General features: G+C 26.9%; 104 protein-coding genes and 1 pseudogene (1 of these 105 running past the window's edge). 11 read left to right on the top strand and 94 right to left on the bottom strand.

What is annotated here, in order from left to right:
- Both ABGF45_RS00525 and ABGF45_RS00520 read left to right on the top strand, forming a co-directional pair.
- A protein-coding gene (locus ABGF45_RS00525) for a class C sortase (protein ID WP_134710679.1) crosses the window boundary here: on the top strand, positions 1–228 show its final stretch. The gene continues 510 nt to the left of window position 1, outside the view; 228 of the gene's 738 nt are visible here — the last part of the coding sequence; its start codon lies off the left edge, out of view; the stop codon is at positions 226–228.
- The gene (locus ABGF45_RS00520; protein ID WP_134710680.1) at positions 221–706 is read left to right on the top strand and encodes a hypothetical protein; all 486 of its coding nucleotides are present in this window, start codon (positions 221–223) and stop codon (positions 704–706) included. The genes ABGF45_RS00525 and ABGF45_RS00520 overlap by 8 nt, the downstream gene beginning before the upstream one ends.
- A gap of 514 nt (positions 707–1,220) precedes the next feature.
- Here ABGF45_RS00520 and rny read toward each other — a convergent pair.
- From rny to ABGF45_RS00395, 25 genes are all read right to left on the bottom strand, one after another.
- Positions 1,221–2,762 (bottom strand): ribonuclease Y, encoded by a 1,542-nt coding sequence (gene rny, locus ABGF45_RS00515; RefSeq protein WP_134710681.1) that lies wholly within the window; start codon positions 2,760–2,762, stop codon positions 1,221–1,223.
- Positions 2,763–2,778: 16 nt separating this feature from the next.
- The gene (gene recA, locus ABGF45_RS00510; protein ID WP_134710682.1) at positions 2,779–3,831 is read right to left on the bottom strand and encodes a recombinase RecA; all 1,053 of its coding nucleotides are present in this window, start codon (positions 3,829–3,831) and stop codon (positions 2,779–2,781) included.
- A 25-nt stretch (positions 3,832–3,856) separates the two neighbouring features.
- The gene (gene pgsA / locus ABGF45_RS00505; RefSeq protein ID WP_134710796.1) at positions 3,857–4,396 is read right to left on the bottom strand and encodes a CDP-diacylglycerol--glycerol-3-phosphate 3-phosphatidyltransferase; all 540 of its coding nucleotides are present in this window, start codon (positions 4,394–4,396) and stop codon (positions 3,857–3,859) included.
- Positions 4,380–6,635: a DNA translocase FtsK 4TM domain-containing protein gene (locus ABGF45_RS00500; RefSeq protein WP_408112625.1), complete on the bottom strand. Its 2,256-nt coding sequence runs from the start codon at positions 6,633–6,635 to the stop codon at positions 4,380–4,382. The genes pgsA and ABGF45_RS00500 overlap by 17 nt, the downstream gene beginning before the upstream one ends.
- Positions 6,636–6,806: 171 nt before the next feature.
- Positions 6,807–8,891: a polyribonucleotide nucleotidyltransferase gene (gene pnp, locus ABGF45_RS00495; RefSeq protein WP_134710684.1), complete on the bottom strand. Its 2,085-nt coding sequence runs from the start codon at positions 8,889–8,891 to the stop codon at positions 6,807–6,809.
- 132 nt (positions 8,892–9,023) lie between these two features.
- Positions 9,024–9,290, bottom strand: a complete 267-nt coding sequence (gene rpsO, locus ABGF45_RS00490; protein ID WP_134710685.1) for a 30S ribosomal protein S15 — start codon at positions 9,288–9,290, stop codon at positions 9,024–9,026.
- 123 nt (positions 9,291–9,413) lie between these two features.
- Positions 9,414–12,182: a hypothetical protein gene (locus ABGF45_RS00485; RefSeq protein WP_408112624.1), complete on the bottom strand. Its 2,769-nt coding sequence runs from the start codon at positions 12,180–12,182 to the stop codon at positions 9,414–9,416.
- Between the two features lie 125 nt (positions 12,183–12,307).
- Positions 12,308–13,243 carry a bifunctional riboflavin kinase/FAD synthetase gene (locus ABGF45_RS00480; protein WP_408112623.1) on the bottom strand — a complete coding sequence of 312 codons (936 nt, stop codon included), beginning with the start codon at positions 13,241–13,243 and terminating at the stop codon, positions 12,308–12,310.
- Positions 13,234–14,124, bottom strand: coding sequence for a tRNA pseudouridine(55) synthase TruB (truB, locus tag ABGF45_RS00475; RefSeq protein WP_408112622.1), 891 nt, complete (start codon positions 14,122–14,124; stop codon positions 13,234–13,236). Before truB ends, ABGF45_RS00480 begins: the two co-directional genes overlap by 10 nt.
- The gene (locus ABGF45_RS00470; RefSeq protein ID WP_134710689.1) at positions 14,099–15,070 is read right to left on the bottom strand and encodes a bifunctional oligoribonuclease/PAP phosphatase NrnA; all 972 of its coding nucleotides are present in this window, start codon (positions 15,068–15,070) and stop codon (positions 14,099–14,101) included. The genes truB and ABGF45_RS00470 overlap by 26 nt, the downstream gene beginning before the upstream one ends.
- Entirely contained in the window at positions 15,054–15,431 is a 378-nt protein-coding gene (gene rbfA, locus ABGF45_RS00465) for a 30S ribosome-binding factor RbfA (protein WP_134710690.1), read from the bottom strand. The genes ABGF45_RS00470 and rbfA overlap by 17 nt, the downstream gene beginning before the upstream one ends.
- An 8-nt stretch (positions 15,432–15,439) precedes the next feature.
- On the bottom strand, positions 15,440–17,542 hold the full coding sequence (infB, locus tag ABGF45_RS00460; protein WP_134744051.1) for a translation initiation factor IF-2: 2,103 nt from the start codon (positions 17,540–17,542) through the stop codon (positions 15,440–15,442).
- 12 nt (positions 17,543–17,554) lie between these two features.
- Positions 17,555–17,809: an RNase P modulator RnpM gene (rnpM, locus tag ABGF45_RS00455; RefSeq protein ID WP_134710692.1), complete on the bottom strand. Its 255-nt coding sequence runs from the start codon at positions 17,807–17,809 to the stop codon at positions 17,555–17,557.
- Entirely contained in the window at positions 17,802–18,959 is a 1,158-nt protein-coding gene (gene nusA, locus ABGF45_RS00450; protein ID WP_134710693.1) for a transcription termination factor NusA, read from the bottom strand. The genes rnpM and nusA overlap by 8 nt, the downstream gene beginning before the upstream one ends.
- A 9-nt stretch (positions 18,960–18,968) precedes the next feature.
- Complete coding sequence (gene rimP, locus ABGF45_RS00445) at positions 18,969–19,430, bottom strand: ribosome maturation factor RimP (protein ID WP_408112621.1); 462 nt, start codon at positions 19,428–19,430, stop codon at positions 18,969–18,971.
- Positions 19,431–19,528: 98 nt separating this feature from the next.
- Positions 19,529–23,728, bottom strand: a complete 4,200-nt coding sequence (locus tag ABGF45_RS00440) for a PolC-type DNA polymerase III (RefSeq protein WP_408112620.1) — start codon at positions 23,726–23,728, stop codon at positions 19,529–19,531.
- Positions 23,729–23,740: 12 nt separating this feature from the next.
- Positions 23,741–24,742, bottom strand: coding sequence for an RIP metalloprotease RseP (rseP, locus tag ABGF45_RS00435; RefSeq protein WP_134710696.1), 1,002 nt, complete (start codon positions 24,740–24,742; stop codon positions 23,741–23,743).
- On the bottom strand, positions 24,742–25,524 hold the full coding sequence (locus tag ABGF45_RS00430) for a phosphatidate cytidylyltransferase (protein ID WP_134710697.1): 783 nt from the start codon (positions 25,522–25,524) through the stop codon (positions 24,742–24,744). Before ABGF45_RS00430 ends, rseP begins: the two co-directional genes overlap by 1 nt.
- The gene (locus ABGF45_RS00425) at positions 25,514–26,254 is read right to left on the bottom strand and encodes an isoprenyl transferase (protein ID WP_134710698.1); all 741 of its coding nucleotides are present in this window, start codon (positions 26,252–26,254) and stop codon (positions 25,514–25,516) included. Before ABGF45_RS00425 ends, ABGF45_RS00430 begins: the two co-directional genes overlap by 11 nt.
- 19 nt (positions 26,255–26,273) lie before the next feature.
- A complete protein-coding gene (gene frr, locus ABGF45_RS00420) occupies positions 26,274–26,831 on the bottom strand; it encodes a ribosome recycling factor (RefSeq protein ID WP_134710699.1) in 558 nt (185 codons plus the stop codon).
- Complete coding sequence (pyrH, locus tag ABGF45_RS00415) at positions 26,821–27,540, bottom strand: UMP kinase (protein ID WP_134710700.1); 720 nt, start codon at positions 27,538–27,540, stop codon at positions 26,821–26,823. Before pyrH ends, frr begins: the two co-directional genes overlap by 11 nt.
- 71 nt (positions 27,541–27,611) lie before the next feature.
- Entirely contained in the window at positions 27,612–28,682 is a 1,071-nt protein-coding gene (tsf, locus tag ABGF45_RS00410) for a translation elongation factor Ts (protein WP_134744053.1), read from the bottom strand.
- A gap of 83 nt (positions 28,683–28,765) precedes the next feature.
- On the bottom strand, positions 28,766–29,539 hold the full coding sequence (gene rpsB, locus ABGF45_RS00405) for a 30S ribosomal protein S2 (protein WP_134710702.1): 774 nt from the start codon (positions 29,537–29,539) through the stop codon (positions 28,766–28,768).
- 196 nt (positions 29,540–29,735) lie between these two features.
- Complete coding sequence (locus ABGF45_RS00400) at positions 29,736–30,200, bottom strand: DUF948 domain-containing protein (protein ID WP_134710703.1); 465 nt, start codon at positions 30,198–30,200, stop codon at positions 29,736–29,738.
- Between the two features lie 12 nt (positions 30,201–30,212).
- Positions 30,213–30,701 carry a YtxH domain-containing protein gene (locus ABGF45_RS00395; protein ID WP_134710704.1) on the bottom strand — a complete coding sequence of 163 codons (489 nt, stop codon included), beginning with the start codon at positions 30,699–30,701 and terminating at the stop codon, positions 30,213–30,215.
- Between the two features lie 257 nt (positions 30,702–30,958).
- On the opposite strand from ABGF45_RS00395, the gene ABGF45_RS00390 reads away from it, so the two are divergent.
- Positions 30,959–31,771, top strand: coding sequence for an NAD(+)/NADH kinase (locus ABGF45_RS00390; RefSeq protein WP_134710708.1), 813 nt, complete (start codon positions 30,959–30,961; stop codon positions 31,769–31,771).
- Between the two features lie 168 nt (positions 31,772–31,939).
- Here ABGF45_RS00390 and ABGF45_RS00385 read toward each other — a convergent pair whose 3' ends face one another.
- The 31 genes from ABGF45_RS00385 to ABGF45_RS00235 all read right to left on the bottom strand — a co-directional run bounded on the left by ABGF45_RS00385 (position 31,940) and on the right by ABGF45_RS00235 (position 69,082).
- A complete protein-coding gene (locus tag ABGF45_RS00385; RefSeq protein WP_134710709.1) occupies positions 31,940–33,337 on the bottom strand; it encodes a penicillin-binding transpeptidase domain-containing protein in 1,398 nt (465 codons plus the stop codon).
- Positions 33,318–34,592, bottom strand: coding sequence for an FtsW/RodA/SpoVE family cell cycle protein (locus ABGF45_RS00380; protein ID WP_134710710.1), 1,275 nt, complete (start codon positions 34,590–34,592; stop codon positions 33,318–33,320). Before ABGF45_RS00380 ends, ABGF45_RS00385 begins: the two co-directional genes overlap by 20 nt.
- An 8-nt stretch (positions 34,593–34,600) precedes the next feature.
- Positions 34,601–35,098: an FHA domain-containing protein gene (locus tag ABGF45_RS00375; protein WP_134710711.1), complete on the bottom strand. Its 498-nt coding sequence runs from the start codon at positions 35,096–35,098 to the stop codon at positions 34,601–34,603.
- 83 nt (positions 35,099–35,181) lie between these two features.
- Positions 35,182–36,876, bottom strand: coding sequence for a phospho-sugar mutase (locus tag ABGF45_RS00370; RefSeq protein WP_408111978.1), 1,695 nt, complete (start codon positions 36,874–36,876; stop codon positions 35,182–35,184).
- Positions 36,877–36,878: 2 nt separating this feature from the next.
- Complete coding sequence (pulA, locus tag ABGF45_RS00365; RefSeq protein WP_408112619.1) at positions 36,879–38,726, bottom strand: type I pullulanase; 1,848 nt, start codon at positions 38,724–38,726, stop codon at positions 36,879–36,881.
- On the bottom strand, positions 38,727–40,982 hold the full coding sequence (locus ABGF45_RS00360) for a glycogen/starch/alpha-glucan phosphorylase (protein WP_408112618.1): 2,256 nt from the start codon (positions 40,980–40,982) through the stop codon (positions 38,727–38,729). It lies immediately after the preceding gene.
- Entirely contained in the window at positions 40,982–42,406 is a 1,425-nt protein-coding gene (glgA, locus tag ABGF45_RS00355) for a glycogen synthase GlgA (protein ID WP_134710715.1), read from the bottom strand. Before glgA ends, ABGF45_RS00360 begins: the two co-directional genes overlap by 1 nt.
- Positions 42,407–43,525, bottom strand: a complete 1,119-nt coding sequence (glgD, locus tag ABGF45_RS00350; protein WP_408112617.1) for a glucose-1-phosphate adenylyltransferase subunit GlgD — start codon at positions 43,523–43,525, stop codon at positions 42,407–42,409. It abuts the gene before it with no gap.
- A gap of 9 nt (positions 43,526–43,534) precedes the next feature.
- Positions 43,535–44,674, bottom strand: a complete 1,140-nt coding sequence (locus tag ABGF45_RS00345) for a glucose-1-phosphate adenylyltransferase (protein ID WP_134710717.1) — start codon at positions 44,672–44,674, stop codon at positions 43,535–43,537.
- Position 44,675: 1 nt separating this feature from the next.
- The gene (glgB, locus tag ABGF45_RS00340) at positions 44,676–46,589 is read right to left on the bottom strand and encodes a 1,4-alpha-glucan branching protein GlgB (protein ID WP_134744509.1); all 1,914 of its coding nucleotides are present in this window, start codon (positions 46,587–46,589) and stop codon (positions 44,676–44,678) included.
- Between the two features lie 3 nt (positions 46,590–46,592).
- The gene (locus ABGF45_RS00335; RefSeq protein WP_134710719.1) at positions 46,593–48,245 is read right to left on the bottom strand and encodes a putative manganese-dependent inorganic diphosphatase; all 1,653 of its coding nucleotides are present in this window, start codon (positions 48,243–48,245) and stop codon (positions 46,593–46,595) included.
- 825 nt (positions 48,246–49,070) lie between these two features.
- Positions 49,071–49,382: a PTS sugar transporter subunit IIB gene (locus ABGF45_RS00330; protein ID WP_134710720.1), complete on the bottom strand. Its 312-nt coding sequence runs from the start codon at positions 49,380–49,382 to the stop codon at positions 49,071–49,073.
- A 13-nt stretch (positions 49,383–49,395) separates the two neighbouring features.
- Positions 49,396–49,701 (bottom strand): PTS lactose/cellobiose transporter subunit IIA, encoded by a 306-nt coding sequence (locus tag ABGF45_RS00325; RefSeq protein ID WP_134710721.1) that lies wholly within the window; start codon positions 49,699–49,701, stop codon positions 49,396–49,398.
- 17 nt (positions 49,702–49,718) lie between these two features.
- Positions 49,719–50,162 (bottom strand): DUF3284 domain-containing protein, encoded by a 444-nt coding sequence (locus tag ABGF45_RS00320; protein ID WP_134710722.1) that lies wholly within the window; start codon positions 50,160–50,162, stop codon positions 49,719–49,721.
- Positions 50,134–50,331 (bottom strand): hypothetical protein, encoded by a 198-nt coding sequence (locus ABGF45_RS00315; RefSeq protein ID WP_134744876.1) that lies wholly within the window; start codon positions 50,329–50,331, stop codon positions 50,134–50,136. The genes ABGF45_RS00320 and ABGF45_RS00315 overlap by 29 nt, the downstream gene beginning before the upstream one ends.
- The gene (locus ABGF45_RS00310; protein ID WP_134710723.1) at positions 50,321–51,652 is read right to left on the bottom strand and encodes a PTS sugar transporter subunit IIC; all 1,332 of its coding nucleotides are present in this window, start codon (positions 51,650–51,652) and stop codon (positions 50,321–50,323) included. The genes ABGF45_RS00315 and ABGF45_RS00310 overlap by 11 nt, the downstream gene beginning before the upstream one ends.
- A 167-nt stretch (positions 51,653–51,819) precedes the next feature.
- On the bottom strand, positions 51,820–53,724 hold the full coding sequence (locus ABGF45_RS00305) for a BglG family transcription antiterminator (protein WP_408112616.1): 1,905 nt from the start codon (positions 53,722–53,724) through the stop codon (positions 51,820–51,822).
- Positions 53,725–53,740: 16 nt separating this feature from the next.
- The gene (locus ABGF45_RS00300) at positions 53,741–55,354 is read right to left on the bottom strand and encodes a DUF4091 domain-containing protein (RefSeq protein ID WP_134744298.1); all 1,614 of its coding nucleotides are present in this window, start codon (positions 55,352–55,354) and stop codon (positions 53,741–53,743) included.
- Between the two features lies 1 nt (position 55,355).
- Positions 55,356–57,041 carry a putative ABC transporter permease subunit gene (locus tag ABGF45_RS00295; protein WP_134744299.1) on the bottom strand — a complete coding sequence of 562 codons (1,686 nt, stop codon included), beginning with the start codon at positions 57,039–57,041 and terminating at the stop codon, positions 55,356–55,358.
- Positions 57,034–57,753 (bottom strand): ABC transporter ATP-binding protein, encoded by a 720-nt coding sequence (locus tag ABGF45_RS00290; RefSeq protein WP_134710727.1) that lies wholly within the window; start codon positions 57,751–57,753, stop codon positions 57,034–57,036. The genes ABGF45_RS00295 and ABGF45_RS00290 overlap by 8 nt, the downstream gene beginning before the upstream one ends.
- Before the next feature lie 309 nt (positions 57,754–58,062).
- Complete coding sequence (locus tag ABGF45_RS00285; protein WP_134710728.1) at positions 58,063–58,314, bottom strand: GlsB/YeaQ/YmgE family stress response membrane protein; 252 nt, start codon at positions 58,312–58,314, stop codon at positions 58,063–58,065.
- Between the two features lie 181 nt (positions 58,315–58,495).
- Complete coding sequence (locus tag ABGF45_RS00280; protein ID WP_408112520.1) at positions 58,496–60,013, bottom strand: bifunctional metallophosphatase/5'-nucleotidase; 1,518 nt, start codon at positions 60,011–60,013, stop codon at positions 58,496–58,498.
- Positions 60,014–60,209: 196 nt separating this feature from the next.
- Positions 60,210–60,950 (bottom strand): 2,3-diphosphoglycerate-dependent phosphoglycerate mutase, encoded by a 741-nt coding sequence (gene gpmA / locus ABGF45_RS00275; protein ID WP_134710730.1) that lies wholly within the window; start codon positions 60,948–60,950, stop codon positions 60,210–60,212.
- A gap of 151 nt (positions 60,951–61,101) precedes the next feature.
- Positions 61,102–61,935 (bottom strand): hypothetical protein, encoded by an 834-nt coding sequence (locus ABGF45_RS00270; RefSeq protein ID WP_408112615.1) that lies wholly within the window; start codon positions 61,933–61,935, stop codon positions 61,102–61,104.
- 187 nt (positions 61,936–62,122) lie between these two features.
- Positions 62,123–63,394: an extracellular solute-binding protein gene (locus tag ABGF45_RS00265; protein ID WP_134710732.1), complete on the bottom strand. Its 1,272-nt coding sequence runs from the start codon at positions 63,392–63,394 to the stop codon at positions 62,123–62,125.
- Positions 63,395–63,407: 13 nt separating this feature from the next.
- On the bottom strand, positions 63,408–64,688 hold the full coding sequence (locus tag ABGF45_RS00260; protein WP_408112614.1) for an MBL fold metallo-hydrolase: 1,281 nt from the start codon (positions 64,686–64,688) through the stop codon (positions 63,408–63,410).
- A complete protein-coding gene (locus tag ABGF45_RS00255; protein ID WP_134744303.1) occupies positions 64,672–65,490 on the bottom strand; it encodes a carbohydrate ABC transporter permease in 819 nt (272 codons plus the stop codon). The genes ABGF45_RS00260 and ABGF45_RS00255 overlap by 17 nt, the downstream gene beginning before the upstream one ends.
- A 9-nt stretch (positions 65,491–65,499) precedes the next feature.
- Positions 65,500–66,396 (bottom strand): carbohydrate ABC transporter permease, encoded by an 897-nt coding sequence (locus ABGF45_RS00250; RefSeq protein WP_134710735.1) that lies wholly within the window; start codon positions 66,394–66,396, stop codon positions 65,500–65,502.
- Positions 66,396–67,469, bottom strand: coding sequence for an ABC transporter ATP-binding protein (locus ABGF45_RS00245; protein ID WP_134710736.1), 1,074 nt, complete (start codon positions 67,467–67,469; stop codon positions 66,396–66,398). The genes ABGF45_RS00250 and ABGF45_RS00245 overlap by 1 nt, the downstream gene beginning before the upstream one ends.
- A gap of 184 nt (positions 67,470–67,653) precedes the next feature.
- Entirely contained in the window at positions 67,654–68,115 is a 462-nt protein-coding gene (locus tag ABGF45_RS00240) for a hypothetical protein (protein WP_134710737.1), read from the bottom strand.
- Positions 68,116–68,170: 55 nt separating this feature from the next.
- Positions 68,171–69,082, bottom strand: a complete 912-nt coding sequence (locus ABGF45_RS00235; protein ID WP_408112613.1) for an aminoglycoside phosphotransferase family protein — start codon at positions 69,080–69,082, stop codon at positions 68,171–68,173.
- Between the two features lie 127 nt (positions 69,083–69,209).
- Here ABGF45_RS00235 and ctlX point away from each other — a divergent pair, with 127 nt between their 5' ends.
- Together ctlX and ABGF45_RS00225 are read left to right on the top strand one after the other, a co-directional pair.
- On the top strand, positions 69,210–70,103 hold the full coding sequence (gene ctlX / locus ABGF45_RS00230; protein WP_167554127.1) for a citrulline utilization hydrolase CtlX: 894 nt from the start codon (positions 69,210–69,212) through the stop codon (positions 70,101–70,103).
- A 148-nt stretch (positions 70,104–70,251) separates the two neighbouring features.
- Positions 70,252–70,479, top strand: coding sequence for a CorA family divalent cation transporter (locus ABGF45_RS00225; protein WP_280633975.1), 228 nt, complete (start codon positions 70,252–70,254; stop codon positions 70,477–70,479).
- A gap of 241 nt (positions 70,480–70,720) precedes the next feature.
- Here ABGF45_RS00225 and ABGF45_RS00220 read toward each other — a convergent pair whose 3' ends face one another.
- On the bottom strand, positions 70,721–70,900 hold the full coding sequence (locus tag ABGF45_RS00220) for a hypothetical protein (protein WP_134710741.1): 180 nt from the start codon (positions 70,898–70,900) through the stop codon (positions 70,721–70,723).
- A gap of 36 nt (positions 70,901–70,936) precedes the next feature.
- Positions 70,937–72,799 (bottom strand): amidase family protein, encoded by a 1,863-nt coding sequence (locus ABGF45_RS00215; RefSeq protein WP_134710742.1) that lies wholly within the window; start codon positions 72,797–72,799, stop codon positions 70,937–70,939.
- 129 nt (positions 72,800–72,928) lie between these two features.
- On the opposite strand from ABGF45_RS00215, the gene ABGF45_RS00210 reads away from it, so the two are divergent.
- The gene (locus tag ABGF45_RS00210; RefSeq protein WP_408112612.1) at positions 72,929–73,513 is read left to right on the top strand and encodes an ECF transporter S component; all 585 of its coding nucleotides are present in this window, start codon (positions 72,929–72,931) and stop codon (positions 73,511–73,513) included.
- A 111-nt stretch (positions 73,514–73,624) separates the two neighbouring features.
- Here the strand turns inward: ABGF45_RS00210 and ABGF45_RS00205 are convergent, their stop codons facing one another.
- From ABGF45_RS00205 to ABGF45_RS00170, 8 genes are all read right to left on the bottom strand, one after another.
- Positions 73,625–75,001: an APC family permease gene (locus ABGF45_RS00205; protein WP_134710744.1), complete on the bottom strand. Its 1,377-nt coding sequence runs from the start codon at positions 74,999–75,001 to the stop codon at positions 73,625–73,627.
- Positions 75,002–75,012: 11 nt separating this feature from the next.
- On the bottom strand, positions 75,013–75,741 hold the full coding sequence (locus ABGF45_RS00200; RefSeq protein ID WP_134710745.1) for a gamma-glutamyl-gamma-aminobutyrate hydrolase family protein: 729 nt from the start codon (positions 75,739–75,741) through the stop codon (positions 75,013–75,015).
- A gap of 8 nt (positions 75,742–75,749) precedes the next feature.
- Positions 75,750–77,003, bottom strand: a complete 1,254-nt coding sequence (locus ABGF45_RS00195; protein WP_408112611.1) for a serine dehydratase subunit alpha family protein — start codon at positions 77,001–77,003, stop codon at positions 75,750–75,752.
- A 111-nt stretch (positions 77,004–77,114) separates the two neighbouring features.
- Positions 77,115–77,873 carry an ABC transporter ATP-binding protein gene (locus ABGF45_RS00190; RefSeq protein ID WP_134710747.1) on the bottom strand — a complete coding sequence of 253 codons (759 nt, stop codon included), beginning with the start codon at positions 77,871–77,873 and terminating at the stop codon, positions 77,115–77,117.
- 3 nt (positions 77,874–77,876) lie between these two features.
- Complete coding sequence (locus ABGF45_RS00185) at positions 77,877–78,905, bottom strand: ABC transporter substrate-binding protein (RefSeq protein ID WP_134710748.1); 1,029 nt, start codon at positions 78,903–78,905, stop codon at positions 77,877–77,879.
- A gap of 8 nt (positions 78,906–78,913) precedes the next feature.
- Entirely contained in the window at positions 78,914–79,684 is a 771-nt protein-coding gene (locus ABGF45_RS00180) for an ABC transporter permease (protein ID WP_134710749.1), read from the bottom strand.
- Positions 79,685–79,758: 74 nt separating this feature from the next.
- Positions 79,759–81,456: an FAD-dependent oxidoreductase gene (locus tag ABGF45_RS00175; protein WP_134744312.1), complete on the bottom strand. Its 1,698-nt coding sequence runs from the start codon at positions 81,454–81,456 to the stop codon at positions 79,759–79,761.
- A 12-nt stretch (positions 81,457–81,468) separates the two neighbouring features.
- Positions 81,469–82,767, bottom strand: coding sequence for a YeeE/YedE family protein (locus ABGF45_RS00170; protein ID WP_134744313.1), 1,299 nt, complete (start codon positions 82,765–82,767; stop codon positions 81,469–81,471).
- A 239-nt stretch (positions 82,768–83,006) separates the two neighbouring features.
- On the opposite strand from ABGF45_RS00170, the gene ABGF45_RS00165 reads away from it, so the two are divergent.
- Positions 83,007–84,296 (top strand): MFS transporter, encoded by a 1,290-nt coding sequence (locus tag ABGF45_RS00165; protein ID WP_134710752.1) that lies wholly within the window; start codon positions 83,007–83,009, stop codon positions 84,294–84,296.
- A gap of 57 nt (positions 84,297–84,353) precedes the next feature.
- Here the strand turns inward: ABGF45_RS00165 and ABGF45_RS00160 are convergent, their stop codons facing one another.
- The 7 genes from ABGF45_RS00160 to ABGF45_RS00130 all read right to left on the bottom strand — a co-directional run bounded on the left by ABGF45_RS00160 (position 84,354) and on the right by ABGF45_RS00130 (position 93,656).
- Positions 84,354–84,962, bottom strand: a complete 609-nt coding sequence (locus ABGF45_RS00160; protein ID WP_134710753.1) for a GNAT family N-acetyltransferase — start codon at positions 84,960–84,962, stop codon at positions 84,354–84,356.
- Between the two features lie 338 nt (positions 84,963–85,300).
- A complete protein-coding gene (locus tag ABGF45_RS00155) occupies positions 85,301–87,256 on the bottom strand; it encodes a S9 family peptidase (protein ID WP_134710754.1) in 1,956 nt (651 codons plus the stop codon).
- 69 nt (positions 87,257–87,325) lie between these two features.
- Positions 87,326–88,690, bottom strand: coding sequence for an MATE family efflux transporter (locus tag ABGF45_RS00150; RefSeq protein WP_408112610.1), 1,365 nt, complete (start codon positions 88,688–88,690; stop codon positions 87,326–87,328).
- A 9-nt stretch (positions 88,691–88,699) separates the two neighbouring features.
- Entirely contained in the window at positions 88,700–90,040 is a 1,341-nt protein-coding gene (locus ABGF45_RS00145; RefSeq protein ID WP_134710756.1) for a sodium:alanine symporter family protein, read from the bottom strand.
- Positions 90,041–90,047: 7 nt separating this feature from the next.
- A complete protein-coding gene (pepT, locus tag ABGF45_RS00140) occupies positions 90,048–91,256 on the bottom strand; it encodes a peptidase T (RefSeq protein ID WP_134744560.1) in 1,209 nt (402 codons plus the stop codon).
- An 11-nt stretch (positions 91,257–91,267) separates the two neighbouring features.
- Entirely contained in the window at positions 91,268–92,416 is a 1,149-nt protein-coding gene (locus ABGF45_RS00135; protein ID WP_134744561.1) for an aminotransferase class I/II-fold pyridoxal phosphate-dependent enzyme, read from the bottom strand.
- A 103-nt stretch (positions 92,417–92,519) separates the two neighbouring features.
- On the bottom strand, positions 92,520–93,656 hold the full coding sequence (locus tag ABGF45_RS00130) for a haloacid dehalogenase-like hydrolase (protein WP_245151243.1): 1,137 nt from the start codon (positions 93,654–93,656) through the stop codon (positions 92,520–92,522).
- A 614-nt stretch (positions 93,657–94,270) separates the two neighbouring features.
- Between ABGF45_RS00130 and ABGF45_RS00125 the strand changes: the two genes are divergently transcribed.
- The gene (locus ABGF45_RS00125) at positions 94,271–94,720 is read left to right on the top strand and encodes a hypothetical protein (RefSeq protein ID WP_134710760.1); all 450 of its coding nucleotides are present in this window, start codon (positions 94,271–94,273) and stop codon (positions 94,718–94,720) included.
- A gap of 173 nt (positions 94,721–94,893) precedes the next feature.
- Positions 94,894–95,058 (top strand): hypothetical protein, encoded by a 165-nt coding sequence (locus tag ABGF45_RS00120; protein WP_167554083.1) that lies wholly within the window; start codon positions 94,894–94,896, stop codon positions 95,056–95,058.
- A 17-nt stretch (positions 95,059–95,075) separates the two neighbouring features.
- On the opposite strand, the gene ABGF45_RS00115 is transcribed toward ABGF45_RS00120, so the two are convergent.
- From ABGF45_RS00115 to ABGF45_RS00050, 14 genes are all read right to left on the bottom strand, one after another.
- Positions 95,076–96,146 (bottom strand): DUF4317 family protein, encoded by a 1,071-nt coding sequence (locus ABGF45_RS00115; protein WP_134744269.1) that lies wholly within the window; start codon positions 96,144–96,146, stop codon positions 95,076–95,078.
- An 83-nt stretch (positions 96,147–96,229) separates the two neighbouring features.
- Entirely contained in the window at positions 96,230–96,814 is a 585-nt protein-coding gene (locus tag ABGF45_RS00110; RefSeq protein ID WP_134710762.1) for a DJ-1 family glyoxalase III, read from the bottom strand.
- Between the two features lie 52 nt (positions 96,815–96,866).
- Entirely contained in the window at positions 96,867–97,850 is a 984-nt protein-coding gene (locus tag ABGF45_RS00105) for a Gfo/Idh/MocA family protein (RefSeq protein WP_134710763.1), read from the bottom strand.
- A 9-nt stretch (positions 97,851–97,859) separates the two neighbouring features.
- Positions 97,860–98,636, bottom strand: coding sequence for a response regulator (locus ABGF45_RS00100; RefSeq protein WP_134710764.1), 777 nt, complete (start codon positions 98,634–98,636; stop codon positions 97,860–97,862).
- A gap of 3 nt (positions 98,637–98,639) precedes the next feature.
- Positions 98,640–100,292, bottom strand: coding sequence for a sensor histidine kinase (locus tag ABGF45_RS00095; protein ID WP_134710765.1), 1,653 nt, complete (start codon positions 100,290–100,292; stop codon positions 98,640–98,642).
- Between the two features lie 62 nt (positions 100,293–100,354).
- Positions 100,355–100,495, bottom strand: coding sequence for a helix-turn-helix transcriptional regulator (locus ABGF45_RS00090; protein WP_134710797.1), 141 nt, complete (start codon positions 100,493–100,495; stop codon positions 100,355–100,357).
- A gap of 161 nt (positions 100,496–100,656) precedes the next feature.
- Positions 100,657–102,306, bottom strand: a complete 1,650-nt coding sequence (locus tag ABGF45_RS00085; RefSeq protein ID WP_134710766.1) for an iron ABC transporter permease — start codon at positions 102,304–102,306, stop codon at positions 100,657–100,659.
- Positions 102,296–103,396: an ABC transporter ATP-binding protein gene (locus ABGF45_RS00080; protein ID WP_134710767.1), complete on the bottom strand. Its 1,101-nt coding sequence runs from the start codon at positions 103,394–103,396 to the stop codon at positions 102,296–102,298. The genes ABGF45_RS00085 and ABGF45_RS00080 overlap by 11 nt, the downstream gene beginning before the upstream one ends.
- A gap of 1 nt (position 103,397) precedes the next feature.
- A complete protein-coding gene (locus tag ABGF45_RS00075; protein ID WP_134710768.1) occupies positions 103,398–104,429 on the bottom strand; it encodes an ABC transporter substrate-binding protein in 1,032 nt (343 codons plus the stop codon).
- Between the two features lie 196 nt (positions 104,430–104,625).
- Positions 104,626–105,549: an ABC transporter permease gene (locus ABGF45_RS00070; protein WP_134744270.1), complete on the bottom strand. Its 924-nt coding sequence runs from the start codon at positions 105,547–105,549 to the stop codon at positions 104,626–104,628.
- Positions 105,533–106,300 carry a hypothetical protein gene (locus ABGF45_RS00065; protein WP_134744271.1) on the bottom strand — a complete coding sequence of 256 codons (768 nt, stop codon included), beginning with the start codon at positions 106,298–106,300 and terminating at the stop codon, positions 105,533–105,535. The genes ABGF45_RS00070 and ABGF45_RS00065 overlap by 17 nt, the downstream gene beginning before the upstream one ends.
- A gap of 1 nt (position 106,301) precedes the next feature.
- The gene (locus ABGF45_RS00060) at positions 106,302–107,015 is read right to left on the bottom strand and encodes an ABC transporter ATP-binding protein (RefSeq protein ID WP_167554084.1); all 714 of its coding nucleotides are present in this window, start codon (positions 107,013–107,015) and stop codon (positions 106,302–106,304) included.
- Positions 107,016–107,035: 20 nt separating this feature from the next.
- Positions 107,036–107,593: an MptD family putative ECF transporter S component gene (locus ABGF45_RS00055; protein ID WP_167554085.1), complete on the bottom strand. Its 558-nt coding sequence runs from the start codon at positions 107,591–107,593 to the stop codon at positions 107,036–107,038.
- Positions 107,590–109,704 (bottom strand): ATP-binding cassette domain-containing protein, encoded by a 2,115-nt coding sequence (locus ABGF45_RS00050; RefSeq protein WP_408112797.1) that lies wholly within the window; start codon positions 109,702–109,704, stop codon positions 107,590–107,592. The genes ABGF45_RS00055 and ABGF45_RS00050 overlap by 4 nt, the downstream gene beginning before the upstream one ends.
- A gap of 167 nt (positions 109,705–109,871) precedes the next feature.
- Between ABGF45_RS00050 and ABGF45_RS00045 the strand changes: the two genes are divergently transcribed.
- Entirely contained in the window at positions 109,872–110,447 is a 576-nt protein-coding gene (locus tag ABGF45_RS00045; protein ID WP_134710774.1) for a TetR/AcrR family transcriptional regulator, read from the top strand.
- A gap of 176 nt (positions 110,448–110,623) precedes the next feature.
- On the opposite strand, the pseudogene ABGF45_RS00040 reads toward ABGF45_RS00045, so the two are convergent.
- The 6 genes and pseudogenes from ABGF45_RS00040 to ABGF45_RS00015 all read right to left on the bottom strand — a co-directional run bounded on the left by ABGF45_RS00040 (position 110,624) and on the right by ABGF45_RS00015 (position 114,050).
- Positions 110,624–111,184 (bottom strand): annotated as a pseudogene (locus ABGF45_RS00040) (methyltransferase domain-containing protein).
- Between the two features lie 198 nt (positions 111,185–111,382).
- Positions 111,383–111,529 carry a hypothetical protein gene (locus ABGF45_RS00035; RefSeq protein ID WP_167554087.1) on the bottom strand — a complete coding sequence of 49 codons (147 nt, stop codon included), beginning with the start codon at positions 111,527–111,529 and terminating at the stop codon, positions 111,383–111,385.
- A gap of 130 nt (positions 111,530–111,659) precedes the next feature.
- Entirely contained in the window at positions 111,660–111,854 is a 195-nt protein-coding gene (locus ABGF45_RS00030; RefSeq protein WP_408112488.1) for a Lar family restriction alleviation protein, read from the bottom strand.
- 185 nt (positions 111,855–112,039) lie between these two features.
- Positions 112,040–112,855, bottom strand: coding sequence for a phage minor head protein (locus ABGF45_RS00025; protein WP_134744276.1), 816 nt, complete (start codon positions 112,853–112,855; stop codon positions 112,040–112,042).
- 608 nt (positions 112,856–113,463) lie between these two features.
- Complete coding sequence (locus tag ABGF45_RS00020) at positions 113,464–113,748, bottom strand: type II toxin-antitoxin system RelE/ParE family toxin (RefSeq protein WP_134744277.1); 285 nt, start codon at positions 113,746–113,748, stop codon at positions 113,464–113,466.
- Positions 113,745–114,050: a type II toxin-antitoxin system RelB/DinJ family antitoxin gene (locus ABGF45_RS00015; RefSeq protein WP_134744278.1), complete on the bottom strand. Its 306-nt coding sequence runs from the start codon at positions 114,048–114,050 to the stop codon at positions 113,745–113,747. The genes ABGF45_RS00020 and ABGF45_RS00015 overlap by 4 nt, the downstream gene beginning before the upstream one ends.
- 831 nt (positions 114,051–114,881) lie before the next feature.
- Between ABGF45_RS00015 and ABGF45_RS00010 the strand changes: the two genes are divergently transcribed.
- Positions 114,882–115,061, top strand: a complete 180-nt coding sequence (locus ABGF45_RS00010; protein WP_134744279.1) for a hypothetical protein — start codon at positions 114,882–114,884, stop codon at positions 115,059–115,061.
- Positions 115,062–115,120: 59 nt separating this feature from the next.
- Here the strand turns inward: ABGF45_RS00010 and ABGF45_RS00005 are convergent.
- A partial coding sequence (locus tag ABGF45_RS00005) for a hypothetical protein (RefSeq protein WP_408112796.1) occupies positions 115,121–115,343 on the bottom strand: 223 nt, incomplete at its 5' end.

The following is a 115,343-nucleotide window of genomic DNA, read 5'->3' as shown; positions in this document are numbered from 1 at the left end:
CCTGATAAAGATAAAATACAAACAACTTTATTAACATGTGTGCCTTTTGGAATAAATTCGCATAGATTATTAGTAAAAGGTGAATTTGTAGAATTAGTTAATGAATTTCCAGAAATGAAATTTGTTCTGAGTAATTATGAAAAAAAAGCAGTTGTTTTAATTTCTGGTTATATTATTTTAGCTTTATCAATTAAAATTATAATGAAGAAAAGAGGGAAAAATGAATAAAAAAATTAGAGTATTTTTATTATTAGCTGTACTTTTTGTTTTTAGCTTTAGTTTTTTTTCAAGCACTTTTGCTAAAGAAAATGAAAACAAACTGACAATAATATCAGAAAATGCACAAAGAAAAGCTATTTTAGGTTTTAAGTATCAAGTTAAAAATATTGATACAAATGAAGTAGAAATAATAGATTTAACAAAAAAATCACAGGAAGAATTAATATTAAAAAATGGAAATTATTTAATATCACAAACTCAACGACCTAAAGGATTTAAAGAGGAAAAAGATGTTAGAATATCGTTTCCATATAAATTAGAAGATGGCACATACACAAGAGAAGTTAAAGTTTTTACTAAACATATTATAGCAAATACGACTAATCCAGAAACAGGAGATAGAGGAATAGCTTTATTTGGAGCTATGGCAATCATTTCCACAATAGGATTAGGGGTAATATTAATAAGAAATAAATTTAAGGCTTAATAAATAACTTAAAAATAGACGGGGATTGTATTCTCGTCTATTTTTATTATTTTAATAAAAATAAGAAATTAGTGATATAATGATATAAAGGAAAATAGAAAAACAATAAAATAATAGGTTTAATTTTAATTAAGAAAAGGTATGAAAATATTAGAAAGGATATATAATGGATTTTTCAAAATGTAAGATAAATCCCCTTAAAATATATGGTGGGGCAAATGGAAATAAGAAGGGAATATAAATATTTAATAATAATTTAATATTAAATGTTTTCTCTTTACAGATACTTTGTCACAAAATAGTTATTTTGTGACAAAGTATCATAAACGAAATAGGATCCTTAAATTTTCAATCTATATACGTTTTATTTATATTTCACTAATATATCTTAAAATTTGAAGCTATAAAATCGATTCTAAGCGACGTTTTTATGTTTAGACATATAATTATACCTTTAATATTTAATAATATAAAAAAGACAATCAAAAAATTATGATTGTCTCCTATAATTATATTATTTTGCATATGCAACAGATCTTGTTTCTCTGATTGTATGAACCTTAATTTTACCTGGGTATTCTAATTCATTTTCAATTTGTAATGCAATTTCATTTGATAAAATTGTTAGTTGATCGTCTGAAATTTTTTCAGGTTCAACCATAATTCTAATTTCACGACCAGCTTGTATAGCATATGCTTTTTTAATTCCATCATATGATGTTGCAATTGCTTCAAGATTTGTTAATCTTTGTAGATATGCTTCTAAAGCTTCACGTCTAGCTCCAGGTCTTGATGCTGAAATTGCATCAGCAGCTTGTACTATCATAGCTTCTAATGAATTAAATGGAACATCAAAGTGATGTGCCTCAACACAGTGTATAATTTCTTCTTTTATTTTATATCTTCTTAATAGGTTTACGCCAATTTCTACATGTGTTCCTTCAATTTCGTGATCCAAAGCCTTGCCGATATCATGTAATAAACCGCCACGTCTTGCGATTCTATCATTTATACCTAATTCTTTTGCCATAATACCAGCAATATTAGCCACTTCAACTGAATGCCACAATACGTTTTGTCCATATGATGTTCTATAATTTAATTTACCTAAAACTTTTACCAGGTCTGGATGTAAACCATGAACTCTTGCTTTTTCACATGCTTCTTCACCATATTCTTTAGTTCTTTGCTCGATATCTTCAAGAGCTTTTTGATACATTTCTTCAATTCTTGCTGGGTGTATTCTACCATCAACCATTAAATATTCTAATGTAAGCTTAGCAATTTCACGTCTTCTCGGATCGTAGCACGATAAAACTATAGCTTCAGGTGTATCATCTATAATTAAGTCAACACCTGTTAAACTTTCAAACGAACGTATGTTTCTCCCTTCACGCCCGATAATTCTCCCTTTCATTTCATCACTTGGTAATGATACCACTGAAACTGATGACTCAGCAACTATTTGTGATGCTTGTCTTTGAATTGCAGTTGCAACAATTTCTCTCGATAAACGTTTTTCTTCTTCACGAGTTCTAGCTTCAAACTCTCTTAAAATTAATGCTTTATGATGTTCTGCTTCATCTGCGACTTGTTCTAATATAATATCTTTTGCTTCGGTTTGTGTTAAACCAGAAATTCTTTCCAATTCAGAAATTTGTTTACTTAGTGTTTCTTCAATTTCCGCTTCTTTTGATTCGATATTTTTAATTTTATTATTTAATGAATCATTTTTTCTATCTAATTTATCTAATTTTTTATCTAAATTTTCTTCTTTTTTAACTAACCTTTGTTCGTGTTTGTCTATTTCACTTTTACGCTTTTTATTTTCTTGTTCAATATTTTGTTTTAATTTATAAATTTCATCTTTAGCTGTCAATATTGCTTCTCTCTTTAGAGATTCAGCATCTTTATTTGCATCATCAATTATTCTTCTTGAAATTTGTTCTGCAGAATTAATTTTTTTTCTATCTGCATTTTGTTTTATAATTGAAACAATTATATATCCAATAATAACTCCCACTATTAAGGTTAGTGCATAGTATACAAAACCCATGCTAACCTCCTAGATGCTATTTAATCATTCCTTCTTCTTCATCATCTTCTAATGCTTCGTGTTCTTCAGAAGGTTGATTTACTTTTTTCAATTTTTCTCTAATTTTCATTTCTATTTCTTTGTAAATATCTCCATTATTTAATAGATATTCTTTAACATTTTCACGGCCTTGTCCTAATCTATCTCCATTATAACTATACCATGAACCAGCTTTATCAACTATTTCAAAGTCTACAGCCGAATCTAGTACTGTACCAACTTTTGATATACCTGTACCATACATAATATCAAATGTTGCAGTCTTAAATGGTGGAGCGACCTTATTTTTCACTACTCTTACTTGAGTGCTGCTTCCGATAACTTCATCACCATTTTTAATTTGATCTTTTCTTCTTATATCAAGTCTAACACTTGAATAGAATTTAAGAGCAATTCCACCTGTTGTTGTTTCAGGATTTCCAAACATTACACCAATTTTTTGACGCAATTGATTTAAAAATATAACTGTTGTATTTGATTTTGCAACTATACCAGTTAATTTTCTCATAGCCTGACTCATAAGTCTTGCAAGTAAACCAACGTGACTATCACCCATATCACCTTCAATTTCAGCTCTCGGAACAAGTGCTGCGACTGAGTCAACAACAATAATATCTACCGCATTAGATCTTACTAATGATTCTGTAATTGCTAATGCTTGTTCACCCGTATCCGGTTGTGATAAAACCAAATTATCAATATCTACGCCTAAATTTCTTGCATAATGCACATCTAAAGCATGTTCAGCATCAATAAATGCACCGATTCCTCCCATTTTTTGAGCTTCTGCAATACAGTGTAATGCTAATGTTGTTTTACCAGATGATTCTGGTCCATAAATTTCTACAACTCTCCCTCTTGGTAGTCCACCAATTCCTAATGCAATATCTAAATTTATTGCACCAGTAGGAATCGCTTCAATATCAACTGATTTTGGAGCTTCACCAAGAACCATTATTGAACCTTTACCGTATGATTTTTCTATTTGGGATAAAGCACGATCTAAGGCTTTTCTTTTTTCTTTATCCATTGTATTTTCAGTAATAACTAACCTCCTAAATATTTTCTAAATCTAGAACTTTTATATTCTTAATTAAGTAATCTAAACCAGAAATAATAGTTAAAACTACTGAAATGTAAAGTAATATACTAAAAATTAAACTTGGAATAAATGTTAATATTCCACTTAATAAATACATAATTATTGTAATCATCTGACTTATAGTTTTTAGTTTACCATAAATTGATGCAGCAATTGTAATATTATTTGATGCTGCTAGGATTCTTAATCCATCAATTAATAATTCTCTAAAAATAATAACTATAACAGTCCAAGCGGGAATAATATTAACTCCGGCTAAAACCATAAAACCAGCTTGTGTCAATACTTTATCTACTAAAGGATCCATAAATTTACCAAATGTGGTAACCAAATTTCTAGATCTGGCAATGTACCCGTCTAAAAAGTCAGTAAATGATGTAAGTGCAAATATTACCGCCGGTAAAATTGAACTTAATTTATATATATTAAATATAATAACAAAAACTGGAACCATTAAAAGTCTAATTAGAGTTAATTTATTCGGTAAATTCATTTTCAATAATTTCTTCATTACTATCTTCCATTTCAATTTCTTCTAAAGTTTTAAGTATATTTCTAGGCTTGCTTCCATCCTGTTCGCTTACAATTCCTTTTCTAGTCATCTGGTCAATTATACGACCGGCTCTAGCATATCCTACTCTAAATCTACGTTGAATAGCAGAAATCGAAGCTTGATTTTCACTTATAACAAAGTTTACAGCTTCATCAAATAATTCATCAAGATCATCTACGGATTCACCGGATTTATTTGCAGCTTCTGTAATCACTTTATTAAAGCTCTCATCATGTTTAATTTCTTCATTTTTATTTTTTACAAATGTAACAACTCTTTCAACTTCACTATCCGTTAAAAATGCACCTTGTGCACGTTTCGGTTTTGGAAGTTTTCCTGGATAATAAAGCATATCCCCTTTTCCTAATAATTTTTCAGCTCCGGACATATCAATTATAGTTCTTGAATCTATATTTGATGCAACCTGAAATGCTATTCTAGATGGGATATTAGCTTTAATAATACCTGTAATTACATTAACACTTGGTCTTTGAGTTGCAATTAATAAATGAACACCACTAGCTCTACCCATTTGAGCCAGTCTTGTAATATAATTTTCAACATCTTTGGATGCTTCCATCATTAAATCAGATAACTCGTCAATGATAACAACTAAATATGGCATTTTTTCTAATGTACCATCTTCATTATCTTCTTCAACTTTTTTATTATATGATTTAATATCTCTACATCCAGTTTTTGAAAATTTCTCAAAACGTGTAGTCATCTCTTTAACAGCTTCATATAAAGATGCTGTAGCTTCTTGAGCCTTCGTAACTACTTTTCTTCCTTTTAAATGAGGTATTCCAGAATATATTTTTAATTCAACCATTTTAGGATCAATCATAATAAATTCAACCTCGTTTGGAGAATATTTATATATAATACTCATTATGATAACATTCATAAGAACAGATTTACCTGATCCTGTAGCACCTGCAATAAGTAAATGAGGCATTTCATTAATTTTTGCATATAACGGTTTGCCAAATAAATCTTTACCAACCGCAACTGTGATGTCATCATCCTCTTTTTGAAATTCATCAGTGGAAATTAAAGATTTAAATGTAACAATGTCTTTATTTTGATTTGGAACTTCTATTCCTACATAAGGTTTTCCAGGAATAGGAGCTTCAATTCTAATACCAGGTGATGCTAGTGCCATAGCTAAATTATTTGATAAGTTAACTATTTTACTTACTTTAATACCTGATTGCGGTTTAACTTCATATGAAGTTACAGTTGGTCCATTGTTAATATTTACAACTTCTGAAGATATACCAAAACTTTCTAATGTATCTACGATTATATCAGCATTGCCTAATAATCTCGTTTCATCATCAGTTTTAGACTCAATTTGATTATTTAATAAGTCCATTGGTGGCTTAGTATATTGATAATTATCATCATATACTATACCGAGTTGATCATAATCATTTTCTTCATCGATTTCTTTATTCACTGAATTATTTTCTGTATTTTGCTTATGATATGAAATTTTTGGTTCAATACGAGGTTCAAGTTTATCAGAACTTGTATTGTTTTTTAATTCATTTTTATTTTCAATTTTATTATCAAAGATAAAACTTTTTTCCTTAACATCATTATTATTCTTAATAGTTTTAGGTGCTTTATAATTAAAAGTTTTAAGCTTATAAAATAAATTTTTGAAAAATTCAGACATAGATTTATCAAATAAATAAAAATATGAAGCAAAATATACAAATATAGTAAATATATATATACCAATATTGGCAATTAAAGCATTAAATAAAAAATACAAAGTGGTAAAAATTATACCTACTCCTGTATACTTTAACGCTTGATTATATGAGTTTTGAATATATGATGAATAATTTACACCAATACTGTAGAAAGTAGACAAAAATATCCCCGTCACTACAAATAATAGTGAAATTACAATAATTTTATGTTTATTTGAATCATAAAATTTTTTATTTAGTAATGCAAAAAACATAAAAACCATATATATCGGTAAAATATAAGCTGTCAAACCAAAAAGAATAAAAAGACCTTTACTAAATACTTCGCCTATTATTCCCATTTTATCCTTAAAAATAATAGATGATATTATAAATATAAATAAAAATAATGTAATAATCGACTTAATAGCAAAATTTTTATTATTTGTGGTAGTCTTTTTTCTTTTATTCGCCATATTTCCTCCATAAAAACTCAACTTTATTATACCATATTTAGTACAATTTTGAAATAAACATTTAAACTTAAAAATACTAAATATTTATTATCTATAATAAAAAGGAGCCTCAGCAGGATCAATAAATAAAAAATGAGTTAGATTTTCTCTAACCCACTTTAATTTTATTTTTTATTCAAATACTCTTGATAAATTTATTCTACCTTTATCATCAATTTCTAATATTTTGACCATTAATTCATCGCCTTCTTTTACAACATCTTCAACTTTTTGTACTCTCTTTTTATCCAGTTTACTAATGTGTATAAGCCCTTCTTTGTTGTGTCCAAATGATACGAAGCATCCAAAGTTCATGATTTTAATTACTTTTCCTAAATAGATATCCCCTACTTCAGGCTCCTCAACAATACTTTCTATCATTTCAATAGCTCTCTTTCCACCTTCTCCATTTTGAGAAGAAACTGTCACAAGTCCCTCGTCAGTGATATCAATTTTTACTCCAGTTTCATCGATTATCTTATTAATTGTCTTACCGCCGGAACCAATAACTTCCCTAACTTTTTCAGGTTTAATTTGAATTGTATAAATTCTTGGAGCGTTTGGTGATAATTCTTTTCTTGGCTCTGCAATTGTTGTCGTAATTACATCTAAAATTCTTAATCTTGCACTTTTAGCATCTGCTAAAGCTGTAGTTAAGATTTCTCTATTTATACCATCAATTTTAATATCCATTTGTAATGCTGTAATACCTTCTTTTGTACCGGCAACTTTAAAATCCATATCTCCCAAGTGATCTTCTAGACCCTGAATATCTGTTAAAATTGCAATGTCATCATTTTCTTTTATTAAACCCATAGCAATACCGGCAACAGGTGCTTTTATCGGTACCCCTGCATCCATTAATGATAATGTAGAACCACAAACTGAAGCCATTGATGAAGAACCATTTGATTCTAAAACTTCCGAAACTAATCTTATAACATATGGAAATTCTTCTTGTGAAGGAATTACAGGTTCTAATGCTCTTTCAGCAAGTCTACCATGTCCAATTTCTCTTCTGCCGGGACCACGCATTCTTCCTACTTCTCCTACTGAAAATGGTGGAAAGTTATAGTGATGAATGTATCTTTTCTTAACTTCTTCATCTGTTAAACCGTCAATATATTGAACATCACTTGGTGAACCCAATGTAGCTATGTTTAATACTTGAGTTTGCCCTCTTGTAAATAAACCTGATCCATGTACTTTCGGTACAAGAGCAACTTCGGCAGATAATGGTCTAATTTCATGCATTTGTCTACCATCTGGTCTAATCTTATCAACAGAAATTAATTTTCTAACTATTTCTTTTTCTAATTTATCAAAGATTGCAATAACTTCTTTATTTCTTAATTCAACATCTTCAAAATCTTCTGTCACATAAGTTTCAATGATTTCTTCTTTAACTGCATCTAATTCTTCTTGTCTTGTTTGCTTATCTATACCTTGTAGTGCAGATTTAATTTTGTCATAAAATTCTGATTCTATTTCATTTTTCAATTCTTTATCTACATCTTTGAACTCAAATACTTGTTTTTCTTTACCAATTTCATCAATAATAGTTTGGATAAAATCACATATTCTCTTTATTTCTTCATGACCAAATAAAATAGCTTCCAGCATTTCATCTTCGGTTAATTCATTTGCACCGGCTTCTACCATCATAATAGCATCTTTTGTACCCGCAACCGTTAAATCTAAATCTGAAATTTCTCGTTGAGCTTGTGTTGGATTTATTATATATTCTCCATCAACATATCCTACTGAAACAGAACCTGTAGGTCCATTAAAAGGAATACTTGAAATGCCTAAGGCAACTGATGAGCCTACCATTGATAATATACCTACATCATGATTTTCATCAGCAGATAGTACTGTAGCAATTATTTGAACATCATTTTTATATCCTTCTGGAAATAGTGGTCTTAATGGTCTGTCCATCATACGTGCTTTTAATGTTGATTCGTCAGATGGTTTACCTTCTCTTTTAACATATCCTCCGGGAATTCTACCTACTGCATACATTTTTTCTTGAAATTCACATGAAAGTGGAAAGAAGTCAACACCTTCTCTAGGTGTATCAGTTCCTACTACTGTAACTAAAACCATTGAATCTCCAGCTTTAATTGTAACAGACCCCCCGGCTTGTTTAGCCATCTTACCTGTTTCTATTTCAAATGAATTGTATTTTGAACTATATTTGTAATTTTTTACCATTTTTTCTCCTATTGATAGCACCTGCCATCTTATTTTATATATTTCTTTTTTATGTACAGATATATAATATCATAAAACAAGTAAAAATGTGAATAAAAAAAACTGCCATACATTTGTATGACAGTTTCAAAATTATCTTCTAATTTGTAATTTTTCGATCAATGAACGATATCTTTCAATATCTTTCTTTTCAAGATAATTTAATAATCCTTTTCTTTGACCGATTAACATAAATAATCCTCTTCTTGAAGCATGATCTTTAGGATTTTGTTTTAAATGTTCTGTTAACTCTTTAATTCTGTGAGAAAAAATAGCTACTTGAACTTCTGGAGAACCTGTATCTCCTTCTTTTCTACCAAATTCCTTGATTATTTCTAATTTCTTTTCGTTTGAAATCATGATTTCCTCCTATATTTCTTATTCACTATGACCGAGTTTAGAACGGAGTTATCTTAAACCAAGCCAAAGTACTAAATAAGTATAACACAGAATTTTTATAGTGTAAATATTTTATTTAAATATTTATTTTTTATTTGTATAATTAAATTCGATTATATTATTAATCTCACTAATTAATCCTGTTTTCATTAAAATATCATTTGTTATAGTTCCCCAACGTCCTCTTTTGGTTGGATAACCATATTTTTCTATATAATAATCACTTGCTTTTTCTACATATGAATCAATATTATAGCCAAGTTTTTCTACTTCAAAAAGTACCTTACCGTTATTTTTGTGTATAACCTTATATTTTTTTAATTGCATATCCACGGTTTCTATATTCGATCCTTTTAATAAATTATCCAAGTGCTTTTTAGATTTATTTTCTTTTATTGCATCAATATTATTTATAATTTCAGATAAACTTAAATTACTTTTATTAAATTTTTTAATTGCATCTTCTGTTTCTAATGAATTAACAACATCAGAAGAATTTATAAAATTAACATTTATTATATTTGATGTTTGTATATCTCCATCGTAACTCAATTCAAAAATAAGACTAAAGCATACATTAGATTCAATCATTTCTTTCATTGTTTTTACTTTATATCTTTCAGTAAATAAATTATCAGATTTAGTTGTATTGATGAAATTATCTTTTTCTTCATCATATATCCACTTTACATTATTTATATCTATCAAATACATTTTTGGTTCTAATTTTTTCTTTTGTCCAAATTCTTCGAAAATAGCTTCAGGATATACAATACTATCTATTATTTGCCTAAAATTCTTTTTATTTCTATCAACATTTGAAGTTTCTATTGAATAATTAATTTTATTATCCTTTGTAGAAATTTTTATTCTATTTTCCTTTTGAGTAGCATTTATTTTAATTGGAATTTCTTTTTTTACTCTTAAGTTGTCATTACCAGCAGCTACAACTAGTACTGTATATTCACCTGGTTTAGAGAAATTAACCTTATCTATACCTAAAATATCCATTTTTATTCTATTAGCTTTACTAATATTTTTATTACTTGCTGAAACTTTAGTAAAAACTTTCTTTTTTAATTCTTCTATTCTTTTTTCTTTTTCTTTTTTATTAAAATCACTAGCAAAATTATTATTTGAATGATGATATTGATTTATAGATATATTATCATAACCACTCATAGTAAATATAAATGCTTCAGGCTTAGGCATTTCATCTTTGGATAAAAATTTAACTCTAACTCGTTTGTTTTCTACTTTTTCCTTAAGACTGTAAAGCTCAATTTCTACTTCTTTACCGGATATATTTGATAATTCATCATAATCACCATTTATAGACTTTGCTAAAACATCAATTTTTTCTACATTACCTAATTCTAAAATTTTATTAGAGTTTGTTGATTTTATAATAGTGGCACCTAACTTTTTAGGTAAATCTTCTAATTTAGTTCCTACTAATAAATTAATAGTTTCATTCTTTTTATGACCTAATGTTATTTGTGATACAGGATGTATATATTCAATATTATTTTTTATATTAAAATCTAACATATCTTTATGTATTTCAGAATCTTTATCCAATTGACTAAAAATAGCTATGTTATCAGAATGCAATTGCCTTTGACTATCATTTTGAAATTTATAATATAATTTCCCGGAATTATATTCATTTAATACTGATTCAGCTTCTTTTTCATTCCATAAAATTGGATCAATATACTCTATTCTTTTCCATTCATCTTTGCCTTGTTTTTGAACTCCAGATTGTTTTTTTACTTCCTTCTTCAGTATAGCATCACTTATTAGAAATCTATCATACATATATTTATTATTTCTTCTAGAAGATATAGCATCATATGTTAAATCTAAATGATACCATTTACCATCTATTTTAACTTGATTCCACATATGATTTGCTCGCTTCCATTCTTTTCCATTTTTTGAAAGAGATTTATATTCATCAAAAAGCTTTCTTTTTTCTTTTTCCTGATTTTGATTATATTGATTCCAATACAAAAATATACTTTGTCCTCTTAAAATTCTAGATTCAAGTCCCATCTTATATGCCAATCTATCAAATAACATAGCATATCCTTGACAAACTGTTTTTTCACCAAAAATAGCTGCTGGTAAAGTATGCACTTCATAGGTTTTGTTATCATTTTTTTCTTTTGATTTTATTTGAGTGACTTTATTTGCTTCAACACTTGAATCTCCCTTTACATTTTTTACAATAAAGTCATGAATTATTAATGCTTTTTTAAAATCTTCTGAATCAGGTGTATTTTTAAATTTTAATTTATATTCTTCATCAAGTTTCTTTTGTAGCCACTTAGCAACTTCATCCAAATATTTTTCTGCTCTCATCACATCTTCTTTTAATGTTGCATAATTAAATCTAGTTATATATCTATATATACCTTTTTCAAAATTAACTTCTTCTTTATCTGTTTTCCATTCTCCATGGATATGTTTAATTAAACTCCCATATGAAGGTGTATAAAGAACTTCTTCTAAAACTTTTTTATCAAATCCATCCGGTCCATAAAATATAACGGCCGGTTGTTGCTCCATAATTGCTTTTATAACATATTCTTGAGTTTCGTTAACACTTAATACACCATCGGGAGCTTGTGTGGGCTTATCATATGGAATAGGTTTTCTAAGATAATCTAACAATTCTTGTGATGGCTTAAATTTATCTTTTTTTACATGCATTTCATCGGATGCATATATTGAAGATGAAATATATCGATTATTTCCTCCTTGTACAACAATATTAGGTAATAATAGCACTCCTAATACTACAGATACGAAACCTACAGATAACTTTCTCATACCGTATTTTCTCATAATATAATACTTCTCCTCTAAAAATTTTATAAATAATTATGAAATAAATATATTATAAATTTATTATATTAATTATTTATATTATTTCTGTTAAATTACATAACAGATTTTCAGATTATATCATACTAAAATTTGTTTTTAAAGTTAAGTAAAACCTTGTAATCGTTATCCATACATTTCATTAATTCTTCTTTTGTATTAAATTTGATTTGGTTTCTAATTTTTTTTATGAATTCTATTTCTAATTTATCTCCATAAATTTTTTTATTAAAATCTGATATAAATACTTCAATTTTTATATTTTTACTATCCGTAACAGTTGGATTTGTACCGATAGATGTTAATGATAAATATTTTTTTTCATCATGATATACATAGGTTAAATATACACCTTCTTGAGGAATGATATAATTAAAATTCATAGATATATTAGCAGTAGGATATCCCAATACAGTAGAACCAATCTTATTTCCATGAATTACAGTTCCGGAAATTTTATAATTAGTTGTTAAAAAATATTTTATTTTATCAACTTTTCCATTAGTTATGTATTCTCTGATTAGAGTTGAAGAAATTTTCTGATAATTATTCATTACATAATCAACTATTTCTACATCAATTTTTCCTTCTCTTTTATATTTTAATAATAAGTCGGTATTTGCAATTTCTTTTTTACCAAATGTATAATCAGGCCCACAAACTAATGTATTAACATTTAGCGTATCTTTTATAAAATTAAAAATAAATTCTTCACTATTAAGCTTTGCAAAATCTAAATTGAAATCTATTAAATAAATAATATCAATTCCTAAATTATCTAAAATTTTTATCTTATCATTTAATGATGAAATATAGTACTTAGGAAATGATGGAAATAAATCATTAGTATGTTGCTTAAAAATTAATACAGAAGATTTTAAATTATATTTTTTAGCAATAGATATAACCTTTTTTATAATATTTCTATGCCCTAAATGAAATCCGTCAAAATTTCCAAGCCCAATAATTGACTTTTCAAATATATCATTTTTATTATTGTCTAAATCAATAATTATTGACATAATACTTTCTCCATTTTTAATATGTTATTTTTAATTTTACCTATTCCTATAAAATCATTATTTACAGACACTACTATGTCCTTATTTTGATTAAAAATACCATTGTATTTTATAGTTTTTATATTTACTCGTTGTCCATTAATTAATCTAAATTTTAAATCTTCTAAAATATTTATTTGCCCTAAATTATATAAACATTTTTCGGTGGGGATAACGTTTTCTAATATTTCCTCAAAATTTAGTTCATTAATTTTAGAAATATATATTGCATTAATTAATTCAAATTTACCTACTCTATTTCTAATTAAATCAGTCATATGAGCAAAAGTATTTAGTTTTAATCCAATATCGTGAATTAGTGATCTTATATATGTTCCCTTAGAACATGAAACTTCTATTTTTGCATATTCATTGGATAATTCAAGAAGTTTTATATCATATATTTTTACGTTTCTTTTTTTAATTTCAACTTCTTTTCCTTCTCTTGCATATTGATATAACTTTTTTCCATTTACTTTTAATGCTGAGTAAATCGGAGGAGTTTGTTCAATTATTCCTTTAAAACCCTCCAATACATTTTTAACTTCATTTACTTGAAAAATTTTATTATCTGATTTATTAGTTATTTCACCTTCAAAATCATAAGTTGTAGTAGCCTCTCCAAATTTTAGAGTCGCTATATATGACTTGCCTTGATTCATTATATAATCACTTACTCTTGTAGCATTACCAATACAGATTGGTAGGACACCTGTTGCCATTGGATCTAATGTGCCAGTATGTCCTACTTTTTTTATATTTAATTTTCTTCTTAAAATAGCAACAACATCATGAGAGGTCATTCCCTTAGCTTTATTAACGACTAAGATCCCCATCTTCATAAAGTTTCTCCAATCTTTTTATAACTTTGTCAAATACTTCGTTTAGTGTCCCCTCGTAATTTGCTCCGGAAGCTCTTACATGGCCACCTCCGCCAAATTCAACCGCTATCCTAGATACATCAATAATTTCTTGAGATCTAAAGCTTATTTTTTGTTTATTTGGTTCATCTTCTTGAACTATTGCAGAAACTTCAATTCCATCAATAGTTTTTAACAATGAAACAATTCCTGATGTTTTATCAAAATCTAAATTATATTTTTCAACTAAATCTTTAGTTATCATTGCAACTATGATTTTATCTCCAATTCTAGTTGCATTTTTTATCACATCAGCTTGAAACAGTAATAAATTAGTATTTAGTTTATCATAAAGATTGTCATGAATTAATTTTCTATTTGCATTTATATCCAATAGTGCAGCAGCCGCTCTTAATGTTTTAGAAGTTGAAGATTCATAGACAAACCTATATGTATCTGTCAAAATTCCCAAATATAGATAGGTTGCAGCATCCTCCGGTATAATTACATCATAGTCAATACATAATTCTGTGACAATTTCACAAGCTGAGCTTGCTTCTAAAACAATGTTCAAATCTGCAAAATGTGTATTAGTGATATGATGATCTATATTTGCGGTATTTTTTGCTAGTTCAAAATATTTAACACTATCTCCAATTCTTTCAATATCACCACTATCCACAGCTATAAACAAATCTATTGAATCATTAAACTCATCATTATAATATAAATCATCTCTATATATAAACTCTAAATTAGTTGGAAAATCATCATTTTTAATAATTTTTACATTTTTACCTAAATTTTTTAACGTAAGAGCTAAACCAAAAGAGGATCCAATTGAATCCCCATCCGGATTTATATGTCCCGAAATTAAGATATTATGTGATTTTTGTACTAATTTGAAAAAATCATTCTTCACGTTCATTTTGTGCCTCTGTATCTTTTTTTATTACTTCACTAATCAATTTTTCAATTCTCATTGCTTCCTCAATGTTATCATCTAATATAATTTTTAATTGAGGAATATGTCTTAAGTTCATTCTTTTACCTAATTCACGTTTTATATAACCGATAGAACTTTGTAAACCATCAATTGTATCACATTTTTCCTTATCACTACCTAAAACTGAAATATAAATTTTAGCAGATTGTAAATCATCAGTCAATTCAATATCTGTGATAGAAGTTATAGGTGCAATTCTTGGATCTTTAATATCATTACTAATCATAACAGATATTTCTTTTTTTAATTCTGATTCGATTCTTTTGATTCTTTTTTTATCCATTTTTACTCCTATCTTTCAACTTCTTTATCAATAAATGCTTCTAAAGTATCTCCAACTTTTATGTCATTATAATTTTGAATACCCAAACCACCTTCATAGCCTTGGTTTAATTCTTTAACATCATCTTTATAACGTTTTAATGAGGTTATTTCTCCTTCATGTATTACAACATCGTTTCTTAATAATCTTATTTTTGCATTTCTTTGCATTTGTCCATTTGTAACATAGATACCAGCTATATTACCTACATTAGGTACTCTAAATACTTCTCTTACCTCAGCAGTACCAATAACTTGTTCAACAAACTTAGGTGCTAACATACCATTTATGGCTTTTTTGATATCTTCAATAGCTTCATAAATAACTCTATATGTTCTTATTTCAATATCCTGAGCTTCCGCTTGAGATTTAGCCCCTTGATTTGGTCTTACATTAAATCCTATAATAATTGCATCAGAAGCTGAAGCTAACATAACATCAGATTCATTTATACCTCCTACAGCCCCGTGAATTACATTTACTTTAACTTCTTCATTTGAAAGTTTAGTTAAGGATGTACTTACAGCCTCTATAGTACCTTTTACGTCTGTCTTAACAATTATATTAAGGTCTTTAACTTCCCCATCAGAAATTTTATTAAACAATTGATCCAAATTAACTTTAGATGTTCTCTTGATAAACTCATCTTTTTCTTTTTGTGCTGCTCTATCAGCAAATTTTTTACCTAATTTTTCGTCTTCAATAGCATAAATTTTATCCCCTGCTTCAGGAACATCTGATAAACCTAAAATTAATACAGCAGTTGAAGGTTTTGCTTTTTTTACTTCTTTTTGATTACTATCAAACATTGCCCTTACTTTACCACTTGAACGTCCAGAAACAACAAAGTCTCCCTTATTTAACGTACCTTTATTTATAAGTACTGTTGCAACTGGTCCCCTACCTTTATCCAATTGTGCCTCTATAACAATACCAACAGCCGGTCTATTTGGATTAGCTTTCAATTCTTCAATTTCTGCAACCATTAAAATCATTTCCAATAGCTCATCTATACCTTCACCAGTATGTGCTGATACAGGAATCATAATAGTTTTTCCACCCCAATCTTCAGGTGTTAAGCCCTGTTCTGCTAATTCGGATTTTACTTTATCAGGATTTGCTTCATATTTATCCATTTTATTTATGGCAACTATTATTGGTACACCAGCAGCTTTAGCATGATTTATAGCTTCAATAGTTTGAGGCATAACTCCATCATCAGCAGCTACTACCAATATAGCTATATCTGTTGCATTAGCACCTCTTAATCTCATTTGAGTAAAGGCTTCGTGACCTGGAGTATCTAAAAATACAATTTTCTTTCCATCAACATATATTGAAGAAGCACCAATATGTTGTGTAATTCCACCAGCTTCAGTACTTGTAACTCTAGAATGTCTCATTTTATCTAGAAGAGATGTTTTACCATGGTCTACATGTCCCATAACTGTAACTACAGGAGCTCTTAATTCTAAATCTTCTTCTTTATCTTCAAAGTCAATACTTGAAATATCATTTGCATCATTTTCTTCAACTAATAACTTTTCTTCAACTTCAATATCAAATATCATACCTATTTCTATTGCTTTTTCAATTTCAATTTCTTGGTTCATATTTGACATTATACCCATTTTCATAAGTTCAGTTATAATTACTGTTACCGGTTTATTTAATTTTTCAGCGAATTCTTTAATAGTAATACCTTCTTCAATATAAACAATTTTTGATTCAGCTTGTTCTTGCTTTACATCTTCTTTGAATTCAACTTGTAATTTTTTATCTTTTTTTTGTTTCTTTTTCTTCTTTCTATCTATTTTTTCATATTCATCATTATATTCTTCGTAATCTTTTATTTCTTCTTTTTCAATTATTTCTTTTTTCTTTTTATTTTTATTGCTTTTTTCTTCTTCAAGTTCAGCAAAATATTCTTTTATTAGTTCTAAGTTTTCATCCTCTAAAACTGACATATGACTAGAAACTTCTAAACCAAACTCTTCGTCTAATATTTTAATTAATCCTTTACTTGATAATTTTAATTCTTTCGCCAATTCATATACTCTTGTTTTTGACATATATACACCTTTCTACATAGTTTCCAACTCCTTGTAAATTTTATCATCTACGTTTGTTTTTAAGTGACGATTTAAAAGTTTTTTTGAAATCGCAGTATTCAAACAACTTTTATTTTTACATATATAGGCACCCCTACCATTAAGTTTTCCACTATAATCTATATTAATATTTCCTTCTTTATCTTTTACTATTCTAATTAAATCTTTTTTAGATTTTTGTTCTTTGCACACAATGCATTTTCTTAATCTCAAATCTGAATTACTCATTTATATCATCCAAAGTATAATTTTGAGAATCTTCATTTATAACTTCTTTAGTTGTTTCTTCAAAATCTTCATGAACTTCAGATTCCCTAAGCTTTAATTCTTCTAATTCTTTTAATACTTCATCCATTTTACTTTCAGCTTTTATATCTATTTTCCAATTAGTTAGCTTAGCAGCTAATCTAACATTTTGTCCTTCTTTGCCTATAGCTAAAGATAATTGACTATCCGGAACAAATGCTACTGCTTCTTTTTTGTCCGCATCAATATATACATCTACAACCTCAGATGGTGATAATGAATTTGAGATATATACTTTCATATCTTTACTCCAAACAACAATATCAATCTTTTCACCATTTATTTCTTCAACTATTGAGTTGACTCTGGCACCTTTCATCCCAACGCACGCACCTACAGGATCAATAGAACTATCTTCAGCATAAACAGCAATTTTTGTTCTATATCCTGCTTCTCTGGAAATTGACATAATTTCTACCGTGCCTTGACTAATTTCCGGCACTTCAATTTCAAATAATTTTGCAACAAATTCAGGAGCTCGTCTAGATAACAATATTTGTGGACCTTTACTTGTTTCTTTTACTTCTTTTACATACAATTTTACTCTATCTCCGGGTTTAAAATTTTCCCCTTCAACTTGTTCTTTTTCAGGTATATATCCCTCAGATTTTCCTAAATCTACATATATATTTTTATAGTCAATTCTTTGTATTATGCCATTTATTATATCTTTTTCTTTGTCAATATAACTTTCATAGATAACTTTCCTTTCAGCATCTCTTATATATTGTATAACAATATTTCTTGCTTTTTGAGCTGCTACTCTTGCAAAGTTTTTTGGAGTAACCTTTATCTTAAGTTCCTTACCAATTTTTGCACGTTTATTATGAAATAAAGCTTCTTCTAAGGAAATTTGAGTATTTGGATCAATAACATTTTCTACAACTTCTTTTATAGCTAAAACCTTAGTATCTCCTGTTTCTTCATTTATGCTAATTTCTACATTTGTACTATCATAATTTTCTTCAAAACTTTTTTCTAAAGCTCTTTCAACCGCAGTAATTATTTCTTCTTTTTTTATACCTTTTTCTTTTTCTATTTCATCTAAAGCTCTTATAAATTCTTTATTCATAATTATATTCTAAAACTCTAACCAAATTTTAATTAGGCTTATATCCTTTCTTTTTAATATTATTTTTTCGTTGTTATCATCTGATAATATAATATCACCAGAACTATATTCTTGTAAAATTGCCACATAATCTTTAATTCCATTTATCTTTTTATATAAATGAACTTCAATAATTTGTCCAATATTTCGCCTTAAATCATCATCAGTCTTTAACGGTCTATTTAAATCAGGAGATGAAACTTCAAGATAATAATGTACACTAATAGGATCTAATTCATCTAATCTAGCATCTAAATATCTTGAAACTTTTTCACAATCATCTATATTAATACCATTATCACTATATATATAAAACCTTAAATAATTTTCGCCATTCTCTTTAATAAATTCTATGTCAACTAATTCATACCCCATATCTGTTATATTAGGTTCAAATTCAAGTTTTAATTGTTCAATTAAATTTTTTGACATTATCACTCCTTGTAATGAATAAAGAGTGGACCTCTGTCCACTCTCTAGTAACGCTCTATCTACTAACATTATATCAATTAAATACTATTTAGTCAAATTTACATATTAAAAAAGTCAATTTGATTTGTATCTTGCATGCCATCAAAAACACCTGCATTTTCAAGTGTTTCGACAGCTGTCTTGTTAATTTTAGTTCTATTTATAAAATCTTCTTTAGAAATGAATTCTCCGGATTTTCTAGCTTCTGCAATTCTAATAGCCATTGATTCAGAAATATTTTCCATTGCCATAAGAGGTGCTAAAATAGTATTATCATCAATTACTTCAAATTCTAAAGGATGTGATTTGTATAAATCTACCTTTTCCATCTTTATATCTCTAGCATACATTTCCTCTGCAAGTTCATAACAGTAAAATTCATTATTTATATCAACATTATCTTGAGATTTTAATGTATTTATAAATGAAGTCATATAATCAAGTCCTCTTGAAATATGTGTATATTTAAAATCAGAAATTGCATTTGTAAAATATACAGCATAAAAATATGCTGGATGATGTACCTTAAAATATGCGATTCTAAAACTCATCATAACATATGCCACAGCATGTGCTTTAGGAAACATATATTGTATTTTCTGACATGAGTCAATATACCAGTCAGGCACACTACATTTTTTCATTTCCTTAATCTGATCATCAGATACGCCTTTACCTTTTCTAACTTTTTCCATAATATCAAATGCAAGTTTTTTATCCAATCCTTTTTCTATTAAATAGTTCATAATATCATCACGAGTACATATTGCACTCTTTAAATTACAAATTCCCTGTCTAATTAGTTCTTGAGCATTTCCTAACCATACATCTGTGCCGTGTGATAACCCTGAAATACGTATCAACTCTTCAAATGTTGTAGGTTTAGTATCTGCTAGCATACCACGAACAAAATTTGTACCAAATTCTGGTATTCCAAGAGAACCATCTTTAATATTTGTATATTCATGTTTGATATTAAGTTTATCAGTTGAGCTGAATATGCTCATTGTATCCTTATCATCCAAAGGAACTTTTACAGCATTTACTCCACTTTTATCCGACAATAATCTAATAATAGTTGGAGCATTATGTCCAAGTAAATCAAGCTTTAATAAGTTTTTATCTATTGCATGATAATCAAAATGAGTAGTTATAATTCCAGTTTCTTTTTTATCTGCCGGATATTGCACAGGTGTAAAATCTTCAATATCTTTATTATCAGGTACAATAATAAGACCACCGGCATGCTGTCCCGTTGTTCTTTTAACACCGGTAATATATCTTTTTACTCTATTTATATTTGCATTATCAAGTTGAATTTTTTCATCATCAGGGTAGTATTCTTTATATTTTCTTGCCATACCATATGCAGTTTTTTCAGCAATCGTACCTAAAGTACCAGCTCTAAATACTTTACCGGGTCCAAAGAATTTTTCTGTGTATTTATGGATTTTTGATTGATAAACAGATGCAAAGTTCAAGTCAATATCAGGTTCTTTATCTCCTTCAAATCCTAAGAATACTTCAAATGGAATATCAAAACCTTCTTTAATCATCTTACTACTGCATTTTGGACAAATTTTATCAGGTAAATCAACACCACAAGAATATCTTTCATCTTCGTTAAATTCTACATGTTTACAGTTTTCACATATATAATGTGCAGGAAGAGGATTTACTTCTGTAATATCTGCCATTGTTGCTGCAAAACTTGATCCTACACTACCTCTAGAACCTACTAAATAACCTTGTCTATTAGATTCCCTTACAAGTTCTTGAGCAATTACATATAATGAAGCATATCCATTTCCTATAATAGAATTTAACTCCCTATTTAATCTATTCTCAACTAATTGTGGTAGTGTTTGACCATATATTGCCCTCGCTTTTTCAAACGATTCTGTTTGTAATCTTTCAACAGCTTTTTCTACATTAGGTGGAAATGTACCATCTGCAATAGGCGAAATATTTTCAATCATATTATTTAATTTATATGAATTTGTAACTACAACTTCATAAGCTTTTTCAACGCCTAGATATGAAAATTCATTTAACATTTCCTGAGTATTTTTTAAGTAAAAAGCCCCAGAATTTTCCTGACTTCTCTTTCTTGGATAATTTTTTAATACATTTCTAAAAGGATAGTCTTTTTTATCAATATAGTAAACATCTCCCATAGCAATCGCAGGAATATTTATTATTTCAGCAATTTCTATTAATTTTTTATTAATATTTTTAAGATGATCTTCGTTTCTGATATAACCTCTTTTAATTAAATGATCACTGAAATCAAGAGGAATTAATGAAATAAAATTAAAGAATTTAGCTTCATTTAACAATATTTCATCATCATATCCAAGTGAAATTAAATTAAATAATCTACTTTTATAGTTACCGGTTCCGATCAAAATTCCTTCTCGCAAACTTTCTAAAATATCTAATGGTATACTTGGATTTCTATGATAGTATTCTAAATTTGATTTCGACACTATTATATATAAATTTTTTAATCCTATCTTATTTTGTACATATAATAATCCTTGATATTCTTTATGTTGAGCAACATCAAATGTTGTATCCATTTTATTAATATTTTGATTAAATTTAATATTCAATTCATCGAGTTGTTTTAACATTTTTATAAATACTTCTGCTGTTGCTTTAGCATCATCAGAAGCTCTATGATGGTTTAGTAAATTTACCTTATAATGTTTTGTTAGAGTATCCAATTTATGATTTTTTAAATTAGGATTTAATGCCCTTGAAATATACATTGTATCAGCATAAACAGGCTTAAATTCTAAACCTATTTCACTTGTTTTAGCTAAAATAAATTCAACATCGAATTCTGCATTATGAGCAACTAAAATTGTGTTTTTTGTGAATTCTAAAAATTTAGGTAGAACAATATCAATTGTATCGGCATTTACAACCATATCATTTGTAATACCTGTTAATTCAGTTGTAAATTCACTTAATGGTTCCTTCGGATTTACAAATTCTTCAAAAACTTCTATTATTTCACCATTTCTTATTTTTACTGCACCAAACTCTATAATTTTGTCTGTAAAATTCGACAATCCTGTTGTTTCCAAGTCAAATACAACATAGTCTTTGTTATCAAGAGGTAAATTATAATAATTTCTAAGTATTGTCATCTCTGAATCAATAAAATTAGTTTGCAATCCTAGGTTAAGCTTAATACCATTAGATTTTGCTACTTTATAAATTTCAGGATATGCCTGCACATTAAATAAATCAGATACACCTACATTTTCATGCCCCCAAGTCTTTAATGTTTTAAATAGAGATGAAATATCGACTACAGATTCTGAATTCGTATATTTGGTATGAATATTAAACTCTATCCTTTTTTCTTTTGATAAATCTTGTCTAACAGGTAAAATTGTTTGTTCAATACTTGTAACATTTAATATAGATGATTTTTCCCACTCATCAAATGCATAAATTCCCGATAAAATTACATCCATACCATTTTTAAAATTAGCTAAAAAGTCCTCAATTTTATCACTTCTTACAAATATTTTACATGAAATTGCATAATAGCCATTATCTAAGGAAAACTTAATAAAACAACCGGATTTAACAGTTCTACTTTCAAGATCGTATACTTTTCCTTTAACTTTAACTTTGTTTGTATCATTAACTAAATCCTCTAGTTCGGTAAAATTAGCAGGTATACCTTTTGTAAAACCATAAGAAAACATTTCTCCATTTTCAGAAGCTTTTTTAACTACTTCTTTTTCCTGTTTCCTATCTTCTTTTTCTTTAGCTTTTTTTATCTGTAGTAATATTTCTTCTTCTCTTTTTTTTGCAATTTCTTCAATTACATCTTTATTATCAATGTTATTTTCTAAAAAATCTACTTCTATATCCAACTTTGAAACTTTATCCCTAAATCTTATAAAAATATCTTTAGTCTCATAAAATTGCTTTTGATTAATATGTAATAAAAATATAGTAAATTTCGGATCATTATATTCATATCTCAATGAAGGAAAAACTTCTGAAAAATAGTCAAATATTTCTTTTAATGTAAATAATGATATTTCAATATTTACTTCATAATTTTCCAACACTTTATTAAAATACTTTTTTATATCATCAATATTCACATCTTCCTTCGAAAGAAGCTTTATATTAAGTTCATTTTCAATTTTAAAAAACGAAACTTCATCTAAAAAAAGTTTCGTTTTATTGTTTTTATTATATTCTTCTAAAAATTCGATAAATTGCATTATTACATCCCTCTAAAATAGTGAAATTACATCTTTAATTGTAACTAATAAAATTAGTCCAAGTAAAAATATAAATCCAACGATTGTAATTCTTTCTTCAAATTTTCTATTTATTGGTTTACCAATAATCATTTCACAAATTATAAATAATAATTTAGAGCCATCAAGTGCGGGTATAGGTAATAAATTAAAGAATCCTAAATTGATAGAAATTACTGCAGCAAATATTAGAAATGATTCAAAACCATTATTAACAACTGTGCCTACTTGCTTTATAACACCTACAGGTCCTGATAATTGATTCAATCCTAAAGCACCTGATACTAAACCTCTTAAACCATTCCAAATCTCGCCCATAGTATAGAAGGTCATATAAAATGAATATTTTAAATTACTTAAAATACCTCCTTCTAATACTGGTAAAATACCTATAGATTTTTGTCCATTTTTATCTACTGTATTTAATTCGATAGAAAGTTGTTTATTATCTCTTAAAATTAAAATATTTGCTTTTTGTTTAGAATTTCTTAATTCAGAAACTATTTCCGGAAAAATATTAATATTATTTCCATTTATCTTTAGAATTTTATCTCCGGGTTTAATTTCAGCCATTTGTGCTGGAGAATTATCTAAAACTTTATTTACAATTGTTGAGGGAGTCCCCTTAAATGCGTTAATACCAAAAAATACAATCACTGCAAATAACAAGTTAATTCCCGGTCCTGCTAAAATTGTAATAAATTTTTTCCAAGGTTTAGAATTATTATAACTTCTTTCATCCTCGGAATCACTTTCTTCTCCTTCCATCATGACATAACCTCCAATTGGTAATGCTCTTAATGAATAAAGAGTTTCTTTTCCCTGTTTACTATATATGGATGGTCCCATACCTATTGAAAACTCGTTAACCTTAATACCGGACAATTTCGCACCTGTAAAATGTCCTCCTTCGTGTATTGTAATTAAAAATAAAAACATTAATAATCCAATAATAATATTTATTGCTGTACTCATTATAACCTCAAATTAATAATCATTACGTATACTAAAGGCGCAACAAAGAGTAATGAATCAAATCTATCCATTATACCTCCATGTCCGATTAATATACTTCCATAGTCCTTAATACCTGCTTTTCTTTTTATTAAAGATGCAAATAAATCTCCAATTTGTGAGAAAATTGAAAATATTATAGCGAATCCATATAAAAATAAATCTTGATTTAAATTAAATATATTTATAAAAATATAAGTAAAGACTATACCACCTAAAATTCCACCAAAAGCTCCTTCAACTGTCTTTTTAGGAGAAAGTCTTTCTATCAACTTATGTTTACCAAATAATATACCTATAGCATATGCAAATGTATCTGTAAACGATGGTAATGCATAAGCATATAAAATCCATTTACTATCTCTTAAATTTAATAAAAGAATATAGGGTGCCGTTATATACAAAATTATAAAAATATTTCCTAATATATCATTAATTTTACATTCTTTTTTTAAAATAATAAATGAAAATATAATTACAATCATTAAAATATATAAGCTAAATGTAATCTTTATATCATAAAATAAAGTTGATAAAATAAGAATGCTGTTAAGTATATATAATAGTTTATCTTCGATAACATAGTTTATCTTTTTCAAAGCTTTTGATAATTCAAAAATAGCTATATTTGATAAAATAAGCAATCCACATGTGAGAATAGGATTATTAAAATAAATCATTGCTAATATAATAAATATTAAAATTATACCTGTAATCACACGTTTTAATAAATTACTTTTCATTTAATCCACCAAACCTTCTATTTCTATTTATAAAATTAATAATAGAATCTTTGAATTCTTTTTCTCCATAATCCGGCCAAAATATTTTTGGAAAATCAAATTCAGAATATGCAAGTTGATATAACATAAAATTAGATAAACGCTTCTCTCCACCGGTTCGTATAAGTAAATCCGGATCAGGTATATCTGATGTATATAAATATTTTGATAAAGTTAAATCATCAATATAATCTTCTTTTATCTTTCCCAATCTTACATCATTACATATTTTTTTTATTCCCATAGATATTTCATTTCTAGAACCATAGTTTAGACCAATATTTACTGTTAAACCAGTATTATCCTTAGTTTTATTAATAGCATATTCAACAGCCTTTTTACTTGTGAAAGGCAGCTTACTTATATCCCCCATTAATGTTAATCTTACATTATTTTCAATTAACCTATTTAATTCATTTTTTATAAATGTATTTAATATTGAGAATAAAGTCGACACCTCTATTTGGGGTCTCTTCCAATTTTCAGTAGAAAAAGCGTACAAACTTAAATATTTAATTTCTAATTTTTGTGCAACTTCGATAATTTCAACAACTTTTTGCATTCCTGCACTATGTCCTTTACTTCTATCTAAGCCTCTTTCTTGTGCCCATCTCCCATTACCATCCATTATGATTGCAATGTGATTTAATGAACTATTTTTTATTAATTCAATTAAATTTTTATCATTCATACGCTCCCTACCTATTAAATTATATTGTTAATAATTCTTTTTCTTTTTCTTTTGTAACTTCATCTATTTTCTTTACAAATTCATCAACTAAATCTTGAACTTCTTTTTCTAAAACTTTCTTATCATCTTCTGAGATTTCTTTATCTTTTTCAGCTTTCTTAATGCTATCAATCATATCACGTCTATAATTTCTTATACCTACTTTAGATTGTTCACCTTTAGCCTTAACCTCTTTTACAAGATCTTTACGAGTTGATTCATTTAATTCCGGGAAAGGTAACCTTATAACTTTACCATCATTTGAAGGTGTGATTCCCAATTCAGATGCTAAAATAGATCTTTCAATATTTTTTAATTGAGATACATCCCATGGCTGTATAACTAATAATCTTGCTTCAGGCACTGTAATAGTAGCAGCATTTTTTATAGGTGTCTGTGTTCCATAATAATCAAAATGAATATTTTCTACTAATGATGGGTTTGCTCTACCGGCTCTTATAGAATTTAGATTATCCTTATATCCTTTTAAATGTTGTTCAAAATGTTTTCTTCCATCTTTGATTAAATTATTTATCATTGTCTCCTCCAACAATAGTGCCAATTTTTTCGCCTTTTACAATTTTAACTAAATTTTCAGGATTATCAATACCAAAAACAACTAAAGGCATGTTATTATCCCTACATAATGATGTAGCTGAAGCATCCATAACACCTAAATTTTTAGTTAAAATTTCTTTATATGATAATTCATTATATCTTACTGCATCATCAAATTTATTAGGATCTTTATCGTAAATTGCGTCAGTACCTGTCTTACCAATTAATATTGCATCAGCTCCTATTTCTAAAGCTCTTAATGCTGAAGTTGTATCCGTTGAAAAATATGGATGTCCCGTTCCGGCAGCAAATATAACTACCCTACCTTTTTCTAAATGTCTTATAGCTCTTCTTACAATAAATGGTTCTGCAACTTCATTCATTTGAATAGCTGTTTGAACTCTTGTTTCCAAATTTATCTTTTCTAAGGCAGCTTGTACTCTTAATGCATTCATAACTGTACCCAACATACCTATGTTGTCTGATACAGTTCTGTCCATATCATCTTGATTTCTTCCTCTCCAGAAATTACCGCCACCAACAACAATACCTATTTGTACATTTAAATCATGTACTTCTTTTATAGTTTTAGCAATATTGTTTATTGCATTATCATCCATTCCAAAACCCTTGCCTCCCGCAAGAGCTTCCCCACTTAATTTGATAAGAACTCTTTTGTTAATATACATATTATATCTCCATAAATTTATATACAGTAAAAGAGAACAATTTATGTTCTCTTTTAGTAATCGTGAATATATTATTCGCCTCTCATTTGACTTGCAACTTCTTCAGCAAAGTTTTCTTCTTTCTTTTCGATACCTTCACCTACTTTAAATCTTGCATATTCAACAACTTCTAAAGAACCATTTAATTCTTTTGCTTTATCATTAATTGCTTCTTCTACAGTTTTATCTGCATCTAATACATATATTTGGCTATATAAAGCATATTGAGCATCTATTTGTGTATTATCTTCAAAGAATTTTGAAATTTTACCGGGAACAATTCTATCTAAAATATGTTCCGGTTTACCTTCTGCCAATAATTCTTGTCTAATTAATTCTGTTTCTTGAGCTAAAACGTCATCTGTAATTTGAGCTCTGGATCCATATTTAGGAATATGTCTTAATGGTTTTCCTAATCTTTCATTTTCTTCATTTTGAACTTCTAAAGCACCTTTTAATGCAGCAAGTTCTTTTTCAACAAACTCCGGAGATAATTCTTTATATGAAATATACTCTGGACTCATAGCTGAAATGTGCATTGTCACATTTTGTAATAATTGTTTAGCACCTTCTAATGTTTTTTCACTATCTGCTTTTGCTTTTAATACTACACCATTTGTATTATTGAAGTGTACATATCCTACTATTTCTTCATTTTCTTTTGCCATTAATGTAGAAATTCTTCTTACAACAATATTTTCACCAATATTTGCAATTTGTGTACTCATGTAATCTTTGAAGTTTTGTCCTTCAAATATTGTTTCGTTTAATTCTTCTACTGTTTTAATATTGTTATCAAATACATGTTTAACAATTTTATCTGATAATGCAACAAAGTTATCGTTTTTAGCAACAAAGTCTGTTTGTGTATTAATTTCAATTAAAGTACCTTTTTTGTTATCTTCTGAAACAAGTAATTTTATAATTCCTTCTGCAGCAACTTTTCCTGCTTTTTTAACAGCTTTTGCTGCACCTTTTTCTCTTAGCAAATCAACAGCTTTGTCCATGTCTCCATTTGTTTCTTGTAAAGCTTGTTTGCAATCCATCATACCAGCACCAGTTAAATCTCTTAACTCTTTAACCATTTTTGCAGTAATTTCCATATATCCTCCTAAATTTATTTCTATATATTTATAGGAAGTAGCGGTACTACTTCCTATTAATTTTGCATATTTTATTATTTAAATTATTCTGCAGAATCTTCTTGTATTTCTTCGACAACTTCTTCTACTTCTGATTCTTCAGAAACAAAACTTTCTTCTGATGTATCATTTGATTCACCTTGTCTTCCTTCAATGATTGCATCTGCCATAGCTGCAGTTATTAATTTAACTGATCTAATAGCATCATCATTACCAGGAATTGGATAATCAACATCATCAGGATCACAGTTTGTGTCTATAATACCAACAATTGGAATCCCTAATTTTCTTGCTTCTTTTACAGCAATATTTTCATTTTTAGGATCTACAACAAACATTAAATCTGGTAGACCTGGCATATCTTTAATACCACCTAAGTACTTATTTAATTTTTCTAATTCTCTTTCTAAATTTAATACTTCTTTCTTTGGTAATAAATCAAAAGTACCATCTTCTGACATTCTTTCAATTTCTTCTAATCTTTTGATTGATTTTTTAATTGTATTGTGGTTTGTTAACATACCACCAAGCCATCTTTGTGATACGTAATATTGTCCTGCTCTTTTTGCTTCAAACTCTATAGCGTCTTGAGCTTGTTTTTTTGTACCAACAAATAAAACATTTCCGCCTTCACTAGCAACTTCTCTTATTACATCATAAGCTTCATCAACCTTTTTTACTGTTTTTTGTAAATCAATGATGTAAATTCCATTTCTTTCTGTAAATATAAATTTGCTCATTTTTGGATTCCATCTTCTTGTTTGGTGACCAAAATGAACACCAGCTTCTAATAAAGCTTTCATTGGTATAACTGACATATTTTTCTCCTTGTGTTTTTTATTTGCCTCCATTATCCTTCAATGTCCAACCTTACGGCACACAGACACAAACAAATAATGTGTTTATTTGACTTAAAAAGTATATCATATAATGTGTATTTTATCAAGCTTTATATTATTTTATTATTATAATTTTTTTATTAAAAAAGATGGATTTTAAAATCCATCTAAAAAACTATTTTTTTATTTTACTAATAAGTTTAATTATCCCTTTAAATAAGGAAACATAGTCCGTTGCATTAGTGAAAGTATTTGTAAATCTACTTGCTGTATCTGCCGCAGCAATCCCAACAACTTCAACTGTATCTGATAAATTTGTAGTTATGTTTGATACATTATTTGTTACTTTACTTACATCAGCAAGCGTTGAAGTAATACTTGGTTTTATGTCATTTACAATTTCATCTGTATTAACTAAAATGCTATTAATATTAGTTATAACATCCGGTAAATTTTTTAATGTACCATCTAAGCTTTCTTTATTGTCTTCTAATGTTTTATTGATATTACCAAGTAAATTAGCTAAGGATATAAATACTTTTGCTAAGAATATTAAACAAACTATTGCTGTAATAATAAGAACAAAAATCAATACATCATATAATGTGAAAGATATATTGATAGCGTTATTTGCTAACATATTTCCTCCCTATTATTTTTCTTTTTTTGCTTTTTCTTCTACTTCTTTTGCTTTTTCTTTTGTTTTCTTTGCAGCTTCTTCTACTTTATCCGCTACATCTTTTTTTGCTTCTTTAGCTTTATTTTTACCTTCTTCAACTTTATCTTTTACAGATTTTTTTACATCTTCAAATTGTTCTTCTACATCATCAGAAAAACTTCTCAAATCTGTTAATTTTTCTTCACCAAATTTATTTACTTTATCAACAACTTTATTATAAGTATTAGAAATTTCTTTACCTAATTCTTGAGATTTATCTTTGATAGTTTGACCTGCATCTTGTGCTGCATTTTTAATATCTTTTCTAGTTTCTTTACCTGATTTAGGAGCGAATAATATTCCTGCTGCTGAACCCAATAAAGTTCCTACTGCTAAACCTAATCCCACCTTACCAGCAGTCTCTCTTTTCTTTTGTCTTTCTAGCTCTCTTTGTTTTGCTAAAAAATAATCTTTTATTGACATAAATTTCCTCCCTTTGTTCTAGTAATAAAAAATATATCCACAGGTGACGAATAATTATACCTTCAATATGTGAAGGTGGGCTACCTGTCACCAATTTTTGTAGTCCATTTAAGGCATTACATCAATTTATGAACTCCGGATGCCCTTATAGTTAGTGTAGGTTAATTATAAAATCAACTGTGGATACATATATTATAACAGAAAATATTGCTTTTGAAAAGTAAACTATAATATGTTAATCTTTATATATAATATTCATGGAGGAAAAGATGAAAAAAAAGGTTAATATTTTTTCTAATCTATATAAAATTACAAATGAAATTAGAAAAATTGTTGAAGATGAATTAGTAGCAAATAACTTTATTGTTACCGATGAGTTTGACGAAAATGCTGATTTTAATATAGTTATCGGTGGAGATGGTACGTTTATAAAGGCTGTTCATGATTCTAATTTTTCTGAAATTCCTTTTATAGGTATAAATACCGGTCACCTAGGATTTTATAACGATGTACATCACAATGAAGTAGCAGAAACAATTCAAAAAATAAAAAATAACAACTATTTTATTCATAATTTACGCTATATAGACTGTAAAGTTTCAACAGATGATGATATTTATGAGTTTAATAGCTTAAATGAATTAGTACTAAAAGCAAAATATACCTCTGTATTGCATTTTAATTTGTATGTCGATGATGTAATGTTAGAATCTTTTGCCGGTGATGGCGTAATGTTTTCTACCCCATCCGGCTCAACAGCATATAATTTATCTGCTGGTGGTGCAATTATGTACCAAAGTATTGATGCATTTCAAATAACTCCTTTAGCACCAATAAGATCTGCTTTACATCGTTCACTTGATAAAAGCTTAATTGTTCCGAAAGATACAAAGATTAAACTTATAACAAGAAAAAGAGAAGATACACAATTTGCTCTTGGTATAGATGGATTACATCAGGAAATAGAATCTATAAATTATATCGATATACAACTTTCAAAAAATACTATACAAAAAGTTGTTTTTGATAAAAATTGGTTTTGGAAAAATATTAAAGAAAAATTTATATAAAATTATATATCTTATTTGATTTTGTTCATACTTTTAAGTAAAAAAACTTGTTTAGATTTTCAAATTTTACTTTGATTATCTAAGCAAGTTTTTATTACACATTGTTCTTTTAAAAATATATTTTCATATATGTTTTCATTTTTTTATTTAGATTAATATCATGCGTCACTATTGTTTCAAATTTTCATTTATAAAATCAATAGTCTTTAATGCTATAGGAGCTGCTAAAGTACCTCCCATTTTTTCTGTGTTTTCAATCATAACAACAATTGCATACTCTGGATTTTCTTCACTTGTCATACCAACATACCAAGCATTATTTTTCTCTTTATCCCTTTCAGCAGTACCTGTCTTCCCCGTTAAATATTCACCATTAGATAATCTAAAATCGTTATATTTTCCGGTAGAATATAAATATTTTCTTAATTTAACAGCAATATTTTTTTCAATATTTGATGATAAAATTTTTTGATTTACAAATTCATCTTTCCCGTCCCTTACAATTTTATTTACTATATAAGGTTGATTTACAACTCCATCATTTGCAATTCCCATAGCTATAATCATCATATCCATCGGAGTAACTAATGTGTCACCTTGTCCATATGAAGCATTTGCTTTTTCTAAATCTGAAAGTCCTTGCTTAAATGGAAAATAGGAGTCAATAACTTGAATCGGAAAATTATAATTTTTACCAATTCCAAAATCTTGTAATGTTTTTATAAATAGATCATTATTTATAAACTTTGATTTTTCAAAAAAATATGTGTTAGCTGATACATTTAATGCTTTTTCTAAATCAATATCACCATATCTTTTGCCCTCAAAATTATGAACAGTATACCCTGCAATTGTAGCTTCTCCGGTATCTTTATATTCCAGATCTATTCCACTTCTTAAAAACACAGTAGATGTTAATATCTTAAAAACTGAACCAGGCGTATATTTACCTTGTGTAGCTCTGTTTAGTAGTATACCATCTTTAGAGTTCATTATTTCATCCCAATCTATTTGTATTTGATTTACATTATATGAAGGTTTTGAAACTAATGTCACTATTTCTCCGGTTTTAGGTTTAGTTACAATAACCGTCCCCTTATTTTCTCCTAATAAATCATATACATATCCTTGTAATTTATCATTAATTGTCAAATATATATCATTACCTTTAGCTTTTGATGTCAACATTCCGGAAAGTCTTGTAAATATATCTTCATTATTTCTAATATCTAATAATTCATTATTATATGATTTTTCTATACCATATTTTCCATATTTAACAGTATTGTAACCAATAATATTTGAGTACATAAAACTATAGGTATTCTTTCTATGTAGTCCGTTATTGGTTTCAATAGTTTCTGTAAGGAGTTTTCCATTAACATCATATATTTTTCCTCTTTGAATCTTAGTTTCGTCAGCAGAGTTTCTAGCATTTAATGAACTTTTATTTAATTCATCCGCCTTAAAAAATTCAAAGTATACTAAGTAAATTGCCTGTATTAAAAATAATATAACAATTACAACAAGTAAAAATATTAACTTTTTATCCTTCGAGTTTTTCATATTTATCTCCTGCTCTAGTTGTTAAAAATTGTAATACTCCCAAAAGAATGAAATTAACGATTGTCGAGGACCCCCCATAACTTAAAAAGGGAGTGGTTATTCCTGTAAGGGGAATAAGTTTTAATATCCCACCAAACATGATTAAAGTTTGAAACGCATAAATTAAACCAATATTCATTGAAAGTACACTGTAATAGTCGGATTTAAGCTCCAATGCTACCTTAATTGTTTTATAAAAAATAATAATATAAATCATCAATAAGGCAAACCCCATAAAGATGCCCATTTCTTCAATTACTGCCGCTAAAATATAATCAGTTTCAATAACTGGTACTAAATCTGGACGTCCAAGTCCTATACCTGCACCAAAAAAAGATCCATTTGCAATTGCAAAAAGTCCTTGTATAATTTGATACCCCCTATTGTTATAGTCTTTCCATGGATCTAGCCATATATCAATTCTAACTTTAATATGTGATAAAACTAATGATGCTAAATATATTCCTATTATACCTATAACAATATTTAATATAATAAAAAAATATCTACGTTCAAATATAAACATGGTAGATAAAAATAAACCAAATAATAAAACTGCAGTCCCCAGTTCTCCTTGTATAAAAAACATTCCTGAAAATATATATGTTGCAATTGCTAAGTAATATTTACCTAATCTTTTTGTTTGATATTCTTTAATATTATAATAATAGCTTGCAAGCATAAAAATATATGTTATTTTGGCAAATTCAGATAATTGTATTGTAAATAAACTCCCTACTCTTATCCAGTTTTTTGCACCACCACTCCTAAAGCCTAATGCAAATGTTACTAAAAATGTTAAAAATGTAAGTACAAAATATAATACAAATTTATTTTTAAGAAATTTATCCATATATTTCATTATAAAAAATACGATAAAAAATATAGTAACTCCTAAAAAATACCACATTAAATGTTTATTTGCAGTAGGATTATCCAATCTTATCATTATTATCAAACTAACAGAAAATAATAAATTTACAAGTAATATGAAAGTACTATCTCCTTTAGTAATTTTAGGTACAATGATATTTGTTAAAAAAGTTAAAAAAATAAAAATTAATGAAAAAATAATTGTAATATTTTTCGTATCAGTATTTCTTAATAAAGATAAAAATATACCGACAAATTGAAAAATAAATAAACCAAATATTAGAAAAATATTATAATTTCTTTTTTTTATTTTGTATTGTGCAATACTTCTACTTATATCCATAAAAACTCCTAATTAGATTTTGGGTCTACAAACTCTTCAACAAATTTAATTTTGTACTCACCAATTTCTATTATGTCATCATTAATTAACTGATAGTTTTTGTTTACAAATTCTCCATTTAAAAATGTGCCATTAGAAGAATTTTTATCTACCAAATAATAATTATCTGATGATTTAACTATCTCAGCATGATATTTTGAAATAACATCTCCACTAAGTACTATATCATTATTTAACGCTCTACCAATACTTGTATTATTCTCAAGTAAATAATTTTTTGAAATACCATCTGAATCAACTACTATTATAAAATATTTTTTTATTTTGTCTTTAATATCAATATTTTTTATATCAAGTATAATTAATTTTACAATTATATAAATATAATATAAAACTATAAATATAAATAAAAATTTAAAAATTGACGACAAAATTATATATAAATTAATTTCTCCAACAAAATTAGTAAAAAATATTTTTCTTAATTCATTTAATAAATTCACCATATAAACTCCTTTTTAATTTCTATGATATTATATCAAATAAAAAAGAAAGGGACAATAATTCCCTTTCTTACATTTTCGTAATACTATTTAGTTGATAGAATCTTTGAATTTGCAGCATCAAAAATTGCTTCTACCATTTTATCTCCTTCTTCTTGTGTTTCTGCATTTGAATAAATATATAGTTTAATCTTTGGTTCCGTACCGGAAGGTCTAACCACATACCAAGATCCGTCGGACAAAATATATTTTAATACATTAGATTTTGGTAATCCGGTATTATCATTTTGATAATCAATTACTTCAACCAATTGTTTACCATTAATTTCTTTTATAGGATTTGATCTATAATCATCCATAATTCTACCGATTAACTTTTGTCCATCTAATCCTTCTAAAACAATTGAAATTAATTTTGAGCCATGATAGCCAAATTCTTTATATAATTCTTGTTGAACGTCTAATAAAGATTTACCTTGGGTTTTGAAATATCCAGCCATTTCCATAATCATCATCGCAGAAGAAACAGCATCTTTATCCCTAACATTTGTACCATATGAATACCCAATGCTTTCTTCATATCCAAATACAAATGTTTTTTCCTTTGTCTTATCCCATTCATTTGCCGGAGCATAAATATTTTTAAAACCTGTTAATACATTCATGCTTTCAACGCCATATTTTTTAGCAATTTTATCTGGTAAATCTGAACTTACAATTGATTTAACAATTACAGGGTTTTTAGGCATTTTTTCTTGAGCATCTAATCTTGAAAGAATATAATATGTCAATAATGAACCAATTTCATTACCTGTTAAAAATACATATTCCCCATCTTTATTTCTTACTTCTAAAGCAGTCCTATCTGCATCAGGATCTGTAGCTAATAATAATTCAGCATTTTTTTCTTTACCTAATGCCTCAGCATATTTAAATGCTTTAGGATCTTCTGGATTTGGATATCCAACTGTTGTAAAATCGGGATCAGGCATTTCCTGTTCTTTAACTAAATATAAATTATCAAATCCCCTTGCTTGTAAAATTTTACTTACTAATTCTCTACCTGTACCATTTAATGGTGAATATACAGCCTTGATTGATTTATCAATATTTTCGTCTTCTAAAGATAATGATAAAACATCATTAAAATAGCTTTCGATAACTGAGTCATCAACATATTCAATAATACCTTGTTTAATACCTTCTTCAAAATCAATGGATTTTACATTACTAAAATCACCAATTTCTTGAATATGGCCTAATATTTTATCAGCAATATTATCTAATATTTGAGAACCCTCTTCCCAATATGCTTTATAACCGTTGTATTCTCTTGGATTGTGAGAAGCTGTAATCATAACACCGGAAATTGTTTTTAATTTTCTAATTGTATAAGAAAGAACAGGTGTTGGTGTAATATCTTTATGAATATACACTTTAATTCCATTAGCAGCTAAAACTGAAGCTGTAATTTTCGCAAATTCTCTTGACATATGTCTCACATCATGAGAAATAGCTACTCCTCTTTTCTTTGCTTGTTCACCAAATTCTAAAATAGTATTAGCTAATCCTTGTGATGCTAAAGAAACAGTATATTGATTCATTCTGTTTGTCCCAGCTCCAATTTTACCTCTTAAACCAGCTGTCCCAAATTTTAAATCTTGATAAAATCTATCTTGAATTTCTTCATCATTTCCCTTTAATCCTAATAATTCATCTCTTGTTTTTTGATCAAAAAATTCGTTATTTAACCATTCTTCATATCTTAATTTATAATCCATTTTTACTCCTTCACTAAACTATAGACATTTGTCGAATATCCATCAATACTAAATTCGTTTACGAATTCATCCTTAAATTCATTTTCCCAAATTAGATTTAGTTTATATATTTTACCTAAATTAATAGATAAACTTTCTCTATTTTTTGAAAAATTATGAATTATCAAATATTTTTTATCTTCTTTCTTTATTGTAAACGCAATCACAGAATCTTTCAACCCATTTATAAAAGTTAAATTGTTTCTTACATCTTCAGCAGTTGTATAATTGAATATACCTAATCTTTTACGTAATTCAATTAAATTTTTAATTTTTAAAAATATGTCATAATTTTTTTCCTTTAGTGACCAATCTATACCATTAATATTACTTGGTGATGCATATGAATTATGATCCATATATTTTGTTCTCAAAAATGAGTTTCCTGAATGGAAAAATGGTATTCCTTGTGCTGTCATTATTATAGAAAATGCCATATATGTTAAATCCTTAATATCTTCTTGTTCCACATTTGATTTTAAAAGTTTATCATAAAATATTAGGTTATCATGTGCATTAAAGTAATTTATACTTTCAATAGGATTTGCAAATGATGAAGCATCATTTGCATCGAATCCAATAGAACCCATTAGACCATTTTTTATATTCTTCTTTAGATAATATTCACCTTGAATGTATCCCTTTACACTACCATCATTATCACCTTTAATACTATCTCTAATGAAAGGATTAAATATTGCAAATTTTTTATCTTTTTGTGCTCCTATAACAATTTGCTTATCATAAGGAAGTGGTGAAGGTAAGGCCATCCATGGCTCCCCATAAATTAAAATATTAGGATTAATTTCTCTTAATTTTTCTATAGCTAACATAATTGTATCTATATCAGTTAATGCCATTAAATCGAATCTAAATCCATCAATTTTATATTCTCTTGCTAAATAACAAAGGGATTCTACTATGAATTTTCTAACCATTGGTCTCTCAGATGCTAACTCATTTCCACATCCTGAACCATTTGTAAAATTACCATTTTCGGATCTATAATAATACATCGGCTCAATAATATTAAACGGAGAATCACTTGTTCTAAAAGTATGATTATATACAACATCCATTACAATAGACATTCCATTTTCATGATAATTTTTAATTAATGTCTTAAATTCTCTTATTCTACTATATGGATCATTTGGATTTGTTGAAAAAGATCCTTCGATATTGTTATATAACTCTTGATCATATCCCCAATTATAGTTTTTAGGATATTTCGATAAAGGTTTTAATTCATTAACAGTTAAATAATCTGTTACAGGTAATAAATGTATATGAGTAACACCCAACTCCTTAAAATGGTCTAATCCCGTTGAAACATTATTATACTTTGTACCTGTTTGCGCAGCACCTAAAAATAATCCTCTATTTTCTGCTCCGGAATTTTCATTAATGGAAATATCGGCAATATGTGTTTCTACAATTATAGCCTTATCCTTATCATTAAAAGGTATTTTATGTTCTATAAAACCTTCTGGATTTGATTTTGATAAATCAATTATTGCTGTTCTTTTACTATTTGCAGAGCTTGCAAATGAATAAGGATCAGCAACTTCCATTCCATCAATTAAAAATGTGTAAAATTTACCTTCCATATTTCCATCTAATATTATCTCAAAAACATTATTTTCATCTTTGATCATATTAAATTCAGTTTTTGATTGAGTACTATAAGAATCATATAAACATAATGTAATAGATTCTCTAGAAGGAGACCATACTCTAATAATTGATTTTTCAGGACTATAAGATAATCCAAGTTTAGTTTCTAACAGTTCATTATTTATTTCAAACATTTAATTCTCCAATATTTCGTTATATTTTTTTAAGAATGATTTATCATCAATCTTTATTGTATTTTTACAATCATTTACTCTAGTTTGATACCATTGATAAGTATTTGTATAATCATCAATTGATTTTTCAATTACAGAAACATATTCAAATAAATCTTTAAATATATGATTCTCATCATTAAAATAATATATTGAATTATATATTTTATTAATATCGTAAGGAAATGTCTCTTTAGGCAAATATCTATAAAAATTAAACATATCTTCTATTTCTTTATTTTGATTTAAAAATTCAAATAGATTATAATTATTTTTTGTTAAAACGGTTTCATAATTATCCCCAAACATATATTTACTAATTTGATTTTCATCTATACATATATTTTGATAATTACTTCTACATGTTAAAAATGCCGCTCCGGTAGATAACGACTTAAATATAAATACATCTTTTAATTGCATTGATAATAATTCAAGACTTTGATATATATCTGCCGCCGGTATAACAACACTTGACTTAGTTAAGTTATAATTTTCTATAAATACAATTTTTATTTTATCTTTTATAAACAAATCATTATTTATCTGATTTGCAAGTGCATTTATAAACTTAATATTTTCTTTTGTAAAATAATAATTTGGATAAGACTTTCCACCAAAGAAATAAGTTCTTTCAGCTATGCTAAGATTTGGATTTTTCTTTAATCTATAATATAAAAGAGCTATACCTAAGGCGGATAAAATCTGCCTTTTATATTCATGAAAAACTCCCATATTCATCACAAAAGCAGAATCAACATTAATTAGATTTTTATCAATATCTAAATACTCTAATAATTTCCATTTATTTTCATACTTTAATTTTTTAAGTTTTTCAGGTGTTAATTCTAAAATATTATTTTCATTAATATCCTTATCATAATAAATCTCTTTTAAATACTGATTTGTATCATAATTAAAATCAATAGTTTTAATTTTGTAATTATAAAAATCATAATATTCTTTCATAAATTTATACTTAATTAATTCTATATGTGAACCATTTAATGTTATGATATTTTTTGAAATATAATATGCAATATTAATCATACATACATATCCATCTCTAATAATTATCAATGGTAAATTGAATTTTTCATTATTTAAAAATTCATCTTTAATATGTTTATCCAACATATAAATAATATCTAAAATATTTGGACAAATTTCATTAATTAATTTCAAATCCCAACTTTCAAATGTTTCAGGTAAAAGTGAATGTTGAAAAAATATAAAAGTTTTTTTAGCAATTTCCAAAGAATTTTCAAAAGTTAATTTATGTTTATTTATTAATACATCAATAAAAACAAGAATTGACATTACAGGATGAATATCGTGAATCTGAATTTTAACATGTTTATATATATTATATACTTCATCATCTACATATTTTTTATATTTTTTAAAAATATCCTGAATTGAAGAGCTTGCAAAGAAATATTCTTGTCTTAATCTAAGTTTTTTCCCTTCAATATTACTTTCAATAGGATACAAAAATTCAACAATTGAATTTGCCCTATTAATATCTTTATATGCATCTTCAATATCCCCATTTGAAAATTTCTTGAAATCTAAATCATTTATTGAAAAACTTTTCCATAATCTCAAGGTGTTTACATGATTTCCATCATTTGATAATAGAGGAATATCATATGGGATAGCTTTAACAGCATAATCCTTAAAATTAACATAATGACTAAATCCCTTTTCATGCTCCCAAGGATTTTTATTTACTTTCCAATCATCAGGTTTTTCAATTTGTTCACCATTAACAATTTCCTGTTTAAGCATTCCCCTTCTATACCTTAATCCATAAGCATAAATATTATGCTTTTCACTAGCAAATAAATCTAGCATTGCACCGGAAGTTATGCCTAAATCACCAAAACCTAATGCAAACTCAATATCTTCATCCTTTATATCTTCAAAATTTAAGTTATGTTTTTTAAATAATTCTTTTACCTCATTTAGTAAATCCAGTTTTATTAGATTTTTTAATAATTGATTACCAAATGAATATTCAAATGATAAAAGATAGACCTGTTTGTCTTTTCTGGCACAAGCATAAGACTCAAACCATTTTTTTCCAATAATTTGTCTTACGCTATTTGCAAGAGATGTAAATAATTCTCCATCCCTTGCACAATCAAATTGTTTAGCAAATAATTCATATAAATTATCCTGAATTCTTTGCTCAATATCACTTATATCTCTCACTATAAACTCCTATACAATGATATATATTCATCACATGATTTATCCCAATCATAGTTAGAATTCATTGCATTTTTTACTAATTTTTTTAAATCTTTTTTATTATTATAATATAAATTAATCGCTTCTTTAGTCTTAAATAATAACTCATGAGCATTTATATTTGAAAATGTAAATCCTGTTCCATCTCCGGTAAATTTGTTATATGGTATTACAGTATCTTTTAGTCCTCCTGTTTCTCGTACGATTGGTAAAGAACCATATCTCAAAGCTATTAATTGAGATATGCCACAGGGCTCAAAAATAGACGGCATCATATAAAAGTCACTCGCTGCATATATCATATTCGCCTCTTTTGTGTCAAAATATATTCTTGCAGCAACTTTTTCAGGATATTTGTATTCAAAATACTTAAACATTTCTTGGTATTCATACTCACCGGTACCCAAAATTACAAATTGTATATCTTCTTGAATCAATTCTTCAAATATATATCTTAAAAGATCAATACCTTTCATTTGTGCAAGTCTGGTAACCATGGCAATTAAAGGAACATCCTTTCTAACCGGAAGTCCAAATCTCTTTTGCAAAAATATTTTATTTAATACCTTATTTTCAATTGTACTATAATCATAATTTTTAAAAATAATTTTATCTGTTTTAGGATTCCAAACATCAAAGTCTAATCCATTTATAATCCCGGATAATTTATATGAGTAATGATTTATCACTCCTTCTAATCTTTCTCCAAAGAAATCATATTTTATTTCTTCAGCATAAGTTTTAGATACGGTATTAAATTTTGTAGAATGAATTATACCTGCCTTCATGAAGTTAATGCCGAAATCAAATTCCAAATCATTATAACTCAAATATTTTCCAGGTAGTCCAGTCAAAAAGAAAATGCTTCTATCAAACTGACCTTGATATTTTATATTATGTATTGTGTACAATGTCTTTACATCATTATAAAAATCGTCACCTTGTCTAAAATCATTTACATATACCGAAACTAAACCTGAATGCCAATCATTAGAATGAATCACATCACACCTGAAGTTTAAATATTTTGGTAATATAACACTAGCCTTCGAGAAAAATATAAATCTTTCATAATCATCATTTTCACCATAAATATTATTTCTCTTAAAATAGTCCTCATTATCTAAAAAATAAAAAATAACGCCATCATATATTAGTTCAAATACACCACAGTATTTATGTTTCCAAGAAAAATCGACGTAGTAATATCCAATATATTTCATTCTTTTTCTAAATTCTTCATTAATCTTAGAATACAATGGTAAAACAACTCTTATATCATGTCCTTTTTTTCTTATAGCTTTAGGTAATGATCCTGCAACATCTGCTAATCCTCCTGTTTTAATAAAAGGAGTAGACTCACTTGTTACATATAATATTTTCATTTATTTCTCCAATACTGTTTTTTTAGGTACTACATAAGGATTATTTTTCGTTCCTTGTACAAATACATTTTCTTTAATTACACTAAATTTATCAACTATTGTATTTACAACAATTGCTCCTTCTTCAATTACAGCACCTTGAAATAAAATTGAATTTTTTACAATGGCATTTTTACCAACTTTTACCCCTCTAAATATCACAGAATTAGTCACTTCCCCTTCTAAGATACATCCATTGGCTATTACTGAATTATTTACTTTGTTTCCCTCCATATATAATGTTGAAGGCTCATCTTTATTTTTAGTCAATATACCTGCTCCCATTAAAAACAAATCTGTATATATACCTGTTTTAATTAAATTAAGATTTGCCTCATAAAATGTATTTAAATCTCTAACATATTCAACATGTGATTTAATCTCAAATAGTCCAATATTCAAATGTTTTTTATTATTCATTATAGCTTGTGATAATGTTGCAGCATTATCTTTTTCATGAGCATCAGTTATCACTTTTTTAAAAATAGATTTTTTTATTAAAATATGATCCATAAATAAATTAAATACATTTTCAGTACCTAAATTTACACCAATATTTTGTATTTTATTATTTTTATCTAAAATAACTTTTCTTGCATTTAGATACCTTCCTTCTGTATCTTCCTGTTTTCTATATAAAAACATTACATCATAATTATTTTCAATAAATTCATCATATGCTGCACTAACATCAATTTTTGAAATTACCATAGGATTAGCAATATATATATTTTCACATTTACTCTCATCAACAAATGTAAGAGAATTTAAATATGATGTTATTCTTTTATTTCTACTTTCATATTCATTTATTGATGGAGAATTAATGACTAAACCATTTTCTCTTTTAGCCATTTCCCAATGTTTTCCATTACCAACATGATCTAAGGTTGATCTGATATGTTTTCCACCATGCAACAAAACTTTAGTTACACCGTGTTCTGATAAATTAGATAATGTAATATCTATAACTCTATATCTAGCACCAAAAGGAAGCATATAATCTGGTCTAGTATTTAATAAAGAGCCGTAAGGGGTTGTTTCAAGCCCTGATTTAATTATTGCCATTAGATTTTTCATACATATCTCCTACTCTTCAGAAATTCCATCTTCTGATACTAAATATACCTTATCAGAATTTAATTCACCTATTACTGTATCTTCAGATATTTCTATATCATTATTGATAACAGCGTTAAATACCTTGGCACCACTTTTCACTATTACACCAGGCAATAGTACAGAATTGCACACTTTGGCTCCATCTTCAATTGTAACCTGATCAAATAAAACGGAATTTGTTACACTACCTAAAACTTGACAAGCTTCATTTACTAAAGTATTTGAAACTGATGCATCTTTTCCTATAAAATGAGGAGGTAAATTTTTAGATGTTGTGTGAATTCTCCAAGATGTATCATATATATCTAATTCATTATCTGATTTTATTAAATCTAAATTTGCTTCCCAATATGATCTGACAGTCCCTACATCTTTCCAATATCCATTAAATCTATATGCTGACATTTTCTTATTTTCACTTAGCAATTCCGGTATAATATCTTTACCAAAATCATAAGTAGAATTTTCTTTTTTATAGTCTTCAATAAGAGCTTTTCTTAGAACATCCCATGTAAATATATAAATTCCCATAGATGCTAAATTACTTTTAGGTTTTTTAGGCTTTTCTTCAAATTCTATAATATAATCATTTTCATCAGTATTCATAATACCAAATCTTGAAGCTTCCTGCCAATCAACCTCCATAACAGCGATAGTTACATCTGATTTATTTTGTATATGATGTTTTAACATTTTATCATAATCCATTTTATAAATATGGTCTCCCGATAAAATCAACACATAATCAGGAGAAATATTGTCTAAATAGTCAATGTTTTCATAAATCGCATTAGCTGTACCTTTATACCATCTACCACCTTTTTCTGTAAAATACGGTGATAATATTTTTAATCCACCCTTTAATCTGTCATAATCCCATGCTTGCCCTAAACCAATATGTTCATTTAAATAAAAATGCTTATATTGAGTTAAAATTCCAATATTATCAATTCCGGAATTTGCTGCATTTGAAATTGCAAAATCAATTATTTTGTATTTCCCACCAAAAGGAACAGCAGGTTTTGCGGTATTAGATGTAAGAGATTTAAGTCTACTTCCCTGTCCTCCAGCTAAAAGCATAGCTACCATGTTATGTTTCTTGCTCATTTTATCCTCCTATTTGTTTTTTGCTTAATTTTACAAAAAGTGCTTGATAAGGCGGTAAATCTATATCAATCGAATATGGTTTACCATGTATTGAATAATCAATACTATACAATGGTGTATTTCTTTGAACTTCACCACCGAAATTTTTATGTGCAGAATTTAGTACAATTTTATAAATTCCCTTATGATCGACACCATATCTATATTTATGTCTATATACTGGAGAAAAATTAAAGAAACATAATATTTTATTATTTTCTCTATCTATTCTTTCAAAAGCAATTATATTTTCATCAGCGTTTTCAAATTCAATCCAATTATATCCATCGTATGAATCATCAATTTGATGTAGAGCTTTCTCATCTTTATAAACTTGATTTAGTTTTTTTACAAATTCTTGTAATTGTACATGTTTTTCATAATTCAATACAGACCATGATAATTCTTTATTTTCATTCCATTCTTCAAAAGTGCCAATTTCATCTCCCATAAACATTAATTTCTTACCAGGATGTGCATATTGATATGCATACAAGGCTCTTAATGCCCTAAATTTTGTATCATAGTCCCCAGGCATTTTATTAATCATAGATTTTTTTAAATGAACAACCTCATCATGTGAAAATGGTAGAATATAATTTTCACTAAAGCAATATGTTATTGAAAATGTCAATTTATCGTGATGATATTTTCTAAACGCAGGATCTTTTTCCATATAATATAAAGTATCATTCATCCATCCCATATTCCATTTATAATCAAAACCTAAACCATCAGCATAAACAGGTTTTGTTAAATTAGGAAATGCTGTCGATTCTTCAGCAATCATTATTGTATCTGAATGATATAAATGTACAACAGAATTTAATTCTTTAACGAATTCAATTGCCTCTAAATTTTCATGTCCACCATATTCATTAACTAAGTTTTTACCACCATAGTTTAAATAAAGCATAGCAGAAACGGCATCTACCCTTAATCCATCAATATGGAAATATTTTAATAAGAATAATGCTGACGAAATTAAAAAATTCTTTACTTGTTGTTTGTAAAAATCAAAATAAAGTGTTCCCCATCCTTCTACGGCAGATCTGTATTCATCATTTTTTTCAAATACTTCACTACCATCAAACTTACTCAAACCATGAGCATCTCTTGTAAAATGAACAGGAACCCAATCCAATATTACAGAAATTCCTCTCTTGTGAAATTCGTCTACAAGTCTCATAAAACCTTTAGGATCACCATATCTTGATGTAATCGAAAAGTATCCGGTAACTTGATATCCCCATGATCCATCAAAAGGATATTCTGTTAATGGCATAATTTCAACATGTGTAAATCCCATATTTTTAACATAATCGGGTAAAACCTTACATAAATCATCATATGAATAATAGTTATTATCAAAATGTCTCATCCATGAACCAAGATGCAGTTCATAAATTGACATTGCTTCATGTAAATGATCTTTCTTCATCCTATTTTTCATAAATTTATTATCAGACCACTTGTATCCATTTATATCATATATTTTACTTGCTGTAGCTGGTCTAAATTCCGAATAAAAAGCATATGGATCAGATTTTTCTATTTCACGAAAATCTTGAGTAATAATTCTATATTTGTAATTATTATATTCATAAAAATTCTCAATACATACATTCCATATCCCTGAATTATTTATATTTTTCATGGGAATATTATTAGCATTCCAGTCATTAAAATCACCAATTAAAAAAACTTCTCTAGCTCTTGGGGCATAAACTGTAAAGCTTGTCATTGTTTTTCTTTTTAATTTATACTTATGACAACCCATAAATTCATATGATTCATAATTTTTTCCTTCATTAAAAAGATAAATCGACTCATCTAAGTCATTTCTATAATATAAATTTTTATATAATTCAGCCATCTTTTAACCTTCCTTTAATGCATTTGCAATAGCTTTTGTGACTGAAGGTATAAATTGTTTTTTTCTTGATAATAGTCCTTTTACCATATATCCATTTTCATCGAAATCAACTCCAAATTCGTTTGAAACAGAATCATTAAATCCGCCAACAGTAAATACTAATGATTGTTCATTAAATATATCTGTTATGAATAATGCAAAGAAATTTAATCTTTCTTTTTCCTTGATTTCTTCCATTTCAAATTTAATATCTTTTATAAACTTATTAACTGAGGATAAATTAGTTGTAAATGCTTGAGAAACTCTTGCTTGTTGCCCTTGAATTTCAAATCTCTTTGAATCTGTCATTAATATGCCTTTAGCACTTTGGCCTTCTAATGATGTACCTGCAGCAAACATTTCCTCAGCATATTTTTCTAAATCAACTTCAGCAATTTCAGCTAATTCACGTAATATTTTTTTATCTGTTTCAGTTGTGGTAGGCGATCTAAAAAGTAATGTATCAGATGTAATAGCTGAGACCATTAATCCTGCAATCTCTTTTGATGGAACAATACCATTTTCTTTATACATCATTGCTAATATTGTACATGTACAACCTACTGGCATGTTTCTAAAATAAACAGGTGAACTTGTTGTAATATTTGCAACTCTGTGATGGTCAATTATCTCTAATATTTCCACATTTTCTCTGTCATCAATAGATTGGTTGCTTTCATTGTGATCAACTAAAATTAATTTTTTCTTCTTATCATAAAGTAAATTATTTCTATTTAATTGCCCTATAACTCTCATTTGTTCATCAACAACAGGAAAGTTTCTATATCTTGTATTTTTTACTTTTCTACTTACATCTTCTAAATATTCTTCCGGTGAAAATGAAAGCAAATTATCCTTTGTCATTACATAAGATACCGGAATCGCTTGTGGTATTAGTCTTGCAACCATAAATGAGTTATATCTTGTTTGTAAAACAATCACATTATTTTCTATTGCTTTTTCCAACAAATCCTTTTGCATTCTATGACCAGAAGTTACAATGATAATTCCGGCTTTTCTCTCAATAGCTTCCAATTGTGACAAACGTCTATTTCCAACAATAAGTATATCGCCCTCATGCACATGACCTTCATCATCAACTTCAGAAGCATAGACTAACATTCTTCCATTGTATTTATTTGGATTTTCTGGCATATGAATAATATCCCCGGCTATAGTTTCAACAATATTTTCAACTTTAGTATTTGCTCTCCACAATATTTCATCATCCCAAACATCCATATATGCTTTTGTTAAATTTGAAAGGGTAACAATACCTTTTAATGTATCATTTTCATCAACTACAGGTAAAAATGAAATATTTCTAGGTTGTAAATGATTTGCAGCCTGATATATAGAAATATCTTCTTTTACTGTAAGAGGTTTACTCAAACCTAAATCTCCAATAGTTTGCTTTAAATTTTTAACAAAGATAGGAGCTTTTTGTCCCCATCTTTCAATAACCCACTTAGACTCTAAATTTAACTCACCAAGTCTAATAGGAATATATTCATTTTCTTTATCAATTTTATTTTTTAAATCTGCATAAACAAGTGCAGATGCTATAGAATCAGTATCTGGATTTTTATGTCCAGTTATATAAATTTTTTCCTTCATAAACTACTCCTTATATATAAATATTAACATAAATTACAGTCCTAAACAATTGATTTTTAGCATAACTATATAAGCATTTGTTAATATTTTTAGCATTAATCTTAAAATTATTTATATAGCATATTTAATTATTTTTTACATAAAAACAGAAATTCTGTAACAAAATAGTTTCTAAATAAATAGTATTAATGAATAAAATATTCATTTTACCACATATAATCTATGAAAATTATACCCCAATACTTTAATTATTAAATAATACTTCCTGATAAATTTCGGATTTTTGGTTTTATTTTATTTAAGCTACAATGCCAAAGATAAAACCATTAGTTTTATTTTCGGATTTTTGGTTCTATTTTACTTAAGCTACAATACCAAAGATAAAACCATTAGTTTTATTTTCAGGTTTTTGGTTCTATTTTACTTAAGCTACAATACCAAAGATAAAACCATTAGTTTTATTTTCAGGTTTTTGGTTCTATTTTACTTAAGCTACAATACCAAAGATAAAACCATTAGTTTTATTTTCGGGTTTTTGGTTCTATTTTACTTAAGCTACAATACCAAAGATAAAACCATTAGTTTTATTTTCGGGTTTTTAGTTCTATTTTACTTATGGTATAGTAGCAAAAAGACTAAAAATAAATCATTAATTACTAGGAAACTTAAAAAAATTAAAAAATTAAAAGAGAATTAGAAATTTTAGTCTCTAATTCTCTTAATATGTTACCTTAATACTTTGTTAATGCTACTTGTGTTTTATAGCTATTTGACAAGAAAGTGTAAAGTAAAATTTTTAATTACTTTTCTATTGCCTTTTTCAAATTAATCTTCACCATTTAACTTTAATGCTTGCTTAAATACATTTTCACCATTCATTAAGCCATAGTCTTGCATTGGGATAACATCCATTTTTAAATTTGGATATTTTATTTTAAATTTATCTAAAACAAATCTTACTTGTGGTCCAAATAAAACTACTTCTATTTTTTCATTTTCAATAACTCTATCTGCCGCATCTATAGCTACAGCTTCAATTTTTGTATCAAAATTATTTTCTATTGCGTATTTTTTCATTTTTGATACCAGTAAACTAGTACTCATACCAGCACTGCATACTAATAAAATTTTTTTCATATTAAAGTTCCTTTCAATTTATAGCCTTATATAATTCTACTATTTCCACAGCTAAATCTCTAATTGCCATTGACATCATAAGATGGTCTTGTGCATGAACCATAAGTAAGTTTAATTCAACTGTTGAACCCTCTATTTCTTTTTTTATTAATTTTGTTTGTATATTATGTGCATTTAAGAAACTTTCCTTTGCTAGGTCCAGTACTTCATACGCTTTTTCAAAATTACCTTTTTTTGCTTCAAAAATAGCTTCCATAGCATAAGATTTAGCCATTCCACTATTTGCTATCAATTGAGTAATTTCATCTTCATATTTCATAGCACCTCCTTTAATTTTTAATAATTTATAATTTCAGAATTAATATTTTTTTCTATAACATCTAATTGTTTATTTAATCGTTTTTTTATTTTTGATTTTAATAAAAATTCCATAAACTTTTGATTCCAATTATTAAAAATTTTATCACTTATAAATTCTTCAGTATAAATCAAAAATGTATCATTTTCATCTATTTCTTGCAATTTATAATTTATAATATATTTTCCCCTAGATGTATAAATTGTTGTTTCAAATTCATTATTTTCATTTAATTTTGTAATTACAGCTTTATTAAATATATATTTTCCATTAAACCATATTTTTTTTATATATGAAAATCCTTCAGAAATATTTGATTTTGATATATCAATATTATTAAATTTAAGTTCTTCATAAAATAATCTCATTATAGTTATAAATAAATCTGAAGTATTACTTTTTATTTTTTTTTTCATTTTCATTATCTTTAATCCTTTTATTTTTACTATACATTATAAAAGCAATAATTAAAATACATAATCCCATAAATATAGTTATTATCTTATATTTTTCATAAGGTGAAATTAAAATTAATATAAACCCAAAAGTAAATAGACTTAAAATCCATTTTTGCTTATTATTAAATTTCATATTTATTATTCATCTTATTTGCTAATAATACAAAAGGAGTATAAATCATAACAGCAAGTACAATTAAAAGTAACGAAACTATTGCTGCTAACCAATCTCCACCTGTAGCTAAAAACGCATATATCCCAGGAGGCAAAATCCAAGGAACAGCTGCTAATACAGGTCTAATTACTCCTAAAGATGTCAATGTATATGCTATTGATACTGCCAATGGTGGAACTATTAACCATGGAATAGCATATATTGGATTTAAAACTATTGGGATACCAAAAGTTATTGGTTCATTAATATTAAATATACCCATAGGAGCACTTAATTTTGCTATAGCTCTTGAATCATCTCTTTTAGAAAAAATAAATATAGCAATTATAAGTGCAATAGTTATACCAGAACCCCCCATTTGTCCAAATGCATCGAATGACCCTCTTGTCCATAAGTATGGTAAATCTTTAATACCTTCAACTCCATATTTTAAATAATGTTCTGCATTTGCTGTAGTTGCTGGTAAATAAATTCCATCCATAATTGGAGCAAGAACATTATGTCCATGTATCCCAAAGAACCAAAATAGTTGTACTAAAAATGAAAGTAAAATTACCGAAAATATACCTTGTGATAAGCTCATCAGAGGGATTTGTATATATTTTGCAATAATATCATTTAATACCATTCCTGTATAATTAGTCAATAAGAATGACAATACAGCACTCAAATAAATAGAGATAACTGATGGTATAATTGCTGCAAAAGCTTTTGATACAGCTGGAGGAACAGTATCTGGTAATTTTATAATTAAATTTGCTTTCATTAATTTAATATAAATCATTGTAAAGATAAGTCCTACTATCAAAGCTGTAAATAATGCAGCTGATCCTATATGATTTAAGCTAATAAATCCCCATGAAGAAACAATTCCTTTTACACCTTTTACTTCTGCTTCAAATGTAGCTACCTGTGGTAAAAATACAACAAAAGAAGATAAAGATACTATAGCACCTGCTATAGGGTTTACTTCATAATCTTTAGATAAATGATATCCAAATGAGACTATAAACGCAAATGAGATTATTGCGAATGATGCAAACCATACTATACCATTTATATTTATTAACCATTGCATGTTTTGAACAAATCCTGTCCAACCTGCTGCAGTTGGTAAATCCCTAAAAAATACATTTAATAGAACTGCTACAGAACCAACCATTGTTAATGGCATTATTGCTATAAACGAATCTCTTATTGCAACTAAATGTCTTTGTTGACCAATTTTAGTTGCAACTGGAATAAAATACTTTTCCATCCATGCGATTAATTTATTCATATTTTCCTCCTATCATGAATATTTGTAATATTAAGGAAATCGCTTCCTTGCTTTGATAATATCATAATAGTTAAATAATATTAATTCAGACATTTTCCATTTCTTTTGAAAATGTCTGAATTAGTACTATTTATTAAAATTATTATATACAAATCAAAATTTTACATTCACCTTGATATCAAATCTATTATCTCTTCTTTAGACTTAGATTTTATTATTCTCTCAACGCTTTCTTTTCTATCAATTAATTCAAGTAATAATCTATACATTTCTTCAAATCTTTCCTCTGAGTTTTTTTCAACATTAAGAATTATGACTACTTGCACCTTCTTTCCTGACCAATTTATTGTTTTTTTTAATACACCCATTGTTAAAAATGTTTCATTAGAAATTGGTTCAAATGGATGAGGGACAGCAACTAAATTACCAAAAGCTGTTGATATAATATTTTCCCTCTTCATTATATTTTCATAAAGTGTATCTGGTGTTTTTCCTTTTTTTACAATTTCATCAGATAAAAATCTAATTACATCCTCCTTATTTTCAAAATCAAGACCTAAATATATATTCTCTTTTTTCAAATACTTTGTACACTTTTTATTGTTACTTTTTTTATAAATAAAATTTTTTATATCTTCAAAATTTGACTCTCCTAAAATATCATATATAAAAATAATAGGCACATCTAAATCCATAGAAAAGGGAACTGTGCTTATTATTAAATCCAAATTTTCATTTATATAATTTTTAATATTATATAATTCAGTAGTATCTACAATCTCCAATTGATTTGAAAAAATTGAATCTAATTTATATTTAAGTAATCTTGAACTGCCTATTCCTGTAGTACATACGAGTAATGTTCTAATAGGTTTTATATTTAATTTTGCTCTTTCAATTGCAGCTCCTAAATGAATTGCAATATAACCAAGTTCATCTTCGTTAAATATAATACCTGTTTTTTTATATATAACATCTGACGCAATTGATGATGCTTCATAAACAAATGGATAATTTATTTTTATAGATGATAACAATGGATTTCTAATATTCATATTGTTTTTATATCTATATATTGCAGGTTTTAAATGTAATGCTATTGAAGCTAAAAGTTCCTTATCTTCTAACAAATCATACCTTAAAACTTTTTCTACCTCTTTTACAATTTCAAAAGCTAGTTCTTTTATTTTTTCATCTTCATCTAAAATTTTATTATTTTTATTGTTATTTATTATTAATTTTGTACCAAGCAAATGCATTGTAATATAGTAAACTTCATCCATTGGAAATTCAATATTAAATTTTGACTCTAAATCTTCTACAATTTTTTCAGCTATATGAAATTCATTACTATTTTCAATATCAATTTCAATATTATTATTAAAATATTGATTTATAGATATTCTTTTTATTGCTATGGCAATATGAACCACTAAATTATTAAGAGCAATATCTGAAAGTTTAAGATTTGATTCGGTAATATTTTTTATAACAATGTTATATATTTCATTAAGATTATTCTTATCAAAAAATTTTGAGTTATTAGTAAATCTTTTATAAAAATTCTTATTTATATCATAAATTATTGTTGATATAGCATTTCTTATAGCATTTTCTGACCCGATTATCTTCATTCCATAGTTGGGCTTTATATCAAAATCTAAATTATATTTATTTAACATTTTTCTTGTTTCTTTCATATCATTTTGAATAGTAGATCTTGAAATATACATAGTATCCATTAAATCTTCTAATTTAATATATTTATTTGAAAATAAAAATTTTAAGGCAATATATGCTATTCTATTTTTTGGTTCAGAATAATCAAATTCAAAATTTAGTAATTCCTGTTTTTCAAACTTTTCATATAATTCTTTATTTTGCATAAAAATTTTATACAAGCCGTTTGAATCTTTATTAATTTCAGCATTAAATTTTTCTAAATTTTCATTAATTGATTTTATATCATTTCTAATCGTTCTTTCAGTAACATTCTGTTTTTTTGCAATCTGAGAAATATCCATAGGATTATTTTTTAATTCTATAAGTATCTTCTTTTGACGTTGAATCATTTTTCCTCCATATTTATTAAAACATTGACTTTATAATACTTATATCATTTAATAAAATTTCAATTTCAATTTTTGATAAATACTTTTTTCCAAAAATAAATTTAGTTTTTATTCTCGAAAAAATCTGATCTAGTAAATCTTTATTTCTTTCCTCAATTCTTTTTATTTTATACGAATCATAGATTCCCTCTTTAATTTTTAAATATCTTAATGAAATATTTGTATTTTTATCATTATCATTTGATGGATAAACCAAGAAGCAATCACCGGGTTCAAAACTTGAATGTGTTGAATCCTCAATAGGATTTTGAGTCCATGCATCATATGCCCATCTTAAAAATCCGTCACAAAGAGAGGATGACACAACGGTGTAGTATGTTTCTGCATTTTCACTTAAAACAAAATTTCCAGGTCTATGTCCTACGCATGAATAAAGATAAGTATCAAATCCCTTTCTTCTTCTATCTTCCACAAAATTATGATATCTTAATCTATCCTTTTCAAACTCAATCATTGAAACACTGACTTGCTGCACATTTTCCAAATATTTTGCATTTTCAGAATAATTATCAATTGATGCGGAAATTTTTATGGTATTAGATTTAGAATTTTTAACCGATGATAATACCTCAAAAATTTCTTTAGAAAATCCTCTTTCATCAATTCCAATATATATCATATCAAACCATTTTTTCTCTTCTAAATGAATATAAAAATCACTTAAAAACTCTCTCCAAACAGTACAATATCTCTGACTATCAAGCATATATTTTTCAAAGATTAATTCTTCATTTGAGTAATAAGTAAATGATTCATGCCATGGAGCCATGCCATAAATAATAATTTTTTCTTTTCCTAAATTTAATCCCTGACAGAATTCAACCCATTTATCAAAATTAGTGTAATCAAATCTGAATTTTTCTCCTTCTTTATACCACTTTATCATTGATGGATACTTAATTTCATTTTTACTATATGTTTGTCCTCCCCATGCATCTTCACATAATGTAGCTGTTATAGCTCTACCACCTAAATCATAGTATAGCTTCATATGTTTTTCTAAAATTTTAAAATGTTCATGTGAAAATGGTTTTACACCATAATATTCAGCTACAGAATATGGATATTGCCAAAGTTCTAAATCAAATTTATATTTATTAAAATCAATATATCTATGTGATATTTTCACACAAACTTTTTTACTTATATACTCTGTAATTTGAGAGTTATACAATTTAACCTTAAATACAAATTCGGAATCAATATCATAAGGAATATTAATCTCTGCGTAAAAAGATTGAAAATTACCTGCTTTAACTGAAGCTTTGTTATCCTCAATTAATATATCCGAAGCAACTGCCCTATTCTTTTTTTTATTCAAAGATATTGGATAAGTAGGGTCACCTTCATAAGCTAAATTTTTTTGTACTTTATATATCTTATATTTTAGTGGATTTTCAAAACTTAAATCGATATCATATTGGTCATCTTTTTCAGAATATACTAAAAAATGTAAAATTAAGATATCATTTTTCCACCTTTTATAAGTTAAAACATCTTCTATTAATTCAAATTCTTTTAATGTAATGTTGTCATATTTTAAATTTGAATCTACAATCTTCAATTTCATTTCAATTACCCATTCTTACTAAATATTTTTTATACAATTTTAAATCTAATTTATACAATACATATGTTAATATTGCAAACAACAAATTCCAGAAAATCGGATATAAAAATACGTAATTGCTATGAACAACAGCATCAAAACGAATTGAACCCACTGTAATACCAACTACTAATATCGTAAATAGTATAAGTAGTAATGAAGGAATTAACGATCTGGCACCTTTAATGGCTTGATTTGGATTATCCCAATTTGTATATGGCCACAATATCCCAGCTATAAATGACAAAGCACTAGTAAACATTGATGTTATAAACATTGTAACAATTGAACCTAATATTATAAAAATATTAAATCTAGCAAATACATTTAACAATATTACTAATGGAGAAACTGCTATCATAATAAGTACAGATGATGCAAGTAATCTTCCCAAAATTTGATCCTTAGCAGAAATAGGAAGTACTTTCATAATCCATATATTTTTTCCTTCTCTACTAAATGTTGATGAAGTAAGTTCCGAGCCACTTGAAGAGAATAAAGTAAATAAAGTAACAAGCATAATTGCCCCTGCAATCAATAAAATATTACCATTTTCCATTTTACTGATTTCATCATAAAAACCATTTATTTTTTCAAATACATTATTACCGTTATTGGTTATAATCGGTATAGAAAATGCTATCGTCATAATAAATCCAAAAGTAACCTTATTTACTAAATAGATTGCAGTACCAAAGATATTTTTTATTTCTTTTCTAAAAATAAGTCTTAGTACTGAAATATTGTTAATATCTGACTTACTTAATTTTATTTTTTTACTTTTTGAACTATTAACATTTAGTATACCTGAAACTAAAGCATTTTTACCCATTGAAATAGTTATAAATGTTGTAAATAAAGCTATAACAAATAATCCGAATAGGCTCAATACCGAAGTCATTATATTTTCAGAGATTAAAACATCTGTACCTAATCTAATTTGAGGGAAAAAATTTAATAATGTATTTTTTAGATTTCCAGCTGTTCGAAGCAACAATGTCTCATTTAATTCTTTTGTAAAATATTGAAATACAAATTGTAACGCAATAACGCTCCCAAAAAATAAAATATATGCCCCATATTTTAATAGATTTTTTAATCTAATATTTTTATTTATAAATTTCATTATATATACAACAAATAAGGTTATAATATTAATTAATATCAATGATATTAATAGTAAAACAATAACTGATAAAATATAAAATATAATAGGTTTTTCTAAATAAAGTCCTGTTTTAATTATTATAGGAAATGATAAAATTACACCATAAAATAGCGAACTTACAGCATAGAAAATAATTCTACTAGCCATTATTTCTTCAGGTTTAATCGGTAATCTAAGAAGAATCTTTATATCATTTGAAAAATAAAATTTACTAATAATTGTAGTTGTAAAAAATACTAACACTAAAAATAAAAATACAAATTGCGATAATACAATTAATTCTTTAGCATAACCATTTTCTAAAAATAAATCGTAAATATTTAGTAAGATAGATTGTGCAAGATACAAATAAAAAATTATAACTGCAAATCCAAATAACCCACCAACAAATTTATTTCTAGCTTTTCTATCATTAAATACAGATTTTAATGTGTAATAAAATCCAAAATCTTTTTTTAGTAATTGTATAATATTAGTCATTTGTCAACTCCAAGAATAATTTTTCTAGATCCCCTTCATAGTTTGAATGTTGCTTCAATTGTTCAATGGTACCTTGTGCAATTATATTTCCATGCTTAATTATAATTATCCTGTCACAAATTTTTTCAACAACTTCCATAACATGAGATGAGAAAAATACTGATTTTCCCCTATCACATCTTTCTCTCATTAATTCTTTCAAATTAAATGCAGATTGAGGATCCAACCCAACCATCGGTTCGTCCAATATCAACACTTCCGGATCATGAACTAACGCTGAAATCAAAGCAATTTTTTGCTTCATCCCATGAGAATAAGTAGAAATTAATGCATCAATATCATCTTGTAAGCCAAACTTTTTAGCTAATTCTTCAATTTTTCCATCTCTATTATTTTTATCAACTCCATAAATATTTGCAACAAATGTAACAAACTTTCTTCCCGACATATTTTCATAAATTTCAGGATTATCAGGCAAAAATGCAATTTGTTTTTTTGCTTCAAATGAATTTTTAATTGCATCGATGCCATTAACTTCGATTTCACCACTAGTAGGCTCAAGTAATCCAACTATCATACTTATAGTAGTAGTCTTTCCAGCACCATTAGGCCCTAAAAATCCTAGTATTTCACCATCTTTAACTTCAAAACTAATATTATTTACAGCTAATTTATTTCCAAAATCTTTTCTTAAATTTTTTACAGAAATCATACTTTCCCCCCTAATACTTTATATATTAACTATATCATAAAATTAACATAGTTTTAGAAAATTTTATAACTTTTAAATAATTGTTTTTTAACTTTAATTTAAAAACGAAATATAATTTTAAAATTAAAAGAGAATTAAAAATTTTACCTTTTAATTCTCTCAATAAACTACTTTAATTATTTACATAAATTATTAACAAATATCAAAATTTCTATACAGTTATCTCAATTTTATCTTGATTTGTTATTAAATTTATTATTTATAATCATCTACATAAATAAATATAATTGCAAATAATCATTATTTAAATTATTTTCTACCTCTAACTAAATCTACCAACCATAATAAAATACATGCACCAAGTACTGCGATTGCAACACCGCCAATTGATACTTTATCCGCTGATATACCTGCAAAACCTGCTATAGCTCTACCTATTACACCACCAACTATACCCACAATGATATTTGCAATTGCCCCCATTGAAGCATCCTTTTTCATGATTATACTTGCTAACCATCCAGCCAATGCACCTAATAATATACTTACTATCCAACCCATACTTTTCTCCCTTTTTGCTTTATTTTATTAGCATATTACATAATTTATATATACTATACTAATATATTATATATATTCCCAATAAAATTAATATGAAACATTTATAATATATAACAATAATTTCTATATCTATTGCCGATAAATTTACAGTATATTAACTAAATTATATATTTTTATGAAATCAATAAATAAACTTAAAGTTTTTTGTTTCATCAACTTTAATATCCTTATTATTTTGGAAGTAATTAATCATAATTTCACTCATATCAAAATTTATTTCTTTAACTACTTTTGCCCCTTCATAACATGGGTATTCATTAACATTAGATGCTCTATAATTATTTAAAACCACAGTATACATTTTATCTAAATCTAATTTTTTGCCATCTTTTTTTATTGAAATAACTCTATCTAAAAATGGTCTTCTTAAATCTGCTTCAAACTCTAATCCATAATAAAAATCATAAATATAATTTTTAAGTTTTGGCTTAATATAATTTGGATTAACAGTAGGTTTTCCTTGATTGTCTATAACAAAATATGTCGCTGATTTTTCAATTGCTTCTTTAATAACATGACCGGAAACTTCTAAAACTTTTAGTGTATTTGGATATGGATAGTTAACAAGCACATCTCTAATACTTATATCTTTCTTAAATCCAATTGCAGTATCAAATAACGTTGTTGTAGAAAAATCTGCTCCTGAAACTTCAATTTGTATTTGTTGCAATAGATTGATATATGGATGTCCATAAAGTCTTGTTTCAAATTGATCTTTTATTTCAATATCCTTATCTAATTTTCCTATTATTTCAGCTAAATAAACTTCTAATTTTTTATTTGTTGCATCAAATATTTGACTAAACTTAGGAGAAATTTCTACATCCAATAAATCCACTTCTACCAAATTATATTCTACACTATTAGTTTCCGTATCAATAACAAGTTTAGTGAAGTTTCTTGCATTATTTATAGGTTGAGAGCAAATTACATCTCCAATTTTTGTAATAAATGATCTATGTTGATGACCACTTAATACTGCATTTATACTACTATATCTTTGAAGCATTTCACTTGCCTGATTTTCTCCATTTAATTTTTCAGTAGGAATGAATTCTTCATCTAAACTCTTTTCAAATCCACCGTGATATAGGAAGATTACATAATCAGAATTATTAACAATTTCCCTTTCATACTTTCCATACTCTTCTACAGGATTTAAAAATTCAAGACCTTCAATATTTTGAGTGTTTTCCCAATTTGGAATATAAGCTGTAGTAGCTGCAAAAACTCCAACTCTAAATCCATTTAAATCAAATATTTTATATGGTTTATTTCCAAGTTTAAGGCCTTTTATATTTGAATTTAATACAAAATCTTTTACTTGTTCATATGATTTATATAAATAATCTTGTCCATAATTAAATTCATGATTTCCCATTACATAGGCATCATATTTCGCCATTTTCAGCAATGTCAAAATCGGATTTATATCCGGTTTGATTTTTGATAAATAATTAGTCATTGCTGAACCTTGAATTAAATCTCCACCCTCAAGTAATAAACTTGCATCATAATTTTCTCTATCTTTTTCAATATATGATAGGATTTTTAACATTCCTAAATTTTGATATTCTACATAATTAGTCGGAAACACATATCCGTGCATATCACTTGTATGATAAATAGCTATTTTCATTATTCCTCTCTTTCTCATGTATATTATATCAGAAAAGTATATTTAAGGATATTATTTTATTGTCTAAAAACAAATGCCGTATAACTCTATTCCATAAAATTAAATTTTTTGTATTATATTACGCTAAGACACCTTTTTATGTATACAAAAAAGATATTACAAAACAAAAATGTTCTGTAATATCCAATGAATAATATTATTTAGCTTTTCCTTGATTTGCTACAGCATTAATCTTGCTTGCAATTTTTTCTTGATCTCCTATAAATTCTTTTGAAATTACATTGAAATCTTCATCAAATTCATAAACTAGTGGTATACCTGTAGGTAAATTTACTCCCATAATTTCTTCATCTGTTAATTTTTCAAAGTATTTTACCAATGCTCTTAATGAATTACCGTGAGCTGCAATTAAAACTCTCTTGCCATCTAGCATATCTTTTTTTATTGTTGATTCAAAATAAGGAATAACCCTAGCAATTGTATCTTTTAAACTTTCTGCTAAAGGCAATTCTTCTGTAACTCCCCTATAAGCTTCTTGTAATTTTGGATTTCTTTCATCTGATGCATCAAGCGATGGTGGTTGTACGTCAAATGATCTTCTCCAAATCTTAACTTGTTCTTCACCATATTTTTCAGCTGTTTCAGATTTATTTAATCCTTGTAATGCCCCATAGTGTCTTTCGTTTAATTTCCATGTTTTAATAACAGGCAACCATTGTCTGTCCATTTCTTCTAAAACATGATTTAGCGTATTAATTGCTCTCTTTAAGTATGATGTATAGCATACATCAAAGTCATATCCTTCAGCTTTAAGTGTTTTTCCACCTTCAATAGCTTCTTCGTGACCTTTATCACTTAATTCTACATCTGTCCAACCAGTGAATAAGTTTAACTTATTCCATTCACTTTCACCGTGTCTAACTAATACTAATTTCATAATATTCATCCTTCCTTATTCTTTATGTACATTATAATTAACATACCTAAAAATATTATCTCTAAAAATTAAAATAATGTCAATTAATTTAAGTACTTAAATTTGCAAAATAAGTTAAATATTTATTATGTAAAAATATAATTCTTTAATACTAGTCTATCGTTTTATCAATAGCAGTATTTATAGTTATTTTTCTATCTATATATTCAATTCCTTCAGAATTTTTTCTTGAAATATAATATATTCTTATAAATTCAGGCTTATTATTAGATTTATTGAAAATTATATATGAGTATTTATCTGAAATACTTTCTCCACTCTCAATTACGCTTAATATTGATTTATCTATATTTTCTATATATTTATTTTCCAAATATTTATCAAAAACAGATAAGTTTCTATTTATCAAATTTAATGAATAAGATTCAATATTTCCATTTTTATCCATTACATAATAATCATCAGTAGGAATATTTTTATAGTAATATCTGGCTATAGAATCACTAATTTTAAATTTATTCAATTGTTCTTCATTTAATATATCTTTTACATTTAACTTTTTATCTCTAATCCATTTTCCACTTTTATCTACAAAATAATTATCAACCCACTCACTTTTTGCCATCTTACCATCTATTTTCAAGTAATACCATGAGCTATATTTCTTATCATATATCCATTCACTTTTTGCCATCTTACCATCTGATTTCAGATAATACCATGAGTTGTATTTCTTATCATATATCCATTCACTTTTTGCCATCTTACCATCTGATTTCAGATAATACCATGAGCTGTATTTCTTATCATATATCCATTCACTTTTTGCTTTCTTATCATCTGATTTCAGATAATACCATGAGCTATACTCTTTATCGTATAACCACTCATTTCTAGCAGCGTCTACATTTTTATGTACTAAAATAAATATAGCAATAAATGGTACTAAAAAAACAAATAAACTCTTTTTTAAAATTGTATTCATATCTCCTCCTTAACATATTAAAATATTATTTAATTAATGTATCATCAACTTCATTTTCAGTATCCATATTGATATTAATTATAAAATTTAAGAGAAACACAAATTTTTAATATCTATGTTTCTCTTAAAATATAATTAAATATATCAAATATATCAAATATATTAAGTAACTAAAATCGTGATACTACTAATTCCAAATACCTTCCAATGTTGTTTTGAAATTTTTTAATGTTGCATCAACATCTGCCTTTGCAGGATCTGCTAATAATTGTTCTAAAACTGTTCCTGATTCTCTATAAGCATTATTTGCACCACTTAATAATGGATTTGAATATAAGTTCTTTGTTGCTTCTCCTAAAATTGGAGCGATTAATGAACCTGAATTTTTGTATTTTTCATCATTTACTGCTGATTCTCTTACTGGAATATATCCTGTTTTTGTTGCCCATTTAATTTGATTTTCTTTGTTTGTTAAAAATGCTAAGTAATCAAATGCTGCTTTCTTTTCTGCATCTGAACCTTTCTTAAAAATAAATACATCTGTACCTTGTTGAATTGTTGCAGGGAATGGTGATTTAGCTACTTTTGGTGTAAATTTACCCTTTGCACCTTTTAAAACATATGATTCACCTGCGTTTGAACCGATGTACATACCTGTTTTTTGGTTACCAAATGGTCCGGACATGTATTTATCTGTACCTGCAATTCTGAAATATCCTTCTTTTACACCTTCTAAGTAATAATTTACAGCTTTCTTTGAAGCATCTGATGTAGGATCGAATTTGTTATCATATTTAACCCCTTGAGCATTTAAAAATGTTGTATAGTAATTACTTAATGAATCAAATCCTAACCCAGGAATTTTTTTTGCTTCATAAATTTTCTTCGATACTTCTTTTAATTCGTCTAAGTTTGATGGAACTTTTAGATTTAATTCTTTAAATAAATCTTCATTGTACCATAAAACTTCTGTTGACTTGTTAAATGGCATTGAATAAACTTTACCATCAATAACTGAACCATTTCTAAACCCTTCAAGAATATCATTATAATCAGCTAGATTTTTTGTATAACCTGTCAAATCTTCAACTAAATTATCTTGAATAGGATTAAACATCCAATCTGGATATGCTTGAGTCATTGTTGGTAGATTATCAGGAGATGAAGAAGTATTTGTAATTTTTTCTTGCAATTCCTTATAACCTAATTGATTTTGTAAATCAATTTTAATATTAGGATTCTTATCCATATATGCTTTAGTAATTTCTTTTAATGCTTCTTCTTGTTTACCATTCATAGCATGCCAAAAAACTACTTTAGCTGGTTCTAATTTTGTAGTACCTTCTTTTGTTGTTTCAACTTTTTTAGTTTTTTTATCATCAGTTTTTTTAGTTTGTCCACAAGCTGTTAAAACTAACGCAAAAGCTAAAAATAAAGCCAACAAATTTTTAAGTTTCATATAATCCCTCCAATTATATTATTTCGTTTTTTTCGGGTAAAATTGTTTCCCCATTTTTATTATACAACATTTCAGGTCTAAATGAATGAATTGGGACCAAAATTTTTGGTTTTATTCCATCAATAATTTTCAACAAGTCTTTAGGATGAGCATGTCCACTACATTTTAGCTCTTTTAAAATTATTTCATTATTTTTAAAATTTAAAATAAATGGTAAATATGCAGGATCAAATTCTCCCAATGGGCTTGCATCACAATGAATGTATATGCCATTTTTTATCAACTTTGATATATTATTTTCTGAACTAGACTTAAATTGCCATAAGTATTTTCCAGTATCTTTTAATAAATCATTATACGAAATTTCTAATTCGTCATCTAAACCATATCTTTTATTATCTAAACTATAGTAATTTACTTTTTTTCCAGTTGTACTATATAAAACATATGCTTCAAAAGCATTTAAAACTACTTTTCTATTAGATATTTCTATAATTTTTAATAATCTTTCAATATTTGTAATATAATAATTAAATGTTATTTGTTTATCTAGATTATCATTTAAAATTGATTTAAAATCCGAAAGCAATGCTTCTTCTGTGATATATTCCCCTACTAATTCATCATCAAATTCCTTAAATGAAACTGAAACCCCTTCAGAAATTAACATATCACAATTTTTTGATTCAACAATGAAATTTAATGTTTCCCTTTTTAAATATCCATGTAATCTTAAGTCTCCAGTATAAGAAATTTTCATATCGGGAGTAGTTATTATAAATCCGCATGCTCCATAAGCATCATGATCAACTCTTACAAATTTAACATTTATTTCACCTACATTAACTGATTTACCATAATCTACACCGTTTAATTTTCTTGTATTAGATTTAAGATTATAATTATTAAAAATAAAATCATTTGCAACATTACATGCATTTAAAAGATTTTTAGTATCATTGGTAACATAAATCGGAATAATTTCATCAATATAATTAATCATTTTTGTATGATCTAAATGAACATGCGAAACGCAAAATGCAGTATTTTCATACAATTTTTGATCTTCTAAGGTAATCTTCCTATCAAAAATTCCTTTAATATCCGGAACTAATTCATACTGTAATATTTTATCTAGAGTGTTAATTTGTTCAGTAATTGTCGGGTCAAAAATAGAACCGCAATCAAATAAAACCCTAGCACCTTTGTAACTTACTTCTATATAAGTCCCACCAATTGTACGCATTCCAGCATAAAATTTTACTTTAGTTTGTCTTTTATCCTTTAATTCCACTTCTTGATACCCCTCTCATAATTTGTTTTCTAAATACAAAGTATAAGATTAAAATAGGAAAAATTGCAAATGTTGATGCTGCCATTTGTAATTGTACAGCTGTACCACTTTCAGAAGTAAATGCAGATAAACCATTACTTATTAATCTCATGTTTTTATTATTTGTTACAAGTATTGGCCATAAGAATGAATTCCATCCTGTTATAAAGCTCAATATTCCCATTGTAAATAATGCCGGTTTTGACATTGGAATTAAAACTTTCCAAATGAACTCCAAATCTGAACAACCATCAACTTTTGCAGCATTATAATATGACATCGGTATGCCTTCTAAAAATCCTCTTAAATAAAAAATATAAAAAACACTTGCTAAGTGAGGAATTATCAATGCCCAATACGTATCTAACAATTTATATTTCGCAATTGTTTGATAATTTGTAAATACTGTAATTTCGTATGGAACCATTAATAATGCAGCCATAAAAAGTGACAACCACTTTTTCCCCTTAAATTGTAATTTTACAAACGCAAATGCTGCAAGTACCGTAGTTATCAATGTACCTAATGTAGTTGATAATGATGTAAATATAGTATTTAAAAAATATCTAAAAAATGGTGCCTTACTAAATGCTTCTGCATAATTACTAAAATTTAACTTAGAAGGTATCAATTTAGGTGGTATACTTGTAGCTTCTTGATATGTCATAAGCGATGATAGTAACATATATATAAATGGGAATAATGTTATGATTGCTAAAATCACTATTGCAAATCTTGATATAAAGTCAAATATTTTTTTCATATTCGCCTCCTACTTAGAAATTTTCTTTAATATTTTATTTTGAACAACTGTAAAAATTAAAATAATAAAGAATAATATAACAGCTGCTGCCATACCCTGACCGTATCTATTTTCAGTATAAAACTTAGTATAGATATAAAACACCCCGGTTGTTGCACTTTCAGCTATTCCCGGAAGCCCATTAAATATAGCAAAAACTTGTCCATAAATCTTAAATGCACCAATAAAATTAACTAATAATAAAAAAGTTATTATTGGAACTAGTTGTGGTAAAGTAATTCTTCTAAATTGTTCAAATTTTGTTGCACCAAACATGTCTGCAACTTTGTAATAACTTTCATCTATATTTCTCAATCCTGTTAATAATATTATAATATTAAATGCCAAACCCATCCAAATACCAAATATCATAACTGTGGTCATACTCATTGATGGATTATCTAAAAAATTGATTGGCCCCATTCCAATATAACTTAACAAATGATTTATAAATCCATAATCCCCATTAAACATATATCTAAATACAACACCTATTGCAATGATACTTGTTAAATATGGAATAAAGAAAATTGATTCAAAAACTTTTTTGAATTTAATTCTTTCGTTAATTGCTACAGCAATAAATAAAGAAATTATTAAAGCTATCGGCACAACAATAAATGCATACATAAATGTATTTGTTAATGCTCTGTGAAACTTTGGATCTCTTAATACTATTTGAAAATTTTTAATTCCATTAAATTTAGGATTATTTAAGGTACCTCTTTGAAACGAGATAATAAATGTATTTATTAAAGGCATAACATTAAATATTCCGATGAAAACTAAAGCTGGAAGTAAAAATAACCATGCTTTTGGTGAGTTTTCCGCTCTATACTTAAAAAACTTTTTCTTAAAATTGTCCATTAGTATACTCTCTTTCCATCTTCAGTAAAAATGTAAATTTCTTTTGTATCTAATCCTAACCCGATGTTATCACCTTGCTCTACACGGTTTGCAACATCTGTTATAGTTTTAGAAAATACATCATTTAACATAAAGTTTACAATACAATCTTTACCGATTAATTCAATAGACTTTACATTAACATTTAATAATGGATTTTCTGAAATACTGAAATATTCCGGTCTGATACCGACAATATATTTTTGTTCATCAATTAACTCTTCTTTTAATTTAGAATTATCTAATTCATTTAACGCTATACTAAAATCTCTTGAAACTAGAGAATTACCTTGCTTAATAAATTCATAAATATTTATAACTGGGTTACCCATAAATTTAGCAACAAAAAGATTTACCGGATCAAGATATAAATTATATGGTTTATCATATTGTTGTACAACACCTTTATCCATAATTACAATTTTATCACTTATTGATAATGCCTCTTCTTGATCATGTGTAACAAATATTGTCGTTATACCCAGTTCTTTAACTAAAAGACGAATTTCTTCTCTAATCTTAAGTCTTAGACGTGCATCTAGATTTGAAAGAGGCTCATCCAATAAAAGAACCTTAGGATTTTGTACTAGTGCTCTTGTTATTGCAACCCTTTGTTGTTGTCCTCCAGACATTTGCCCCGGTTTCTTTTCTTCCAATTCTTCAATACTTGTTATCTTCATATATTTTCTGGCAATCTTTATTGCTTCAGATTTTGCAATTTTATTTTTTCCAACTGTTAGTGGAAACATAATATTTTCTAAAACTGTCATATGTGGATACAATGCATAATTTTGGAATACCAAACCGATTCCTCTATCTTTGGGATGTAAATCTACAACTGACTTACCATCAAATTTAATATCACCATTTGTAGGATCTAAAAGTCCGGCAATTAAATTTAAAATTGTAGTCTTTCCACATCCACTTGGACCTAATAAACACACTAAATCCCCTTCTTCAATTTGAAGATTAATACTTTTTAATGCTTCAAATTTATTATCAAAAACTTTTTGCAAATTTTTGATTTCAATCATAATACACCTCACTATTATTATCATTATATTGATATATTTATTAACTAAATATCTCTACAATAAGTATATAACAAATATGAATTTTTACAAAATATTCTAGCGATAATTTATTTTTTGTCAAACAAGAAGTGTATTTAAACAAAAATAAAAAACTGTTGAAATCTTATTTCCAACAGTTCTACTCTTATTTTTTATTTTTCAAAAATTTATCTAAAATATTACCCTTTTTTTTATTTACTTTAGCTAAATTTTTACTCTCCTCCAGTCCAAAATTATCTAAATAATAAACTTTAATCAATGAACCCTTTACTAATTTTTTAGAATTAGGTACAACTCTTGTAACTTCTTCAACTCTTTCATTTGCGTATCTGGCATTGGGTTTATCCAAGATTAAATGAACATCAAAACCTAATTCAGATAAAACTTTTTTAGCATCAGATACCAATAAATCTCTAACATCCGGAACTCTAACATATTTATCTTTTGAATTTTTAATGCCTAAGAAAATACCGGCAACTGCAGAACTTGCAACTTTTAAGGTTTCCATTGCAATTTCAGGATTTTCTTTAATTTTTTTTCTAACAACCTTAACCCCATTCGTTCCTATTTTTATAATTTTTTTTGCTATATTTTTTCTAATTGGCATATTGTTCTCCTTTAATATTTTGAACTTGTAGAATGTATACCCTAAAACTTAAATATTATTCAAATTCTTTAATTATACCTTTGTACCATATAGGTACTGTTAGAGACAAATTTGCTAACCATTCCATTTGTTTTTTTATCATATAGTATGCCATATCAATTTCTTCCTGCCCATAATTTAAAGCCCATGGAAGCTGTGATATCATGGCTTCAACAGAATAAAATTTTAATATTTCAAAAAAAATTTCAGGAACCTTATTATTAAAATAAGAATTTATAAGTCCTGTTTCAAAATAAGAATTTCCCGTGACGTTCCATCTAAATGGTTTTAGATCATCATATGGATCTGCAATAGTTGATTTTTCAAAATCTATTATCCCTATTTTCTTATCGTATATAATCATATTTCCTAAATGAAAATCACCATGAGAAAATTTTAATGGTCTATTTTGCATAAGATAAATATTATTTTTATAATATTCAATTAATTTATCTAAGTGTTTTATCTTATATTTACAATTCAATATATTATTAATTTTAATTTCTGCTTTTACGTCATATCTATCTTTCCATGAAATATCAGGTCTTTTAATCTTAATTTGATGAAGTTTTTTAAGTATTTTCCCCGCTTGGATACCTAGTCTATATGCTTCTTTATCATCAACTTTTTTTATATAATCAAGTCCCTCCTCTCCAGGTAAATATGTTAGTAACATAAACAGCGTACCGTCTTCAAGATAACCAAAATCTACAGCTTTTGTAGTATTAATATTAAGTTTAGATACTTTTTTCAAGATATTAAATTGTCTTTTTCTTTCCAAAAAATAATCCGCATTTGTTAATCGCAAAATAAATTTTTCAGAATTTGATGAAGTTAAGATAAATTTCCTATCCTTTGACCATCCTTTAAGAAGTTCTTCGGAGGATATTATGCCATGTCGCAAATATAATTTTTCAAGTTCTTTCATAATAATTCCTCCCTTAAATAAATTTATATATACATTATCACAAATTGATAAAATAATAAATAGTTTTTTATTGTATAATAAATTTCAGAGTGATAAGATAGTAATAAATTACTTATATGAGGTAAATATGAAACAATCAACAAATAAAGTTTTAATGATTAAACCTGTAAATTTTAATTTTAATCAAGAAACTGCAAATGACAATTTATATCAAAATCGATCAAATGAAAATGATTATGAAATTCAAGCTAAAGCATTAGAAGAATTTACAAATTTTATAAATACACTTAAATCTAATGGTGTAGAGGTAATAATTTTTGAAGACAATCAATATCCTTTTACACCTGATAGTATTTTTCCAAATAATTGGTTTTCAACACACAATGGAATTTTGTGTATTTATCCAATGTACGCAAAAAATCGTAGAGAGGAAATCTTAAAATTTAAAAATAAATTAATTAAAAAATACTCTCCGATTCAAATATTAGATTTTTCTAAATATGCTTATCAAAAATCAAAATTTCTTGAAGGTACTGGTGCCGTGGTTTTTGACAGAATTCATAAAAGAGCATTTTGTTCACTTTCAAAAAGAGCAGATAAACAATTATTTTTAAGTTTATGTAAATCATTAAACTATAATGGTTTCACATTTCATTCACAACATCTTGGAGCTGAAATTTACCACACAAATGTACTTATGAGTATTTGTAGTGATTTCGTATTTATATGTAAAGACTTAATTGATAAAAATGACAGATATTCAATTATAACAGAGCTTTCAAAATATCATGAAATTATAGAATTATCACCAAAACAAATATTAAGTTTCTCTGGAAATGTCCTTGAACTTGAAGGAAAAAATGGCAAATTTATTATAATGTCAAATACAGCATATAACTGTTTAACCAAAAAACAAAAACAAATTATTACATCAAAAATCCCAATTGTATCAGTTCAAATTAATACTATTGAAAAAATTGGTGGTGGATCTGCAAGGTGTATGATTGGTGAAATTTTTTAAAATTTTATATTAGTAGAAAAAAATAAAGGAAAAACTATGATAAACAAATATTCAATAATTGACAGCAAAATTAGCACATATGATGAAAAAAGTGAATTCAAATGGATAATAGACAAGCTCTTATAATGATTAAAAATCAAACCACTTTATAGAAAAACTAAGTGACTTATATTCAAACGTTATAAGTAACAATATGAATACAATAATGAAAGTCTTAACATCAGTTTCAATTGTTATGACTGTACCAACAATAATTGGTGGACTTTTGGGAATAAATACAGCAAATCTACCATTTGCATTTTGGTATTTAATTTTAATATCATTTGGACTAAGCTTTTTAATAATCTATTTATTAAAAAAGAATGATTACTTGTAAAATATATCCTTTTTATTAATTTATCTTTAGTTTTTCTTTTCTCGAACTTTTATTATTATTTTCCATTAAAAATAGAACCTTTCCACCATACGTGGACTTTTGGTTCTATTTTTCACTATTAAATTTTTTACAAAAAAGATTTTCAAATGACACCATTTATATTTAAAATATAAAAATCATTAATTTACTTAAAACACCATCACACGTATAATCCAATTAACTTAATTACAAACTTTGAATTTTATTTGTTTTTCCCAAAAATTTCCTTAAATAACCACATTATTAATAAAACAATTAAACCAAACCAAGCAATTTTCAATGTAACACTTATAAAAAATTTCATAACAATTAATACTACATATATAATAACTAATAAAACAATAAAACTACCTAGACATCCTATTTTATTCTTTTCTTCCATAATAATTCTCCTTAATTTTAATATAATATTATTATATTACATTTTTAGATTTATTCTATATTTTTTATATATAAATGCAATAATTGTAAATTGAAATAAATAAATATAATCTTGAACCCCAAAATCTGATGTGTTTGGATTTTTATTTTTTGAATTTTGAACATCTAATCCATCCGATTTGTTTTCAGTAACTTTAACAGGACTTTTATTTATATCTGCTCTTTTAATAATTTTTTCACCTTTATTTTCTAATACTTCGTTATTGATTTTATCCAATTTATCTTTTCTATATTTTTTAACTTTTTCATATTTATTAAAATTTTCGAAATCTTGATATAAATAGAATTTATTATTATCTTCAAATAATTTTGCTATTTCCAATATAATATTATCATTTAATCTATCCGCTGAAATCAATACACCTAAAGGCAAATTATCTTTTGTTAAATGAGTAGGAATGCTTATACTTGGAGTATCCGTTATATTTGACAATTGTGTAAACGGAGTTATGGTCCATGCTGGCAGCCATTGATCATATATTAAATTTAATGCCTCATCCTTAGTCAAATTAGACATATCTCTCATCTTTTCATTTAATTGTTTGGGAATATGATTATAATCAGCATCAGGTGCAGAATATGAAGTTGTAGGTGTTATAAATGCTTGATATTTTTTATAGAAATTTTCCATTTTGTTTCTAAAATCTATTAAATCATTTTTTGCTTTTTTTATATCATCTGAAGACAATTTCTTTCCTAATTGATATAATCCCCAATTCAATAACTCTACGTCCTTTTCAGACATATCTTTTTTATATATTTTTTTAAATAAATGATTTGATATACTTCCTGATTTACTTGCATTAATATAATAATCTATCATCATTTTCTTGCCATCAATAGGATATTCTACCTCTTCCAATAAATAACCTTTTGATTTTAAAAAATTAACAGCTTCATTTACTGCTTTAATCGCTTCATCACTTATAGGTGTATTTGCTGGAGTTTTTGTTGTATATGCAATTACCTTATTTTTATCTAAATGTAAATCTTTAGTTTTAATATCTCCACCTAATGCATTTGCAATACCTATAACATCTTCCATTTTTTCAGCCATAATAAAATTTTCCATTTGAAATCCGGTCGATTTAGAATTAGGTTTTACTACTCCTCCCGATGGAAAATATCCAATTAATCCACTAAATGAGGCTGGTATACGAATAGAGCCTCCTGCATCATTTGCTGTTGCAATAGGAGTTTGCCCTACTGCAACTCCAGATGCCGAACCGCCTGATGATCCGCCTGGATTTTTATTGGTATTCCAAGGATTTTTTGTTATTCCAAAAAGATTTGAATTTGTAACATTAATCAATCCCATTTGAGGAACTGTTGTTTGAGCAACCGGTATAAATCCTAAATCCGTGTATGCTTTTACCAAAACATTATCTTTTTTTGAAATATTATCTTTCATAAATTCTAACCCATAAGAATTCATGCCATTTGCAAGTTCAAATGTTAGTCCTTTTATAAGTAATGGAACTCCAAAAAAAGGTTTATCTTTATTTGACATATTTTCAGCGTCAGCATAAGCTCTATCTTTAAGTGCTTTATTAATTGTTTGTCCGTCTTGTTTAATAATATTATTTAAAATTGGATCTGTTTCCTCAATAACTTCATATGCCATATCAACCAACTGTCTTGCTGTCACTTTTCCATCTCTAACAAGCTTAGCCATTTCAGTCGCTGATAATTTTTTATATGTTGCTTTATCTAAAACAAATTTATTAGTTTTATTATCCAAAGTGCTATTTGCTTTAGAAATAGTTGAATTAACTAAAATCATTAATAAAATAATTGCAATATATTTTAATAAAATATTATTTATTTTCTTATTATACATAATTCCTCCTTGTATTTTATAAACAAATTATAAATAAAATTATAAAATTTTTATGTGATCTCAAATATAATTGACAAATATATTTGTAGAATATAAACTTATAGATATTAAATTAATGAGGAGTTACATATGAACAATAAAATTTTAAGATTAACTCAAACAGCTATTTTAGCTGCATTATGCTTTATAGCCTTTAGATTTTTACAGATAAAGATTCCGGTACCTGGAGGATCTGATTTTACTTCATTCCATTTTGGAAATGTATTTTTAGTCTTAGCAGCATTATTACTTGGAGGAGTTCATGGTGGATTAGCCGGAGCAATAGGAATGACAATAGGAGACTTACTAGATCCTGTGTATATTTTAGTTGCACCAAAAACATTTTTACTAAAATTATGTATTGGCCTTATCGTAGGTTTTATTGCTCATAATTTAAAACATATTAATAAATCAAACGATAAAAAATTTATATTAAAATGGACAATAATTTCTTCAATTTGTGGCATGGCATTTAATGTAGTTGCTGATCCTGTTGTTGGTTATTTATATAAGTTATACCTACTTGGACAACCACAAAATATCGCAAAAGCTTTAGCAAAAATTTCAGCCGGAGTAACATTATTTAACGCTATATTAGCAGTTATTTTTGCAACCATATTTTATATGGCTATCAGGCCAATATTATTCAAAAATGATTTAATAAATAAAATTTAATATAAGTTAAAAAACTGATGTAAATATGCTTTTGACATATATAACATCAGTTTTTAATTATCCAATTATTTTTTATTTAAATAAAATAAATTTATATCTTATATTTATATTTTATTTTTTGTTCCTATTGTATAGTGCTGTTATAATTGGTAAAATAACAAATCCAATAATCATTGAAGCAATTGCTAGATAGTTTGGTGTCTTTAGTCCCGCTTCTGATGTAAGTGTGAATTTGCCAACCCAATCAAATTTAACTAATAAAATTAATGTTAATACTAAAGAAATTAAAGGAATTATAACATCTGTTGCAAAATTTTTCTTTGCAGTTTTTATTATTTCTTGTTTATTTTTTCCATAGAAGAACATAATTATTGCTATTGGAACTAAGACAAATTGAGCAAATCTAGCTATCGCACTGATAATCATTATTGACCCCATATTATATTCAAATGCAATCGGTAATAATATCGCTATTATAGCTGTGATAATTGTTGCATATATTGGGAATCCGCTTTTTGTCCTTTTCGCAAATATAGCAGGCACTTGTCCTTGTTTTGACATGGATTCTAAGACTCTTGGTGTGTGGAATGAAGCTGCAACATTAATACCAAACATTGAAACTAATGAGCCATATAAAATAATGTTTTTAATAATTGCATTATCGAAAACTGATAGTAAAGCAACTACTTCTTTTGATTTTACTAATTCAACTGGATTAATCATCATTGTTACTAATACAATACCAATATATATGAATGCAATTATCCCCATTCCTAGAGGAATTGCTATTGGTAGATTTTTTTCTGGATTTTCCATATCATCCGATCCTGAAGCAACTGATTCGAATCCTGTAAACGCATAAAATGCAGCAATAATTGCGACTACATATGCTGAAAAATCCATTTTAGAAACTACATCTTTTGTTACATCATTAATATGTGAATAATTATTTGTTTGTGTAAATACTACAATTAAAACTCCTGCAATTATTACAGTGACTAAAACTAATAATTTTCCTATAGTTGAGATATTACTTACAAATTCAATAAATTTTGTACCTAACAAGTTTATAATTACTAAAACAATCATTAATACAACAAAACCAAGTGTTATATTTGTAAAACTTCCACTGTCAAGATTAAATATCCTTAAAACGGATTTTACTACACCTGTTGCCATTACTCCCCATGCAATTGCTGCTGAGAAATATCTCGTAACACCCACATATAAACCTGCACCGTCACCAAATGCAGCCTTTGTGTATGCATAAGCTGCCCCACCTTTAGAAACATATTTTGCAGCTGATGCAAAAGTAACAGCCAATACTGTAGCAAATACTGCTGCAATCAAATAAATGTATGGAGCATATTGTCCTGACATTTTTACAACTTCACCCGGTGACAAGAAAATACCCGCACCTATTATTGAGTTAATTGTTAATAATACAATTGACCAAAATCCAAATTTTTTTACATTTTCACTATTCATATATTTCTCCTTTATTTTTTAGCATTTTCAATTAAATTTTTAAATAGTAAATTCATTGATTCTTCAACTCTATGAAGCATTTCCGGATGCCATTGAACGCCAATCATAAACGAATAATTTTTACTTTCAAAAGCTTCTATTACACCATCTTTACTTCTTGCGGAAACAACAAATTCATCTGCAACTTTATCTAAAATTTGATGGTGAAATGAATTTACCATTATACTTTCTTTCCCAAAAAAATCATATAATTTTGTTCCTTTTTCAAGATTAACACTATGTGTTAATAAAGTAGGATTACCAACCTGATTATGTTTTATATACACATCTTTATTTAATGATAAATCTTGATATAATGTTCCGCCATGATAAACATTTAATATTTGATATCCTCTACAAATACCTAAAATAGGTATACTTTTTTCTTTTGCATATTTAATTAATTTATAATCAAATTTGTCTCGTTCTAAAAGTGTCTGTCCAATTTTTTGATGAGGTTCTTGACCATATAATATCGGTGTAACATCATGACCACCACTCAAAATAAGTGCATCAATATTTTCAATTTGTTGTTTAATAACCTCATCATCACTATTCATTGGAATAATATATGGTATCCCACCATTTTTTATTACGGACTCACAATAATCTTCGTTAACATAAGATCTTCTATAACCTTCAAATCCTCCTGCACTTTCAACTATTATTGAGCCTGAAATCCCTACTATCGGTCTTTTCACTATTCCTCCTATTTTTCTATCATTCTATTTAATACCTCTATATCCGTTTGTTTCATGCCTTCTTTAGCTATATATCCAATATTTCTAATTGTATTTTCTACACAATCTTTCAATAATCCATCTCCCGCAATAAAGCTTTTACCTCTTTTAGCAAGATTAAAACCTGTAATACCGGCATCAACAGCAGTCGCTATTTTAGCAGCACATGAAGGTTTAGCACCATCACAAATCATACCTGAAGCAATCATCAAAGCATTACTAATTGTTTCTTCAACAATTTTAAAATTTTGAGTTTCAACATATGCAATACCTGCTCCTGCTGCAACTCCTGCTGATGTAACTCCACAATAAGCAGAAAGTCTGCCAATAAATCTTTTTATATGAAGTGCTACTAGATTTGAAATAATAAGTCCTCTATATAGTATTTCCTTAGATGCATTTCTTTCTTTTGCGTACTCAATAACTGGTATGCTACAAGTAATTCCTTGATTGCCTGAGCCTGCATTTATGACAACTGATAAACTGCATCCACTCATCCTTGCATCTGATCCTGCTGCAGCTTTAGCACGAGCTCTAGTTCTAAGACTATTATCCTCGTCTAAAAGCATTTTACCAACTGCAGAGCCCCATTTTCCAGTTAATCCTTCTTTAGAAATCGCTGTATTTGATGATATTTGTTGTTCTAATAAATTTTCAACCCTACTTAAATCAATATTTTCTGCATAATCAAATATATCTTTTACGGAAAGTTTATCATAATCCTTATGAGTCCTTGCATTTGAATAACAATTATCATACATATGTACTTCACCATTTTTTATTATTTTAACAATATTTGTATGCTTATTTTTAATTTCAACTTCAACATTATTTCCATAATCATCATATAAAACTATTTCAATATCTAAATTTTCCTCCCCCTCCTTTAAAAATACTGAAATTTGTTTATTTTCAAGCATTATTTTAGCATTTTGAATGTCTTCTTTTGTAACTTCAGATAAGACTTCAAGTTCCTTATTAGCTTTTCCTCCTATAATACCAATTGCTGCCGCTGATTCAACACCCTTCATGCCACTAGTATTAGGAACTGTAACACTTTTTACATTTTTAATGATATTTCCCGAACATTTAACCTCTACTTTAACAGGCAATTTACCTAAAACCTCTCTTGCCTTTGCTGCTGCAAGAGCTATTGAGATAGGTTCTGTACATCCACAGGCTTTTATCAATTCACTTTTTAATAAATCTGTGAAATCTATCATATTTCCTCCTAATTGTTCAAAAAAAACATTTATGATAACGTTTTTATTTAAATAATATTATACCATTAATTCTGAATGTTTTGTAGAATTAATGGTATATTTTTATCAAAACTAACTATTTATTATTTTAAGAATTTCATGCTTAATTCTTATATATTCATCATCATTTTCAATTATTTCATATGGATTATCAATCAATTTTTCATAATAGTTAATTTTAAATTCTTTAATAATAGTTCCCGGCGATTTACTCATTACAATTACTCTATTAGCTAATTTCAAGGCTTCATCAATATCATGTGTTATCATGAAAAATGTTTGAGATTCATTAAACCACATCTTTCTTATGAATGCCTGCATTGATGATCTGGTAATTGCATCCAGTGCTCCAAATGGTTCATCCATCAAAACAATATCCGGGCTGGTTATTAATGTTCTCGAAAGAGCAACTCTTTGTTGCATACCACCAGATAATTCAAATGGATAATGTTTTCTATATTCTAATAATTTAGTTTTTTCTAAATACTCATCAACTAAATTGTTCATAACATGTTTTTCTGTCTTAGCAATTTTAAGTCCGTATTTTATATTATCTTCAACGTTTAACCATGGATAAAGATTTGTTGATTGAAAAACTACTCCTCTATCATGTCCGGGAGCTAATATTTCAACATTATTTTTCAATACTTTACCATTACTTGGTTTTATAAAACCTGCTATTAATTTTAGTAGCGAACTTTTTCCACATCCGGATGGTCCTAAAACAACTATAAAATCTGATTTATTAATCTCTAAATTTATATTACTAATAGCATGAGTATTTCTTAAATTTTCATTATAAACTAGTGAAACATTATTTAATTTAATCATACTTTACTCCATTTCTAAAGATCTTTCAATATATATTGGATTTATAAATTTTTTAATTTCTTCAATTGAAGGAACTTTTTTAATTTTACGTTCATCATGTAAAAACCTTCCCGTATCATAAAAAACATTTACAAAATTACCCGGTTTTTTTGATGTTCCAAAATAATCATTTGATAATAATTCTCTTCTGGTTAACCACATGGATCCATTCATTTGAGATTTTGCTTCCGATTCAGTAATTCTTAAACTTTCAGCAGCAGCTTTAATCGCTTTTTCAGGATTTGTTTTATATATTGATCCAGCTTTTGAAAGTGCCAAAATATAATCATAGACTAATTCAGGATATTTTTTTGAAAAATTTTTATTTACTAAATCTATATTAACAGTTGTAATTCCTTTTTTAGCTAAATCCTTACTTGTAATCAATACGTTACCGGTCTTTTTTAAATCTGATAATGTTGGTTCCCAACTATATGCAGCATCGATATCTCCACGTTTCCATGCAGCAACAATATCCACTGTGTTCATATCTAATAAGGTAACATCATGTTTACTAATTCCATTTAATTCTAATGCCTTTACTAAAGATAAATGGCTTGTAGATGCAAAAGGTGTCGCAATTTTCTTTCCCCTTAAATCCTTAATATTATTAATATTTCTACCTTTTTGTGCAACAAGTGCTTCATTTTCTCCTAAAACATCATGTATCCATATTAGTTCAACGTCTATACCTCTTGATAGTGCAACAACTGAATTTGTATAACCCATTTCAGCAAAATCAATTGCACCTGATGAAAATGCAATATTTGCTGATGTTCCTGAATCAAAAAATATCAATTCAACATCTATTCCTTTTTTACTAAATATGTTTTTAAAAATATTTAACTTATCTGCAACAGTTTTATCATTTGCTACACGAATTGTTCCTATTTTTATTTTTTTAGGCCATCCATTTTTTTGAATATTATAATTACACCCTGAAATTAAAACAAAAGTAAGCACAAAGATAATAATTAGAATTTTCTTTTTCATATTTACTCCTATTTTCCATTCCAAAATACAAATCTTTTTTCAATCAAAGTTAATAAATAATCTATTAAAACACCTGTTATACCCATTATAATTATGCCTACAAATACCACATCTGTATTTATATATTTATATGCATCAATTACCATCCATCCTATACCGGCTGTTGCAGCAATCATTTCTGCGGATACCAATGTAGTATAAGCAACACCAATTGCTGTCCTTATACCAACAAAAATTTCAGGAAATGTTGCAGGTAATATGATTGTCCTGAAAATTTGAAATTTTGTAGCTCCAAATGTTTCAGCACTTAATATATAAGATTGATTTACTCTAGAAACAGCTGAAATGCTTGAAATATACATAGGTGCAAATGCAGCCAAATATAATAATGTTATTTTTGACTTTTCATCAATACCTAACCAAATTATTAATAATGAATAATATGCCAACGGAGGCAAATTTCTATAAAAATTTACAAAGGAATTTAATATTGCACGAATCTTAGGGAAATATCCACAAATTAGTCCCAAAGGTATTGCAGTTATAATTGAAATAACAACTGAGACAATCAATCTAAACATACTAATTCCAATGTGACTCCAAAATGAAGTATAATTATACCCATTAATTAAAATGTCCTTAAATGTTAATATTACTTCAAATGGAGATGGCAATTTATGAGATGGCAACACATTAAATACACTTAGTAAAGTCCATAACAATAATATTACTCCCCAAGTAGTTATAGTAATATATCTATAATTCTTATTACTCTTCATGTAAAATATATCTCCTTATCAATAAAATAAATAAGATGGATGTTTCCAACCATCTTATTTATATTTATAAAATTTTAGTCAAAGTTATATCCTGTAACTATTTTTTCACGTCCTGTTGTAACATCATTAAAATATTCATAGTAACTTAATTGTAAGAATGAACCTTGTATGTTAATTACATTATTATAACCATAACCTTTTAAGGCTTGTAATACGTAATAACTATCCCATGAAGTTCTACAATGAACATAAACCGGTCTATCTTTTGGAATTTCATTATATCTTTCTCTAACTTCATTAATTGGAATATTTACTGCTCCAATAACATGAGATTTTTCAAATGCAGCCTTTCCTCTTACGTCTAATATAAATTCTTTATTTTCTACTAATTCTCTAACTTTTGTTACAGGAACTTGTTCATAAACACCATTTAAAACATTTAATCCTGTAAATCCAGCATAATTTACTGCATCTTTAGCTGTTCCAAATGCCGGTGCATAACATAATTCTAATTCTCTTAAATCATCAAGTGTTGCATTCATAGTAATCATTGCCGCAATAACATTAACTCTTGCTACTGCATCTCCTTTACTGATTGCTTGAGCACCTAAAACTTTTCCTGTTGGATATTCATATATCAATTTAAAATGCATAGGATTTGGATTTGGCATTAATTTTACTTTATCCATTGGAATAACTAATGCAAAACGGTAATCTATTCCATTTTCAATACATTCTTTTTCATTTAATCCTGTTGCTGCTGCATTAAGATTAAATACTCTTATACATGATGAACCGATTACTCCTTTATTTTGCACTGCTCTACCAAAAATATGATCTGCAGCATTTCTAGCTTGTCTTTGTGCTGGACCAGCTAAAGGTAATCTTGTTTTTTTCTTTGTAATTGAATTAAATGTTTCAATTGCATCACCAACAGCATAAACATCTTTTAAATTTGTTCTAAAGTTGTGATCAACTAAAATTCCTCCGGTTTCACCTAGTTTAACACCTGATTTTACAGCAAATTCAACATCCGGTTCAACACCAATTGACAAAATAACTGCTTTAGCTTTAACTTCTTTTCCACTTTGTAAAATCACCTTATCATCTTGAACTTCTACTAATGCATCATTTAAAATTAGGTTTACACCATTATCATGTAATTCTTTATGTAACATTTGAACCATGTCATAATCGAAAGGCTTCATTATTTGATTTGCATACTCAACTAGTGTTACATTTTTGCCTGAGTGACGCAAGTTTTCTGCCATTTCAACACCTATAAATCCACCACCTACAACTACAACATCTTCAACATTTCTACTTGTCAAAAATGCATCTGTTTTTCTAACGTCATATACATTTTTAATAACAAATACATTATCAGCATCAACATTCTTAATTGATTTTGGGACAATAGCATTTGCTCCAGGTGATAAAACTAAATAATCGTAGTGATCTTCAAATTCTTCATTTGTTTCTAAATTTTTAACCAAAATTTTGTGCTCATCTGCTATAATTTTTGTTACTTCATGATTTACTTTAGCACTTAGGTTAAATGAAGCTCTGAATTCATCTGGATTATATAAAATTAAATCATCAACATTTTTAACTTCTCCACTGAAGAAATTAGGTAAACAACAGTTTGAAAATGAAATATTAGGTCCTTTATCATAAATTTGAATATCTGCATTTTCATCAATTCTTCTAATTCTTGCTGCAGCTGAAGCACCACCTGCTACACCACCAACAACTATATATCTTTTACTCATTACTAGTCTCCTTTATTTTTTTAATTTTTTTAATTGATCTTTTCTTAATGTACCAATTACACAAACTTTACCAGCGAATAATTTCAAACCTATAATACCACCTAATGACATTGATATTAAAAATACCCATCCTGATAATGAAAAGCTTGAAATAGCTGAATACATAGCTCCTACATTACAACCTTGGCCAAATCTTGCCCCGAATCCTAACATAAATCCACCTAGTGCAAAATATGCTGCATCCTTAAATTTAAAATCAAAATCTATTTTAAATCTATTTGCTAATAAAAACGCTACTGTACATCCGAAGAATAAACCAATATTTCTAATTGTACCGCCATCGTTTAATAATCCTTTATTTACTTTATCTAAATAACTTCCAAACATTTCTTGTGGGAAGTCTATAATATGTCTAAAAATACCAACATTCAATGTTAGTAAAGGTGATGAAACACCCCATGGTTTATTTGTTGTAACAAGTACGAAAATTGCAAACATTGCTAACATTAATGATCCAATTGTAAATGACCATCTTTCAACAAATAATTTATGATATGTACTATAACTAAAGAATTTACTTTCTTTTAAATTTGGTGCCAATTCCTTTTCAATATCTTCATAGTCGCCTTTAGGATCCATATAGGTTCCTTCTTTTTTTCTCATATCTTCATATTTCAATGTTAAAATATAAAGTAATAATAATAGTAACAACGTAAATGCCAATGCACCCCAATGGCCTAAATATTGTGGCAAGTATACTCTTCCACCAATTTTACCAACAGATGTCTTTTCAAAAATTTTCAAAGCATAAAATCCTGGACCCGAACCAATTACAAAGAAAATAAATGCAATAAATGCTCTCCCTTGCCCTTCTCCAAAATCTGCCAAAGTTCCTGAACCACATCCTCCGGCTAGCATCATCCCTATCCCGAAGATTATTCCCCCAATAACAGTTGCTAAACTAATAAAGTATGCATTTTGTGTACCGGGAATAATTTTATCTCCTTCTTTTGCTAAAAAGCTTGGTACTGCCCCACCTAGAACCGCTTTCATTTGTATTGCAAAGAAAATTACCGATGTAATTGCTAATAAAACAATAAGTGCTTTAGATAAACTTCCCTCTCCTCTCATATAGATACGTTTTATTCCACCTGCAAAACCATATCTTGATCTTGTAAGGGTATATCCTAACCCTAATCCAGCTACAAGATATAATTGTAATTTTGGATTTGATAAATTTACCGCAAAAAATATTAATAATAAAATTACTATCAATCCCAAAACAGGTTGAATATATTTATTTTTACTCATTTTTCCTCCTTTTAATTTAAACTTTGTATTAAAAATATCAATACGCTGTAGATATAATTTTAACAAAAATTTTAAAAATGTAAATATATTTTTAGAAAAAGTATAGCTTTTTTATTATTTTTATATTGATTTATTACATTTTCTTAACTAATCTAAATTTATGTTAATATTACAATGTATTAATATAATTGATTTTTATAAATTTTATACATATAATTACAATAAGTTAGGAGTAAAAAATGACAAAATCAATGAAAAAATTTATTGTCCTATGGTTTGGACAATTAACTGCATCTGTAGGACATGGATTAACAACTTTCGCACTAAGTGTTTTTGCATTTTCTGTTTCTCAATCCGCAATTGATACTTCAATGGTAATGCTTTTAGGATTTTTACCATATATTATATTAATTGTCCCATCAGGAGTTCTTGCAGATAAGTATGATAGAAGATTAATGATGATATTGGGTGATGGACTTTCTGCATTAGGAATATTATATATATTAATAATAAAATTGTACGGAAATCTTACACTAATAGATGTATACATAGGTGTAACTATAAGTTCAATTTTTTCAGCACTAATGACTCCTGCATATCAAGCAACAGTAAGTGACATTCTAACAAAAAATGAATATATTAAAGCAAGTGGACTAGTACAAATTTCAAACTCTGCAAAATTTTTAGTTTCACCCATTTTGGCCGGCTTTTTAATTAATATTCAAAATGGATTTGAAATTATTTTATTAATCGATGTATTAACTGTTTTCGTAACCATAGCTACAACCTTATATATTAAAAATGATTTAAGGCAATGTAAACTTCATGATACAGAAAAAGATTTCTTTCAAAATCTTTTAAATACATGGAAATTATTAAAAAAAGATAAAAGTATATTTAAATTAGTGTTAATTTCTATGCTATTAACATTTTTTATAGCATTTATACACACATTATCCAGTCCTTATTTTTTATCATTTTCCGATAGTAAAACATTGGGTAATGCTATGACTATTGCTGCATTTGGAATGTTTTTATCAGGTGCTTTTTTAAGTATTCATTCAATTACGAAAAATCATATAAAAAAATTATCACTTTCACTTTTATCAGGTGGAATTTTTATGATAGGATTTGGTTTAACTACTAATATTTATATTATAACTCTATTTGGTTTTCTATTTTTTGCAACATTACCAGTTGCAAATAGTACAATAGATTATCTAATAAGAATAAATCTAGACAATAAACATGAGGGAAGAATTTGGTCATTTGTTACATTTATATCTCAAATGGGATTTGTACTTGCGTATCCTACCTCAGGACTATTAGCTGACAATATTTTTTCACCAATTATGTCAAAAGGTGGATTACTTGAAAATTCAGTTGGTAAAATCATAGGAGTTGGAAGTGGAAAAGGAATCGGGTTATTAATTATAATTGCCGGAATTTGTCTTTCACTTACTTCCTTAATTATAATTAAATCAAAAAATATTAGAAAATTGGAGAAAGTAAATTCCATTAATAATTAATATAAAAATACCGAAAAATCACTTAATTACATTCTAGTGACTATTCGGTATTTTATTTTAATTGTTATAAATTAATGTTTCCGGATACGAAAAATTTAATTTAATATTTTTATTTGGGTTTATAATTAAATTTAATATTGTATCTTCTTTAGTCCCCATTCTTGTTTCTATAATTAATTTCCTATAAGGCTTAAAGCCACATTTTTCCTGAACTCTTTTAGATTGATTATTAAAAATGAAATATCCGGATGTTAAGAAATCATAATTTAATTCATTAAATAAATAATTTATAACAGCATTTACCGCCTCAGGCATTAATCCTTTTCCCCAATAATCTTTACTTAATACAAATCCTAATTCTCTTCCAATATAATTATTAAATTCAGTTAGTTCATTTTCACGCTTATATTTTTCAATTCCTAATGATCCTATTACTTTCTTATCATCCCTATGAAATAATGCAAAAGTTTTATTTTCTTCAATAAACATATTTAATATTTCTTGAGATTTTTCTTTATTTTCATGTGGATTCCATCCAGCCATCTGTCCAACACCATCTACAGAAGCATATTCATAAAAATCATCTAAATCTCCTTGTTCAAATTGTCTAATTATTAGTCTTTTTGTTTCAATAATTTTTCCATTTATCTTAAAATCTGCATTCATAAATAACTCCTATATTAATTTATAATATATTTTACTATATTTTAAAAATATTTTTATTACTGTTTATCACAATCATAACTCCCAATAAGATAACAGCAATGATTAATAATTAGATATTAAACCATTTTGATAATTTTTTTAATTTTAGTATGAATTTTTTTTATATTTTTCACAAATATAGAACCATTTTATTTATAAGTAAAATTTTGGTATTATTTCTTAATTTATATTTCAAAAATTTTATATGAAAATTAGATCCAAATTGTAATTATATTGTATATTGGTTTAATTTGATAAAATTTTTGAGTAATAATACAATTTATTTAATTTAAATATTCCTACTTCAAATATTTTTCAAACCATTTTTGAATTTCATACAATCTTTTTAATCTTGCCTGTGGTTTTCCTGTTCTGGATAAATCGTGATTTTCACCTTCAAAAATAACAAGTTTTGTATCTACATTATTCATCTTTAAAGAAGCATACATTTGTACACCCTGTTCTAAAGGACAACGGTAATCTTCACTCGCATGTATGAATAATGTTGGTGTTTTTACATTTTTTGCATATTTTAATGGGGATTGTTCCCAAACTTTTTCTAAATTATCTAATGGATTCGCCTGTGTTTGATCATCAACGAAGCAATATCCTATATCACTCACTCCATAAAATGATGTCCAATTTGAAATTGACCTTTGACTATTTGCCACCTTAAATCTATCTGTATGACCAATTATCCAATTTGTCATGAAACCACCGTAACTTCCGCCCATTACGGCTAATCTTAATTGATCTATATCTGAATATTTTTCAAGAACTTCATCTGTAAATTTCATTAAATCGTCAAAGTCGATAGTTCCATATTTTCCACGAATGTCTGAAAAATCATCTCCTCTACCTGATGAGCCTCTTGGATTTGTGTAAAATACAAAATATCCTTGATTTGCTAAAAATTGCATTTCATGATGTAAAACTGTTGAATACGCAGTTTTTGGCCCACCATGAATCTGTAAAATTCCTGGATATTTTTTACCTTTTTCATAACCAACTGGTTTTATAACATATCCAACAAATTTATTTCCATCATTTTCAAAATTAAATTCTTCAATTTTAGATAAATTTACTGCTTCTAAATCTTTTGAAAAATCTGTTAACTTAATTTCTTGATTATTTTCTAATTTATATAATTCTGGAAGTTGTAAATCTCTCATTGCTGTAAAATAAAAATCATTTCCATCATATGTAAATCCTTCAACTGACCCATTTCTTGAAATAACTTCTTCTATATTTCCATCTAAATCAATACTTGATAAAACAGCATTGTCAAAATATGTTGAAATATAATACATCTTATCATCAACTATTTGAACTGCATTACCTTCTCCCTGTCTAGCATCTGTACCAACTGAATTAAAAAATGCAATATCGATATTATCTGATGAAATTTGTTTTTCATTTTTGCCATCTATGTCGAAATAGAAAACTTTAGCGTCTTCATTTAATCCAGTTTTCTTCATATCTGTCGCAATACTAATTATTCCATCTTTGATAAAATCAGCGTAATAATGAACTTTTCCTTTAGAAATTTCTTTAATTTTTAGAGTTGATAAATCTAATATTCCTATATAATTTGTTAATTCCATTACATCAGTATTGTTTGAGTAAATAACAACAGCATATGTTTTATTTTTATTTAAAACAAAATCCGAAATTTCAATTTCATCAGAATTTATTTTTTTATCATTCCCATTCTCATCTAAAATGTGTAAATCGGTTTTATTCCCATAAATGTATCCTGCACCATTAAACCAAAATGGAAGTTTAGTTATATCTTGATAATCTAATTTTTCAGCTGAAATATTATTTGTATAAATAATTTTATTATCATTTAATTCATAAAATTTTCCAATGGAATGCTCTGATTTTAGAAATTCTACAGCTTCTCCACCATTTGGATTAATTTTGTACAATCTTGATTTAATTTCTTTTTCTTCTTTTTTTGAATCTCCGTAAATTATTTCTTCTAGTTCTTTTGGAAGTTTCTCTTTTTTCTTTGAGTCTACATTCCTACTTGATGAAAATACAATTGAGCCATCTTTGAAGAATGTAAAATATCCATCTTTTCCAGAATTTGTCAATTGTATTTGTTTTTTTAATTTTTTATCATATAAATAAATGTTTTTTTCATATATATTTTCTTTCATATTTACTGTAGTAATATGATATACTACAAAATTTTCATTTTGATCAATATTACTAATATATTTAAAGTCCTTAAAACTATCTATTTTCAATTTAATCCTCCTAATTATTTTTTTAGTTTTAACTAATATTATACATGAAATTTGATATTTACGCCATAATTAATTAGTTAAATTATTTAACCATCTTTTCTTTTTATAAAGAGGTAATATTAAGAAAAATTTTATAAATTCTTCTAGACTCACTATTGTAAAAATCCATTCAATTTTCCATTTTAATAATAAAACACCTATAAATGACATTGGAATCGCAAATCCCCACATTGTTGAAAGCTCAATTAAAAAAGGAATTTTTGTTTCTCCACCAGATCTAAATATTCCTGTATAAAGCATACCATTTAAAAATCTAAAAGGTATAAATATTCCTCTAATTATCAATAATGTAATTGCTGTTGCATAAATACCAGACTCAATATTAGTATATATTTTCATCAAAACATTTGGTAAACCGGCAAGTATTGTTAATGATATAATTCCCATAATTGATGTTATCTGTAAAAAATATTTTGCATATCTGTCTGCTTTGTCAATTTTACCAGCTCCAAGAGTTTGTCCTATTAATACTGAAGCAGATGTATTGACTGCATTTACTATAATAAAAAATATATTTTGAATTGTATTTGAAAGTTGAATTGATGCAGTTGCGTCCTTTCCTATACGTGCATAAGCTATTGCAAAAAGTAATTGTCCTAATGCCCATAATATTTCAGCAAGAATAATAGTAACACCTATTTCAAAATATCTCTTAATTTTCACAAATTCAAATTTAAATAAATTAAATGGTTTTAATGAATTTATTCTTGAACTATTTCTAAAAATCAAAAAGCTGAGAATCAATATTTCAACAAATCTAGCCATTATTGTACCTAGAGCAGCACCAGAAACTCCCATTGCTGGAGCTCCGAATTTTCCAAATATAAATACATAATTAAAAAATACATTTACAAAAAACGAAATTATGGAAACTAAAAGAGGTTCTTTAGCTCTATTACATGATCTTAAAACTGTGTTATAACATTGCGAAATTGCTGTTATAACAAATGTAAATGAAATTAATCGCAAATAACTTATTCCGACATTTATTACCTCTTCATCAGGTATTAATATTCTCATTATTTGATATGGAAATATTAGTGAAAATACAGTAAATAAAATCCCAATTATTAGACTAAACTGCATGATTATTGTTAAATATTTTCTAACACTATTTAAATCCTTATCCCCAAAATATTGTGCAAAAAATACTGAACCTGTACTACAAACTCCAAAGCACGCAACAAAGAAGAAAAATACAAATTGATTAACAAGTCCAACTGCAGCAATCTCTACCCCACCTAAAGAACTTATCATTACTGTATCTGCCATATTAATTGATGTAGATATCAAAAACTGTATTGAAACTGGAAGTGCAACTGATAACATCATTTTTAAAAATGTTTTGTCGCTTAAAAATATTTTTTTACTCATAATAACCTACTATCTATTTTTAAAATACTCATTTGTCTTTTTAACAACTACTCCACTCAATAAAAATAAACCAATTAAATTTGGAATAGCCATTAAACCATTTAATGTATCTGAAATTGACCATATATCTTCAAGTCCACCAACTGCCCCTACATAAATTAAAGGTATATAAATAATTCTATAAATTAATACATATTTATCACCAAATATGTATGCAAAACATCTTTCACCATAGTAGTACCAACCAACAATTGTAGAAAATGCAAATAATGTTAATCCAATTGAAACTACATATTCTCCACCTAAAAATCCTGTATTAAATGCTGACATTGCAAGTTCAACACCTTTAAGACCGCTACTCCATTTACCTGAAATAAGTATTGTAAATGCGGTCATAGTACAAATTACAATTGTATCCATAAATACTTCATAAACTCCCCACATTGCCTGCTCTACAGGATGATTTGTTTTAGCAGCACTATGAGCAATTGGTGCAGAACCTAAACCGGCTTCATTTGTAAAAATCCCTCTTGAAAATCCTTGTTTTAATGTAATCAATAAAGTTGAACCTACAAATCCTCCCACAGCAGCATGCGGTGTAAATGCACTTTTAAAAATTTCAGAAACAACATTAGGTATTTCACTATAATTTACAAATATTACTATTAATGAACCCAGTATATAGGAAAATGCCATAATTGGTACGAGTCTACTTGTAACTTTTGCTATATTTTTTAAGCCACCAATTAAAACTAAAGCACTTAAAAACATTACAATTCCTCCAACGATTGAAGGATTGAAATTAAACGAAGTTTTCAAAGCTTGTGAAATAGAATTTGACTGTGTCATATTTCCTATACCAAATGATGCTACCATTCCAAACAAAGCAAAAAGAAATGCTAAAATCGGCTTGTTCGCCCCATTTTTTAAGTAATACATTGGTCCACCTGAAAAATGTCCTGTTTTGTCATTTTTTTCTCTGTATACTATTGCAAGTATAACTTCTGCATATTTTGTAAACATTCCAAAAAATGCAGAAACCCATATCCAAAATACTGCACCTGGACCACCGACTGCAATCGCCAACGAAACACCTGCGATATTCCCTGTACCAACTGTAGCCGCTAATGCTGTTGTAACTGCTTGAAATGGTGTAATAGTGCCATCTCCATCATGATTTTTATGAAACATCTTAAGAAATGTACTTTTTAATATCAAACCAAATTTTCTAAAAATTATTCCTTTTGTCCTTATCATAATTAAGAGACCAGCCCCTAATAATAAAATTATCATTGGCCAGCCCCAAACTATATTAGAAATAATTTTATTTATTTTTAATATTTCTGACATAAAACTCCTATTTTGCATTATTTTCAGCAATTTTAACTATTAATTCAGATGCTTTCCTCATCCATTCAATAGGAATAAATTCATATCTTCCATGAAAATTCATCCCCCCTGCAAATATATTTGGAGTTGGCAATCCCATAAATGATAATTTTGCACCATCTGTGCCACCTCTAATTGGAACAATATTTGGTACAATCCCAATGTCTTCCATTGATTTCTTAGCAAGTTCAACTATATGCATTTTTGACATAATTTTTTCCTTCATATTAAAGTATGAATCTGTAATTTCTAATTTTATAGCATCGATATATTTTGTATTCAAATATTGAGCCGCTGCTTTCAATATTTCTTTCTTGTTGGTAAATTTATCCATATCGTGATCACGTATAATATATACCATTTCAGTAAATTCCACAGTTCCGGAAAAATCTACTAAGTGTATAAATCCTTCATAATTTTCTGTGTATTCAGGCTTTTGTGCAACAGGAAGCATTGATTCAAACTCCATACCAATTTTTACTGAATTTATCATTGTATTTTTAGAAGAACCGGGGTGAACATTTTTTCCTTGAATTTTAACAATTGCTGTTGCAGCATTAAAATTTTCATACTCTAATTCTCCAATTGGTCCGCCATCCATTGTATATGCAAAATCAGCACCGAATCCTTTGACATCAAATAAATCAGCTCCTCTTCCTATTTCCTCATCAGGTGTAAATCCAATTTTTATATCTCCATGCTTAATCTCAGGATGATTTACTAAATATTGAATCGCATCCATTATTTCTGAAACTCCTGCCTTATCGTCAGCTCCTAATAAAGTAGTACCATCTGTTGTGATAAGTTCCATTCCAATTAAATCATTTAAAATAGGAAAATCTGAAACTTTCATTGTATATTCTTCATTTAATTTTATATCCCCACCTTTATATGTAAATATTTGAGGATTAATACATTTACCATCTAAATCCGGTGCAGTATCCATATGTGCAATAAACCCAACTGTAGGAACATCTTTATCTATATTTTTTTCTAAAGTTCCATAAACATATCCATTTTTATCTTGAAATGCATCCTTAATTCCTAATTCTTTTAATTCTTCAACTAAAATTTTACCTAATTCTAATTGTCCTAGTGTACTTGGACATGTCGCATTTTCTTCATTTGATTTTGTATCTACTGATATATATTTTTTAAACCTTTCAATAATATCCATTCAATTCCTCCCTATTTTAAATATTTTCTTAAATTTTCAATTGCTATTTTTAAATTTTCAATTGATGTTGCATAACTTATTCTTAAAAATCCCTCACCACCCGGTCCAAAATATGAACCTGGTATAGTCCCGACTTTTGCATTGTATGCAATTTCAGATGCAAATTCTTGAGAATTTTGATTTCTGTCTTGTGGAATTTTGGCAAAAATATAAAATGCTCCATCAGGACTGGCAACTTCAAAATCTAATTTAGTCAATTCTTCAACTAAAAAATCTCTTCTCTTTTTATATTCACACTTCATTAATTCAGGATCTTGTTTTCCATATTTCATTGCTGCTAATGCTGCATATTGACTTATAGAAGTTGCATTTGTTACATTAAATTGATGCGTTTTAGAAATTTGCTGTATAATTTCATTGCTTGATAATACAAATCCTATTCTCCATCCTGTCATTGCATGTGATTTAGATAATCCTGTAATTAATATTGTATTTTCAGGTATAATATTTGCAATTGAATAATGTGTTTTATCATAAACTAACTCCGCATAAATTTCATCACATATAACATATATGTCGTATTTTTTTATTACTTTTGCTAAATCTTCAAGTTGCTCTTTTGTATAAGTTACACCTGTTGGATTATTTGGATATACCAATACTACTGCTTTATATTTCATATGTGGATTATTTTTAATAATTTTTTCTAACATATCCGCTGTAAATATAAATCCATTTTTACTTGTATCAATCAACTCAAAATTTCCATAACTCATCATTATTTCGGGCATGTACAAAGGAAATGTAGGCGTCGGAATAATCACTACATCTTCCGGATTTAAAATAGCTTGAAATGTTGCATTCATCGCCTCTGTAGCTCCGACTGTAACTATAACTTGATCTTTTGTATAATTAAATCCGAATTTTTCATTATAGTAATTTGCAGTTTCTTCTCTAAGTTCTAAAATTCCGTTACTTACTGTATAATGTGTAAAATTATTGTCTATTGCTTGTTTTGCCGCCTTCTTTATATGGTCAGGCGTATTAAAATCCGGCTCTCCTATTGTTAATTTTATAATATCCGGTATTTGATTTATCTCTTGATTGAATTTTAAGATATTTGATTCTTTCAATTTTTCAACTATTTTATTAAATTTCATTACTACCTCTATTATGTATTATGTTATCTTTATATTTTATATCTTTATTTAATTTTAGTCTAGTAAAAAAGCACTAAAATAGAATATTTTAGTGCTAAAACTTTTATTTATTATCTTCTATTAACTTTTGTAAAATCACAGCATCTTGAGATGCAACATTTTCATATATGTTTTTATAAAACGCAAATAAATCTTTATCTTTTAAGATAAATTTAACTTGTGTATTTGAAAGAGCAACTTTTATCAATTTGTTTTTTTGAGATGACGTCCACGAATCAATTTTGCTCATTTCATGAATTAGACTATGTGTGTGCGAAAAACTTGTACTATCTTCTAACTTATTGATTAAATCTTCTTTATATTTTTCTTCATCTGATTGATTTTTTAATTCATCATCTTTTTCGTGTAGTGCATTATAAAAACGATGTTCTAAAATTTCATTTGTTACTGTACGATTAATAATTTGTTTAACTAATAATTCTAAATCTGAATTTTCTTGATAATCAGCTTGTGAATAATACCTAATTCTTCTATCTTCCAACATTTTAAATACTTTAGATTTATCATTTGTTTCAGCATTATAAACCCCAATTGAATGTCCACCATTCATATTAACAAGTGTCATACATGGTACATCTGTATCACTGTCACCAATATAAATCATGTTTCTAAAAGGAACTCTCTTTTTATCACCTTCATAATGATTATTAACATTTTGATCATTTATATCTAATACACCCTTTTTTATTCTAAATAAAAATTGAGTCTTGTTTGTATAATTTACAGCTTGAGCTGGCCAAACCGCAACACCATCTTCGTCAAAATAGAATGAGCTTGCATAAATCTTCTTAAACTTATCGCTAATGATTGTACCTTCAATCATTTCCTTTAGTCCGGAAGAAATGATATAGTGTTCAACCTCTACTCCGTGCTCATTTCCATAATGATTTATCCTATCAAACCATGTATCTACCCCCGGAAATAATCCAACTTTTGAGCCATACTCTTTTAAATCCTGCTTTGTAAGATTTTTATTTTTAGTCATAAGATACATGTATGCTAAATTTGTATCCATTTCATTTTCAACAGCAAGTTTATTAGATTCTTTCCAAAATTCATTAACTTCATATCCAATTGATTGGATAAATCCTTGAGCCTGCATATCATCTGGAGATAATGTTTTATCAAAATCATAACAGATTGCTATAATTGGCTTTTTATTTTTCTTATCAATTTTCATTTGATACTCCATTTTATCTTAATTATTTGTTAATACTTGATAACACTAGATTCTAACTCATTTTATTATATATTATATATATTAGAAATTCAACAATATGTGAGAATTTGAGGTTTAGATAAGTATATTAATAATATAATTACTCTGATACAATTTTTCATACTAAATTTTATATAATAATCTTTTTAGTATTAAAATATAATGTTACGATTTAATATTTAAAACCAAATTTAATGTTAATAAAGTTTTAGTTCTAATTTTATTTATTATTATATTTATTTTTAAAACCAAAATTTTATATTTTTATATTTAGTTTTAAATTATGTGATAAAAATATTGAAATTATTAAACTTAAAGACAATTTTATAAAACTAAATTACCTAATTAATTGAATTTGGTTGCATATTAAATTTATTCTCAATATTTTTTTGAAACCAAATAATTAATTTCTACAATTTTAGTCCTATTTATAAATAAACCTAATTTATATATTAATTTTGAAAATATTAAATAAATGTAATAATGTTGATACATACAATTTATTTATTTGTGGCATAATATATATGGAGGTATTAACAATCCACAAGCATATGTTTATTATATAAGGAGGAATTATGAATAATATATATCAACAAATAAATGAACTAATAAACTGTTATAAGATATTGCATAAAAAATTAATTGAAAATGAAAAGAAAATGATAGATGGTACGCTTGTTATATCAAAATGTAATGGTAAATGTAGATACTATCATCAATACTACAATAAATTCAATAAGAGATTTGAAAAAAAATATATAAATAAAAAAAAGATTAATAAGGCTAGAAACTTAGCACAAAAATCTTATCAAAAAAAACTAATTAAAAATTTAAGTAATCTTATTCCTTTATTAAAATCCTGCAACGAAATTATAAAAAATCTAAATATTAATTCTATAGATAGTTATAGAAAATATCTCATAAATCCAATAACTATAAATCATATTCATAATATAAATTATTGGCATAATAATATATCTCACACTAATCCATATCAATTTGATAACACAAAAATATTACCTTAAAAGGAGAACAGGTACGTTCTAAATCCGAAAAAATTTTTGCTGATTTGCTATTTAATAAAGGAATAAATTACAAGTACGAGCATTCTCTAAAAGTCGGTAACAGTATATACTATCCTGACTTTACATTATATAGTCCATACACTTTTACAGAAATATATTGGGAACATTTTGGAATGATGGATAATCCTGCATATGCAACTAACGCAATTGATAAACTATACAATTATATTAAAAATGGTTTTATACCCGGGAAAAATCTCATTATAACATTTGAATATTCAAATAAAGTAGTTGATAATAAAATAATAGACAAAATATTAAAGTATTACATTGAATAATATTATTCTGTCTTAAATTAATTCAATCTTATCCCATTCAACTCTACTTCATCCATTGGTATCACTAAGCATGGTCTTCCGTCGATGATGCGTTGTTCAATAAATAAAATACCATCATTATTTGTCCTAATTATAATATTACCTCCACTAACAATATTATAATTTTTATTTATAACATTATCCGCCATAATTTCTAAATCATCTTCTAATTCAACATTTTTCGCACCGACTGATGATAAAAATTCTTTTAATTGTCTTGATTTTAACTTTGGAGCTTCACCCTCGTTTTTTAACTCTTCAGTAAAAATTGTAATATTTTTATTTAACTCCACAAAATCTGATATTTTAAGATTCGGAAGACTACTTTCAATTATTTCATTAAATTTTTCCTTTTGTTCAATAGGATTAAGCTTCATATCACAACCAAGTACACCATTTATAAATTCATCATGAACATCTACGACCTTTCTTGTGTAATATAGACATTCATAAATATTACTTTGACGATTTGTAAATGTTGGATATAAAAAACCTGTCTCCGGCATTTGAACAGTCCAATTTCTTGGATTTTCAACAAAATCATTTTGTTCACTTTTATAACACAACGATGGCTTCGTTAAATTCATAGGGCATATAGCTGTAACAATAAAATTATATACATCTTCAGAATCTTCTAAAAATTGACCATCTGATGCTTTTCTTGGAATGTCATACGAACCTTTAGCAATTAATATGGCATAATTTGATTTAGGATTATAATTTTCAATTATTAAATCTATTAAACTTTGATATTTTTCTCCTGATGAATCTCTAACAGTTTTATACAGCATATCTCGTTTTCCACCATCTACCTCTTCTTCAGGCAAAAAATTAAGTGTTATTAAATTTTTACCTTGGGTACCTGACAATACTTTAGAAAAAATTGTTGCATAAACCTCTCTAATCTCTTCATTCATTACAACAAAATTTGTCTTAGTTGAAAATATTATTTCTTTTGTCATATTCACATATGTAGACCACACATCTGTAATTGAAAAATCATCTGATTTAATAGCTTTTTTTATTTCATTTAACTCTTTTTTTATCATAATAATCTCCTATAATTTATATAATTATTATATCATTATACTCAAAAAAATTGACTAGTAAAACTAGTCAATTAAAATACGATTTATGATTGAAATTTATAAAAATCTTCAACACTTGTTTGTTGGATACCTTCCTTTAACAATTTAACAGCTTCTTTTCCTTTAATTTTTTCAATAATCTTAAACGATTCATATATTGCAATTGCTGCTCCTCTACCTGTAATGATATTTTGATCTTCAACTACAATTTGATTATTTACGTACATCCCTATATTTTCTATTTTATCTTCAAAAGTTGGAAAACTTGTAACTTTTTTATCTCTAATTATGTCTGCCCTGCCAAGAGAAATTGGTCCAGCACATATAGCACTTACTATTTTACCTTCATTGTTAAATTCCTTGATGAAATCAATAACTTGTTGATTATCTCTTAAATTTATTGCTCCCGGTATTCCTCCTGGTATATACAATCCTAAATAATCTTCTCCATTAATTTCATATATAGTCTTATCTGCTAAAACTTGAATATTATGAGATCCAACTACATCTCTTTTATCTGTAATTGAGACAGTATCTACTTCAATACCTGCTCTTCTTAAATAATCAACAGGAGTTAGTGCCTCAATTTCTTCAAATCCTTCAGCTAAAAATACTAAAAACTTTTTCATATTGCCTCCTAAAATATAAAATTTTTATTAAATTTAATTATTATAATATTTTTTACTCATCTTCCTTAAATTTTACGCCGCATATTTTTCTAATTTCAGTCATAACATCAATGATATCTATTGATAGACTATATGGAACTACATCTGATTCATAATTTCCATTTTCAACTACATTTAAGAATTCTTTTAATTGACGCTTAAATGAGTTTTCCATTTCATTAAATGTTTCAATATTAGCTGTATTAAGTCTTTTCATTATTTTTACTGTAGAAATTCTAGAAGGAACACCTATACTTATGATCCCATCTTCTCCTGATATTTCACTTACAACATTTGAATCAATAATTTTTGAACATAATAAAATAACTTCAAAATTGTCATATGACAAAATAGCTGATGTTGAACCATCCACGTTACTTTCTAACATTATACTATTAGCAAATATATTTCTCGGTTTTCCAAATAAAGAAACACAAAGTGAAACAATATAAACTCCTAAGTCCATAATTGCACCATTCGCTAACTCATTTCTGAAAGTTGTTGGATTTTCGCCTCTTAAATATCTATCATATCTTGATGAATATTGATTTAATCCAAATATTGCTCTTCTAATTCTACCTATATTTTGCAAATTATTTTTGATTACATTTAAGTTTTCGGTGTATAATGGAACAACTCCATGATGTACATAAACTTTATTTTTTAAAGCTTCATTAATTAGAACACGAGCTTGACCCGAATTAACAGCTAATGGTTTTTCACAAAAAACAGAGATTCTTCTTTGAATCGCAGCCATAGCTATATTAAAATGTAATGCATTTGGAACAGCTATATAAATAGAATCAATTTCTCCACTATCCAACATTTCAATGTGATTTTCATAAACATTTTTTATAGAATATTTTTCAGCAAATTTTTTTGCATTTTCAATTTTACCACTACAAACAGATGTGACTTCAATGCAATCTTTCATTAGCATTGCACCTTCCATAAATTCGTCCGTGATAAAATTTGTACCAACTATTCCAAATCTCATATCATCCCCCTAATTATTATATTGTTTTATAAATTCTGACGGCGTAATATCCATATATTTCTTAAATACTGAAGAAAAATATCTATAATTTGAAAATCCAACCTCATAAGATATATTTTCTATAGAATAATTTGTTTCATACATAAGCTTAATTGCTTTTTTTATTCTAAAAATATTGATATACTCCGTTAAAGTTTGATTTGTATCTTCCTTAAAATTTTGAAGTATGCTTGTTTTACCTTTATTAGTAATTCTAATTAAATCATCAATATTTATTTTTTGCTTATAATTTTTTTTTATAAATTCAATTACTTGCAATGTAGTTTTAGAGTTAGTGCTTATAACGTCATCAGTATCAAGATTTAGTCTATCTAATTTACTATTTAACTCTATTTCTAAATTTAATATATCTTTATTTTTCTTTATATTAGATATTGCCTTATTAAGTGCATTTTTTAATTCATCATAATCTACGGGTTTCAACAGATATGCTATTGCGTTTTGATTTATTGCATCTTTTGCATATTCAAATTCATCATATCCTGATAAAATTATACTCTCAAAATTTTTATTTTTCACCTGTTTTAGCATATCTAAACCACCAAGAATAGGCATATTAATATCTAAAATTACTATATCAGGATTCAATTTTTTTATCATTTCCAAACCAATCTGACCATTTTCAGCTTCTCCTATAATTGTGCAATTTACTTTTTCCCAATTAAACAAATAGGTTAATCCTCTTCTGATAAATAATTCATCCTCAACTAATAAAACTTTATACATTTCCTACTCCTTTGGAATTAAAATTTTTATTTCTAACCCTGAATTTGAATTTTTTATATTAAATTTATATCTTTCATCGTAAATTAATTTTAACTTTTTATTTATATTATATATTCCAATACTATTTTTACTATTATAATTTTTCATATTTTTTAATATTTCCGATAATTTGCATTCTGAAATACCCGGCCCATTGTCATTTATTATAATTTCAATATTTTCATCTAAATTTTTAATTTCTAAATTAATTTCTAAATTTTGTTGAGATTTATAAGTGTATTTTATTGAGTTTTCAACTATTGGTTGTAATATTAATTTTGGTATTTCCATCATTAATACGCTATCATCAACATAAATACTATATTTTAATCTTTCTTGATATCTTATTTTTTGAAGTTCCAAATATGAATTCAAGTAATTTATTTCATCACTTACACTTGAAAAAAATCCCTTAAAATCAATTGTATATCTTAAAATTTTTGATAAATTCATAATATATTTATCAGCCGATTTAATGTCAAAATATATCAAATATCTTAGGGATTCTAAAGTATTAAATAAAAAGTGGGGGTTAAATTGTGTATTCAAAAATTTTACTTGATCCACATCGCTTAAATATGAATATTGTTGATTTTTTGCAATAAGCATATTTATTTCATTTAACATATTATTGTAGTCTTCATCAAGATGTTTAAGTTCTTCAAATAATTCAGATTCTATATTATCATCTTTATCAAATTTCTTTCCTCTTATATTTGAAATCATAATATTTAATGATTTCATATTTTTTTTAGATAAAATATCCCAAGTAATTACAACAGTTAAAAATGTCAAAACAGATAATAAAATAATACTGAAAAGCATAACCCAACCAAAACTCACTATTGGGGTAATTTTATTAACCGTGGCAACTCTCATATCTAAATTTCCTATGACAGATTCAATATAATAAAATTTATCATTATTAATTTTTACTAAATTATTTGATAATCTCTGCCCATTAAATTTATAAACCTTACCAATTATATAATCATTATTTGAACTTATTACTTGATTAAATTTCCCGATTATAAAATTAATTGTATTATTATTAGAATTTAGTATTCTAGACATACTATTTAAATCAATATCAATAATTATTATATATTCTTTATTATTAATTTTTTCTTTAATTTCTACAAATTGCTGAATTTTTTTACTATTAAAACTTGTTATAAGTGAAATATTGTTTTCAATTTTAACTGTCTGCCAAATATTTATATTTTTATAATTTACTAAATTCTCGTCATAATTCTTCGAAGTAAAAATTGAATTGTACTTTTCATTAAACACAACTAGATTTACATCTATTTTAAGAGAATTTTTTAATTTATAAAATTCATATAATATATTTGCTCTATTTATATCATTATTAAAGCCCTCCTTATATTTTTTTTTAATAAAATCTCTTGAAAAATTTATAATTTCACTATAATCCTTATTAATTATATTACTAACTTCTATATTAGAATTATTATTAATTTTTTGCTCATTAAATCTAACCAAAGATATAAATAAAATCATAATTAATATTATTAAAACTATTATTGGTATTATGCTATATTTATATGCTAATTTTCTATTGTATTTTTTAAATGTATTTTGATTATCTTTCATATGTATATTATATCAAAAATATAATATTAGGAATAAATGTTTATTTCTAAATCTACAATATTTTACGAAATATAAAATACTATTTCGGTTTTTCCCATACGGGCTATCACATTAAAGCTTAACCCAGCAGCCTCTTTTAATTCAGTTTTATTCATATTTTTATCTATAAGTAGTTTCCAAAGATTATTATAGCAAACCGGCATTTTAATACCTCCTAAAGTAAATACTACACAGTTATGGTTTATTTAATTATAACATAATAAATCTTTTTTTTAATATATCTCACGATATCATTAGATATTCTCTCCACTTTATCATAAAAAAACAGGAATGCATACAAATCGTATAAATTCCTGTTTATATTTTACATTGAAATTTCTTTTTTTCCTGAAACTTTGAAGAATAACATTAATGATACTACTGTTAGCACAATTAATATAGTTGCTAAAGCTGCAGCATTACCATAATTTCCTCTTAAAACTTCAGTGTAGATACTTACTGTCATTGTCTTGGTTTTTGGACTATATAGCAAGATTGATGTTGATAATTCTGATAATATATAAATCCAACTTAATATTGCTCCTGAAATTACCCCTGATCTCATCATTGGTAAAATAATTTTAGTAAATGACTTCATAGGAGATGCACCTAAGTTTTCGGCGGCCTCTTCTATTGAAGGACTGATTTGGTATAAAGCTGTAACTGAAGATCTGATTGTATATGGTAATCTTCTAATTACAAAAGCTATTATCATTATCGTAGCGGTACCACTTAATAACAATGGTTTTGAACTAAATGTTGATAATAATGAAATACCCATTACCGAACCAGGAACGATATATGGTAACATTGATAAAACATCTAATGCTTGTGACATATTATTTCTTCTTTTAACAGCTACATATGCAATTAATACTCCCATTATCAATATTATAATTATCGCAATAAACGCAAGTATGAATGTAGATGTAATTGATGTACCTAATCTACTAAAAGCATTTCTATAACTATCTAAAGATAATCCTTTTACAAATATGGAACCTCGTGTTTTTCTAAATGATGTATATATAACATATAGCAACGGTGCTATAGACACAAATACGTAAAAATAGACATATAAATGTGCAATTATATTTTTTAATCCTGTTTCCTTCTTAGCTTCAATTGGGTGTAATGCACTCATTGAAAATGCTTTTTTTTCAGCTATATATTTTTGAATTAAAAATATTGTAATAGCCATTATAATTACTACTACTGAAATTGCAGCAGCAAAAGCTGTATCTCCTCCAATTTCTCCAACAAACTGATTATATATCATAACCGGAACAGTTTGATATCCTTCACCTATTAACATCGGAGTACCAAAGTCAGCAAATGCTCTCATAAATACAAGTAATGATGCTGATAAAATTGATGGAATCAATAGCGGAACAAATACTTTCATAATTCTTTTAAAACCGGTCATTCCTAAATTTTCTGCAGCCTCAACTAATGATTTATCTATATTTTTCATAGCTCCCATAAGGTACATATAAATTAATGGTACCATTTGAAGAGTAAGTACCAGCAAAATACCATGAAAGCCATAAATGCTTATACCCGTAACACCTATACTTCTCAATGATTTTGTTATAACTCCGGATCTTCCTAATAAAAGTACCCAAGAGTACGCACCAATAAAAGGAGGACTCATTGATGAAATAAGAATCAAAATTTGAATAAATGAAGATCCCTTAATTTTTACAGTTGTCATAAAATACGCTAATGGGAATGCCACAATCGCACACGCAATTGTTGTTGCAATTGTAACTAAAAGTGAATTTATCAATGTTTGGGAATAATATGATTCTCCGAAAAATCTCTTAAAATAAGCTAAAGAAAATCCTTGTCCTTCTACATAAAAACTTGATTTTATAAGTCCAAATAAAGGAACTATTAAAAATAATACATACAAAAGAATAAGAACAATAGTAATTACAGACCAAATACTTTTAGATTTTCCTTTAGTTTGCATCGTTTTCTACTCCTTTTGTTATACTTTTTTCTGTGTCAAAATCAAATATATTTATTTTATCCATTTTAACTGTAAGGACAACTTCTTCACCTATTGGAATAATATTTGAAAGTGATGATTCCTGGATAACTTCCACTCTTTCTCCATTTGTTAACTCTACAAAATAGTGAGTATTAATACCTAAAAACATATTATCAATTACTTTTCCTTTTAGCCCATTACCTTCTCTACTTATTACAAACTCTTCAGGTCTAATTGATAATTTAACTTTTTTAGGTGTTTCAATAATTATATTTTCCGATTCAACTTTATAATTGTCAGAAAATACAATATATTTTTTACCTTTTTCAACTTCAATATTTCTTGAAATAATATTTGTACGACCTATAAAACTTGCTACAAATACATTCGCAGGTCTGTGATATATGTGTTGTGGAGTACCGATATGTTGAATTACCCCATTATTCATTACAGCAATTCTATCAGAAACTGCCATAGCTTCTTCTTGGTCATGAGTAACATATACAGTTGTAATCCCTACATCTTTTTGAATTCTTTTAATTACATTTCTCATTTCAACTCTTAATTTTGCATCTAGATTTGAAAGAGGTTCGTCCATCAATAATACATCCGGTTCAATAACAATAGCTCTAGCAAGTGCTATTCTTTGTTGTTGTCCTCCAGACATATTTTCCGGTAAAGAGTTTTTTAAATTTGAAATTTTTACAGTTTCTAGGATTTTATCGACTCTACCTTCAATAACATTCTTTTCAATTTTTCTAGTTTTTAATCCAAATGCAACATTTTCACCGGCTGTCAAATGTGGAAATATTGCATAATTTTGAAATACCATACCTATATTTCTATCTTTAGGAGCAACATCATTTATTCTCTTATCTCCAAAATAAATATTTCCTCCTTCAATTGAATTAAAACCAGCAATCATTCTCAACAAGGTTGTTTTTCCACAACCTGAAGGACCCAATAGAGTAAAAAACTCTCCCTGATTTATCTCTACAGATAAATCAGGAATTATTGTTTTACTTCCATATCTTTTTATTAAATTTTCACACTTAATTACTGTACTCATTTTAACCTCTTGTCTTTACAAGTATATTTGTGTATTTTTTAATAATATTTTCTCTATTTTTCTTTACATATTCTTCATCTTCTTTTATAGTTTTAATTTTATCTAATGGTGTCATATAATCACCTGTTTTTGCATCTTTTCTTAATGCTCTATTTGTTAATTGTGAACCAAAAGCATCTTGAGCTTCTTTGGAAATTACAAAGTCAACAAATTTCTTAGCATTTTCCATATTTTTTGCACCTTTAATAACTTCTACCCCTGCATCTAGATATACTGTACCCTCTTTTGGATATATAACTTTAACCGGTGCTCCATCTCTAACATATGCTGCTGATGGATCTTCATATGTTAAACCAACAGCATATTCCCCATCCGCAACACCTTTATGAACTGCTGAAGATGAATTTAAAATTTTACCATCAATATTCTTTAATAATTGTTCAACAAATTTCCATCCAGTTTCATTTTCATAATCTCCACCCATTGCTAACAATTGATTTGTCAATTGAGCAAATGCTGATGATGAATTTGAAGCATCAGCTGATGCAATCTTACCTTTTAATTTAGGATTTAATAAATCAGCATATCCTTCAATTTTAATATCCCCAATCAATTCTGTATTTACTAAAATAACAGAACCATCAGCTGTATATGGCGTTAAGAATCCGTCTACATTTTTATGATCTGGTAACATATCTTTGTCATTTGGTGATACATATTGTTCAAATAAGTCTTTCTTTTCTCTTATTGTTGATTTGCTTCCACCAAATAATACATCTCCTAATGGATTTCCTTTTTCAGCTTCGATCTTTGATAATAATTCACCTGTACCTGCTGAAATAACTTCAACTTTTATCCCCGTTTTTTTTTCAAACATTGGGATTATTGTCTTCATTATATTTTCTGTATTCGGTGAATATACAACAAGTTTACCCTTATCGCCTGTTTTCTTACCATCGCCTCCTTTACTACATGCAACTAGTGAAAAGACTAGTATTAGTGACATTACCAATGCAAATATTTTTTTACTCATAGTTTTTCTCCTTATATTTTTATCTTATGTAAATAATAATACATCATGAAAACAATTTCCATGATGTATTGTTTTAAATTGTATAAAATTGTTCATAAAAACTTTTATGTATAAAATTCTACAATTAAAAATTGTAATATCATAATATTTTTATATAATTAATTATAACTTAAGCATTATAATTTTTTTAACATAATTAAACTTTTCTATTAAATAATCTTATTCCATATATTGCAAGTACTAACGAAATAAATAACATTAATACAATTGGAATCACATAAATTTTTCCACTAATAATAGAATTTTGAAGATAATAAAGTGGCGATATATAAGCGATAGTTTTCATCCAATTGGCCATATGTTCAACCGGAAATAAAATGCCGGAAAATAACCCTAACGGAAATATAATTCCTGTTGAAATTATCCAGATTATCCCCTCATTCTTTATTATAGATGATAAGAAAATATAAAGTCCCATTGAAATAAACATTGCAATAGTAAACAAAATACCAAGCTGAATAATATTAGATTTACCTAAATCAAAACCTGCAAATTTATAAAATAACAGTATCAATAAATTTGCTATTTCATACACAAATATGATGGCTAAACTTTTACCTAATATATATGAGCTTAACTTTGTCTTGGAATTTTTTACTCTTAAAACAATACCATTATCCTTTTCATTAATTAAAACTGTAGCAAGTAGGGATGCCGATGTTAACAGCTTAAAAAGAATAATTCCAACAGAATAACTAAGTTTCGCTTTTTCATTAAACAAATTACTGTTTGAGTTGCTGTTATCTATTATAGGTATTAATGGATTATTCGATATACTGCTATAATATTGCAAGACATTTCCCGCTCCATCCGTCTTTACTACCAAAGTCCCTTGAGAAATTCCAAGAAAATAATCTTTTTCATCTTCCTTAAGCTTCATCATTTTAACATTCGCTACATTCGGGGCTTTTTCTCCGATATAACCCACAACAGGAACATCGGAATATGCAAGGGTAATACTTACAAGTAAAATCATTAAAATCGGCATAATAATCATTGAAGAAATAAATCCTTTGGTATTTCTAAGAATTTTAAAAGTAAACTTAAATGCATGCACCATTCCTCATCCTCCTTCCTATTAATAAAATAAAGGTTATGACAAATGTAAAAAATATTAAAATCCATATTAGCAAATCATTTCCAAAATTTATTTGAATTAAATCCTTAAATATTAACCTGTTAGCAATTGTCAAAGGCGACAAGTACATAAGTAAATCCATAAATTTTGTATTTGATAAAACAGATGTCAAACTCAAAGCTCCACCAAAATATCCCATAAGCATAACAATCATCATAATAGTATTAGAAAGTATTGCCTTATTATAAACTGAAAGTCCAAAAAACAATCCTAAACTAATACTAATAATTGGAATGCTTAAAAAAATACATATCGAGTTTATAGGAAAACAGATATCAAACAGCAATCGATACCCTATTACATTGCTTGTAATCATAATAAGGGAAAAAACATAATGTATAAAAAATTTTATCAAAACAAAATTACTCTTACACACAATCCTGTCCCAAACATGAAGTTTTCTTTCCTCAAAAATACTTAGTCCTGCCAAAACTGCCGACATCATTAACATAAAATTAAGTTCACTAACCGCAAACTGTACTTTGGAATTCAATAATATCCCATCATACATAACAACTTCTTTGACGGTATCTACAGAAAATGAATTTTGAATATGCTGTGATAAATAGTTCTTTGTACCCTCACTCATAATAAAGGCAAGAACCATCGGCAAGAACATAATTATAAAATATATCGGATTTTTTATAATTCCTTTTATTTCTTTTTTAAGCATATCACTCACCGCCCTTACGCAAAACCTTTACGAAAACATCTGATAAATCAGCCTGTTTATTTTCTGTATCTGAAATTTCCTTGATTAACTTTTCGGTTTCTCCTTCCAATATAAGTTTACCTTTATCTAAAAACATAATTTTATCACATAAATACTCAACCTCATCCAAATAGTGAGAAGTGTAGATGATATTTAAGCCGCTATTTTTCAATTCCTTAAGATATGCCAATATTTCCTTTCTGGAAATAGGATCAATTCCAACACAAACTTCATCACAAATTAATAGTTTAGGATTGTGAACAAGCCCAGTTATTAAATTTAATTTTCTTTTCATTCCACCGGATAAATCCCTTGCTTTTGTATATATTTTTTCCTTAAGTCCTACTTTTTCTATTAATAAGATGCTTCTTTCTCTTGCCTCTCTTTTATCCATTTTATATATAGAAGCAAAAAACAACATATTATCCATTACAGAAAGTTCAGGGTATATGGCAAGCTCTTGCGGAACATAACCAATATCCCAAATACTTAAATCTGCGTAATTAAGCTCTCCTTCAAAGGATACATTTTGTGTAATGCAATTAATCAATGTGCTTTTACCGGCACCATTAACACCTAATATCCCATAAACATTTCCATTTTCAAAATTATACGAAAAATCTATGAGAGCAAGAAATTTTTTATATCTCTTTGTTATATGCTTAAGTTCAATCATAACCATACCCCTTCTCATATTTAAAAATGTTTTTTGCAGAACTTTTTGGAAATGTAAGTTCCTATAATTGAAACAACAACGATAGTTACTGCAATTATAACCATCATAGGTATTGTCTTAAGTTCTTGCATTTTCATTGCATAGTCATGCCCATACATTTTTTTAATCATTTCTAATTGTTGTTCTTTAGTAATTATATAAGGAATTACGGTACCTCCTATATAATAAGCCAACATCGTCACAACAAATGATAAAGTCAGACCTTTAAATCTATTTTTAGTTTTCGCTAATATCAATTCAGCAATTATTCCCGCAATAACCATCATTCCAATGTAATAAGGCATAAATCCACCTAAACCCCATATTACACAGTAAATTAATATAGCCCATTTCTTTTGAACTTTAGCTCCTGTTAATATAAATGGAAATGCTAAAAATAAACTTTGTACAATTGGTGAAATTAAAATTGTATACGGTGTAAATAAGAAAGGCATCGGTATTAAGTACATAAATAAAATTCCTAATACCGAAAAAGCCGCCACTAATACTAAATCTTTAACTGTTAATTTGTTATTCATTTTATTCCTCCTATAATTAAAAATATATAAATTGATATATACATAGTACATAACATATAATCTGTGATTTTAAAATCTACATCTGTCAACAGGGTTCTTTCTTTGCCTATTATCATTCCTTTTGTTTCAATACCTAAAGATAAATTTTCCGCACTTCTTATTAAACTGAAAACAACAGGTACAATGATAAATCTCAAAATTGCTGCCGGATTTTTGTTTTTAATCAGCTTTCTAGTTTTAAGACTCATATAAGCTATGGAAAAGTCATTCCTCATTGACGGAAACAATCTCATGAACGAGATAATCGGTATGAGGATGTAATCTGTCAACTTTACTTTTTCTAAGGCTTCTATAATTGTTATAAGCTTTGTGCCGGCTGTTAAATTCTTTATGGTGTAACCGCATAACATACCTCTTACAATAAAAATCTCAATAAAAGCTTGATAATATAATGGAAAAAATATCTTTAGCTTACTTATCACGAAATAGGTTACCGCCATTTTTATTGCAAGCATATAATTTTTATTAAACAAAAATACTATAGCTACTATCCCCATTAAATATATTGAACTTTGATTTGACGGATAAAAAAATATAGCATTTGCAACTGTAAAAAATACAATCAAATTTATGATAGGATTAACTTTTGAATAGTCTGTTTTTTTCTTTTCTGTAGAATATTTGTTTTTTACATTTTTTGCGGATTTAAGCTTATCTATCATTTCATTAAAATCATTTTGATTAACAAGCCTTCTATGTGCGATTACCGTTGCTCCTTCCAAAAGAATATATTCATCAGCAACTTTTGATAAAAGCTCTAAATCATGCGAAATTAAAATAACAATTTTTCCTTGTTCTTTCATTTTATTTATCAATCTACAAATACAATTCATTCTTTTCAAATCTAGCCCACTGGTAGGCTCATCCAAAATTACAATTTTATTATTACTTATATATGCTAAAAGCACTGCCAATCTTAAAATTTGACCTCCTGAAAGTTTAGATGGATGCCGATTTTCTAAGGCATCCATATCCACCATTTTAAGTAGATTATGAATTTCTAAATCATTTAATTTTTTGTTTTGAAGAATAATCTCATCTTTTACTGAAGCTGTAACCATTTGATGATAACAATCTTGCATACAAAAATATGAATTTTTTATTCTATCTTTTTTTGAAATTATGTTATTATTAAAGGCAAAAACAGCTTTTTTATTATCAATCAATCCTGCGATTAGCTTACCTAATGTACTTTTTCCCGAACCATTCAACCCTATAATTGCCGTTACCTTATTAGATTTAATTGATAAAGATATATCCTTTAAAATCTCTTTATAATTGATAGTATAATTAAGATTTAAAATTTCTAATGTATCATTTGTTTTTCTATAAAAATGTTCTTTAATGTTTGAAAAAGCTATATTTTCACTTCTAATTTCAAATCCATCGCCATTTATCAAAGTTCCATCTTGGATTACATAAACTTTATCACATACATCTTTCAGATAACCGACTCTATGTTCCGCAATAACTATTGTTACATTACTATTTTTAAGTTCAATAATATGCTTTTTTAATTCATCTATTTCATTAATATCTAAATTTGCAGTAGGCTCATCCATAACAATTATTTTAGGAGCTTTAATATAGGAACTTAAAACACTGAGTGTTTGTGCTTCTCCACTTGATAAATTCAAAATATTTTCGTGTAATAATAACTCAGAATATCTATCTTTTAGTAAAGTAAATTTATTTTCAATTTCTGCTCTACTTTTTCCGATACATTTTGAAGAGTATTTACACTCATCATCTGCATTAGAAAATAAAAATCCATTTTTAGGATTTTGCAAAATGCTACTGACATACTTTGAATTAAGTCCGGCAAAGCTATTTTCATAACCATAGAAATCTGTCTTAAAACTTCCTGTAACATTTCCTTGAAATACACTGGGGCAAAGTCCATTTATAACTCTGAGCAATGTGGTTTTCCCACAACCGCTCAGCCCTGTAAAAACAACACACTCTCCTGATTTTATTTTTAAATTTATACCTTTCAAGGTCGGATTTATTTCTCCCTCATAAGTGAAAGAAAAATCCTTAAACTCTATCACTTTCCCACCTCCTCTCTCAGCGAATATTTTGCGTTTAATATTCATTGAAATGATTATAACACTTTTTTCTTAGAAAAGTCAATGAATATAATTATCTTTAGATTCATTGACTTTATCTTTCATACTTGCTAAAATATAAGTATAATTTTTCGATAGGAGATGAACCAATGCCTGCTAACTTTACAAAAGAAGAAAGAGCTGCTTTAATAAAAAAATTCTACAAGCAAGGATATATTCTTTTAAAAAAATTCGGATATAAAAAATTAAAGATTGTTGATATTGCTTCCTCTGTTGGAATCGGCACAGGAACATTTTATAATTTTTTTAAAAGTAAAGATGAATTTATTATTTGGCTTATAAATAAAAGAAAAGATGAAACAGTAAAACAATTCTTATCAATATCTAAAGAATATTCAAATGAAATTCCTATGGAAGTGTTTGAAAAATTTTTATTTGATACAATATCACATAATAACATTTACAGATGCCTTACTCAAGATGACTACAATATACTACAAGAAAAATATGGCCTTCTTGATAATCGAAATGAAAAAATAGAAGAAAACGCTAAATTTATGATGAGTAAACTTGCAACTACTAAATCATTCGATAATTTCTTTCTATTTTCAGAAGCTTATACAATAATAATTATAGGTACATCTGATTTAAATAAATTAAATACTAAATTTACGGACAAAGCAGTAAAAAGACTTATTCATTCGGCTTGTCAATTTATATACTAAAATAAAATTTAATTACAAAAAACATATATCATACCTTTTAACTCCTCTGTTATAATAATAAAATTCTATCACTTACTCAATATTTAAAAATAGACAATTAACAAAGACGATAGTTTTTTCTCTATCGCCTTTGTTAACTTTTTATATGAAATTTTTCTTCACAAAAACAAAATCTATTATCCCTCTCTTATAGCAATCATCACCCCAACTGGTGCAATAGCACCATGCACTAATTTCATTTCAAATACTGAAAATCCATATTCCTCAATAAAATTTTCAAATTGCTTTTTATCCCATTCTTGATGCATCTTAAATCCCAAAATAGACATAATATTTTTTATAATTTTTCTCTATTTACCCTCTTTGAACAGAAAAGTAGGAGCAAATGAAATACCATTCGGTTTTAGTACCCTATATATTTCCTTCATTGCCTTATATGGATTAGGCATAATATGAAGTGCATTAGCAATTAAGACACAATCAAATTTTCCATCCTCAAAAGATAATGATGTTGCATCGGCAATTTCAAATATAAGGTTTTCGTATTCTCCACTCTTCTTTGCCTCACAAATCATCTGTTCCGAAAAGTCTGTTCCAATCCAACTTTTGGTATACTTTGAAAGACTAAAAGAAAGTTGTCCTGAACCGCAAGCAAGTTCTAGTAAATTCATGTTTTTATTCAAATGAGGATAAATATATCTGCAAACTTTCTCATAAACTCCTTTATCCTTCTTCATAAAAGGAGCATACAACCTAGCAAATTTATTCCAAAATTTTTTATTGCTTTTTCTATCATTTTCAAATCTACTTTTAATATAAAATTATCATATTCTAGGTATAAATATCAAAAAGCTGCCTAAATACTTAATATTAAACTTATTTGAATCAAAATTATATTTACTTTACATCATTTACACTGGATTTTAAAATTCTATTTATCTAATTTTTTCTTTTACGTTAAAATCTAAAGGTTTGTTTATAACTTTTTTATAAACGACCATATATATTTCTTCCTTATCTCCGTTTATATTTTTATTATTCATAATTATTATTTTTTCTATCCAATTATTCTCTGTTTTCATATTTACTCCTCCTCAATGTTTATTCATTTATTTTATAAAAAATGTAAATTAAACAAAATATACAAACGGATATAGTATATAATAAATTTGCCATTATACACTCCTTTATTCTCAACTCTTCTTAACTTTTCTAAACTCTCTTATTCCATGCCATTATAGCATATTCTTCTGTCGGTTCATGTCTTGATGTTGCCATGCATTCTCCACATTCAACAAAATACATTCTACCAACATATTTGTTGTAGTATGTTCTAATTGAGGGCTTGTTCCATTTATTACCACAGAAAGGACATTTTTTAAATTTATCATCAAAATTGTTATTCATTTTCTCAACTCCTAAAAATAAGTATTAAAAAAGCACCTCTAACATTTTAGTTATTTGTGCTTAGTTATTTTGATTTATTTTTACTATTTTTATTTTTTTTCTTTTCTTCTGTAGCGATAATTTTTTTGTAATAATCTTCCAACATTTTTTCAGCGTCTTTATTATTTTTTGTCGTATTTAACATATTATTCTCCTATTACATTTAATCCCTTAACTTTTTTTAAAACTTCTCTTACAACTTTATTATATCCCAATTGCTCGTTGTTTTCAATAACAGAACTGAATTTTTTTACTGCTCGATTATATTCCGTATAATATTTTTTGAAGTTAAAATCTTTTGATTTTTCTAGGTATAATATATCTCCATTATGTTTCACAATTCCCATTAATTTCGTTTTAGGATGGGTTGCAAAATACGCTAAATCTTTATTTGAGAAAAATTCATTGTTAGGATGATTATGTAATACATATTTATAATCAAAGCTCCCTAAATCTAATTCACTTTCGGTACCATAAATTTTATAAATTTTTTCTTCAAATCCATTAAACATGAATGCTACCTCCATTGAATTATTAGAATCTCTAGCTTCGATTAACAATTCCTTATTGAATTTTAACAGTACGTCATTTTCAGCTTGAGTTAAATTGTCAACATTAGGTCCATTTAAATTATTCACAACATTATCATTAATCGGATAAATCTTATTCCCATGTCCGCTTGAAATATGATTATTCTTCCCTTCAATCATCCTCATCAACTCATCTTCGCTATCATAATCCAAACCTTCAAGCATATCACTTAAATGTGATCTGCAATAAGGATGAAGCGGTGGAGCATTTACTCCAATTTTTATTTTATCAATAGGAATAATTCTTTGGTCGTGATCCCTACACACCTTTGAAGTCCTCTTATCCAAGGTTGCTTCAAACTTTTTAGCAAGTATTCCACGTCGTTTACTGTCATCTAATTCTGCTGTATTTACAACGTATGATGTTAATATCCAAGTTCATGTTGCTCTCGCATTTAATTCTAGTTTATCAGTCCACTTTCTATCGCATTTATTTTATATTTTTCAGATATTTCCTATCCTAATTTTCCCTTGTATACCTTAATCCATACAATACAAGACTTCTTCTGTTTTTTTTACAAACATTACCATTGTTAAAAACTTTAATATTTTTCTTGTTTAGATATAGATTTATCATTCAATTCTTTCATTCGTTCGTCTGTCCAAGATTTAACTCCTTGATTTTTTACGATATTTTTATGTATTATTAACCGTATTTTTAAATATCCATAAATGTATCTTTCATGACTAATCCCTTACCGGTTTCGCTAAAATGCACTATAACTTTGTAGTTGTTTTCTCAATTTTTTTGCTAAATGTATTCTCATATTTGTTTTTCTCAGCTGTCATTTGTAATCTCCTTCCATAACAATAAAAAAAGAGAAGCAGATTATTCCTCCACTTCTCTTAGTCATATTTAGATTATTTTTTTATAATTGTTCAACGAGCATTGCTATATCTTACTGACCCCGTCCGGTAAATCTTACACTTTTTCTTCAAATGTAACCTTATCTTTTAATTTTTTTTTCTATATCTCTTTTTCAGTATATAATACGGTATATTTTAACTATTTGACTTGACTCATCAGGAATGTAAAATACAAGATAGTTCTCAATAGGTAAAACTCTGAGCCCTTTGTCTTTCCATTCTTGATAATCACATAATCTATGCCTGTTTGGAAATTCATCAAGAAATTTAATAGCTTTCAATATTCTATACAATAACTTTTCAACAATATTGGATTCTAATAATTCATCCGAAATATATCTTACAATGCTTATTAAATCTCTTTTAGCATTTTCAGAAAATATTATCTTATATTTCATCTACCTAACTCTTTCTTTAACTCATTTTCTATTTCTTCAAAACTATACGTTCTTCCATTCTCAAAATCATTATGGGCTTTTAGCATTTGCATATTAAATTCTGCTTCTGATAAATTGGATAAAGAAAGAGGCTTTGTATTAGGGATTTTAACTTCAAAAGGCAAACCATTTTGCATTACAACCTGTCTTAAAAAAATAGATACAGCATTTGACATTGGTATTCCAAGCTTTTCAAGCACCGCTTCCGCCTGCTCTTTAATATCAGGTTCTACTCTTACATAAATATTTGATGTTCTTGCCATATATATAACTTCCTTTCGATTTAGATTATATCATTTTTGATTGCTAATAGCAATACATTTGATGAGGTAATTAAAAATAACAAACACTATCTAGCAAATGTAATTTTATATGTCCAGCTTATAGGTGGTAGTTTAAATTGTTATATGAAACTTTTTTACTTTTACTAAATTTTAAGCATACTACTTCAACATTATTCTCTTTATCATATGAAGCTTTTTACTTTTATTTTTATATTCTGTACTATGTTTTATCAATAAGTTGAAATGAAATGAATCCAGGACAAATAATTGATTATTGTATTGAATATAACAACTCAATGATTGAATATAAGAATGTAAGCACAGAGGATAGAGAAGCTAATCAAAATGATTTTGATAAATTTTAATTAGTTGATTATAACATTTCAAAAGTGGTATAATAAATGTAAATATTAAAGTGTTAGGAGGTAATTTATGGAACAATTGAATAATGAAAATAGATTATCTTTTAATATAAAATTAAGCAATCTATTTAACGATTTGAAAAAATATTTATTATATAGCAAAAAAGAAAGAAAAAAAATTTAGATTTTCATAAAATTTTTGTAGAAGAATCTAATAAAGTAAAAGAACCACATGATTATTTTGTATCAAATGTTATTTATGATAAAACTGTGTATAGATATAGACTTGAAAAAAAACACTATAGATTTTTAGTAAGATATGACAAAAAAATATTAAGAAAAAAAATAAAAGAATCATTTAAGGCACTATTCATATAGTGCTTTTTGATTCTTAAATTAGGATACTAGGAGTAGTATCTTTTTTTATTTTAAAAGTAAATGAGGTTCTATGGCTGGTAAAATTAAAGATATAACAATTGAATTTGATGGTAATACTACAAAATTATCCAATGCATTAAAAAATGTTGAAACAAAATCAAGAGATACTACAAAATCATTAAGAAAAATAGAAAAAAGTCTTAAATTTAATCCAGGTAATGCAGAACTGGTAGCACAGCAACAGGTTTAATACCTATACAAAATTACATCATACTCAAACAATTTTGTTAATCTTCACTAGTATCTCATCTATATAATCTCTTGTAGAGGTTTTAAAAGGTCCTCTGAAAAGAGTTGAGGAAACATAGATATTAACCAAACAATATTAATTAGTTCCTCTATAGTTTCGTTATAAGTATGGTTCATAGAACAGGATCTAGCCAAAGAGTCTGACATTTTTCTCCAGTCATAACTCTTTCTTCTAATTCCTCCTAAAGGAAATCCCGTAAAGATTGATTTAGAAATGGAAGAA

It is taken from the genome of Helcococcus sp. KG196, assembly GCF_046035495.1.
GTDB classification, from domain to species: Bacteria; Bacillota; Clostridia; order Tissierellales; family Peptoniphilaceae; genus Helcococcus; species Helcococcus ovis.
Note: the sequence above shows the minus strand (reverse complement) of the source record. Positions and strands in the feature narration are given on the sequence as shown.

Bases quoted from the DNA above. Each gene is read 5' to 3' on its own strand.
- ABGF45_RS00520 (WP_134710680.1), top strand. From the start codon at position 221: ATGAATAAAAAAATTAGAGTATTTTTATTATTAGCTGTACTTTTTGTT.
- rny (WP_134710681.1), bottom strand. From the start codon at position 2,762: ATGGGTTTTGTATACTATGCACTAACCTTAATAGTGGGAGTTATTATT.
- recA (WP_134710682.1), bottom strand. From the start codon at position 3,831: ATGGATAAAGAAAAAAGAAAAGCCTTAGATCGTGCTTTATCCCAAATA.
- pgsA (WP_134710796.1), bottom strand. From the start codon at position 4,396: ATGAATTTACCGAATAAATTAACTCTAATTAGACTTTTAATGGTTCCA.
- ABGF45_RS00500 (WP_408112625.1), bottom strand. From the start codon at position 6,635: ATGGCGAATAAAAGAAAAAAGACTACCACAAATAATAAAAATTTTGCT.
- pnp (WP_134710684.1), bottom strand. From the start codon at position 8,891: ATGGTAAAAAATTACAAATATAGTTCAAAATACAATTCATTTGAAATA.
- rpsO (WP_134710685.1), bottom strand. From the start codon at position 9,290: ATGATTTCAAACGAAAAGAAATTAGAAATAATCAAGGAATTTGGTAGA.
- ABGF45_RS00485 (WP_408112624.1), bottom strand. From the start codon at position 12,182: ATGAGAAAATACGGTATGAGAAAGTTATCTGTAGGTTTCGTATCTGTA.
- ABGF45_RS00480 (WP_408112623.1), bottom strand. From the start codon at position 13,243: ATGTCAATAATTATTGATTTAGACAATAATAAAAATGATATATTTGAA.
- truB (WP_408112622.1), bottom strand. From the start codon at position 14,124: ATGAAGATGGGGATCTTAGTCGTTAATAAAGCTAAGGGAATGACCTCT.
- ABGF45_RS00470 (WP_134710689.1), bottom strand. From the start codon at position 15,070: ATGAACGTGAAGAATGATTTTTTCAAATTAGTACAAAAATCACATAAT.
- rbfA (WP_134710690.1), bottom strand. From the start codon at position 15,431: ATGGATAAAAAAAGAATCAAAAGAATCGAATCAGAATTAAAAAAAGAA.
- infB (WP_134744051.1), bottom strand. From the start codon at position 17,542: ATGTCAAAAACAAGAGTATATGAATTGGCGAAAGAATTAAAATTATCA.
- rnpM (WP_134710692.1), bottom strand. From the start codon at position 17,809: ATGAGTAATTCAGATTTGAGATTAAGAAAATGCATTGTGTGCAAAGAA.
- nusA (WP_134710693.1), bottom strand. From the start codon at position 18,959: ATGAATAAAGAATTTATAAGAGCTTTAGATGAAATAGAAAAAGAAAAA.
- rimP (WP_408112621.1), bottom strand. From the start codon at position 19,430: ATGTCAAAAAATTTAATTGAACAATTAAAACTTGAATTTGAACCTAAT.
- ABGF45_RS00440 (WP_408112620.1), bottom strand. From the start codon at position 23,728: ATGCAATTTATCGAATTTTTAGAAGAATATAATAAAAACAATAAAACG.
- rseP (WP_134710696.1), bottom strand. From the start codon at position 24,742: ATGAGTACAGCAATAAATATTATTATTGGATTATTAATGTTTTTATTT.
- ABGF45_RS00430 (WP_134710697.1), bottom strand. From the start codon at position 25,524: ATGAAAAGTAATTTATTAAAACGTGTGATTACAGGTATAATTTTAATA.
- ABGF45_RS00425 (WP_134710698.1), bottom strand. From the start codon at position 26,254: ATGAATGATAAAAATTTAATTGAATTAATAAAAAATAGTTCATTAAAT.
- frr (WP_134710699.1), bottom strand. From the start codon at position 26,831: ATGATAAATAATTTAATCAAAGATGGAAGAAAACATTTTGAACAACAT.
- pyrH (WP_134710700.1), bottom strand. From the start codon at position 27,540: ATGTATATTAACAAAAGAGTTCTTATCAAATTAAGTGGGGAAGCTCTT.
- tsf (WP_134744053.1), bottom strand. From the start codon at position 28,682: ATGGAAATTACTGCAAAAATGGTTAAAGAGTTAAGAGATTTAACTGGT.
- rpsB (WP_134710702.1), bottom strand. From the start codon at position 29,539: ATGTCAGTTATACCAATGAAAGCTTTATTAGAAGCTGGTGTTCATTTT.
- ABGF45_RS00400 (WP_134710703.1), bottom strand. From the start codon at position 30,200: ATGTTAGCAAATAACGCTATCAATATATCTTTCACATTATATGATGTA.
- ABGF45_RS00395 (WP_134710704.1), bottom strand. From the start codon at position 30,701: ATGTCAATAAAAGATTATTTTTTAGCAAAACAAAGAGAGCTAGAAAGA.
- ABGF45_RS00390 (WP_134710708.1), top strand. From the start codon at position 30,959: ATGGAGGAAAAGATGAAAAAAAAGGTTAATATTTTTTCTAATCTATAT.
- ABGF45_RS00385 (WP_134710709.1), bottom strand. From the start codon at position 33,337: ATGAAAAACTCGAAGGATAAAAAGTTAATATTTTTACTTGTTGTAATT.
- ABGF45_RS00380 (WP_134710710.1), bottom strand. From the start codon at position 34,592: ATGGATATAAGTAGAAGTATTGCACAATACAAAATAAAAAAAAGAAAT.
- ABGF45_RS00375 (WP_134710711.1), bottom strand. From the start codon at position 35,098: ATGGTGAATTTATTAAATGAATTAAGAAAAATATTTTTTACTAATTTT.
- ABGF45_RS00370 (WP_408111978.1), bottom strand. From the start codon at position 36,876: ATGGATTATAAATTAAGATATGAAGAATGGTTAAATAACGAATTTTTT.
- pulA (WP_408112619.1), bottom strand. From the start codon at position 38,726: ATGTTTGAAATAAATAATGAACTGTTAGAAACTAAACTTGGATTATCT.
- glgA (WP_134710715.1), bottom strand. From the start codon at position 42,406: ATGAAAATATTATATGTAACAAGTGAGTCTACTCCTTTTATTAAAACA.
- glgD (WP_408112617.1), bottom strand. From the start codon at position 43,525: ATGAAAAATCTAATGGCAATAATTAAATCAGGGCTTGAAACAACCCCT.
- ABGF45_RS00345 (WP_134710717.1), bottom strand. From the start codon at position 44,674: ATGAGCAAGAAACATAACATGGTAGCTATGCTTTTAGCTGGAGGACAG.
- glgB (WP_134744509.1), bottom strand. From the start codon at position 46,589: ATGGCTGAATTATATAAAAATTTATATTATAGAAATGACTTAGATGAG.
- ABGF45_RS00335 (WP_134710719.1), bottom strand. From the start codon at position 48,245: ATGAAGGAAAAAATTTATATAACTGGACATAAAAATCCAGATACTGAT.
- ABGF45_RS00330 (WP_134710720.1), bottom strand. From the start codon at position 49,382: ATGAAAAAAATTTTATTAGTATGCAGTGCTGGTATGAGTACTAGTTTA.
- ABGF45_RS00325 (WP_134710721.1), bottom strand. From the start codon at position 49,701: ATGAAATATGAAGATGAAATTACTCAATTGATAGCAAATAGTGGAATG.
- ABGF45_RS00320 (WP_134710722.1), bottom strand. From the start codon at position 50,162: ATGAAAATGAAAAAAAAAATAAAAAGTAATACTTCAGATTTATTTATA.
- ABGF45_RS00315 (WP_134744876.1), bottom strand. From the start codon at position 50,331: ATGAAATTTAATAATAAGCAAAAATGGATTTTAAGTCTATTTACTTTT.
- ABGF45_RS00310 (WP_134710723.1), bottom strand. From the start codon at position 51,652: ATGAATAAATTAATCGCATGGATGGAAAAGTATTTTATTCCAGTTGCA.
- ABGF45_RS00305 (WP_408112616.1), bottom strand. From the start codon at position 53,724: ATGATTCAACGTCAAAAGAAGATACTTATAGAATTAAAAAATAATCCT.
- ABGF45_RS00300 (WP_134744298.1), bottom strand. From the start codon at position 55,354: ATGAAATTGAAGATTGTAGATTCAAATTTAAAATATGACAACATTACA.
- ABGF45_RS00295 (WP_134744299.1), bottom strand. From the start codon at position 57,041: ATGACTAATATTATACAATTACTAAAAAAAGATTTTGGATTTTATTAC.
- ABGF45_RS00290 (WP_134710727.1), bottom strand. From the start codon at position 57,753: ATGATTTCTGTAAAAAATTTAAGAAAAGATTTTGGAAATAAATTAGCT.
- ABGF45_RS00285 (WP_134710728.1), bottom strand. From the start codon at position 58,314: ATGGGTTGGATAGTAAGTATATTATTAGGTGCATTGGCTGGATGGTTA.
- ABGF45_RS00280 (WP_408112520.1), bottom strand. From the start codon at position 60,013: ATGAAAATAGCTATTTATCATACAAGTGATATGCACGGATATGTGTTT.
- gpmA (WP_134710730.1), bottom strand. From the start codon at position 60,950: ATGAAATTAGTATTAGTTAGACACGGTGAAAGTGAATGGAATAAGTTA.
- ABGF45_RS00270 (WP_408112615.1), bottom strand. From the start codon at position 61,935: ATGAATACAATTTTAAAAAAGAGTTTATTTGTTTTTTTAGTACCATTT.
- ABGF45_RS00265 (WP_134710732.1), bottom strand. From the start codon at position 63,394: ATGAAACTTAAAAATTTGTTGGCTTTATTTTTAGCTTTTGCGTTAGTT.
- ABGF45_RS00255 (WP_134744303.1), bottom strand. From the start codon at position 65,490: ATGAAAAAAATATTTGACTTTATATCAAGATTTGCAATAGTGATTTTA.
- ABGF45_RS00250 (WP_134710735.1), bottom strand. From the start codon at position 66,396: ATGGACAATTTTAAGAAAAAGTTTTTTAAGTATAGAGCGGAAAACTCA.
- ABGF45_RS00245 (WP_134710736.1), bottom strand. From the start codon at position 67,469: ATGATTGAAATCAAAAATTTGCAAAAAGTTTTTGATAATAAATTTGAA.
- ABGF45_RS00240 (WP_134710737.1), bottom strand. From the start codon at position 68,115: ATGCCAATTAGAAAAAATATAGCAAAAAAAATTATAAAAATAGGAACG.
- ABGF45_RS00235 (WP_408112613.1), bottom strand. From the start codon at position 69,082: ATGAAAGAACTTGAAAAATTATATTTGCGACATGGCATAATATCCTCC.
- ctlX (WP_167554127.1), top strand. From the start codon at position 69,210: ATGAAACAATCAACAAATAAAGTTTTAATGATTAAACCTGTAAATTTT.
- ABGF45_RS00220 (WP_134710741.1), bottom strand. From the start codon at position 70,900: ATGGAAGAAAAGAATAAAATAGGATGTCTAGGTAGTTTTATTGTTTTA.
- ABGF45_RS00215 (WP_134710742.1), bottom strand. From the start codon at position 72,799: ATGTATAATAAGAAAATAAATAATATTTTATTAAAATATATTGCAATT.
- ABGF45_RS00210 (WP_408112612.1), top strand. From the start codon at position 72,929: ATGAACAATAAAATTTTAAGATTAACTCAAACAGCTATTTTAGCTGCA.
- ABGF45_RS00205 (WP_134710744.1), bottom strand. From the start codon at position 75,001: ATGAATAGTGAAAATGTAAAAAAATTTGGATTTTGGTCAATTGTATTA.
- ABGF45_RS00195 (WP_408112611.1), bottom strand. From the start codon at position 77,003: ATGATAGATTTCACAGATTTATTAAAAAGTGAATTGATAAAAGCCTGT.
- ABGF45_RS00190 (WP_134710747.1), bottom strand. From the start codon at position 77,873: ATGATTAAATTAAATAATGTTTCACTAGTTTATAATGAAAATTTAAGA.
- ABGF45_RS00185 (WP_134710748.1), bottom strand. From the start codon at position 78,905: ATGAAAAAGAAAATTCTAATTATTATCTTTGTGCTTACTTTTGTTTTA.
- ABGF45_RS00180 (WP_134710749.1), bottom strand. From the start codon at position 79,684: ATGAAGAGTAATAAGAATTATAGATATATTACTATAACTACTTGGGGA.
- ABGF45_RS00175 (WP_134744312.1), bottom strand. From the start codon at position 81,456: ATGAGTAAAAGATATATAGTTGTTGGTGGTGTAGCAGGTGGTGCTTCA.
- ABGF45_RS00170 (WP_134744313.1), bottom strand. From the start codon at position 82,767: ATGAGTAAAAATAAATATATTCAACCTGTTTTGGGATTGATAGTAATT.
- ABGF45_RS00165 (WP_134710752.1), top strand. From the start codon at position 83,007: ATGACAAAATCAATGAAAAAATTTATTGTCCTATGGTTTGGACAATTA.
- ABGF45_RS00160 (WP_134710753.1), bottom strand. From the start codon at position 84,962: ATGAATGCAGATTTTAAGATAAATGGAAAAATTATTGAAACAAAAAGA.
- ABGF45_RS00150 (WP_408112610.1), bottom strand. From the start codon at position 88,690: ATGAGTAAAAAAATATTTTTAAGCGACAAAACATTTTTAAAAATGATG.
- ABGF45_RS00145 (WP_134710756.1), bottom strand. From the start codon at position 90,040: ATGTCAGAAATATTAAAAATAAATAAAATTATTTCTAATATAGTTTGG.
- pepT (WP_134744560.1), bottom strand. From the start codon at position 91,256: ATGGATATTATTGAAAGGTTTAAAAAATATATATCAGTAGATACAAAA.
- ABGF45_RS00135 (WP_134744561.1), bottom strand. From the start codon at position 92,416: ATGAAATTTAATAAAATAGTTGAAAAATTGAAAGAATCAAATATCTTA.
- ABGF45_RS00130 (WP_245151243.1), bottom strand. From the start codon at position 93,656: ATGAAAATTGATAAGAAAAATAAAAAGCCAATTATAGCAATCTGTTAT.
- ABGF45_RS00125 (WP_134710760.1), top strand. From the start codon at position 94,271: ATGAATAATATATATCAACAAATAAATGAACTAATAAACTGTTATAAG.
- ABGF45_RS00120 (WP_167554083.1), top strand. From the start codon at position 94,894: ATGATGGATAATCCTGCATATGCAACTAACGCAATTGATAAACTATAC.
- ABGF45_RS00115 (WP_134744269.1), bottom strand. From the start codon at position 96,146: ATGATAAAAAAAGAGTTAAATGAAATAAAAAAAGCTATTAAATCAGAT.
- ABGF45_RS00110 (WP_134710762.1), bottom strand. From the start codon at position 96,814: ATGAAAAAGTTTTTAGTATTTTTAGCTGAAGGATTTGAAGAAATTGAG.
- ABGF45_RS00105 (WP_134710763.1), bottom strand. From the start codon at position 97,850: ATGAGATTTGGAATAGTTGGTACAAATTTTATCACGGACGAATTTATG.
- ABGF45_RS00100 (WP_134710764.1), bottom strand. From the start codon at position 98,636: ATGTATAAAGTTTTATTAGTTGAGGATGAATTATTTATCAGAAGAGGA.
- ABGF45_RS00095 (WP_134710765.1), bottom strand. From the start codon at position 100,292: ATGAAAGATAATCAAAATACATTTAAAAAATACAATAGAAAATTAGCA.
- ABGF45_RS00090 (WP_134710797.1), bottom strand. From the start codon at position 100,495: ATGCCGGTTTGCTATAATAATCTTTGGAAACTACTTATAGATAAAAAT.
- ABGF45_RS00085 (WP_134710766.1), bottom strand. From the start codon at position 102,306: ATGCAAACTAAAGGAAAATCTAAAAGTATTTGGTCTGTAATTACTATT.
- ABGF45_RS00080 (WP_134710767.1), bottom strand. From the start codon at position 103,396: ATGAGTACAGTAATTAAGTGTGAAAATTTAATAAAAAGATATGGAAGT.
- ABGF45_RS00075 (WP_134710768.1), bottom strand. From the start codon at position 104,429: ATGAGTAAAAAAATATTTGCATTGGTAATGTCACTAATACTAGTCTTT.
- ABGF45_RS00070 (WP_134744270.1), bottom strand. From the start codon at position 105,549: ATGGTGCATGCATTTAAGTTTACTTTTAAAATTCTTAGAAATACCAAA.
- ABGF45_RS00065 (WP_134744271.1), bottom strand. From the start codon at position 106,300: ATGCTTAAAAAAGAAATAAAAGGAATTATAAAAAATCCGATATATTTT.
- ABGF45_RS00060 (WP_167554084.1), bottom strand. From the start codon at position 107,015: ATGATTGAACTTAAGCATATAACAAAGAGATATAAAAAATTTCTTGCT.
- ABGF45_RS00055 (WP_167554085.1), bottom strand. From the start codon at position 107,593: ATGAATAACAAATTAACAGTTAAAGATTTAGTATTAGTGGCGGCTTTT.
- ABGF45_RS00045 (WP_134710774.1), top strand. From the start codon at position 109,872: ATGCCTGCTAACTTTACAAAAGAAGAAAGAGCTGCTTTAATAAAAAAA.
- ABGF45_RS00035 (WP_167554087.1), bottom strand. From the start codon at position 111,529: ATGAAAACAGAGAATAATTGGATAGAAAAAATAATAATTATGAATAAT.
- ABGF45_RS00030 (WP_408112488.1), bottom strand. From the start codon at position 111,854: ATGAATAACAATTTTGATGATAAATTTAAAAAATGTCCTTTCTGTGGT.
- ABGF45_RS00020 (WP_134744277.1), bottom strand. From the start codon at position 113,748: ATGAAATATAAGATAATATTTTCTGAAAATGCTAAAAGAGATTTAATA.
- ABGF45_RS00015 (WP_134744278.1), bottom strand. From the start codon at position 114,050: ATGGCAAGAACATCAAATATTTATGTAAGAGTAGAACCTGATATTAAA.
- ABGF45_RS00010 (WP_134744279.1), top strand. From the start codon at position 114,882: ATGGCTGGTAAAATTAAAGATATAACAATTGAATTTGATGGTAATACT.